Source organism: Paenibacillus sp. FSL R10-2199 (genome assembly GCF_038000235.1).
Taxonomy (GTDB): Bacteria; Bacillota; Bacilli; order Paenibacillales; family Paenibacillaceae; genus Paenibacillus_AQ; species Paenibacillus_AQ phytohabitans.
This window is the reverse complement of the sequence record NZ_JBBOBO010000001.1, coordinates 3169654-3284996: the sequence shown is the minus strand read 5'-3', so window position 1 is coordinate 3284996 and position 115343 is coordinate 3169654. Positions and strand designations below refer to the sequence as shown.

Sequence of the window (115343 nt, the reverse complement as noted above, 5' to 3'; positions counted from 1 at the left end):
AAACTTAGCAGCCCGCTCACTGGCAAACCAAAAAACCGGTCTGATAGGTGTATTGGTCCACAAATCCAAGTCATTGCCCTACTGGAAGCTGCATGCCCAGCTCGCCTTCATTCATGCTTTGGAGCAGCGGCTTACAGCGGCCGGTTATCATACGCTCCTCTATTCTCTGGATACCGACACCCCTTCGCTGGATATTATCGTTGAACGCAAGCTGGAAGCCGTGTTTCTCATTGATGCACAAGACCATTCCTTCTACTCGATCTCCAGACACTTTGTCGAGGGCATCCCCCTGATTCTGATCGACAGCATGATAGAGGATAAGCTGTTCAAGCAGGTGGTGTTTAATTACCGATCAGCGCTTGAAAAAGCACTTCCCGAAGATCTGTCGCAGGTCTGCTTGATTATGGAGGGCTTCAATAATTCGCTCCTCACCCGCTATATCCGCAGCAGTGTTCCTCTGGCTGATGATGCTGTCTTTGAGATCCGTGAACTTCAGGATTTGCTTCCGGCAATGGAGCATCACCGCTTCAAGCAGGCAATTGTGATCAATGAATTCATTGGCAGCTACGTGGAGAAGTCTGGAAAGTTCGAGCATCTTACGGTAATCTGCACATGTAATTCCCCGGAAATGCTGGGTGAGCATGTGAAGAAGATTCTTTTTCAAGGAGACAAAGCGGAGGTTGCCTATGAACTCATGCAAGAGCTGTTGCACCATTCGGACTACTCTGAGCAGGTGAATAACTGTTATTATGTCGACTAATTTTTTTTGAGGGTTAACTTAAGCGTTTAAGCTGAAAGGAGAGTAACTATGCCAGAACCCGTTATAGCCAGCCAGGCTGCCCCTGCGGTACACTCCTATCCAAAACTGTGGGCCAACAAAAAATTCATGCTGCTGCTCTGCTCCTTTTCCATTTCCCTGTTCGGCAACACCTTTCACAGTATCGCTCTCAGTCTCTGGGTGCTTCAGACCACCGGCAGTGCCAAACTGGTGGCTGTACTGACGATCATTAATCTGTTGCTTAGCTCGCTGCTCGGATCAATAGGAGGAACGTTTGCGGATCGGACCAACCGCAGAACCATCATGCTGGTCACGGATCTGATCAGCTGCATACTGGTAGTATCACTCGCCCTGGTCATCTCTCTCCCTTCCGCTTCCTTCATTATCGTGGCCCTGCTTACTGCATTGACCACTGCATCTGCCCTTTTCCAGTCCCCCGCCTACCAGGCCTCCATTATCACCGTGGTCGGCAAAGAGCATGTCCAGCAAGCCGTAGGCATGCTTAACCTGTCAGAGAATATTTGCCGGACAGTCGGCTTTTCCATGGGCGGAATCTTTGTAGCGGGCTTTGGTGCGGCGGATGCCATTTTATTCGATGGAGTCACGTTTGTAGTCTCCTTCCTGCTGGTTCTTGCGGTCCGTTCCCTTCCCGTGCCGACACGCGTGAATGCTGAGCCCGGGCAGAAGAGGAATTTTATTCAGGACCTTGGGGAAGGCATAAGGTATATCTGGAAATTCCCTTTTGCCAAGGCCGTCATCATTATGCTTCCGACGCTCACTCTATTCTTCATGCCCTCGCTGATGCTGACCCAGGTTATGGCCGTCAACGTCTGGAAGGCAAGCCCGTTCCAGTTCGGACTCATGGAAGCTTGTATCCCGCTCGGCTATATGATCGGCTCAGGCCTGATTATGATCCTGGGCTCCAGAATCAGACGGAGAGGATTATTTATTATGAGCGGTCTGTTCTGCCTGGGCCCGATGTACATCCTGTTATCCTTCATCACTTCTGCGGCCACAGCCATTCCTGTCGTTCTGCTGATTGGATTCATGTTCTCGTTCTGCACGCTGCTGATCAATATCATCCTCAGGCTGGAAATATCGGAAGAGATTCAGGGCCGGGTCTTCGGAGTACTTGGGTCGATTATGAGTGTCGCTCCGTCGATCGGTCTAACGCTTGTCTCCTACCTCTCGGATTATTTCAGTCCGGGTCCGGTCATGGGTTCCATTGGTCTGCTGCTGTTCCTGTTCGCCTTATTTGCTTTCACCAAGCTCAAGATCATACGAGATTATAAATAAAGCAGCAAAACTGCGTAGCCGAAGCCCTCCTCAATTACCGTCTTGCCATTCTTGACTACTTAATTCCGCAGCACTTCTTCCATTTTCTTCAGCTTTCTGTAAATAACCGACCGGTCCACACTTAATTTTTTGGCCGCTTCTGTACCGTTTCCATAACAATCCTTCAGCACTTTTACAATATAACGTCCCTCTGCTACTGCAGTGAAGTCTTTCAGCGCAGACAGGTGATGTTTGTTCTTGGCTATGAAGTGGTCAATTGCAAACCAGTCTGCCACCTGATCCTCTTCCTCCTGGCTAACTCCCATGTATTCGGTAACCACAAGCCGTTCGATATAATTCCTCAGCTCTCTTGCATTCCCATGCCAGGGCTGACTCAGCATCTTCTCAAACTCTTCCGCACTTAAGACATATTTCTTCCCGTACATGTGATTGAAGCTGGCGATATAACTGGAGATTAGTCCTACAAGGTCCAGCTTGCGGTTACGGAGCGGAGGAATATGAATCGGGATCACATTAATCCGGTAATACAGATCTTCCCGGAATAACCCTTTCTTCACCATACTCCACAAATCCCGGTTCGTAGCTGAGATCACACGGCAATGGACCGGTATATTCACGATGCCGCCGACGCGTCTTACTTCATTATTCTCCAGAACCCGCAATAGCTTGGCTTGCATCTCAAGCGGCAAATCCGCTATCTCATCCAGAAAAAGAACCCCGCCACTCGCAATTTCAATCATGCCCGCCTTCACTTCCGTCTGTCCTTCCATGACTCCTTTTTCGTATCCAAACAATTCATATTCGAATAGAGCCGGAGCTATGGCTGCGCAATTAATCGCAATGAAGGGCCCCTTCCACTTTTCACTTCTCAGATGAATATATTTCGCTATAACCTCTTTACCGGTCCCGGACTCACCATAGATTAACACTTTACTGTCGTAGGACGCGATCTGGTTGCAGACTTTAATAATCTGTTTCATGGCCAGGCTTTCAGCTACAATCCCTTTGCCTTCTCCCGCTGCTGCTTCTCCCAATTGCTTGTTGATCTGCTGGGTTACAGGTACATTTGCTTCATAATAGGCGTGCTCCTGCTTGAATTCATTAGAAGTGGTGACTACCAGCTGCACCTCCCCATCCTTATCCAGAATAGGAATCGCTGTGGAGAAGATATGAAATCCTCTGGAGGTGATGACATTCTTCGAAACCTTTTGTTTACTTTGAATGGCCTCCATCGTAATCGAATGAGGATAATAGCCGGCCTTCACCAAGTCCTGGACATTCGCCTTCAGCAGCTCCTCCAATTGAACTCCGATGGTTAAAGCGGTAAATTCATTGGAAATTAATATATTTCCGTGTGGATCGGTCACAAATAAAGTGGACGGCAGCTCTTCCATAATTTCGTCTATCGTACGTTTACCTGATTTTTTATTTCTTTTAGTCAAATTTATCAGTCCTATACTATTATAGTAACGCTTACATCCTTATTTAGAAAAAAAGCCAAACGATATCATTACGTAAATGATACCACTTGGCTTATGATATGACACTTTATTATGCGCCTACAACTGATAATGGTCCCAGCTGTAAATGCCCCAGCTTCCCGAGGGTTTCCTGCGCCTCTTCGAACATGGTGGTAATCATCTCTTCAACCGTAGTAATCTTATTCACCATCCCGCAAATCTGTCCAGCCATTACGGAGCCCGTATCTGTATCTCCTTCAAATACGGCCCGGCGCAAAGATCCCAGGCTTAATTTCTCCAGCTCTTCGCGTGAAGCCTTCTCATTCTCAAGTCTCAGGAATTCAGCAATCATACTATTCTTGATGCTTCTTACCGGACCGCCCAGGCTGCGGCCAGTCACCGTTGTGCTCGTATCATCAGCAGCAATGACGGCTTGTTTGAAGTTCTCGTGAGTAGGACATTCCACGGTAGCCAGGAACCGGGTTCCAACCTGAACGCCCTGTGCTCCAAGTGCAAATGCAGCCGCGATACCACGGCCATCCGCAATCCCGCCCGCTCCGATTACCGGAATCGACACTGCACTGGCGACTTGAGGCAGAAGGGCCATCGTCGTGGTTTCACCCACATGTCCGCCTGCTTCGGTTCCCTCTGCAACAATTGCATCCACACCTAAATCTTCCATTTTCTTGGCGATTTTGACTGAAGGAACTACCGGAATGACGATAATGCCATGTTCTTTGAGCGTCTTCATGTATGGAGCAGGCGTGCCTGCACCCGTGGTCACAATCTTCACGCCTTCTTCGATAATGACCTCAATAAGCTCAGGGATATTGTTCATCATCAGCATCAGATTTACTGCGAAGGGTTTATCGGTGCTTGCCTTCACCTTACGAATCTCGTCACGAAGACGGTCCGCAGTAAATCCGCCTGAACCGATAATGCCCAGACCTCCCGCATTGGACACAGCACCTACCAGAGGAGAAACCGCGATTTGAGCCATCCCCCCCTGAAAAATCGGATATTTAATCCCTAATAATTGTGTAATCGACATTGTGTTAACCTCCATTTATATTGTTCGTTAATGTAACTCAGTTATTCATTAATGTAACTCAGTTTCTTAAGCGGCTTGGGTAACTTCAGGCTGTGGCGGCTGTTGTTTATCCATTGCTTTGTACACAAAGGTTAGAGCAAAGCCAACCAAAGAGATCACCAGCGCGATGTAAAAAGCATTCGTGAACATTCCGTCATTGGCCGCTGCCACCTTACCGGCAATTCTCGGTCCGAAGAAGGCCGCTCCTGAATAACCGATAAAGGTTACACCATAGTTGACACCGTAATATTTCATCCCGAATTTCTCGCCGACAATCGAAGGGAAGATGCCCATGGTTCCGCCGAAGCACAAGCCAATGCCTGCAATGGCTACCGCAAATCCGGCGATGGATGTCGTTAATGCTATAGTCAGCATCATGGCCGCAATGACCAGGTAGATCATGAGCAGACATTTTACACGGCCGATTTTGTCGGATACAGCGCCCCAGAATACACGGCCGATGCAGTTACTGAGTGAGTACAGGCTTACATATAGTGCTGCGGCTGCTGCGGAGAGGCCAAACATCTTCTGTCCAATGACAGATGCGTTGGCGGTTACCATCATTCCTGACAAGGCACCGATTAGGAACAGGCAGGCGATGACATAGAATATCGGCTTCTTGATCATTTCGTGCCATTGTACATTAACGCCACCCTTGGCAGCTCCGGCAGCCGGAGGCGCCCAGCCCTCAGGAGCATAACCGGCCGGAGCAGGTTTAACGAGCAGACCCAGACTCAGAATAATTACCAGGAAGACGGCACCGAGCATGATCAATGCCGGCTGCACACCCTGACCGCTGATTAACGCGTTGGCTATAGGTGCGATAACGATAGTTCCGCCGCCGTAGCCCGCTGTAACAATTCCTGCAGCCAAGCCTCTTTTATCCGGAAAGAGCTTTACACTGTTGCCAATGGTAGAGGAATATACAATCCCCTGGCCGATCCCGGTAATAACACCGTAAGTGATATACAGCATCCAAGGTGCGGTTGCGAGTCCCGACAGAATGAAGCCAATCCCGAACATGGCTCCGCCGATAAAGATAGCCTTCCTCGCTCCCCCTTTATCGACCAGTTTCCCTCCCAGGATCATTGGAATTGGAGAGATTGCTGCATTGATCGTAAAAGCCATCATAATATCAGGCATCGAGACGTCAAACACTTTGGTTAATGGAAGGGCGAAAATACTGAATGCGTATATTGCACCTACACAGATATTAATGATGGCCGATGCGATCAGTATCCTCCAGCGGTTTAACTGAATATTCATGAGATCATCCCTTTTCATAGTGTATTGAAGCACGGATAGATTAATAAACTTCCAATAAGACCCGGTTTTTCTCGGCAATGATAGATTTCAGCTTCCCCCAGTGTTCGTGGAACATGGCTTGATCCATTTGCTTGAGCGCAGGCGAGATCACCGGTACAAAGTCCATCTGATCCAGAATATGCGTCTGCAGGTCAACACCTGGTGCGATTTCAGTTAAGGTTACTTTCCCATCCAGCAGTTCAAATACCGCACGCTCCGTAACATATACAACCGGTTGCTCTACCTTTGCCGCATAGGAGCCGCTGAACGTGATCTGCTGCACCTTCTTAATGAACTTTTTCACTTTTCCCTCTTGAAGGATGTGCAATTTCCCGTCTTCAACCTTGATCTCCAGACCACCGGCGGTGAATGTACCTGCGAATACCAGCTTTTTGGCTGCCTGAGAGATATTAATGAATCCGCCGCATCCGGCTACCCGGGTACCAAATTTGCTGACATTTACGTTCCCGGACTCATCCATTTGAGCGAGGCCAAGGACAGATAAATCGATACCGCCTCCATCATAGAAATCGAACTGCGCGTCATGATCTACAATGGCCTCAGAGTTATAGGCATGGCCGAAGTCCTTCAGACCTGCGGGAACACCCCCGATAGAACCGGCCTCCGTGGTTAGAATCAGCTGGTCACTTACTCCCTCCTCTTCTGCTATGTTGGCAACATTAACCGGAATTCCAACCCCAAGATTCAGGATCGCATTCGGCTGAAGCTCTATTGCCGTGCGGCGGGAGATGATTTTGCGTTCATCCAGCGGCAGCGATTCAATAGATTCGGTAGGCACCTTAACATGACCGGAGAATGCCGGATTATATTGGGTGTTCTCTGTCTGGTAATGATTCTCCGGCTTGGACACGACAATATAATCTACTAGAATCCCTGGAACTTTAACATCCTTAGGGTTAAGGGTGCCGCGCTTGGCAACCGTCTCTACCTGGGCGATCACGATGCCTCCCGAATTGCGGACTGCCTGGGCGATAGGCAGAACCTCCATATGCAGGCCTTCCTTTTCCAGCGTCAGATTGCCATTCTCATCAGCCACGGTTCCGCGGATCAAGCCGACATGAATAGGAAAGGATTTATAGAATAACCACTCCTCGCCCTCTAGCTCGATAACCTTTACAATGTCTTCCTTCGTGGACGGGGACATTTTGCCGCCTTCGACCCGGGGATCAACGAACGTCTCCATGCCTACTTTGGTAATCACACCCGGACGCTTGGCGGCAATTTCCCGGTAGAGCTGAGTAATTACACCCTGGGGCAAATTGTACGCTTCACATTTGTCTTCTTCGATCAGCTTCGCCATCCCGGGGGAAGCAATGGCAATTCCGCCAATCCAGCGTTTAATCAATCCTTCATGGCCTAAATGGCTCATCCCTTTGTCGCGGCGGTTGCCGACTGCACTGGCGTGCATGACCGTCAGATTTCTCGGCAGCCCCGTTTGCATGAAGCGGTCCTCAATGGCTATCCCCATCTCTTCTGCCCAGCAGGATAATCCAAATCCGCTGGCTGCCACTGTATCTCCGTCTTTGATGAGTTCCGCTGCTTTGGCGGCTGAAATTACTTTGGTCATTTCATCTGCTCCCTTGTATGTGAATAATTTCACTTCGCTGATTAAAAAAATAAAACGCTTGATTGATACGCTTCGAAAGTATTGTGAAATATTTCGCAATGTCATCGTATTACAGAAAAAAGGACCGGTCAACCGGCCCAAAATGGCTTTAATTCAAGGTTTTTTTCTGTTGTTTTTTTGCGACTGGCACTGTTGAACGCATCCCCTTCAAGCACGTTTTGTCTGCAATGCCTGATTAGCAGGCCTGAACAAACAGCTGAAATACACGGCTGAATATCCCCCACCCGGTCTAGAGGTATGAGTCGCAAAATAACCACACTATTTCATCCCCCATAGTCTCGCCGTTAGTGACAACAACGCGGAGGCGGCCTTTCCTAACCGGCGGATAATACAAATGGATGCAGAAGCTACATTAAGATATGGGTACCTATCCAGAAAAAATAAAATATTTTTCCGATATTGCGTAAATTGCATTTTTGCAACAGCGGATTTAAGCGGAATTACTGCAAATCTAAGCAGAGTAAGATAATAACCAGACCTACCGCTTCCAAAAAAAGAGCGAGACCTGGCGCTTCAAGCGCGCTTGTCTCACTCTTTCCTTTGTTCAATGCTAAGCTCTATTCCTCCAGCCTACGGAAGGCTGCCCCCGGATGTGTACCCGCCAGGCGCGTGGCTCCCTTTCCAAACAGCCGCTCGCGGAGCGTCGTTTCCTCATACCGCTCCCGGAATATCCCCCGCTGCTGCAGCACAGGCACAACCTGCTCGATGAAGTCGCGGTGTCCTCCGGGCAGGACGTAACGTTCTAAGTTGAAGCCGTCCACTCCCGTCTCCTCCACCCAATACTGCATTTGGTCCGCGATCTCTTCTGCTGTGCCCGCCACAGTAATTCCCCGGAATTCCTTGGCCGAGAAGTTGTCGATGACGTCCTGCACCGTAGGAATGAAGCCGCTGTGCTTCGTGTATCTTTCCGTATGGGTACGGCCTTGCTCCGTCTGCAAATTGGTGAACGGCGCGTCCGGGTCAAGGGCTGTAAGGTCGATGCCCGTCGAGGTCTCATAGGTGAGCAGTGCCGCTTCTTTGCTGGCATAACTCCGGTAGGATTCCAGCTTCCGCTGCGCTTCCTCCTTCGTCCGTCCGACGACGGCGGACAAGCCGGTGAAGATTTTGATCTGCTCCGGGCCTCTCCCATAGGCAGCCGCCCGCCGGCGGATATCCTGCACTTGTGCGCGCAGTGCCTCGACGGTAGGGGCTTTGAGGAAGACGCCTTCCGCATGTTTGGCTGCGAAATCCCGTCCGCGGTCCGAGCTGCCCGCCTGGAAGAGAACCGGTGTCCGCTGAACCGACGGTTCGCTTGAGTGGGCTGCGGTCATCTGGAAGTAACGCCCTTCATGCTTGACGATATGCACCTTGGAAGAATCGGCATAGCGGCGGCTGAGCTTGTCACCGGTGACAGCATCCTCTTCCCAGCTGCCCTCCAGCAGCTTGTAGCTGACTTCCATGAACTCCTCCGCCTGCTCATAGCGCTCATCATGCGGCAGAATACCGCTTCGGCCGAAGGCCTCCGCCCCGCTGATCCCTCCCGTGGCAACCACGTTCCAGCCGATCCGGCCATTGGTGAGGTGATCCAGTGTCGAGAACCGGCGGGCGTTCGGGAAAGGCAGCTCATAGACGGGAGATGCCGTAGTCACGAAGGCCAGATGTTTAGTCGCCGCAGCCAGCGCGGGGATCAGGAGCATCGGGTCGTTGGCTGGCGCATACACCGCCTCCCGGTAGGTGAGCTCCCGCTTATGATTGGGATAGCCGTACGAATCGGCAAAGAACATGAAGTCGAACAACCCCCGCTCCAGAAGCTGGGCCAGCTCAATCCAGAAATTCAGCTCCTTATACCGGTAGGACTGATTATCCGGATGTGCCCACAAGCCCTGAGTCATCTGATTCAGCGTATTGATGTCGAAGATGCCTAGATGGATTTTTTTCACCTGAGAACTCATTCCTTCCTGCTCTATGATCCGTTTGTTAATAGAATATGAATATCTATAAGTACAGAGGATATCCGATGCCAAGGCGAATGTACAATAGAAAGAAGTGAATCCGGCAATTAGAAATAGTAAAGTCCGCCCCTTTTCGCAGAAAAGCCCCGGGCGAATGCAAGGATTGCACCCGCCCGGGGCAAAGCTGTTTCAGGCATACATCCGTTTGATCTCCTCTACCAGCCCTTGGCTGATCCGGCTCATGGAAGCCTGATTACGGCGGGTCAGAATTCCAAGGGAAGGCCCCTCCATCAGATCGGCTACATCCTTCACCACTGTACCCGGGATCGGCGGCATTACCGCCACTTCCGGCGCAAGCGCAATGCCCAGCTTCGATTGGACGAAGTATTTGATCACGGTAATGCCCGCTACTTCTATACTGCTCTGGCGCAGCTTGCCTATATGCTTGGTAATCATCTCTTCAATCCGGATGCGGAAGGCGCATGAGCCGGGGGTGAACAGGAATTTCTCATCCTTCAGGTCTTTAAGATGAAGATCCTCCCGCCCGGCCAGCGGATGATCATCAGGTACGATCAGCTTGAAGGTCTCCTTGAGCAGCGGGTAGAACTCCAGCTCCAGGTGCGGCTCTGGCTGGTTGCACAAGACCAGGTCAAGCCTGTCCTCCAGCAGCATGCCGGCAAGCTCTTTCGTTGTACCGATCGTCACCTTGGTCTGCACCTTCGTCTTCTGCCGGGTGAAGGATGCCAGGATGTCAGGCAGGCGTTTGCTGGCCGACGGCTCAGAAGCGCCGACGCGGATAAGGCCGGTCTCCCCCTGAATGAAATCAACCAGCGCAACGTTCAGATCATCGTATTCCTGCAGCAGCGACCCTGCTCTCTCATGGAACAGGCGGCCCGCCGTCGTCAGTGTAATGGTCTTGCCCCGCTCAAACAGCTTGACACCAAGCTCTTCCTCCAGTTTTTTGATCTGAATCGTAATGGTGGGCTGTGAGTACTGCAGCGCCTCCGCCGCCCGTTGAAAATTGCCAAGCTTCACGATGGTTTGAAAGGTTTTGATAAGTCGAATTTCCAAGCGCGTCACACCTCCCAATCACAACGATTTACTATTTATAAACCGAAGCTTTATATATTTCAATTATACAACTCGTTTCTTTTCCCCTATTATAGCAGACAAGCCATTAAATAATCCAAGCGGATTACAATGAATTAAAAAAACCCATAAAAGTGAGGCCTCTATTATGAATAATCCAAGCAGCTCAGTTCCGGAAAGCAACAAAAGCCTGTATACCCGCCACACCCCGAGTTTCTCCGCCAAGCTGTTCGCATACTCTCCCGAAGGCTTCAAGGCATTCGGTGAATTCAACAAGCAGGCTCTGGCAGCCGGAGTGCTGAGTGTGAAGACTAAGGAGCTGATTGCAGTTGCCGTATCGCATGTCACCGGATGCCCTTACTGCATCGAAGCCCATATCGGCAAGTCCAAATCCGAGCAAACCACTTTCGAAGAAATCTTCGAATCGGTGACTGTCGCCGCTGCCGTCAAAGCCCACTCTGCCTTCTTCAACGCTTCGAACGCGCTGAAGGCATTCCAAGGCAGCACGGACGCCGATCTCTTCCCGCTCTCCAATATTGAACTGGCTGACAAGCTTGAGGACGTGAACGGGGACCTTTACAACGGGTTCCACGAATTCCTGCAGATTTCACTGCGCGGCGGAAGTATCCCGGAGAAAGAGAAGCTGCTGATTGCGGTCGGAGCCGCGCTCGTCGAAGGCAGCGCGTATTCCATCGAAATCTTCACCCGCCGCGCCAAGGAGGCAGGCATTACCATAGAAGAGCTGGCCGAGACAACCCTTGTGGCCACCGTGCTCAAAGCCGGCTCCGCAATGGCCCACCGCGTAAACGCCCTGCAGGCCTATGAGAGAGAATAAGCAGTGTCCGTACCCGGACAGAGAGGGGTCGTTCCTATGACAGAGCAAACGAATAACCGCGAAGAATGGCCGGAGGGTCTGGCGGAGCAGCTCGTTGCCTGGCGGCGGCATCTCCACCGCCATCCCGAGCTCTCCTTCCAGGAGGAGAACACCGCCCGCTTCGTTACTGACACTCTCGCAAGCTTCGGCGGCCTTGAGCTCAGCCACCCGACGCCGACCAGCGTCGTCGCACGGCTGACCGGCGCCAAGCCGGGCAAGATTCTTGCTCTGCGTGCAGATATGGACGCCCTGCCGATTCTGGAGGAGAATGAGTTCGAGTTCGCTTCGGGCAAACCGGGCGTCATGCACGCGTGTGGCCATGATGGCCATACAGCCATGCTGCTGGCTGCGGCCCGGCTGCTTACAGAGCGGCGGGACAAGCTGCACGGCGAGATCCGCTTCATCTTCCAGCATGCCGAGGAGCTGCCGCCGGGCGGTGCCATTGAGCTGGTTGAGGCGGGGGTGATGGACGGTGTAGATTGGGTATTTGGCGAACACCTGGCCTCCCAGCTGCCGGTCGGGCAGATTGGCATAGCCTACGGCGATATGGCCGCTTCACCAGACAATTTCACCATATTCATCAAAGGCTACGGCGGCCATGCCGGCTTCCCGCACCGGGCTGTCGACACCATCGCGGTCGGCGCCCAGATCGTGGCGAACGTACAGCATATTGTCTCCCGCTACACGAATCCCCTGGACCGGTTAGTTGTCTCTGTAACTCAGTTCACTGCCGGAGCATCTCACAATGTTATACCGGACACGGCCATTCTCAAAGGCACTGTCCGCAGCTTCGGAGAGCAGGTCCGCCGGGAGGCGCATGAACAATTACTGCGCATTGTGCAGGGCATTACGGCGGCGCATGGTGCTGAGTTTGAATTCGATTACGTCCTCGGCTATGAGCCGGTCGTTAACGATGAAGCGCTCACCCGGATCCTTGAAGAAGCTGCGGGTGAGCTGGTCGGGCAGAATGCCGTCATCCATACACCTCCAGGCATGAGCGGTGAGGATTTCTCCGCCTATCAGCAGAAGGTACCCGGCACGTTCGTCAACATCGGCGCCGGCAATCCGGATAAAGGCATTGTATACCCCCATCACCATCCGAAATTCACTTTCGATGAATCCGCACTGGAAACCGGTGTCCGGTTGTTCGTACGGGCGGCGGACAAGCTGCTGGACTGGGATTCCTAGCCGTAATCCCCTCAGACTTTAGTTTTATTGATCGCATCCATTAAAAGGATTCAATATACATCTTTAATAAAATCATATATATTTAATTTTAATATATTAAATCCGATTATACTAATTGGATTAATAAAGTTTAGACACCAGACTAAGGGGAGAAACCAGATGAATAAGCTATACCGCCATTCCATTCTAGTACTGCTGCTTGTCTCGCTGCTCGCCGTATACGGCTGCTCTTCGGGCAACGGCAATAACAATGCAGCCTCAGGCGCGGATGCCAGCGCTCCCGGAACGGCTGAGCCGGCCCCGGAGAACCTGGCTTCAGAGCTGCGCTTCCCGCTCGCCCAGCAGGTGCCGACGCTGGATCCGCACTTGTCGCTTAATACCAATGTTTATGTAACGCTGAATATTTTTGAAGGGCTGTTTGCCTTCGATGCCAACTTCAACCCGGTTCCGATGCTGGCCGAATCCTACGATCTGAGCGAGGACGGCAAGACGTATACCTTCCATCTGCGTCAGGGTGTCAAGTTCCACAACGGCAAAGAGCTGAAGGCGGAGGATGTCACCGCTTCCCTCAACCGCTGGAAGTCACTGACCGGCCGTGCGCAAGCCTCGCTGGGAGAATCAGAGTTTACGATAAAAGATGATTACACCGTCGAGCTTGCGCTGAGCGAGCCCCGCAACGACATTATCTCTCAATTAAGCCATGTGCTTAACAATGCCGCGATCTTGCCTAAGGAAATCGTAGAGGCAGCCGGACCGGACGGCGTGAAGGAATACATCGGTACCGGCCCGTTCAAGCTCGTTGAATGGAAGCAGGACCAGTACGTACATGTTGCGAAGTTCGATGACTATCAATCCATCGACACCCCCGCTTCCGGTCTCTCCGGCAAGAAAGAAGCCTATCTCCAGGATATCTATTTCGATATCGTCACAGACAGCGCGACACGCTTCTCTTCGTTCCTCGCGGGCACTTACGATTACGTTGATGTTACTCTAGACAATCTGCCGCAGGTTGAAGGCCTTGCAGGTGTGACGGTGAACAAGAACCTCGGATCGGATATCAACCTGGTGTTCAATAAGAAGTCTCCGCTGTTCTCGAACATCAAATACCGCGAAGCGGTAGCCGCCGTGCTGGACGCCGATGAGATTCTGCTTGGAACAGTGAATTCTCCGGACTTGTACCGCCTTAACCCGAGCTACATGTATCCGGAGAATACGACCTGGTACAGCGAAGCCGGCAAGGAGAACTATAATCAGAAGAATCCGGATAAGGCGAAGCAGCTGCTTCAAGAAGCCGGCTACAGCGGCCAGGAAGTAACCCTGCTTACGACCAAAGAGCTCGGCGGCTCCTTCTATAACGCAACAATCGTCCTCCAGAAGGAACTGGAAGCCATCGGTGTGAAGACCAAGCTGGATATCAACGACTTCGCAACCCTGCTGAAAAAACGCGCTGACCCGAACGCCTGGGACATCTATGTTGGACTGTTCACCATGCCGTCCACCCCTTCCCAGCTGCTCTACCTGAATCCGACCTACGGCTTCGCTGAAGATGCTAAGCTCGCTGAGCTGACCAAGCAGCTGACCGCAGCCTCCACACCGGAGGAGATCAAGACAGCCAACGATGCGCTGCAGCAGTACGAGTGGGAATATCTCGCCGCCGTCAAGATCGGTGACACCTACTCCCAGAGCGCAACACGTGACAAGCTGACAGGATTGACCACGCTGGCAGGTTATCCAAATCTGGCCAATACGAAACTGTCCCAATAAAGCAAACCGGAGCCGCATGAATCCCCCAGGGATTGCATGCGGCCCTTGTCCTTCATCACCCGCCTGGAAGGAGGCTCCATTCTTGGCATTTTACATTACAAGACGGCTGCTGGCCATGATTCCTGTACTCTTCGTCCTGTCCGTGATCGTCTTCCTCATCATCTATCTGATTCCCGGTGATCCCGCTGCCGTCATGCTTGGCGATGGCGCCAGTCCGGAAACGATTGAGGCGCTGCGGGAGCAAATGGGTCTGAACCTGCCTCTTCTCCCGCAATATCTGCGGTGGATCGGACATACGCTGCAAGGCGAGCTTGGCGACTCCTTCTTCATGAGGCAGCCGGTCCGCACAGCACTGGCCGAGCATCTGGGCCCGACCTTCTCGCTTGCCGTGCTGGCAGAGCTTATCGCCATTGTCATCGCGGTTCCCTTCGGTGTTCGTGCAGCCTCCAGAAGAGGAGAGCTTGCGGACAAGGCGTTGACAGGATTTTCGCTGTTTGGCATCACGGTTCCCGGGTTCGTACTCAGCATGTTCACGGTGCTGCTTTTTTCCGTACAGCTTAAATGGCTTCCCGTGTCCGGCTACAAGCCGCTCTCTGACGGCCTGATAACACACCTGAAGTATCTGATCCTGCCGGCCCTCTCGCTCGGCATTGTCCAAGCCGCCTTGCTGGCAAGAGTTACCCGCTCCTCAATGCTTGAAGTGCTGAACGAAGGCTTCGTCAAGACGGCGCTTGCCAAAGGCGTCAGCGAGCAGGGCATCGTATACCGTCACGTCCTGCGCAACGCGCTGCTGCCGATATTGACGGTGATTGGCGGATCATTTGGCGCTCTGCTTGCCGGTGCAGCCGTCATTGAATCCATTTTTAATATCCCCGGTATGGGACAATTGCTTGTCAACTCGGTACAGCGAAGGGATTACGCGGTTATCCAAGGGGTTATCCTGTTCGTCGCCTTCGCTTATGTCATGGTCAATCTCGTCGTGGATCTGCTCTGCACGATCGTCGATCCGAGGGTCAGACTCAAATAACGGAGGGAAAGGAGAACTATTGCTAATGCCCCTATTGGAGATAAAGGCGGATGAATTGGCTGCCCGCAGGCTCCGCCTGAAGCGGGAGAACCGCAAACTGTTCGTGCGGAGATTCTTGGTCAACAAAGCCGCGGTTACCGGCAGTGTGCTCATTGCACTGGTCGCTGCCGTTTCGCTGTTCGCGCCCTGGATCGCAAGCCGCGATCCCTACGCTATCGACGTCGTCAACCGTCTTAAGGCTCCAAGCGCCGTATATCCGTTCGGTACGGACAACTTTGGCCGCGACCTGCTGACGCGGGTCGTATACGGAACGCGGATGTCGGCCGAAGTCGGCTTCGCGGTCGCGCTTGGTTCGTCGGCAATCGGTCTCGTCATTGGCCTGTACGCCGGCTATTTCAAATGGCTGGATCAGATTCTGATGCGCGTGATGGATGGTCTATTCGCTTTTCCGGCCGTGCTGCTGGCGATAGCAATGATGGCCGCGCTAGGGCCGAGCGTCGGCAATCTGATCCTCTGCCTGATCATCGTCTTCGTCCCTTCCATTGCCCGGATCGTCCGTTCCTCGGTGCTGACTGCCAAGGAGACGACCTATATTGAAGCCATGCATACCTTGGGCGCGTCACACAACCGGATTATCTGGAAGCATATTCTGCCCGGCACCCTGTCCACGCTTATTGTTCAAGGCTCCTTCATCTTTGCCGAGGCAATTATCGTGGAGGCGGCGCTCAGCTTCCTTGGTGCAGGCATTCCCGCTCCTACGCCAAGTCTCGGGAACCTGCTGTCGGACGGCAAGCTGTATATTTACAACTCGTCATGGATGACCCTCTTTCCCGGCCTTGCGCTTGTCCTCGTCGTGCTCGCGATGAACCTGTTCGGCGACGGCCTCCGGGATCTGCTCGATCCCCATGCCCGCCGTTCGTTGACCAAACGCTTGGTCCAACCGCTGAAACAGCGTCCCGTTTCGTTTCAAGCGGGTTCCGCTGCGGCGGATGAGCCGCTTCTGCAGATTAGGGAGCTTAAGACTCAGCTCCATACGGAACGCGGCCGGGTACCCGCAGTGGACGGGGTATCGTTCGAGGTGGGTAAAGGAGAGGTCGTAGGAATCGTTGGGGAATCCGGGTGCGGCAAAAGCGCCACTGCCCAGTCCGTACTGCGGCTATTCGACGAGAAAAGGCTCGCAGAATACGAAGGGGAGATTCGCTACAACGGCATTGATCTGCTTAAGCTCACCCCTAAACAGATGCGCAGTGTCCGCGGCAATGAAATTTCTATGATCTTTCAGGACCCGCTCAGCTCTCTGAATCCGGTTCACACCATTGGAGAGCAGATCGTCGAGACGCTGCGGCTGCACCGGCCCATTGGCAAAAAAGAAGCCTGGACGAAGGCCATCGGGCTGCTGCGGCTAACCGGTATTCCTGCTCCCGAACGGAGAGCACGCGAATATCCCCATCAGCTCTCAGGCGGCATGCGCCAGCGCGTCATGATTGCCATTGCTCTTGCCTGCGAGCCGCAGCTGCTCATTGCCGATGAGCCGACGACTGCACTGGACGTAACCATTCAAGCGCAGATTCTGGAGCTGATCTTAGACCTTAACCGCAGAATGGGCATGAGCGTCATGCTCATCACCCATGACCTCGGCGTCGTGGCCGAAGCATGCAGCCGGGTCGTCGTCATGTACCTTGGCCAGGTGGTCGAGAGCGGCGATGTCCGTACCCTGTTCGAGAAGCCTCTTCATCCTTACACGATCGGGCTGATGCAATCGGTTCCCCGTCTGGACGGAGACCGCTCCCAAGAGCTGGCTGCCGTTCCGGGAAGTGTCCCCTCCCTTGATCAGATTCCGCAAGGCTGCCGGTTCGCGCCGCGCTGCTCCTATGCGGATGACAAGTGCCGGACTGCTATGCCTCAGCTTGCCGCGCTGCCAGGCAGCGATACCCTGGTCAGATGCTGGCATGCCGGCAAGCTGAGCGGAATGGAGGTCTGACAGATGATAACGACAACGATACAACACAGGGAATTAGCAGCCGAGCCGCTTCTGCGGGTCAACGGTCTGAAGAAATATTATTCCGCCGCCAATCAGGCAGGCTTCCGCCAGTCCGTCGTCAAGGCCGTCGACGGTGTCTCCTTTGACCTCCGGGAAGGAGAGACTTACGGACTGGTCGGGGAATCCGGCTGCGGCAAGAGCACGCTCGGCAAGTCGCTGCTCCGATTGACAGAGCCTACAGACGGAGAAGCGTTCTATCAGGGGGTCGATCTGTTCAAGCAGCCGCGCAAAGCGTTTCAGAACTACCGCCGTGAGCTGCAGATGGTTTTCCAGGACCCCTTCTCCTCTCTGAATCCCCGTCAGATTATCGGCCAGGCGCTGGAGGAGGCACTGGCCATTCACCGCATCGGTACGCCAAAGGAACGGACCCTGCATGCGATGGAAATGCTTCACACCGTTGGCTTGCAGATGGAGCACTATTACCGGCTGCCCCACGAGCTGTCCGGCGGACAACGGCAGCGGATTGGACTTGCCCGCGCGCTTATCCTTAATCCGCGGATCGTCATCTGCGACGAGCCCGTATCTGCACTCGATGTTATTATCCAATCTCAGATCATTAACCTGATGCGCCGGCTGCAGGCCGAGCTGAAGCTCACTTATCTGTTCATCGCCCACGACATTGCTGTCGTCCGGCACATCTCCGACCGCATCGGGATTATGTATCTTGGCAAGCTGGTTGAGGAGGCGGATACGGACAGCCTGTTCGCGAACCCGCTTCATCCATACACACAAGTCCTGCTCTCGGCTGTTCCCGTACCGGACCCGGCAGCACGGCGCCAGCGCATCATTCTGGAGGGCGACCTTCCTTCACCGCTGGACCCGCCCTCCGGATGCGCCTTCCATACCCGCTGTCCGTACGCCATGGACCGGTGCCGCACCGAGACACCGGTCCAGAGGGAAGCATCCGAGGGACATTTTGCCGCATGCCATTTGATATAGGACCATCCTCCAACCCAATCACCAGGAAAGGCAGGAATTAACATGAAAAAGATCCATCTCGGCGTATTCGAGGTCAACAGTGTCAACCATCTTACCCAGGGAATCTGGGCACATCCTGACCAGCAGCGCGTCCATTACAGCAAGATCGAGTACTGGAAGAATATCGCCCAGCTGCTGGAGAGAGGAAAGTTCGACTTCATGTTCTTCGCCGATACGTACGGCTACCCGAAGCAGCGGACGGAGATGGCCTTCCGGGAGGCAACCGGCTTGCCCGGAAATGACCCGATGATGCTAATTCCTGCGCTCGCCATGGTTACCAAGAATCTGGCATTCACGATGACGACCTCGACCAGCTACGAGGCCCCCTACTCGAATGCGCGGCGCTTCTCCTCACTCGACCATGTTACAAACGGCCGTATTGGCTGGAATGTCGTGACCACCAGCAACAAGTCTGCTGCTGACCTGTTCGGGCGCGAGGATCTGTTCCTGCCCCATGACGAGCGTTATGATATGGCGGATGAATATATGAGCCTAAGCTACAAGCTGTTCGAGGGCAGCTGGGAGGAGGATGCCGTGCTGATCGACCGCGAAAACCGTGTATTCACTGATCCGGCCAAAGTGCACAAAATCGTTCATGAAGGCAAATACTTCAAGCTTACCGGCTATCACGGGACCGAGCCTTCCCCGCAGCGGACACCGGTTATCTTTCAGGCGGGCAGCTCGAACCGGGGCCGCGCCTTCGCTGCCAAGCATGCCGAGGGCATCTTCCTGAAAGCGCCGAACATTGAAGTGCTGCGGGATCAGATCAGCGACATCCGCCGCAGAGCTGCCGAATATGGCCGCGACCCTTCGGCCGTTAAAGTATTCACGGGTCTGTCGGTAGTCGTCGGGCGGACCAGGGAGGAAGCCGAGCGCAAGCATGCGGAGTACCTCTCCTATCAGAGTGCAGAAGCGACGCTGTCCAGCTATGCCAATGTCACAGGTATCGACCTGACCCGGCTCGATCCCGATTCCTATTTCGAGAATATCCACACCGAGATGGGTCAGACCCATACCGACCGGTTCACCAAGCACAGTAAGTCGAAAAAGACGGTCCGTGAGGTAGCGGAGGACTTCCTGCAGAAAGGCTTCCGCGGCTTGACGGTGATTGGCACGCCCGAAGAAGTAGCCGACAAAATGCAATACTGGATCGAAGAGACAGACCTCGACGGCTTCAATCTGGAGCCTTACATTCTGCCTGCTTCCTATGAGGACTTCATCGAGCTGGTCGTCCCGGTATTGCAGCGCCGGGGTATTTTTAAAGAGGAATATGAGGAAGGTACCTTCAGGGAGCGTCTATTCGGAAAAGGTGCCTCCCGCCTGCCCGATCACCATCCGGGCGCTGAGTTCCGTGACCCCTCGCGGCTAACGCAGGAATAAGCTATAAGATTATTGAGGTAGAAGATGACCCGGATCTGTAAGTGCTGAGGCGATTATGCCCTGCTTCCCGGTGTAGGAGCGAGCTTACACATGAATAAATCGAGCCGGAGAGGCCTATGCCCCTCCGGCTCGATTTTTCTATCTCTATGGACATAAACCTTGTTCCCTCTGATTGTCTTACACGGAAGACCTGAGTTCTGACCGTTCATGATCAAACTGTTGGCTGTGGCTGCGGCACCATCTGATTGCGTTCCATCAGCGCCCACACTTGTTCTGCCAGCTCTGCTGCGGAATACGGGGTAGCCCGGGTAACCAGCTGTTCAATCATACCGGTCATCGCCACCGCCAGAAATTGCACCAGTATTCCCTTATTCATCTTCCGGTTAATCCCGCTCATATCCATCTGTTTGTCGAACCCCCGCAGCAGTACGGCCTGCAGACGGTTTCTGAATGCAGGAACCCCTTTGTTGGCCAGTGCCGCGGCATAGAAGGAAGCATGCTGATCCAGGTACTGGAACGTGTAGAGCAGAGCTGCCTCCGTCGGGAAAAGCGCCTGCTCGCCGCATGGCAGGCAGCTGTCAATCAACTGGACAAAATGGGTTCTGATGCACTGATCCAGCAGATCGTATTTGTCGGTATAATGCAAATAAACGGTGCCCCGGCTTACATCGGCCCGCTCAGCAATTTCGTTTATCGTGATTTGTTCAAAGTTCTTCTCTGCAATCAGCAGGATAAAGGCCTCGATAATAGCTTCCCGCGATTTACGTATCCGTCTGTCCATAAGCAGCTCCTTCTTGGCCCCGTTCTCTTGATTGAACATTTCTCCCGATTCTGTACAGTACTGAACGGATTCAGGAATTTCAGCAATTGATGCAGCCACACAGCATTGGTACGATCATTATATTGAACGTCTATTCGTAAATCAACAGATGTTCAAACATAGAGATCGGAGGCTTCTGTCATGAATGCTATTGTTATCCAAAATTACGGAAATCCCGGAGTATTCACCCAAATGGCTCTCACTTCCCCCGCCACTACCGATACCCAGGTGCTTATCGAGGTGTATGCCACAACTGCAAGCTCCGCAGACCAGCTGGTCCGCTCAGGCGCATTCAAGCAGGTGATGCAGGTCCGGTTCCCGCATGTGCTGGGCGTTGAAGTAGCCGGAATAGTGAGGGAAACAGGAAGGAATGTGTCACAGCTTAAGGTTGGTGACCGCGTCATGGGACTCTCCAGATTGGGCGGCGGTTACGCAGACCTCGTAGCTCTGGAAGAGAACTCAGCCGTTGTCCTTCCGCCCGGGCTTCCCTTCCAGGAAGCTGCCGCCCTGCCGGCCTCTGCTCTGTCGGCCTGGCAATCCTTATTCCAGTATGGCAAGCTGGAATCCGGCCAGCAGATTCTGATTCATGCAGGCGCAGGCGGCGTGGGACATCTGGCCGTTCAAATGGCCAAACAACACGGCGCCTACGTCATTGCCACAGCCCGAGCGTATAATCACGAATTCGTGCTGAACCTTGGGGCAGACGAAGTCATTGACTACACGACGACTGATTTTGCAGAAGCAGCCGGTACAGTAGATGTCGTGCTGGATATGGTGAGAGACGCAGCTATAGATTCAGATACAGGAATAGGAGCAACCGAACAGAAGAACATCCGGATTCTGCGGGACAACGGCAGGCTAATTTCTCTCGTAGACCCGTCGATCGCTGCTCACCCTAAGACTCGCGGCATCGAAGCCAAGTTTGCCTATATCGAGCCTAGCCGAAGTGATCTGGCCTCCATTATCCGGCAGGTCCGCGAGAATAAGCTTAAAGTCCATGTGGATGAAATTTTCCCGTTTACTGTACAAGGAATATCCGAAGCACATGATCATTATGAAACCGGGAAGTTCCGGGGGAAGTTAGTGATTGTCAACAACGAATCTTTACAAAAAGATACGCCATAAACAAAACAACATGTTAGCCAAAGCACTTAAAAACAAACAAGGGTCCCAGCTCAAAATGAGCTGACACCCTTGTTATACTAATGCCGGGGACGGAGGGCAAACGAAGCTGCTATTGGAATACTTAATTCAACTATATATTTCTCTGTTTAAATTAACAATATCTTCATGTGAATATCTTCCTGCAGCTGTTGACAGGTTCTCAATCACTTTGTCCCTTAGGAATGGAGCTTTTTGTTTATTTGCTTTTTTTAATGCAGAGGATAATTCCTCTTTGGTTAGTTCTGTGCAGTATGCCGGAGTTCCTGGCTGCTGTCTCCATGATTCATTTATAGAACCACTATCTACCGGATCAAAGCCAAGTTCATTTACTATACTCATAACTTTTTGCTTTTGCTGCAGATCATTACCGGCAACCGCTGTAGCAATACGTCCACTACTGCCCTCTGGAGTTCCGCCATGTTCTAAAGTATAGGCTAATAAATTGTTGAAGGCTTTAATAATGGGTCTGCCTAATTGATTTGAAACCCAGACACTTTCAACCATCCCGATCTCAATTTCTTCAATTATACCGCTTATTTGCGGATAATAATTTGAAGTGTCAACCACAACAACTCCCTCTCCAACTTTATCTACAACTTTACGAATGCCAGGCAGTGCGTGGAAAGGGATCGATATGATTAGAACATCAATATTTGTAATTACCTCTTCGACACTCACCGATGTTCCTGTAAGTTTTTTACCTTCCAAATGTTCAAGCCCGCGAGCATCTGCAATCTTCACATCATGCCCATTCTCAACTAATTTCCTAGAGATGTTTGACCCGATTGGCCCTGCACCTATAATTCCAAACTTCATTTTGATTCCTCCCAAGTATCCGTTCATGATTCTATTTAGCCTGCTAAGTAAATTCGCGAGTAGAACTTACAAGAAGCTCCTCTCCATCTGCTTAAAAGCTATCTTAAAAGCAGGCGCCACATCACTTGATGGCCTTTTACTTATTGGCATATCCTTGCTTATTTAAGTATTCCAGCATTTCTGGCAGAATACTTCTTTCGAGATGATCCTGTATATGCTCACTCCATCCTTTTACTTTTTTCACGGTGAACGGAGCTTTAACGGGACGGCCCTCATAATACTTCAGCATCGTTTCATCATAAGCGGCTAATTGCTTTTTATCGAGTGGCTGATATTGGTTTTCAAGCAATACCATGGATTGGGGTAACCGCGGCTTCAGTGCAGGCTTATCTCCAGCCGGAACACCGATACATAGTCCCACCAATGGAATCACATACTTAGGTAGGTTCAATAGTTCCGTTAACTCTTTGATATTAGCTTTAACCCCGCCTATAAATACGCCGCCAAGTCCCATGGATTCTGCTGCGGTTAAGGCATTTTGCGCCATCAGCCCGGCGTCCAGTGAACCGATCAGAAGAAATTCAGTATACTCAATATCAACATCCGGGGCAATTTGATGATTCCGGTTGAAGTCAGAGCAGAAAATCCAAAACTCAGCCGCTTCTTCAATATAAGGCTGATTGACACAGAGCTGCATCACCTTTTTACGCAGGCCCGGATTGGTGATTCTAATGATGGAAACAGCCTGCAGAAGGCTGAACGATGAAGTCTGATTCGCCGCCTTAAAGATTGCATCCCGTTGTTCATCTGTCAGGGGTTGACGGGTATAAGAACGAACGGAGGTATGATTGTGTAGCAGTTCAAGCGTAGTATTCATTTAATTGGTCTCCTTTAGGGATTATGTTACAATAATCATTAGCTTGCTAATTATATAACAATGCTTATAGTTGGTTATCAGCCTTGAAACCATCATAAGCTCAAGTGATCCATTTGCAAAGAAGGCAATTTAAATGAACATAGTACATCTATTTGTACCTTTAGAGTAGGAGCGATATCATGAGGGTATGCAATGGAGGATAAAAGCTGCCCTTCTGTCTCATAGTCTTACGCAAGCGCCGGCTCCACATTCTTAACTAAGGGGTAAAGGGCGCCAGGGCGCCCTATGTAACCAAATAGACTTTGTATAATATTTTCTTATTCCGAAAGCTCTTAGAGAGTTTCTACCTTGACCTTTTTAAACTCTGCTGTACCCTGGCTAACGAATACGGCAAGCTTTCCTTGCTGAATGTCGTACATTCTGGCACTCATCGCCACGTCCCCGCCGACATAAATTTCGCAAATCGTGCCGTCTATAAACACCTTCAGCTCATATTCCTGTTCCGGCAGCAGCTTCAGCGGACGTTCCAGCTCCACATCATAAGGGAAGGTTTTACCTCCCTCTTCAGATTGCATAATTGGCCCACGGAAGGTAATTCGGCTGCGCTGGGGCTCCAGCGTGATATAGTAGGCAAAATCAAGACTTTCTCCGGCCCGAAGCATGAACCCCAGCCCCTGGGTCGCCCCCGAGAAACGAACGGCTGTAGAAATCTTGCACTGATCGGGCAACTCCTCCTGTGTGATACAACCTGCAAAAGCATAAGGAGATTCACAGAGCAGCACATCGTCCGTGATCGACCAGTCTCCGGCGACTCCATGGAAGTCCACAGGCACCTGCTTGGCAAAAGCAGAATCAACGCTTTCGGGGACGTTCACGCCCAGCGTTCCGTCTTGGCGTTGTATAATCTCATGAACAATCATATTGCCGCCCCAATCCCAGGTGTCATAGTCTTTGCCTGTAGCTTTGGGCGGGTTCCAGCCGAACAGATCGTCATCCTTCGTCGGATTCCAGCCGAACAGATAACGTTTCTGCCCATCGGATACCGACTTGGCGGCATAATAGGCCCGTCCATCAAAGGCTTCTTCCTGCGGAGTAATCCACGGTCCGTTCAAGGAACGGCTCATCCGGTAAAAGGTGCCGAAACGCCCTGTATAGGAAGAATAGATCAGGTACCACCAGTCTCCCATCCGGAACAAGTCCGGGCACTCATGTGCGCCTACATGCAGGTTCGGTGCATACAGCGGCTCCCGGTACTCCCAATGCTTGAGATCCTTGGACGACAGCAGACCGGTGCAGCCTTTCCGGCTCGTCGGTCCCTTCGCCAGGGCAGCGATCAGCATCCAGTATTGGCCTTCTTCTTCATTCCAGAATACAAAGGGATCACGCCAGTCCGCCAGCTCATAAATTTCGCCGTCCGGACCAAAAGTATCTTCGGGAATCGGCTCCCATGTTTTCATATCCTTGCTGATCGCATGGCAGGCGAACTGCTTCCCTTCTGGAAAGATACAGTAAAACATATGATAGACATCATCCACTTTGAGAATATGGCCGGTCCCGCCTTCAATTTTGCAAGCTCCATCTTCCCTATAGTTCACGAAATCTTTCGTGCCAAGCAAATGCCAGCCATGATCGAGACCTTCCCGGTAGTTGTCTCTCCACCCGTGCAGATAAAATAGCTTAAACTCTCCGTCTTCATAATAAGGGATGACATCCCCTACCCAAGCGTTGTCCGGACGATAAAAAAATTCTTTCATTAATAATTCCTCCATCCTTCTTGAGTATGATGATACTCGGTATAACCGTAGAGAAAGCCGGAGTCATGGCGAAGGCGGACATCACCTTGCCTCCCCGGCTTTCCCTTAGCCATTATTGATTGACTTTATCCAGCAACAGCGAGATGATTTGCGCGCTTTCCGCACGATTTACCGTTTCATGTGGCATGAATAACTGGTTGCCGCGCCCGGTAACTAATCCGAGTTCCTGTGAGGCAGCCACTGCATCTGCAGCCCATGCACTAATCGTACCGGCATCATTGAAACTACTCCTTTGACCGAAGACAGGATTCTGTCCTGTATGGAACAGATACGCCTTGTAGATCATGGATGCCATTTCTTCACGGCTTATCGTTTCCTCAGGTGCAAAGGTATCTGTGCTTCTTCCTGTTACAATCCCCGCTTCGTATGCTGCGGCAATAGAAGATGCATACCAATGCTCAGGTCCTACATCCTTGAATGCGGTTAAGTTCGTCCCCGTTATTCCAAGTGCCCGGGTGATCAGGGAAGCGAACTCCGCTCTGCTTACCTTTTGCTTTGGTGCGAAATCCGTCTCACTCACACCCAGGACAATTTGCTTTGCAGCCATTCTTTTGATTACGTCATAGGCCCAATAAGAGGCATTCACATCTTCAAAGGATTTATCATAAGTAAGGACGGCATACTTGCTGAAATGACTCACCTTTGCCGTCCATTTACCGTCTGCATAGGTTCCACCCATATATTCCAGACTGCCGTCATCTGGGATGTAATAAATGCCCGTTATATCTTGGCGGGAATCCTCCTGTGAGCCCAATCTGATTGTGATGGGTTTGGAGAACTTCTCAAGCGTCAGCTTCGTTCCGTCGGGCTTTACAATAGACAATTTGAATTCGTAGATCTCTCCAGCCACTGAAATGGCTGCCTGATTTCTTTGTCCAATTTGCCCAACCCGCTCTTTGCTCTGCTCTGAAGTTAAAGGTTCCATTTCAAAAGAGATCTTCGCCTGCCCAAGCTCACTGCCCGTAACCATTGCCTGTAAATCCTTCAATACTTCTGCGGGAACTTCAATCTCCACATCTGCATGCTTGATCTTCAGCGCATTCTTACCGTCATTGGCTGCCAGAGTCGCAGGGAATAGTACCTGTCGCTCGCCTTTTCCCAACTCGAATAACAGGCTATTCTGACTCTCCGGCTTGCTTGCCGGAACCACCGGTTTACCCGGAGGACTGCTTGGAACGGCTGTGTCAGTCGGGTTGGCTGGTTCACTTGGACCGGTTGGGTCAGGTGGACCGGCAGGGTCAGTTGGGTCAGTTGGGTCAGTTGGGTTATTCGGATTCGCCGGATTCTGCACCTTAACCGGTACATTGAAATCATCGACATTAATATGTCCGAAGCCGCCTGTGGATTGGTCAACTACCTTAATATAGAGCTCCTCGCCGATATACTGCGAAGCATCCCAAATCTTCCGCTGATACTCCTCATAATTCGTGGCAGTCTCTTTAAACAACTCTTTGCCGTCCGAGGCCCGGACTAGCGCAACATACAGCTTATCGAGATCACGCCCGCCGCTAACCAGGAAATTGAGCTTGCCGTTCCCGCCAAGCACGAAATTCTGTGATTTCAGCGTTCCCGTTAAGCTGTCACCTCCGGCTTCTTCGTTGAAGCCCCATAAATGATAGCCGCCCGGAATTTTATGCGACGGATTGAAGTAGATCGTGTCCCAGAAGAACTTGGCATCGGTCACATGAACATCCTGGAAGGCGTCTCCTTCAGTAATCCAGCCTGTTAGGTCTCCTGTAGCAAAATCATGGTTTGGCAGCTCCGTAATATCGGTATACACCGAATTGTCCCAGTTGTCAGGCACATCGACCGGAGCAGCCGGTTCACCCGTCAATGCATTCATACTCCATACTTCCATGGACTTGACTGTAATATCGTTGTCAGCCCAAACCTGTAAGCCCAAAGAATCGTATCGGCCTACATAGACTCTGGTTGTCAGCTTTTTCTTATCATTGGCAAAGGCTTCAACAACCGAACGGTCAAGGAAAATATGCAGCTTCAGATTCTCTCCGTCCAGATCCACGGCCCCGCCTTGAATCCCGTCTACGCGTACATCCGGATCAATGCTGCTCTTGGTCCGGTTCACATTGAAGGTCCCGTTCGTCTTGTCATAGTAAATCAGTGTTTCCTCCTGGCCGTTATCGGAGCGACGCACTTTGAGACCGAATTTCTGGGCTTCACCCGGATCAATTTCCATCACAATCTCCAGCATGTCACCTTTGACATTATGGATTAATTGATTGGCGGCAGCCAAATTTTCGTCCGTGAAATCAACTACCTTATCTCCCCGGAGACTCTGCAATTCTTCAATGGGCTCAATGCGAAGTTCATCGTGTTCATCCAGGCTCAGGGAAACGGGCAGTGCCAGATTATGAGCCCATCCAGCCTGATATTCAGCCTGCGGCGTTCTTACATTTTGCACCATGGAGTATACGACCGTTCTTCCGTCTGGTGTAACCATCCCGCTCTCGGCGGTTAAATATCCGTCTCCCACATCCATTTTGGTGGGTGCGTCCTGATCAGGTATAAACTTGAAGTTATCTCTATCCCAGGTTCCAATCCAGTAAAAGACTTCAACATCTCTTAGCACATCATCAGCTGGAGGAACCTGCTCCGGCTTCTCATGGGGATTAACCATGAAAATGTATTTTTGTTGTCCTGTACTATCCTCACCCAGCGGCAATAATACCGGCAGTTCCCATACCGTACCGAGCTCTGGATAAAGATTTCTGTCACTAACGTATAAAGGCCCCTTATACTCCCAGTTGTACATATCGTCAGATACATACACCAGTGCTGTACCGCTGCTGAAGTCTTGAAGGCCGGATGTCACCAGCTGATACCACTTATCTGTCTCTTGGTCATACCATACAAAAGGGTCGCGGAACTCATTATGGATACCGTTTCCGTTCTGCTCCGTCACCGGCTCAGGATATTTCACCCATTGCTCCAAATTAGGGTCCGACAGATCTGCCGGCGTCGCCAGGCCTGTTCTTTGATTGGGTGACAAAGCGTCATTGCCGGCAGTATAGAAAAGCACGGGATTGCCGTCACGGTCATAAGCTGCGCTGCCAGACCATGCACCATCCGGGTCAAGAGTACCCGCTTCCGGCGCAAGTGCCGGCCTCACATTTTTCCAATGCACCATATCGTCACTCACCCAATGTCCCCAGTGGATTTGATGCCAGAACGGACCTTGCGGGTTATGCTGATAAAATAAATGATACTGGCCGTTATAATAAATTGGTGCATGCGCTTCATTCATCCAGTTTTGCGGAGGCATCGCATGGTACTGTGGACGGTGCTGATCACCGTCAAATACACTAGGATCCTCGTCAATGTCACCATTCGGAATTTCTGGAACCATCCCGCCGTGAAGCGCCTTCACATTCTCATATTCAGCAAGGATCTCCTGCCCCGTAAGCGCTTTGTTCTGCAGTTTCACTTCATCGATAAGTCCGCTGAACATATTGTAGGAGAACAACCCTGCAAACTCTGCAGATCTATTGTTTTTTCCGATAATCAGCTTTTCCGTAGAAGGTGTAACCGGAACATTAACAGGAGTTGCCTGAGAAGCTACTTCCTGACCATTTAGATATAATTTAATAATTCCGTCCTTTTTGTCGAACGTAGCTGCAACGTAATTCCATTTGTATTTTTCGAGCGGATGGTCCTTGACCCATACCTGAATCCACTGTCCGCCGATCCCAACCTGCATCGACCATGTGCCGTGGCGGTACATCCCCAAAGCGAATCCTTCCGTCTTATCCTGATCGGACTGGTTCACTATAGCAGACAGCTTGTTTCCGTCTCCCCACTCGTAGCTGCGCGGGGCAACCCAGGCTTCAAGCGTTAACGCGTCACTTACAGGAACGGTATCCTTTGCGTCGATCTCAATATCATTTGAGTATCCATCGAATAGCAAGGCCCCGCCTTTTACTCCGCGCGGAGTCCATCTTGGATCTTTGGAGTCCATGTATCTGGCGTCATTAAATACATAGTTTACATCATGCTCAAGATTGCTTACTTCCTCAAGCGCCTTTTTTCCTGCGCCTTCATCAAGGCTCATGTAGAAAATGGTTCCCGTATTATTCGCTCGAAAAGCGTCAACGGAAATACGGGCTTGATTGGATTGATCGATAACCTTGATATAAAGCCTCTTATTGTAGTGCTTCTGCATTTTCCAGGATATCTGCTCATTCGCACTGACGTTCCCGGTCTTCTCAAGCAGCGTGTTAGTGCCGGCATCATATAATGCCACGTAGGCTTCCTGCGGATTAATGATGTCTAAAACAGTGAAGTTAATTGTCCCGGTTCCCTGAAGTGTGAAGGTACTAGAGGTAATCGAGCCCTGTCCTTCCAAGGAGGATTTGGCATAATAGTTACCTTCTTTACCAGCCTGGGCATCATTGCTCACTTGAAAAGCGTTGTCCTGGGCGGTCCAGCTCTCTAAATTCCCGGTTTCAAACCCGGGATTCCGGATTTCGTTCGGCATTATATTATCTGCCATCACTCCTTCTTCAGGTACCAGTTCATTGAAGGTGTGAAAGGCGTCCGCAAAGATTACTCCCCAATCTGCGTACCCATTATCGACGATCTCCACATACAGCTTCTTCCCGATGTACTTGGAGAGATCAGCTTTATATTGCTCCATATTCGCGAGTCTCAGGCCCTGTGCCGGATCCGGGAATCCGGACTCGTTAAATTCGGTGTTGCCGTACCTGGCGATCATGTCCCCTGTATCGGCATTAATGACGTTCACGTATACTTGATCCGTATGCTTGCCTCCGCCCAGTCTGAAGGTAATCCAGCCTGTTCCGCCCAGCTCGAAGGTGCTGGAACGAAGCTTACCTGTCGAAGTCTCGTTATACTTCAACCCGTTTAAATGATAAGTGCCTTCCTGGTTATACGGGATTTGTTCAACCCAAAAGGTGGTTTCATCCGACACGCTGTTCGGACCAAACGCTTCTCCTTCTTCAACCGTCCAGCCTGTTAAGTTCCCGGTTTCAAAGCTGGGATTCTCAATTTGATAGCGTTTGAAATCCGGCTTGATATCCGTGGCGGCAATTCCTTCAGCCGGCTCGGCTTCATGGTACATGAAGAAAGCATCCGCAAAGATCACACCCCAATCCGCGGTTGCGTTGTCGACGATCTCCACATACAGCTTTTTGCCCAAATATCCGGAAAGATCCGCCTTATATTGCTCCATATTGGCAAGCCGTAAGCCCTGTGCGGGATTTGGGAAACCCACGTCCGCGAAGGCGCTATTGCCATACCGGGCAATCACTTGTCCCGATTCAGCCTCCACGACATTTATATAGGCCTTGTTTGGATTTTTGGCACCGCCAAGCTTGAAGCTGATCCAGCCGCTGCCGCTCAGCTCGAAGGTACTGGAACGAAGCACACCGGTCGCAGCCTCGTCATGCTTCCAGCCGTTTAAATGAAAGTCCCCTTCCTGGTTGTACGGAATTTGTTCCGCCCACCAGGTGGCTTCGTCCGATACACTGTCCTGACCGAACGCTTGTCCTCTGACAACCGTCCAGCCTGACATATCCCCGGTTTCAAAACCTGGATTATCGACTTCATAGGGACTGGTTAATTCAATATCCGGCTTAATATCCGTGGCAACAATGCCTTCCGCAGGCTCGGATTCATGGTACATGAAGAACGCATCCGCAAATACCACTCCCCAGTCCGCAGTTGCATTATCGACGATCTCCACATACAGCTTCTTGCCTAGATATTCGGAAAGATCTGCCTTATATTGCTCCATATTGGCAAGCCGCAGGCCCTGTGAGGGATTCGGGAAACCAACGTCCGCGAAAGCGCTATTGCCGTACCGGGCAATCACTTGACCTGTCTGGGCTTCCACGATATTTACATAGGCTGTGTTTGGATTTTTCGCGCCACCTAGCTTGAAGCTGACCCAGCCGCTGCCGCCCAGCTCGAAAGTGCTGGAACGAAGCACGCCGGTCGCAGCCTCATCATTCTTCCAGCCGTTTAGATGATAAGCACCTTCCTGATTGTACGGGATTTGTTCCGCCCACCAAGTGGTTTCGTCCGATACACTGTCCGGACCGAACGCTTCACCATTGACAACTGTCCAGCCCATCATATCCCCGGTTTCAAATCCCGGATTCTGGATTTGGTAGACTGTATCCGTAACTGACAACCCCTCGTCAGCCTTAGGAATAGGATAGACCGCATCCGTAACCGATAATCCTGTGTCAGCCTTAGGGGTGAACGCCTCCCGGGTACTCACTCCAGCTTCGGCTGCAGCCGAGATTCCGGGAGCTACAAGCTGAAGAACCATCACCCCTGCAACCATTCTGGAGATCCATGCTTTGTTTCTTTTGGCTTCTCTCATCAACGAGCCTCCTTCATCATTTCTTATTCATGAAATCATTCATACGTAATTTTGAAATGACTCTCCGTATACAAGGATGCATAGTCATGAAGTAAGAGAGGCGTGAATGAAGCGCTTCCATCAAGAGGAGTGCTAAGTGGCTTAAGTGTTAGTTACATTACCCATCGGGTATAGTAAGGAGCGCCTAGGCGCTCACGTTACCATATAGATTGCATATCCCATATTTCCATAGACTTCACCAATGGCTTACCGTCTCCCCAGAGCTCAAGCCCTAATGCATCCTTGCGGCTTGGATATACCCGGGTCGTCAGGCTTTTCAACCCGTTGGCATAGGCTTCGACCATGGAGCGGTCCACATAGATATGCAGCTTTAGATTCTCTCCTAACAATTCCAGCTTGCCCCCTTGAATCCCCCTACACTTTTCACCCGGATGCAGTGTTGTTTTCGTGCGGTCGACCAGGAGCTTAGCTTCATTGAAATCGTAATACAGCAGGGTTTCTTCTTCTCCATCCGGTGTACACCGGACCTTGATTCCGAGTTGTCCGGCATTGCCCGGTTCCAATTCCAGTTGAATCTCAAGCATGTCGCCTTGTACATCCCCCAGCAGGACATTAGCTTCAGCCAATGACTTGTCCCAGATCGATAACCGTTTCTCGCCCCGCAGCGATTGCAGCTCCTGAATCGGCTCGATGCCCAATCGCCCGTCATCTCTTAAATACACGCTTAATGGCAAACCTCCGTTATGCGCCCAACCCGATTTGTATTCCATTTCGGATGTACGGTCGCCCTGAGCAATTGTAAAGACAATATTCCGGCCGGTCTTCGGATCCACCATACCGCTCGGACCGGTGAAATGAAAATCACCGACATCTATCAATTGCGGTTCTTCCTGATCCGGGATAAAGGAAAGCTTATCCTGATCAAGCTGCCCGATCCAATAGAAGACCTCAACATCGGCACCTTTTCCCACAGGACTAACCAGCAGTAGATGCTTGTTGTCCCCCTGCTTGTCAGTGCCTAAGGGAAGTAGTACAGGAAGCTCCCAGATGGGCCCGAGATAAGGAAACTTCTGAATATCCGCTTCAAAGAATGGGCCCTTGTATGTCCAATTCAGCATATCCTCTGAGGCAAATGCCAGCGCTGCCCCGCCTTCACCTTCAATTCCCGACCCGACCAGGGCATACCAGCCCTCTTCATCCTTCCATACGAACGGATCACGGAAGTCCCCGAATGCGCCCATTCCCTGCTTCTGAACGATAAGCGGCTCCGGATGTTTAATCCACGTTATCAGCTCCGGGTCTCCATCCTGCGGGTAAGTGCTACGGGCAAGCGCCACACTCTGATTCGGCGAAGCACTGTCATTACCTGCTGTAAAGAACAAGGCAGGAAGTCCGTCCGCGTCATAGGCCGCGCTTCCCGACCAGATTCCGTCCGGTGCAAGCTGATCCTTCTCTGGTGACAGGGCCACGGGAAGATCACGCCAATGTACCAGATCTTCACTTACCCAATGTCCCCAATGGATATGGTGAAAGTACGGTCCTTGCGGGTTGTGCTGATAGAACAAATGATACTGCCCTTCAAAATATATTGGCGCATGAGGCTCGTTCATCCAATGGGCCGGCGGGCTGACATGATACTGCGGTCTGTGCCGGTCCGTCAGCAGAGGTGTACGATCCAGCTTGATGTCTTCATAGTTCAACTGCGGCCGGACGCCTCCATGTGCGGAATCCAACACTTCCTGATAAGAAGCGGCAGCCTCCTCATTGCTCAAGGCCCGGTTATAAATCTTCAACTCATCCATGATCCCGCCGAACATATGAAGGTTGAACACTTCGATAAGCTTACTGCTGTGATTGTTCTTGCCAATAAGCAGATCCGTGTCCGCTGCGGCTATACGGGAACCGCGGGGCACAGCAGACGAAGCGATTACTCTACCGTTGAGAAACAGCTTCATTTCCCCATCGTCGCCATTGAATACAGCATTTAGATAAGACCACTCATTCTTCGGCAATTCACAGCCGTCCGGAGACCAGATCTCTGCCCACTCTCCTCCCTCAAGTCCGATTTGGAAGGACCAGGAGCCGTGACGGAACATGCCAAGCAGGAAGCCCTGTTTAGTATCCATATTGTGCTGGTTCACGATAGCTGCGAGCTTGCTTTCATATCCCCATTCATACGTCCGCGGGGCAACCCAAACCCCAATGCTGAGAGCTGATAGAAATTCCGGCTCTCCGTTATGCTCTTCCCCGTGGACAGGATGGGCGATATATGTTGAGTAACCATCGAAGAAGAGGCCATTTCCCAACACTCCCTGTCTCCACGGCGGAGTACAAGGGTCGGTAAACTCCGCATTGTTAAATACGTAGTGTACATCATGCAGAGTTCCGGTTACGCTCTCCAGAGCACTTGCTCCGGTTCCCTCATCAAAGGCCCAATACCTCATTAGTCCCCGGTTGCCAGCTTGGCTGCTCATGCCTCATTCCTCCCTGAAGTCTGCCGTGTTCTAACACTCGGAATTTGAATGGACTTCAGCGTATGGATTTGAAGCGAATTCAGGACAACTTGTCCTGCTCCTGTGCTTACCTGAATATTCTCAATTGGAGCGTCCGGGAAAATCTGATCGGTCAGCACCACCAGGCCATTATCCGCATAAACTTCAACTGCATTACGATCCAGCCAGATGTGCAGATTAAGCTTCCCATTCGTAGCGGCCAAGCTGGCACCGTGACGGCTTGCGAATGCCGGGTGGAAATCAGTCTGACCGCTTTTGGAACGGTCGGTGAACAGCCATTCCTTAGCAGGATCATATCCGATTATAATTCCGCTCTGTCCGCCAGATTGCAGATGGATAGATACCTCATTCCCGGATTGGATATTAATCTCTACTTCAATCTCTATCAGTTCACTCTTCATCTGCTGTATAAAAGGAGTCTCCGACGTAACCGTGACATTGTTCCAGCTCATTGATTCATTACGCAGCTGTTCTATTTCCCGGACAGGCATTTGGCACAGCACGATACTTCCATCCTTACTGGTCAAGGACAAGGTGCGGGGCAAAGTCATTGCCCCTCTCCAGGAGCCGGTAGGTGTCTCGTTAGCATATTTCCAGTTACTCATCCATCCGATGATTACGCGGCGTCCATCCTGCTCCGGAATATCGGACCAGGTAACTCCCGCATAATTATCTCTTCCATAGTCCAACCACAGTATATGATCTGCAGGATTGTCATTGATGAACGTCTTTCCATCGAACTCTCCAATAAAATATTGCGTACGCGATCCTTCTGGACAATTGGGATTATCTCCGATGCTGATGATCAGCACCCATTTCGAACGCCCGGTATCATCCACCGGTAATTGAAACAAGTCAGGGCATTCCCAGACACCGTCATGTGACCCTTCTTCTCTGCCGAATTCACCAGTCAGCGACCATTCACGTAAATTCTCGGATGCGTAGAACAGGGCATGATCTCCAGCGACAATCACCATAATCCACCGCTTACTTTGCGGATGCCAGAACACCTTAGGGTCCCGGAAGTCCACTATCCCCTCCTCGGAAAGCACTGGATTACCCGCGTATTTCTCCCAGGTTACTCCTTTATCACTGCTGTAAGCCAGGCTCTGCCGCTGGCGCGGCTGCCCCGTCTCCGGATGGGTATCTGCATGGGTAAAGATGGCAACGAGTCCGTGCGAATCTTCGAATAAACCGCTGCTATTATTCCAATCCACTACACAGCAGCCAGAAAATATGGCCCCATGCTCATCCGGGAATAGAGCCACAGGTGCGTGTACCCAGTGAACCAGGTCTTCACTAATAGCATGCCCCCAGTGCATGGGTCCCCATTTACTACTGTAAGGATGATATTGATAGAATAGATGATAGCTTCCCTCAAAGTAGACTAATCCGTTTGGATCATTCGCCCAATTGGAAGGAGGTGAGAAATGAAAGCCCGGTCTGAAGCGATCGGCATTACTCTCTTTACTGGACTCTATCATCTGGTTAATTTCTTCTGTCGTAGGCATAGACCCAAGAGCCCCTTTCCGTGTTGTAACTAACGCTCCGCCGGCATTAGCAAAAGTCAGCATGCTGGTGATTTGTTGGCTGGTCAGATCCTGCAGAGAACTTCCGCTCTCCAGAAGTCTGTATAACAAACAGCCTAGAAAAGCATCGCCTGCTCCAGTCGTATCGATAGCCTTTACCTTAAAGCCCGGCACATAACCATCCAGACTAGCCAACCGGTAATAGCAGCCCTTTTCCGCTAAAGTGACGACGAGGAGTCCGATGTCATATTGCTGCTGGAGCTCTTGTGCGCCTTTTTCAAGATCGCTGTTGCCTGTTACAAAAGCAAGCTCTTCTTCCGAGATTTTCAGGATATCGGCATAATTCATACCCCAAAGAATATTCTGTCTGGCTTCCTCCTTACTCTCCCATAATGCAAACCGGATATTCGGATCGAATGAGAGCAGCACCCCAGCTTCCTTGGCCTTGCGGACTGCCGTTCGGGTTGCCGTACGGGCAGGTTCATGGGTCATGGACAACGAACCAAAATGTAGCGCCTGACAGGCTTTGATCCTTTCTAATGGGATATCCTCCGAGCGCAGAAAGGTGTCTGCTCCCGGTTTCCGGAAGAAACTGAAGGATCTGTCACCTTGGTCATCCAGATGTACAAAAGCCAGCGTTGTACTTGCTTCATTCGTAACTGAAACGCCGGCTACATCAACACCATTGTCAAGCAGCGTGCTATACAGTAATGAACCGAATTGATCTTCCCCAACTTTGCTGATCAGTGCCGACTTGGCGCCCAGGCGGGACAATGCTGCAGCTACGTTAGCCGGAGCGCCTCCTGGGTTGCATTCAAACTGTTCTTTTCCCCCAGTTGAACGGCCTGCTGGTGTAAAATCTATCAATACTTCGCCTATAGCGATAACATCAAGCACAGTTTCTCCCCACCTAACTTCTATATATTTATTTTTTTAGATTTGCATTATAACGATCCAATCCCTTTTGATAGATCTCCATAAGTTCATTCAGGCCCATCTTGTCCAGCGTCTTAAGATAGTTGTCCCAAGCCTCATCCGCACCGCCGTCCACAATGAATCTTCCTCTTTGGGTATTTACATACTTAATCAGTTCAGGCTCAATTTTATTGATTTTATCCAATTCCTCTGTCTCAAAGAAGATACTCGGATAGTTTTCCTTTTCCATATAAGGATTGTAGTATTGCTCCAAATCCTTAGCACGCTGCTGAGCACGAGGCTCCATATCTACAATTTTTCCGAATTCATCAAATGTAATGACACCAGGTGCGCCCGATCCAGGAGCAACTTGTTGACGGAATTCACCTGCAGAGGTTCCTTCAGGAAGTGGCAAGTTCACCAATTTCCCGGTTTCATCCTTCTTGTAGACGACATCCAGTGGGCCCCAGTGAATTTGAGCAGTCATGTAGGGCTCAAATTGCTGATCTACCCAACGCATAGTGATTTCGGGATTGCTGTTCGCTTTAGTGATTACAAAAGATCCGCGTCCCGGGCCTCCGCCATTGGAACGACCAATACTTTGATCACCATTCGGTCCTTTCAACGGGGACAGTAAAACATAATCCTTGGCCCGCTCGGTTCCGACAACTTCTTCAACTTCCCACCAGACATAAGATCCCAGCGTTTCATCCGTTGTTTTACCTTTGGCCAGATACTGTGCATCATCCTGAGTGAAGGACTCAGGATCGATCAGTCCCTGTTTATACCATTTTTCATGGAAATAATTCAGTGCTTCCTTGTATTCAGGCTGTGTAGCTGTGAAAATTACCTTGCCGTCACGGACAATCCGATGCTCCAGGTTATCAGGAAGTCCGAAAGCGGCGAACAATCCGGCAATATCCGAGCACCACTGCATGTGTCTGAAGCTTAGCGGAATTTCATCCTGCTTCCCATTACCATTCGGATCCTGTGTTTTGAAGGCCAGCAGAGCTTCTGTATATTCATCCAATGTCTGTGGTACCTTCAGTCCCAGCTTATCAAGCCATGCTTTATTGATGACGTGGAAGAATGGATTGGTCCCCAGGTTATTCTCTTCAAAGGATGGCAGCCCATAGATATGTCCATCTGGTGCTGTAATCGAGGATTTGATATCAGGGCGTCGTTCCAGAAGCGCTTTCAAATTAGGCGCATACTGATCAATTAAATCCTCAAGCGGAATAAGCGTTCCATCTTTACCATAATTAATTAACTCGTAATCAGTGAAACCGGCTGTATAAAAGGCATCTGGTAAATCACCGCTCGCGAGCAGCAGATTTTTCTTTTCTGTATAATCCGTGTCAGGAATATTTTCCCAGTTAATTTTAACGTTAGTTTCCTTTTCCAGACGTTTAAAAATTTCCATTTCTGAGAACTCCGGTGCCAATGAGGCTTTCGGAGACACCATCCTTAAAGACACTGTTTTGTTAACAATCGGAAGACCCGTTTGATTGAAATTCGTCTCCTGATTCTGATTATTACCTGCTTGATTGTTTGCCCCGTTACCATTTCCTGAGCATCCGCTTATTGCGAACGCACCAGCCAACATTACAATTCCCGCACCTTTGAATACAGATTTCATTAGTACATAACCTCCCCTTATTTTGTTTACAAGCGAAAATCATATAATGTTTTCAGTTTCATCCGATTTCGGACATCCCCCCTTTCAAGACCCTGCCTAGTATCATCCCTTAATTGAGCCGATCATCACGCCTTTAACAAAGTACTTCTGCAGGAACGGATACAAAATCAGCAACGGCAGACTGGATACCATGATGACACCGTATTTAATCAGTTCTGTAACGCGCATCTTGGCTGCATAAGATTCCACATCGATCATCATGCCCGAACTGACCTGATTCTGAACAAGGATGTTGCGAAGCACTAATTGTAATGGATATTTGTTCCCATCATTCAGGTAAATCAATGCGTCGAAGAATCCGTTCCAGAATCCGACCACATGGTACAGCACCATTACTGCTAGAATGGATTTGGATAAAGGCAGTACGATACTCCAGAAAAATCTGGTGTTGGAGCATCCGTCAATGGAAGCCGCTTCCCACATCTCATCTGGTATGGAGGACTGAAAGAAGGTTCTTACGATGATGACGTTGAATACTCCGCCAGCCCCGGGAATGACCAGTGCCCACATCGAATTCAGCATGTGAAGATCCTTGATCAGCAAGTAGGTTGGGATTAGCCCCCCGCTAAAGAACATCGTGACCAGCAAAAACCACATAATTATAGATTTTCCAGCCAGATCCTTACGAGCTAACGGATAAGCAGCGAATACCGTCACAGCTACTCCAATTAACGTTCCCACTGTTGCATAAAGTATTGAATTCCCATATCCGATCCATATGGAGGAATCACTGAAGATTCGCTCATAACCATCCAGAGTAAAGCCTTTCGGGAACAGCCAGACCTCACCTGAGTAGATATAATTGGGGTCACTGAATGATGCTACCAGAACAAAATACAACGGGTATAATATAAGCAACATAATGATGGTCAACAAAATGTAGTTGATAATGTCAAACCATACATCCCCACTGCTCTTTCTCTTTGTTAATTGGTTCAAACTAAACTCCCCCTTACCACAAACTGGTTTCTGTCATTTTTTTGGCAATCCTGTTAACTGTGAAGATCAGAATAATATTAATAAGGGAATTGAACAGGCCGACCGCTGTAGAAAAGCTATATTGAGCCTTCTGAATCCCCATTTCATACACATAGGTAGGAATGATATTGGAAGTGGCATAATTTAAATCACTCTGCATCAAGAACGCTTTCTCAAAACCGATGCTCATTATATTGCCTAGTGCCAGGATCAGCAGGATAACAATTGTCGGTAAAATGCTTGGGATATCCACATACCAAACGCGCTTCCATTTGCTCGCTCCATCCACAATGGCCGCCTCATGAAGTTCAGGATTAACACCGGCCAGGGCAGCAAGGTAAATAATGGTGGCGAAGCCTGTCTCCTGCCATATCCCAGATAAAATATACAGAGGACGGAACCAGCCTGCATCGGCCATAAACAGAATGGGATCTCCACCGAGCCAGGTGATGAAGTGATTTACAATCCCACTATTTGGAGACAGAAAAACATTTAGCATACCGACCAGCACAACGGTAGATATAAAGTGCGGAGCATAAATCACGGTCTGTACAAATTTCTTGTATGTCTTACCCAGCATCTGATTCAGCATAATGGCGATGATGATTGGAGCCGGGAAACCAAACAACAACGAAAGGAAACTAAGTGAGAGCGTATTCGTGATGATAGTCCAGAAGTTATAGGAATTGAAAAAATCTTTAAAGTGCTGAAAGCCTACCCATTCACTACCCCAGATCCCTTGACTTGGTGAGAAGTCCTTAAAAGCAATTTGCACCCCGTACATCGGATAATACTTAAAAACGAGGTAAAGAATAATGATCGGCAATAAAAACAGATACAGTTCGTAGTCTCGTTTGAACCTGCTCCATGTTTTGCGTTTTGGTTTGATGATGGAATGATCCACCCCGCTGGTTGTAGAATTCACGATTATTCTCCCTTTCAAAAAAAGTAATCATATTTGAAACGTTTCCAATTTATCTTGAAAAACATCGTTTGGAAGACCTGTAGCCCGGATTAACCGGATGTGTGATGTTATTCGTTGTCTAATCTTAAATAAAATTTACATTGTCGTTTTGAAACGTTTCCAATTTATCTTGAAAAACATCAGTTTGTAGATAATTACACAGGATGCGCTGAAGTTTTCCGATCCTCATGGATCATGTTGTTTCTCCTTGCTTGAATATAACAGGTATGCGATACACTTGGCTTTCTAAAGGTAAGCCTTCAATCTTGTTATAGAGAAGTCTGATTGTCATCCGTGCCATCTCTTCTACCGGCTGCCGGATCGTTGATAAGATCGGATGAAAATAGGGATTATCCTGAATCCCGTCATAACCGATAACCTTCACATCTTCTGGAATACGAATCCCCTGCCTGCGTGCGCTGTCTATATAGTGGGCAGCCAACATATCAGTAATGGCAAAAATGCCATCAACATCGCCATGCTTGTTGATGAACTCGTTAATATAGGCATTCTTATCCACGATGGGATCCGGCTTTTCGTAGATTACATAATCGATTCCTAAAGCCTCAGCCTCATGAATGAATCCTTGCCTCCGGTTCATGGTTTCGCTGAATACGGAAGTGACACTTCCCATAAAAGCCGGTTTCCGGGCTCCCGCTTTCACAAGCTCCCTTAACGCCAATCGGCCACCTTCATAATTATCCGATGTTACACAGGTGATCTTCTTGTTGAAGTGCCGGTCAATGCTCACAATAGGAATGTCATTGCTGACATTATTCTCGATATCGTTATAAGTTATGCCAACAATACCAGCCACTTTGTTCTGCCGGAGCATATCCAGATAATACAGCTCCTTCTCAGGTTTGCCACCGCTGTTGCACAGCATAAGCTTGAAGCCTTCCCGGTCCAGTTCATCCTCAATGTAATAAGCCAATTCTGAGAAGAATGGGTTCCAGATGCTCGGGAGCAGCAACGCTACCATCTTGGATTTTTGCATCTTGAAATTCCGGGCCACTTCATTAGGAAAATAATTCAGTTCTTGTATGGCTTCCTCTACTTTTTTACGTGTCTTGGGTTTTACAGCGCCGGAGTTATTAATGACTCTGGACACGGTACCTACAGCAACGCCGGCTAAGTTAGCTACATCTTTAATACTTGTCATTTAACACCCCCAAACTCTCTATGAAAATTATAATAGCACCAAATTGGAAACGTTTCAATATTTATTTTGAAACGTTTCCAATTTGGTGAACTTCATACAGAACAGAACACATCTCCAATAACCGAAGATGTGTTCTGTTTAATATATCTGCTTATGGAACACCCTTACACGTTAAAAACTCTAGTAGTTTATCGTTGCATAGAAATTAACCCATGAGCTGCTTTTTTAATTCTAATTCACAAGTACCGGCACGTTCACATCATCCACATTAATATGGCCGAAACCTCCAGTAGCATTGTCGACAATTTTAATATAGCAATCAGTCCCTACAAAAGAAGCAGCCTCCCAAGTAATGCGGCTATAAGCCTCATCGCTATTGCCTGTCGCTTTTAGCAGCTCAGTGCCATCCGACGCCCGGACCAAAGCAATGTATAAATTATTGATATCGTTCCCTCCGCCGATCAGAAAATCAATCGTTCCATTACCGCCAAGGGTAAATGACACAGATTTCAGCACCCCTACCAGAGAATCACCGCCATCCTTAAACCCCCAGAGATGATACGCACCGCTTTGATTAAAGGGCCCTCCCCATCCCCAGCTCGTATCCGCTGCAACATCCGCATCACTGAACGCATTACCACTTACAATAATCCATCCGCTCAGATTTCCGCCCTCAAAGTCGTGGTTAGTCAAACTGCCAGTCTCCTGTGCAGCTTGGGTGGTTGCTGTGACACTGTTGCTTGCTGCCGAGATATTTCCCGCAGCATCCTTTGCTTTGACAGTATAGACATAGGGTGTATTGGTTGTCAGTCCGCTATCTGTATAGGTTGCTGTTGTACTAGTAGCTACCTGTACTCCATTCCGGTAAACCAAGTATCCAGTTACTCCTATATTATCTGTTGAAATCGTCCACCCCAGGGATACAGAATCCTTAGTTGTGCCGGTTGCTGCCAGATTCATCGGAGCTGCCGGAGCTTCGGTGTCAGCAGCTCCACTGCTGACCGGAACGTTCACATCGTCCACATTGATATGGCCGAAACCTCCAGTAGCACTGTCGACAATCTTGATATAGCATTCCTTTCCAATATAAGCAGCTGCATTCCAAGTAATACGACTGTAAGCCTCATTGCTGTTGCCTGTCGCTTTTATCAGTTCAGTGCCGTCCGATGCCTGAACCAAAGCGACATATAAATGATTGATATCATTCCCTCCGCCGATCAGAAAATCGATAGATCCGCTGCCACCGAGGGTAAATGTAGCAGACTTCAGTACACCTACCTGAGAATCTCCCCCATCCTTGAACCCCCAAAGATGGTACTTGCCACTTTGATTAAACGGTCCTCCCCATCCCCAGCTCGTATCCTCCGCAACATCCGCATCGCTGAACGCATTACCACTTACAATTGTCCAGCCGTTAAGGTTACCGCTCTCAAAGTCATGGTTTGTCAAACTGCCAGTTACCACCGCAGCCTGGGTGGTTGCTGTCACGCTGTTGCTTGCTGCGGAGAGATTTCCCGCCTCATCCTTTGCTTTGACCGTATAGAGATAAGCCGTAGCTGCTTCCAGCCCGCTATCTGTAAAAGCGGCTGTCGTACTCGTCCCTGCCTGAACTCCATTCCGATAAATTACGTAGCCGGTTACCCCCACGTTATCTGTGGATGCCGTCCAGCTAAGGGATATGGAATTCGATGTGGTCCCGGTCGCTGCAAGGTTCTTAGGTGCTGTCGGTGCTTCTGCATCAACAGTTCCACCTTGAACCGGGACATTAAAATCATCAATATTAATATGGCCCCACTCATCCGTTCGTTCATCGACTATTTTGATATACATGGATGTACCTATATATTGGGTAGCATCCCAGTATCTCTTGGTGTACCCTTCCGTAACGCCCTTGGTGCTCGGCCAGTTCCAATAGCTTCCCGGTCCGCTTGACCTGAAGAGCTCTTTCCCGTCTGAAGCACGTACAAAGGACACATATAATTTATCAATATCAGACCCTCCACCGATCAGGAAGCTAACCTGGCCGTTGCCTCCGAGTGTAAACTCCTTAGACTTTAATACTCCGGTGGCAGCATTCCCACCGCTTAATTGCCCGGATAGGTGGTAATTACCCTCATGATTATACGGTTGGTTGTTTCCGAATACCGCTGCATTTGTAACCCCCGCATTAGTAAAGGCTGTACCGCTTTCTATGATCCAACCCTCTAAGTTACCGTTTTCAAAGCCGCTGTTTGAAATTTTCCCAGCTGGCGCCGCAATAACAGTAACTAAGCGTGAAGCTGTTTTGGCGCCGTCTCTTGTTTGGGCCGTAATGGTTGCAGTCCCGACGGATTTACCAGTAACCACTCCGTTAACTACCGGCGCGACTGAGGTGTTGCTGGAAGTCCATATTACATCTTTGTTCGTAGCGTTTGCCGGTGCAATTGTAGCATTAAGCGTTTTTTTGCCGCCTACGGCTACCTCCAGATTTGCAGGACTCAAGCTCACACCACTGACTGCCACTGGGTTATATGCAGAATTCATTGCCCAAACCTTAAGTGACTTAACAACGATTGAGCTGGTGTTTGCATCTCCCCACAATTGAAGACCTTTGGCATCCGCTCTGGTAGAATAAGTACGCGTAGTAATAGATTTAAGTCCATTCAAGTAAGATTCAACCATGGATTTATCCAAATATACGTGTAGTTTGACATTCTCACTGCCGATATCTATAGTACCTTTTTGGATACCCTTATTTTGACCGGCAATCGTCTTTGTTCGGTCGACACCATATTCTTTAGTACTGTTTTTGTAATAAATTAATGTCTCTTCTTCGTTGTTAGGAGATTTTCGAACTTTGATTCCTACACTATCAGCAGAACCGCGGCTCAATTCCATTTCAATCTCCACCGTATCGCTTTGAATGGAAGAAAGGGCAGCATTGGCTGAAGCAAAACTCGTATCTGTTGTAATATTTACAAGTTGCTGGCCTCTTAAGGACTGCAGCTCGGGGATGGGATTAATCCCCAATTTTCCATCCGGGCGAAGCGAAAGTTCTACAGGCAGACCGGCATTATGTGCCCAACCTGCATCGGACTCTTCCTGAGAGTTCCTTTCCCCTTGAGCAATGGTGAACATAATATTACGTCCTGACTGCGGATCTTTAAAACCGCTTGGACCTGTAAAATGAAAATCTCCAAAATCCATTAATTGAGGCTTGGGATCATCAGGTGTGAACTTCGCCGTAGAAGCATTCCAAGTACCAATCCAATAATACACCTCCACATTCGCTCCGCTTCCGACCGGGCTAATAGCCAATAAATGCTTGCCGTTTCCCAGAGACATCATAACCGGCATTTCCCATACGCCGCCTAACTCCGGATATGTTGACGGATTGGTTTGATAGATTGGGCCGCGATAGGTCCAATTCATCAGATTAGAGTCTGTTGTGGAATAGACTGCTGCAGATCCACCCTGCCCATCATAACCCGTTCCTACCAGCATAAACCAGGTTGAACCCTCTTTGAACACATACGGGTCTCTGAATTCTCCGAATTTCCCGTATTGCTGGGCAACAGCCAGCTTCGGCTCTTTTACCCATTTCTTCAAATCGTTATCGCCATCCGTCTGAACCGTACTACGGGCAACTCCTACGTTCTGGTTGCTGTTAAGGTACGCTCTTGAATCATTGCCGGCAGTGAAGAAAAGAGTAGGATTCCCTGCATCATCAATAACTGCGCTTCCACTCCAGTCACCATCGGGATCTACCTGGAACAATTCAGGTGACAAGGCAGGCTGCAAGTTTCTCCAGTGTACCATGTCTTCGCTGACCCAGTGGCCCCACTGTATATTATGCCAATAGGGTCCATGCTGGTTATTCTGATAGAATAAATGGTATTGTCCATTATAATATAGCGGTGCGTGGGGTTCATTCATCCAATGCCCTGGTGCAATAGCATGATAAATAGGGCGATAGCGGTCTCCATCGTAGACATTTCTGTCAAAACTAAGATTTGGTGTCGGCAGGTTTCCTCCAAGGGCTGACATGTAGCTCTGATAGGAGTTTTCCGCTTCAGCATTTGTAAAGGCTCCGTTGTATATTTTCACTTCATCAATGAGTCCGTTAAACATATGCAAAGGAAATACAGCAAGTTGAGTGCTTTGGTTGTTTTTTCCGATGAATAGCTGATTCCCTGACGATGTGATTGTGGAATTTGCAGGAATACTGCTCTTACCCACTTGACGACCGTTAAGGAACAACTTCATAGTACCCGCAGCTCCGTCAACAGTAGCTACGAGATGAGACCATTCATATCTGGGTAGAGGTTCATAAGACCAAACCTCATACCATTGCCCACCCGAGCCAATTTGAAAAGACCAGGTTCCATGCCGGAACATTCCAAGGACAAAACCTTGTTTACCTGGTTTATCGTGCTGATTAACGATTGCTGAGAGAGTACCATTGTCACCCCATTCATAGGCTCTGGGAGCAACCCAGGCTTCAATCGTCATACTCTGAGAAGGAGTGGTGATCGGTGAGTGTGTCACCCAATTCGAGTACCCGTCAAATAGCAGGGCTTTGTCAGATATCCCGTCATTACGCCATAACGGGTCATTGGAAGGTTTGTAAACTGCATTATTGAAAATATAATTAATAGAATCATTTGAATTGCTGATGTTTTCTTTTGTCGTTTTCCCGCTTCCTTCATTAAAGCTCCATTCTGCAATTTTAGAAGTTGCAGCTTCGGCTTTTGGTATAGTGATCCCATATGGCATCATTAACAAAGCAGCAAGCACAATAACCAATATCCTAATTGATTTTACTTTTTTCCCCACATAATTACCTCCTTATTTTTTCATTTCATTCTTCTTCCTACTTGGTAATATACTTTGAATCCCCTCCCTTAAGGCACTGTAAATCTATAAATACAATGCGGCAGGCATCACCACCTCTCAGCTTGGATTCAAGCAAATAAATATAATGATACCGCTTACAAAATATTAGAAATAAAGAAATCGTTACGTAATCGTTTACTTAACTTATAAAAAAAGTCAGAGCGATTGTCTGACTATTAAATTCGCTTTTAAGCGATGTTCTTTCTTTACTAAAGTGTCATCTTCAATTCTCTGCAGTATGACCTCAGCTGTTTTCACACCAAGTTGAAATGACGGTTGTTGAATAACGGTTAACGGAGGATGAGTGACTTTGGTCCATTGAACATCATCGAATCCAACAACGGCCAACTCGTCCGGTATACGAATTGAATGTTCTTGCAAATACGCCATTGCTCCCATTGCCATCACATTATCCGTTATAAAAATTGCTGTTGGATTCTTCTCTAACAAATCCCCCACCTTGCTATACCCATTCTCAAAACTCACATCGTCAAAACAAATCAATGAATCATCCAGTTCCAGACCTGCGTTTATTAGTGTTTCAGAATAACCTTCATACCGTTCAATCGTTGTCGTTACTGAAAGTGGACCGGATAAAAAGGCAATTCTTTGGTGCCCTTTGTCTAGAATCTTTTGTATTGCGTTCATACTTGCAATCTTGTTGTCAATAAGTACGGAATCTCTTTCACAATGATCAGGGACCCTATCAATATAAACTACAGGATAATCACCAAACAATTTTTCGTAATCGCATTCTCTACTGGCTGGAGCTAGAATCAGTCCGTCAATCATTTGTGAATCAAACATACCGATCTCTTTGTCTTCCACTTCAATATTGTCACTGGAATCACTCAAGATAAGATGATAGCCCCTTTGTTTCAATACGCTTTGAACTCCGGCTGCTACGGACATGAAATAAAAATTTGAAGTTTCAGAAGCAAGGAGTGGAGCAAGAAATGCGATAATATACGACCTGCGGCTGCGTAATGATCGAGCTACCGAATTGATTCGGAAGTTCAACTCATTCATTGCAAAATGCACCTTTTGTTTCGTCTCATTGGACACAAAGCGTGTCCCGTTAATGACGTGTGAAACCGTAGCCGTTGATACATTAGCCCTGAGAGCTACATCTTTAATGCTGACATTCTTTTTCTCAGTCATCTGAATTACACCTATCTTATTTCGCATTAAGCATCCCGATACTTCAATCGTAATTCCTTAGCGTCATTGAAGTAAACGATTACTTACTATATAATATATTTTCACTACAAGGTTTTGTCAAATATTATGACCCTCGAGTGATTTTTCGATAAGTCTTGAAAAAGTCCCCTTACAGTAGCAGATATATTTCAACTGTCTACTGTAAGAGAAATAAATCAAACTGTATTTTCTTGCCCCTTGCTGCCGCAGTTTCTATTCTAGGATTGTTGTAAGCTTGTAAAATTCAGCCCTTAAAGTGTCTAGCTCTCAAACGCAGGTTTCATTTCCCAGACCTCCAGCGATTTTACCGTTAGGGTACCGGCGCCCCAGATCTGTATACCAAGAGCATCCTTACGGCTCGGATAAACGCGAGTCGTCAAGCTTTTCAATTCGTTGGCGTAAGCCTCTACCATAGAACGGTCCAAATAAATTTGCAGCTTCAGATTCTCGCCGTCCAGCTCCAGAGTTCCGCCTTGAACACCTCTATCCCAATCAGCCAATGGGTCAAGCGATGATTTGTTTCTGTCCACGATCAAAGCCGCTTCCTTCCTGTCATAATAGAGTAACGTTTCTTCTTCACCACCGGGGGAGCGGCGAAGTTTTATTCCCAACTGTGTGCACGTTCCCGCCTCTAATTCTACCCGTATCTCCAGCATATCGCCTTTGATATCTTTTAATAGATTATTGGCTTCGTCTAATGGTTTATCTTCAATTAATATGAGTTGTCTTCTGCGAAGCAGTTCCAGTTCTTCGATAGGCATTATTCCAAGCCGCCCGTCCTCGCGAAGGAAGATGCTAAGGGGGATTCCTGCATTGTGGGCATATCCGGAATAATAATTAATCTCTGAAGTTCTGACTCCCTGGGCAATGGTAAATATGAGCTTACGTCCCGTCTTTGGATCAACCATACCGCTAGGACCCGTGAAATGGAAATCACCCAGATCGATCAACTGCGGTTCTTCATGATCTGGAGTAAATCGCATGGCAACTTTATTGAAAGTACCTATCCAGTAAAAAACTTCAACGTCTGCTTCAGGTCCCAGAGGGCTAATAAGCAAAATATGTTTTTCTATTCCAGTTTTGTCCTGACCAAGCGGAAGAAATACAGGCAATTCCCACATACTACCGAGAAATGGGTATTTCTTAGGATCGCTTATATAAAAGGGGCCTTTGTACTTCCATTGAATCATGTCCTTTGACGTATAAGCGAGTAGCGATCCACCCTGGCCGTCGGTGCCTGAACCGATCAGCAAATACCAAGTGTCTCCGTCTTTCCAGACGAAAGGATCTCGGAAGTCGCCATAATAGCCCTGTCCTTTCTCTTGAACGATGACAGGAACGGGGTGTTTCTCCCAACGGACCAGATCGTTATCACCGTCTTTTATAAAAGTACTTCGCGCCAGCCCTACCCGTTGGTTCGGAGTGGCGCTGTCGTCACCGGCAGTATAGAACAGCGCCGGAACACCGTTCTCGTCATAAGCGGAACTCCCAGACCAAACGCCATCTGGGTCCAGGCCATTCTCCTCCGGAGCAAGTGCCCATGGAAGATCCCGCCAATGCGCCAAGTCATTGCTAACCCAATGTCCCCAATGGATAGTATGCAAATATGGCCCATGCGGATCATGCTGATAGAACAAATGATATTGCCCATTAAAATAGATAGGTGCGTGCGGCTCATTCATCCAATGCTGCGGTGGACTGAGATGGTATTGCGGACGGTGCCTGTCGTTGGCAAGCAAGCAGCGGTCCAGTTTAATATCATCGTACGGAATCGCTGGAATCGCACCTCCGTAAGGAGTCACATATTCCTGGTAAGACTGTCTCACTTCCTCTGCCGCAAGAGCTCTATTGTACATTTTCAATTCGTCAATCATGCCACTGTACATGTTGAGCACATATGGTGTATCGCCTAATAGGAAGCCCTTGTTATTCTTGGCAATCATTAAATCCCTGTTGCATGGTGTAATTATGGTGTTAGCAACAATTGATTTGGTCGCTACCTCTTCACCATTCAGATATAGCTTCATCACGGCATTCCTGCTGTCAAAGGTTGCAACAATATGAGACCATTGATTCAGGGGAAGTTCATGTCCATCCGCCCAAATCTCAACCCATTCATTATTTAATCCTACTTGCATAGACCATTGTCCATAACGTAAGATTCCCAAGATAAACCCTTCATTCTTCTCGCGGTCATGTTGATTAACGATGGGCGAAAGCCTTGATTCTATGCCTCTTTCATAAGTACGGGGCGCCACCCATGCCTCTATGGTAAGAGCGTCCTGCAGGATAACCATTTTCTCCGCCGGACGAGCGATCCAATTGGAATAACCGTCAAACATCAGCGCATTTCCGCTGATTCCTTTTCTCCTCTGAGGGTCATGCGAATCGTTATAGCGCGCTTCGTTTAACACATACTCAATCTTATCACTGATTCCGGTAACGTGATCTAACGCTTCCTTTCCACTTGCTTCGTCAAAAGACCAATGGCTGATTAATCCTTGTTTGTTTTCCATCCGCAAAATTCCCTTCACTGTATATTCGTAGAGGACACCTTAGAGGATATTCATCCCTTTCGCCTCTGCCAAGGTTGTCTTCCGGAACAAAGGTGCAGTAATCAAAAGTCCAACTCCAAAAAATGCACCGGCTAACAGGTACATCACCATAACTGACAACTGATCCTTAAGCCATCCTGACATGCTCATCGTTATCAGCATCGAACCCATAAAGAGAGGAGACAGTAGGCCATTTACTCGACCGATATAAGCTTGCTCTGTATTTTTCAATATCAAAGTTTGAACCGCTACCTGAAAGCCAGGTGTAACCATACCTATGAAAAATTGAGCTAAGAGTGTAAGCCACATAAACGTCGATAGACCTGAAATCACCATACACAGCGCATTGACCGCCAAACCGACAGCAAGTAGAGAGCGGGCCTGCATGAATTTGCTCAACACTACCGTTAAGGCTCCTCCGAGAATCATTCCCATACCGTTCAAAGAGAGCATCCACTGTAAATATTCCTTCGGCAATCCGAGTCTATCCGTAATGAGAAAGATGCCCAAAGGCTGGATAAACCCGATGCCAAGTCCGGTAAAACAAAAGCACGTTCCTAATATAAGTAATATTTGTCTATCCTTAATATAATGCAAGCCTTGAGCCATTTCAGTCCTGATGCTATTCGAATGTTTCATATTGTCGATATTAACGTCTGCTGGCAGCAAAGATAAGACCGTAGCCGATAGAAGGAAACAAACTGAAACCAGACCGATAGAAACCGATATGCCGAATTGATAATAACATAGCGTTCCCAGTACCGGTCCGAGTAACGTAAAGACAGCAATCACAGACTGGAACATGGACATTCCAGATTGAAGTTGATCCTCCGGCACATGCTTCTTAAACAATTTCATACTCGATGGCTGAGAGAATTGTGACAAAATTGATGAGACCAGCGTTGCTAAAAAAATGACCTTCCATGTACCAAGCAGCAAGGCCAGCAGAACAAACGCAACCGAAATCGCACTGCCTATATCGCACCAGACCATCGTTTTTTTGGGTTTCCATCGGTCTGCCCATACGCCTCCTATAAAGGAAAAAATAAATATAGGCGCAAATTCAGCAACAGATATTAAGGATACGGCTAATGCGCTTCCATTCGTCTTCTCCATAACAAACATCAAAACCGCAAAGTTTCTGACCCAAATCCCAAGCTGCAAAAAAGTTATTGATAACAAAATCCCAATCATAAATCGATTTCGCAGCAGCTTGCCCATCCCTGTCTTCATAAGTTCACCCTACCGAGACTACGATTGGCCACATACTCGGAAAACTGTCCTACCGTCGAGGATTTCATTTTTTCCCAATCTGCGCTTTCTATTTCAAGTCCGAACTCGGTCTCGACTCTGACTAAAAGACGCATGAAATCAAGCGAATCGAGTCCTAACTCGGCCAAGGCACCCCTGCCTACCGTATGCTCTGAATATCCAGCGCCTTGATCCTGTATTTCATTAAGAATTTCAAAAATTCGGTTAGCAACGGGCTGACTACCTGCTTCAAGGTACATTGTATTGTCTTTGTCTGCTAGCTGAATGGGATTCGGGAGCGCAGCGAAGTCCGTTTTACCATTGAATGTTAGGGGGATCCGCTCGATCCTTATCAGAAATGCAGGGACCATATACTCGGGTAATGTACTGGATAGATGCGAATGAATTGCCCCTTCATCAATAGTCCCGTCAGAAACGTAGTACACACACAGTGAGGGTTTTTCCCGGATATGAACGAGGTTCGCCACCGCATCGTACACACCACTCACTTGTGTTAGTTGGTACTCAATTTCACCTAATTCGACCCGATGCCCTCTCAACTTTACCTGCCTATCGATTCGGCCCAGATAAACAAGCTGGCCGTCTATATCAACATTCACAAGATCACCCGTTCGATAAAGCCTTTTCCCTGGGTACGCCGGATGCCTGATAAATTTTTGTGCTGTCAGTTCAGCCTGATGCAAATAACCTCGGGCCAAGCCTGCTCCGGACACCAAGAGTTCTCCTTCGTAGCCTGTAGGACAAGGTTCCATAGTATCAGTGACGATATGTACCTCGACGTTAGGGATGGGAAGACCTATTTTCACTTCATTATCCGAACCGCTAAATTTGTATACCGTTGTACATACGCTATTTTCCGTAGGCCCGTATTCATTGAATAGATCGGCTTGAGGCACAACTTGATAATGCTTCTTCACAAGCGACCTGGAAAAACCTTCTCCTGCAACTGTCACCTTCTTCAAGCTTTGTACAGCATCCGGGCATTCATCCAACAGTACCTTGTATAAGCTGGGTACCACAAGCAAGTGAGTAATCTGGCGACTTGTCAATACGTTCCGGACATAATGCAGATCGTTCCTCATGCTCTGCCGGAGAAGAACCAAGACTGCTCCGGATGCCAGCCCCGTGAATAGGTCTTCCACAGAGCTGTCGAAAGATAGCGATGCAAACTGAAGAACGTAATCTGATTCGTTGAGCTTGTAATATTCTTTTCTCCAGGCTATCGTATTGGAAATAGCCCTATGCTCGATCATCACGCCCTTCGGCTTCCCCGTAGACCCAGACGTATAAATAACGTATGCTAAATTTCCAGGTTTGCATAAAACCCTTGACTGCATTTCTTCTGAGGACCAATCGATTGAATCCGTCATAAGAATTCCCAGCGTTCCGCGTAACTGGTTCAATACTATACTGGAAGACAAATTCGCCATTACAATACTTGCACCACTATCCCGAATCATGAAGATTGCCCTTTCCTCCGGGATTGCCTTGTCAACGGGCAAATAAGCACCTCCAGATTTCAGTATGCCAAGGATACAAACAATCGCCTCTATGGAGCGCTCCATATAAATGGCAACGACGTCTTCCGGCCCGATGCCTTTGTCCCGAAGGAGAACGGCAACTTTATTGGCTCTATTGTTTAATTCCCCATAGGTAAGCTCTTGTTCCTCATCAATTAAAGCGACTGACTCTGGCGTTCTGAGCGCCTGCTCTTCAAAAAACTCGTGTAAACATTTCTCCAAGGTTTTCTCTCCTATATCCGTATAGTCTTAAGAGAACGAAAATCGCTCCAATCCGTTCATTGTCCGTTCGACCGTTTCAAGGTCATTACCGTATACTAAAAAGAAAATGCGGTAAACGGTTTTGTTTGCATCAGCGGTTTTGGAAAAATTGTAAATCAGAAAGGAATCGCGGCTTGCAATTCGGGTCATGGCTGCGCAAATCTCATCGAACCCGTAAGTTACCGTGCTTTCCCCGCGGATGAAACGACTTATAATATAGCGATGCTGTTGCCGAAGCCTCCAAACCAGAGGCAACAAGTACGTCACTTGGGTGAACCTTGCATTGATCTCGATTACAGGAATGAGTTCGTCTTTATCGTCTATGATGGAGTCAACACCGGCAATGCCCGAATAACCCATTTCCATCAGATGGTTTCCCAGCTTCAGCATGCTGTCAGTATAGCTCTCCAGCACAGCGTTTTCGTAGATTGGTGCATAATCGCTCCCCAAATAAATACCGTACTCATCTATTTTCTGCTCAGTTATGCCCAGTAATGTGACATGTCCAGCTTCAATCAAAAGCTGGCAGTTCATTGATCTTTTTATCGGATGCCACCCTTCCAGCAAAAGCTCAAAATCTTTCCTGCGCCTTCCAATAAATTGGAGCATATGGGTGAATGAGGTTTCATCTTTGATGATCCGCATTCCTTTGCCAGACGATCCGAACGGGACCTTCAATACCGTTTTCTCAAATCCTTGCTTTCGCAGCATGCGGTATTTCTGAATTAATTCCTCCTCGCTTGTACAAAAATCCCCTTTAGTCAAGTTAAAACCAATTTCTGCAGCTAAACGCCTCGTCTGGAATTTGTCGTTAATATGCTTGACCAGCAAAGGATCGGAACCATATATGCTAATATCATTACGGTATGCTTCCGCGCAGATAGCCTCATTTACAATATAGGGAACAAGTAACGACTCTCTCCCATATCGCATGTCAGACCAAGGTAGTGAACTGGTGCCGCTGATTTGGCGAATCACGGGAATCTCAATGCCGTGCCCTTCCAGATATGAGATGAAACGTTCATCCGGATTATGGCGAAACAAGAGGGTGTCGTCGCGCCTCGACAAGAAAATCATCTGTTGCTCCTGTTGAATGACCAACTCCATCTGACTATGATCCTGCATAGATGGAAACACGCGGCTGTCGTTCCATTCCTGCTCCTGATTAATGTTATAGAGCCAGTGCACATCCTTCTGCTCTTCGTGAAAACGAAATATGCTGAATGGCGACTTCATTCTGCAAGCGCTCTCTTTTCTTCCACCTTAGCAACTATTTTTCTGACCGTGTCAAAGTGCTTCAATAATAGTTCCTCATCTTCGAATGCAATATTAAATATCGCTTCCAATTCAACAACTAAGCCGACAGCGCTCATAGAGTCGAGGCCTATTGATGCAAGATCCGCATCTGGATCAACGACTTCAGTAATTTTCAACAAACTGCCCACAATTGCTGTAATGTTTTCTTCTAATTTCACGTCCACAATATATCGCTCCCTTATATATCCTTCGGTAAATATTGATGGCGAAGCAGATCTGAGACATCCCCCCGCTCTCGGATGACAGAAAGTTTTCCATTAGCCACTAATGCCTCTAGGGGTGTAGGATGGCCTAAAAATTGCAAGGGACTATAAGACAATCCGTACGCGCCTGACTTCAACAGCATAATATAATCCCCTGCGTTAGCTTCTGGCAATTCGATATCCTTAGCCAAGCAATCCTCCGGTGTACATAGAGGTCCGACAAGGTTTACTCTTTCCAGGTTTCCTTGTGCAGGGGTACCATTACTTCTCACGAGCCGGACCGGAAAGTTGTTTCTCATAGTCCTTCCTCTGAAGGTTGAGCTGACATGATGGTGCATTCCGCCGTCGAGGATGAGGAACTTTTCGCCCTTAGATTCCTTTACGTACAACACACGCGCTACATAAGCTCCTGACTCTGCAAGCAGAAACCGTCCGGTTTCAATCATAAAACGTGTTTTGGGAGAATGTTGGAGGTACTCCGCTACCAATTTATTTGTTTCTCTGCAGACATGCTCAATGTCCAATTCTTTCTCATGTGAGAAGTAGGGAACTCCGAATCCTCCTCCCAGATCAATGAACTCGAAGTCCAAACCGTGCTCTATCTGTAATTCCTTAGCAAGGTTTATTGTATAATTAAATGCTTTGATGATCTGATTGCTGTCTAAAATTTGGGTTCCTGAGTATATATGAATACCCTTGAAGCTAATGTTAGGCATGCATTTAAGCTTCTTGACCATTGCAGTAAGCGAAGATTCATCAATCCCAAACTGTCTGGGTAGGCCTCCCATTCGAATCGCCGTATTCACAATACTCATATTGGGATTGATCCGAATTCCAATGCCGGCGGTAAACTTCCTCTCCGCTGCCAGCGCTGCGATCCGATCAACCTCGTCAAACGATTCTGCATTGATGCAATAAATTCCGTATTCCAAGGCATTTTCGAGCTCTTCTGTCGTCTTTCCCGGACCGGAGAAAATGATCCGCTCCGGCGGAAATCCAGCCAAACGCGCCAAATGCAGTTCTCCCATAGAGGCAACCTCAACGCAGCTCCCCCACCTGCGAAGCCGCGCAGCCAAACTTATGTTGTTGTTTGCTTTCAGTGAAAGTCCAATATCTACGGATGGATGTAAAGACATCCTCAATTGATGGTAACGATCGTGTAGGACTTCTTCGTCGTATAAATAAAGAGGAGTACCAAGCTCCTGCGCCCATTTTGCAATTTTGCAATCCTCAACCCTCATATAATGAACCTGCCGTTTCCCCAAATTGTGAATCCAGTCCGATTCCCACCACTTCAAGCGCTTCTTGCAGCACTTGGACATCTAAAGCTTCTGCCCTAAGCAGCATCTCAATCATACGATCCAGATGATGTTTCAAGCCTGAAAAATTATATTTCGACATCCAGAAGTAGGCCTCGTTCAGGTAATCGACTACCAAAGCCGCTTGTTCAAGCAAACGATCGTTCGTCTCAATAAGAGTTAGGTTCTGCAAATAACGAAGCCGAATCAAGAAACCGCTTTTATTCTCAACAAATTTTTTCATACCGAGAAGGATATGCTTGTCCATCAATAAGGATGGATGCTCGTAAAGAATCGTCCGGGCAAGTTCGGCAAACCCTTTATAAATAGAAATCCCAGTCCATTCCAGACACTGGAGTTCTCCTCCGGCCAGTGTTCTTTCCTTGATTTTCCTCTCTGCACCAACTAGACTGTTTTCTATCGATTCATAGATTTTGTATAAGCGCACAGGCTGTGCAGATGGTGATTTTAAACGAATAAGAGTATAAGGCATTTCAAATCTTCCCAGCCATCTATAAGCTTTGCGATCATCCCGAACCTGCTTAAGGGCAAACTCAAAGCTGGTTTCCAGCTGTTCAAAAGGAATCTCGAGTATCGACCAATTATCATTAAGCAGAATCAGTACGTGCCATACGCGGCGCAAGCTGTCATAACCGCATATCAAAAACTCATGGATCACATGTTCTCTCAGATAATACGGCGTTTGCTTCAGATAAAAATGATCGCAGGCGATCAACACATAGTTGTTTCTGTCGATAGCATCCTTTGTAAACGAACAAAACTCGCCTTTACCGGGCATCACCGTAACTGTATCCAGCATACGACCGTAAAACCAATTCATATCGTAATATTCCAGTCGGTAGTATTGGACCCAGAATTGATCAATCGGAGCGCCGAGACTAAAACCCATTTCAAGTTCAATAAACCTTTCCATAAACCATGGCTTGAAATGCTCTTTCGTCATTAAAGGGGCAAGCCGATAGACATGCCAGCAATCATTAGTTATACCTGTAGATAAATGTAGCGGCAGTATTTTTCTCATCTTCTTAACTTCCTTTAAAAGAGTTAATAGCCTGCTGAAAGAGCGAATAGATGCAAATTCGAACAATCAGGCAGTTCGATGTACTGAATTTTCTTAAGTTTGGTCAATTTGAAATGGTAATCATAAATGAATACCTTATGATTAAGTGGCTGGATAACACCATTTTCGTTTTTAGCGCAACGGCCTGAATAAATAGAGGACTCGCCGAACATCGGTTTTGTCGCTTCCCAGTCGGTAACTTTAACGGAAATCTGTTCAGAATCCATATCCTCGTAATGAACGATTAAGCTTTCAAAAGGACATCCCCACTCTCCGCACCCCAGAATTGACAAAAAACCCACGATTGGCTTTTCAAAATGAACAGGAATCATTTGTCCGCGACAGGAGATGTTGTCGGGCTTAAACCCGTCTGCTTCCGGAAATAAAAATTCCACTACTCCCGCTTGGATACATCTATCACCCGGTATGTCTTCGCTCAAAAAAAAATCTCCGGTACCCGTAAAATCTGCCTGATGGCCGCCGATTATGGAGCCGAATGCTGTATTATTGAACCACGGTGCCAGTTCGAACGTTTCACAATTATTGAGAGTTGGTCTCTGCTGAGGCTTTTGCCGTGTAACGTCTGGAGCGTACTGAAGCACTCCTGTAATCAGATTGTATAATCGCTCTTCCAGATCGGCAGTCTCTTGCACTTTCAGGCTGATGCGTTTCAACAGACCAGATTCTTCCGCACCAGTGAAAAAAGCTTTATAGAACACACCAGTTATTATTTTCCATTTTTCAGCCAAAACTTTGAAATCACTTGCAATTTCTTTAAGCGCGTTTCTACCATGCCATTCTTGTTCAGACAAGTAGCCAAGATATACGCTGAATTTCTTCCGATTGTTGCTTATCGTATAAAGATGATTAGAGATAGGCGGACCATAGGGTGGCAGCAACGGACGATAACCGTTAAATTCTGCTTTCAAATCCAAACTGCGAATATCCTCGGCTAATTTTTCCATAGCTGAAAAAGGATGGTTTTCTCCACTTCCCCTCTCAAAGTGGTTGAGCGATTTGTTGAGCAAATCACGAACATCCGGAACAGCTTCTTTTCCGCTAATCATAAAGGTCGTAACCGGAATACGCTCCCCGACCCATTCTTTAACTGATATCTTCTCCCTCTCACATCCATACCAACTGTCTGTGCAAATAAAGCTTTGAGTCAAGGAATCCCAGCCTGTTGCAATGATAGCGTGTTCATAGGGAGTTTCATGGCGAGTGTAATTCGTATCCCAAGGTATACAGCTAGATTTCAACTCTATAACCGACGGTTTTCCAGCACGAAGCTCCTCCTGAAGCAAAGTTACTGCATCGTTTATGGGGCGCGAATGAACGTGAGCACGCACACCATGGTATTGCTCAAGCATGGAAAAGCTGAAATTATTCTCGGTTTGAAGGCACTCTCCGATAGATTGGCCAGGATGACGCTCGTACCGGAAAGACCAAGAATTTGCCAGAGCGCATTCGTAGCCCCTTCCGTAGTATCTGCCAATAGAAGCATAAGAGTTTTCCAGACAATCCAGATTATCGTTTCGTTGGAACGGCACGGAAAGAATCAATAGCATCTGACCTTTCTACTAATAAATTGGTTTAAGCAAACGATTACGTAAACGTTTATATGTCTCGACGTTTTTTATTATAAATAGATCATTTAATAAAGTCTATTAAAAATTTTCAAAAATTAGGAAATTGAATTTCTATACGCCGATACCTCCTTGATTTTCCCAAGTGCGAAGTATACCATTATTTTGTGCGAAGAAGTTACTCAGCTTCCTTTTCTTATGTAAGCAACTGCTGAATTGGAGTTTATTATGGTTTTGCGTCTTGTACCAGCCTTCGAGGAATTACTGCTGCGTATTCGTGAGCTTCAAGCTCTCATTAAAGCCATATGTGGTAAATACTACTGCACTGATTACGAGAAGTATATCTATCTGGACAAGTTGGGACAACGAGTTAACCGGGCTTTATCACACAAAACTTAACTAGATCTCTTAAAAAAATGGTTTACGTCACATTCGCTATCACGATCTGCGTCATAGTTGTGCAAGCCTCTTACTCGCTAATGGAGTCAGTATGAAAGTAATTCAGGAATGGCTGGGATACAGCAACTATTCTACAACAGCCAACATTTATTCTCACTTGGAATACAGTTCCAAAGTATCTTCAGCATCAACAATGAGTGGTGTTTTGGTCTTTTAACTAAAAAAGATCGCACTGCCCTCCATATTTCATGAGAGTCATGCGATCTCCTCCTCGTTCTCTCCTCCGGAAAAAGGAGAGAACTCGTTAAAAAGTTCTCTCCCAAGCTGTTTCAAAAACCAAGATTTTTCGAAAAAACCCTTATAAACCCTCCACTTGGAGCATGATCATTGAAGGTGTCCTCTTTATAGGCGGCAACCGCACCTCCCCACAAGAATCCTTCTGGAAATTGAAGACTCATATATCAAACCTCTCTGTTATGAATGTTCTAGCGGCGAACGAAAAGCACTGGTGTTCCTTTGTCAATATGCCCCTCTTCCTTTAAGACTTTTATTTCGCTAAAGTCACCAGAATTCGTAACTACAATCGGAGTGATAACTGAATACCCAGCCTCTTCAATGGCGTTAATATCAAATTCTAACAATAAGTCACCTGAAGCCACTTTCGCCTGTTCTTGCACAGCGGCTTTAAAATGCAGCCCCTTCAACTTGACCGTATTCAAACCTACATGAATTAGCAACTCAGCTCCGGACTCTGTTGTAATCAAAACGGCGTGCAGTGTAGGAAACAATCGGCTGACAACACCTGTTACGGGTGAGTACAGTTTCCCCTCAGTTGGTTGAATAGCAATTCCCTTACCCATTGCTTCCGATGCAAAAGCCTCATCAGGTACTTTAGATAAAGATAAGATGTTCCCATTGAGTGGGCTAAGCATCGGTTCTGCTGTTTTCACTTCAGAAAGGACTTCTTGGTTATCCTGAAGCTTTTCGCTTTTCTCATATCCGAAAACCAATACTAGCGCTGCTGCCAATATAATTGTAATAAGGAACGAGATGACGATTGGAATGATTGGAGAAAATGCAGATAAAGCGAAAATGTTGGTCAGCACGAAACCATGCATACGAGCGCCAAAGAATCCATTGATCGCACCCCCTACAGCGCCAGCGATAATGATATATGGTACGGTTCGCTTGTACCGGAGCATTATCCCGTACACAATTGGTTCCGTTACACCAGCTAAAATGCCCGAAAGTGCAGCGGGTCCTGCAGTTTGTTTCAGATCGCGGTTTTTCGTTTTCAAATAAACTCCAATGGCAAGACCGATTTGTGCCATATTCGCTGCAGCTGACATCGCCAACATGTTATCGTAACCGTTTGCAGCAATGTTTGCAAGAACAATTGGGAATAGCCCCCAATGTAAACCCAAGACAACCATAAATGTAAAGCCTGCACCAATGACTGCACCACTTAGCAGTCCACTTGTATTCATCAAGAAGGTGATAACAGAAGCAATACCATCACCTACGTATACACCAAACGGCCCAAAAACAAGTGCAGTGACTGGTACTAAGATACCGATAGACAACATTGGGACTAAAAACAAACTGAGATTTTTGTGAATAACCTTCTTCAGCCAACGTTCAAGATAAGCGAAAACAAAAATCGAGATAAAGACCGGAAAAACCTGTGAAGAATATGTCACTAGAATGACAGGAATTCCGAAGAAGTCGCTCCGGTCACCAGCTTGGCTTAGTGCCGTAAAATTTGGTTCCATTAAAGCTGCACCGATGGCCGCAGCCACATAAGGATTGGCTTTCAGTTTAATCGCAAGGGTTACAGCTACAAGTATAGGCAAGAAGTAAAAGACAGCGTTTCCTGCAGCGCTTAAAATTGCATAGGCGCCATCTTGTTCCGTTAACCATCCTAGCTTGGTCAAAATGATAATAAGCGCTTTTAGCATACCGGATCCAACGATCACCGGCAGCAGCGGAGTAAAGGTTCCTGAAATCAAATTAAATAAACCATCCAAGGATCTCATTTTCGTTTTCGTATTCTCAGTAGATTCTTGACCGCTCCGTCCGATTGACGTATTTTCCATAATCTCCTTATAGACCTCTTCGACATGGCTGCCAACCACGACCTGGAACTCACCTCCGCTTTCGACAACGCTCATAATTCCTTGCAACTTTTTAATTTCTTCTTTATTTGTGTTTTTTTCATCTTTCAAGCGAAAACGAAGACGAGTTGCACAGTGGGTAAGGTCAATTACATTATTTTCACCACCAACTTTTTCAACAATGTGACTGGCTAACGTTTTTTTGTCCATTTTAACCTCTCCTTAAACGATCTTATAAAGCGCGCCCGGGAGGGCGCGGCGTAAATTTCTCAATGAGAATACAAAGATACTTTTAACACTTGTGGCTCGCTGCCTAAAGATACGCGATATTCATCACCATTAAGTCTTCTTCCAGGTACCCAGTTTCCGTCTTCATACCAGCCCTCATCGATAGAGATAAATTCTGCACTCTTTCCCGGCTCCATGGATGTAAATTCCACGGAAAATCCATGCCCCGCAATGATGTAATCATGATCAGAAACCGCGATAATTAAACCGCCAGCTGGTGCAGATTCACTGTTCAAACGGTTCTTAAACCGCAGTTGAAAACGGTATCCACCAAGGCGAACCGCTGACGGATAGGCTGTATCCTGCAGGATACCCCGCATTTGCCGGGTACCGTAATACTGTGTAATCACCGGCGTCATATGATGCAGTAATTCATAACTCTTAGACAATAACGGCCCCACTCCAGTGCTCTCCATGACCATAAAATGATTTGGGGGTAAAAATCCCGCGCTCCATGGATCAACTCCGTTATCCATTGTTTCAATACCAAAAGGTGTATATCCCAACGCCTGATGCTCCCCAATAGCATAAAAGACGTTTGCTGCTGTTACACTATCCCGGCGTGTCTCAGGTATAAATAATGGATTGTCAGGGCGGTCATAGATTTCACAGACTTGTGCAAACTCGTTAAGATATATGTCCGGAGCGATAATATCGATATGCGGGCCACCGGCCTTCCAAATATCGATTACATTCTGGTTTGGCCCTCCGGTAGGGTATTGCCCCGGATCCTGCTCTTCGTATTGCTTCAGCCATACATTGACGAACATTGGAAGATGATATTCTGCCTTTCCTGCCGCAGCAACCTGATCAATAAAACGGGACATATGCCAAGCAGTGAAGATTTCCTCAGCAGCAGATCCAAAAAGCTGTGTCCACCCAAGCAGATCAGTCCCCTGGCTGTCCCAATGCTTTTTAAGGAAAGCATTTAAATGCTCGGCGTGATCCTTAAGATACTGAATCAGCTCAGCAGGCACGTTTTCTTCAAACAATTTGTCTGCCTGAGGCGAACAATCACGTGCTGTACCGAGAAATCCAACTTCATTTTCTACTTGGATCATGATTACCGTTTGTTCCGTACTGTCAATTTGACGTATGAACCGCATTAATTCGGCAAAAGCTTTACTGTCGGCTTGGAGTGCCTCTTCGGAATGACAAGATACAATCGGCAATTTTTTTCCATTCGCCGACTGAACCCTTGGAAAGCGGAGTGTGTCGCGCTTGACCCAAGCTGGCACATACGTCGAATGAGAGTTCTTCCACATTCCGAACCAAATGAAAACAAGCTTCAGATTATGTTTCCTGGCGCCTTCAATTAAACCTTGAACCAGTGTGAAATCAAATGTTCCTTCTAACGGCTCGATGAGCTCCCAACTAACCGGTATCACAGCAGTGTTACAATTAAAATAAACTAGGCGCTCCCAGACATTTTTGTTCATATATTCGAGACTGGACGAGCTTGAATTGTGAACTTCTCCAGCCAGGGATATAAAGGGTCTTTCGTTAACGATCAGTCTGTAAGCGTCGCCACACTTATCCAGACGAGGCATTCCATTGTTGTTTATATGCGTCATACAATCCTCCTGTTTTTATTAAATAAAAATTATTTGCTAAATACATTTCATATACTCATTCTATTCACTCTTTAATTAATTGTAAATAATACATCTTTGCTTTATAATATATAAAAAAATTGCGAAAGAGGCCACTTATGAAAAGAAATGTTTTTATTCCACCACCTACGTTCAAACATCATTTGATGTATCCGGTAGTCATTGGGCATTATTACGAATTCCCCACCCATCGCGAGAACCGGGAAAGTGGTTTTTTGGCTCAATATAACCTTCATCTCGTGCTTAGGGGGAAGGGATTTGTTATTCATGAAGGAGAGCGACTTGAATTAACTGGAGGGTGTGGGTTTTTGTATCCTCCGCGAGCGGAGCAACAATACGGAACTGATGAAGACGATCCTTGGGAAATTTGTTTTGTGCATTTCAATGCTGTGGATCCGCTACTAGCCATGTGGAAACTCGATAGCACAACAATCTTTAGATTCGCAGGCATTCAACAAGTACAACGGATATTCTCATCAATGTTTGAATTAATGGACACGTTCAGAACAGGTAATGAACCACACCTGTCGGCACTGGTCTACGAGCTGTTGTTATTTCTGTTAAAAAATTCGGAGTCGCTAAAACAGAACAATACCCTTGATCAAAAAGAAGTTATTCACGGAATAGCAGATAAAATTCACGACAAACCTGGTTTCCATTGGACTTCGGAACATATGGCGGAACTGTCTGGATACAGTCTGTATTATTTCATACGGCTTTTTCAGAAAATTATGGGGATGAAACCAAATGAGTATATTAAAATGAGCAGGATATCAGCCGCAAAGAACCTTTTGGTTGCCACTGACTTACCTATCTATGAAATAGCGGAGAATGTTGGATTTTCAAGCACTAGTTATTTTATTAAGGTCTTTAGAGAAGCTATCGAAACCTCCCCGCAAGTTTACAGGAATATATACAAGCAATCTTAAATGAGAAATGTCTCTTTAAAAATCGCCTTTTATGATTCTTATTTCGCTGCTCCGCATGCCGGTTATGATCTGTTAAAATTCATGCAGGAAAGCAGGCAAACGCTTAGAGTTATTTCTAAGTGTTTGCCTGCTTTTTATTATGAAGACAGACGAAAGTGAGCGAAATGATGACAGCTCCTACAAAGAAAAAGCGCCGAATAGGCGCTTGAGGAATGTTTTTATAAAGAATGAAATGGTTGGCGTTGTTCTTCATCCTAGTGCTTTTTTTTTCGTAAAATTATGTCACGGCATCGTTGGTGCTTCGCTTCGCTGCCGTCACTTACAAAAACCAGATAGAATACAATTAATAACGAAGCAGAAAATGGTCTTTCTCCATATATTATTTTCTGATTTTGCTGATGAAAAACGGATATTCAGGAAAGGCTTCGTATAAATCGTTTTGCATAATTTGATATTTAGTATGACTTATATATTCTTCCAACATTTCAAAGGGCGTATATTTTAAACCTGCCATAAACATCAAATGTCCTCCAGGCTTAATTAAACAAAAGCATGAATCCAAGCATTTCTCGAAGTCCCCGGTTTCATTAATTGCGGACCCAATTAGGGTTACAATATCGAAGGCCTCTTGAGGCAAATCGGAATCGAAAATGCTTTTGCATAAAACCTTCGATGGATTCGGATGCTGTTCCCTCTGCTGTCTATACTCGAATATCCCACAAATACTTTCGTCAATATCAATGCTGGTTAAACTGCCTCTTCCCTTAAGCCAATATCCAAGGTAGTCGTCCCAACCTCCAGTTCCAATCCCAATATTACATACCTGGATTTCATCAAAAACATCAAATTTCTTTTTTACATAATCCCTTGACGCCAATAGGGTGTGAATGCATGGTGGAGAGGAGTTCCATTCTCCGGCATCCGGACCATTGAGTTCCAAATAATACTGAAGTAATTTATCATCATCCATTTTCATTGATAAATACTCCCATCCTTTAATTATATTTGGTTTCTTCATTTCCGTCCGCATTCAGAGCAGCCGTTCATTGACCTCATCGATCTTCTTTTCATTGTATTTGAATTCTATATCGTTTATTGGATATTCTGTCGTATAGCTTTAATCCGCTTTCAATAAGCTCTAGTCTGTCATGTTATAAATGCTTCCTTTCATTAAAAGATGCATTACCGTTGACAGAAGTTATGTATTGTCCATCAATCTGATTCTTAACTCCGTAACAAAGAATTTTTAATCGAAACAACGTGCGCACTACTATCTGTGCACACGTTGTGTGAAATGACCTTTGATAATGGATTTCTAATTATTGCTTGGTTTGATCGAATGTACTGACTTTGGGATTGAGCCTTTAAATACTCTAAACTCCCGCTTATTTTTGTACCGTTGTGTGTGATCCTAACGCTCTTATCCCAAGTGCTAATGCCCCACACAAGCCGGCATTATCGCCGAGCATAGGGGCGACAATATAATGTTCGATATCCGATACAATAGGCTTGGCACTCACGTATCCATTGAGAATGCTGCCCACCTGCGCTCGGATCATCGGGAATAACTGGACTTGCTTCATCACGCCCCCGCCGAGAATGACTTTCTTAGGGGATAACGTCAGGATGACATTCGATATGGCCTGCGCAATGTAGAACGCCTCCATCTCCCATGCCGGGTGGTCTTCCGGCAGTGTATCGCCCTTAGCCTTCCACCTTGCTTCCAGCGCCGGGCCTGCCGCCATTCCTTCCAGACAATCGCCATGATAGGGACAATTGCCACCAAAATCATCGTTCGGATGCCGCCTTGTGAGGATATGTCCACCCTCTGGATGAACAAGTCCATGTACCAGGTTACCTTCGGTATAAACGCCGACTCCTACGCCAGTCCCGATCGTATAGTAGACACAACTGTTCAATCCTTGTGCTGCACCCCATGTGGCTTCGCCCAACGCGGCAGCATTGACGTCCGTATCCCAACCGACCGGAACATCGAAGACCGATTTTAGCGTACCCACGAAATTATATCCGGACCAGCCAGGTTTTGGCGTTGTCGTCACATAACCGTAAGTCGGACTGGAGTGTTCGAGGTCGATCGGACCAAACGATCCGATCCCTATGCTATCGACTCTCTTATCCCGGAAGTAGGCGATGACATTCTCCATCGTCTCTTCGGGTCGCCGCGTTGGAAAATGAACCCGATCCTCAATCTCCCCTAATTCATTCCCGACACCACATACAAACTTTGTTCCGCCTGCTTCAATTGCCCCGATACGCATGTGCTTCCTCCTTGATCTCATCTCTCCATATGCTTCCCAGCTCATTGATTTGAAGCGACACCAGCTTTGCGTTTCCGCCTACCGTGTAAAGCTCAAGTCCGTTGCTTGCGGAAGCGGGGAAAATCATGTCCGAGATGACCGCTGTACCCTCACCACCGAACACTTCAATCGACGACCAATCCATGAAGATTGACATGCGTACACGGTTATCAACAGGCAGCAGCGGTGCCTGGTGCTTAGCTGCGAAGTCCGGATGGAAATTCGTAGTGCCTGATTTCGTGCGATCGACAAACAACTCCATGTTTAGGGTATCGTACCCGACCACCGTTTCTTCATCTGCAGACTTTCTAACCTTCATTCCGAACTCCGTTGCGGTTCCAATTTCGAATTCCGCGATCAATTCCGCTTTATCAATAGTGATGTCAGCCAGCGGATTCGTATCCGGAACCAAGGTTACATTCTCCAGAGCCATAAGCGGTGAACCTATCCTTCTCAATTCTTCTACCGGTTCTTGCACCAGACGAAGGCCTTCCCGATAGGTTCTCAACTTCAACTCTCGTGGAATGGATGCATTTCCCCGCCACTTGTCAGTCGGAAGCGTCCCGGCATACCGCCAGTTGTTCATCCAACCGATCCAGAGTTTACGTCCGTCTCCTTCCGGTATATCGCTCCAGGTGACGGCCGCATAGAAATCAGACCCGAAATCAATCCATTTCACATCATGAATCGAAAGAATAGGCTCGTCCGGTGTAAATGTCTTACCATCGAAGCTACCGACGAAGTACATCATACCGGAGCCCCCTGCCGGTGGTTCAGGCTCATTCGGGTTCACTCCATTACAATCGCCCACACTTAGAATGAGCACCCACTTCTTCTGATTGGGATCACCATCGACATGAATCGAGAATAGATCCGGACATTCATAAACGCCACGATGTGTTCCGATGACGTCAGCGCCAAATGCACTAGCAAATGTCCATTCCTTCAAATTTGGAGAAGTGTAGAATTCCACACGGTCTTGAACAGCCAGAGTCATAATCCAATTGGATGTATCATCATGCCAGAATACCTTCGGATCGCGGAAATCAAGCGTCGTCTCCGGAAACAAGACCGGGTTCCCTTCATATTTCGTCCAAGTCCGTCCCTTGTCTATGCTGTAGGCGATGCTTTGAACCTGCGGCTTACCTGGTTGCACCTTGTTGTCGTTATTCGTATAGATCGCCACAAGCCCTGACCCGTCCTCATCAAAAAAACCACTTGTGTTCTGTGTATCGACTATCGCGCTTCCAGAGAAAATTGCACCGTCCTCACCTGGCGGCAAGGATGGTTCAAGCTCCTCCCAATGGACCAGATCGGAGCTTACCGCATGCCCCCAATGCATTCTCCCGAAATCGGGTTGGCTTGCGAACGGAGTGTGCTGATAAAAGAGGTGGTACTCATTCTCGTAATACACCAGTCCGTTCGGATCATTCATCCAGTTTTTTTGTGGCGAATAATGATACTGCGGACGGAACTTCTCTGTATAATTCATGTTTCTCCCACTCCTCCAGAATAATAATAATAATAATAATAATAATAGTAGTTGGAGCATGGCCTGCTACAGCATGAACTCACGCTCCGACGGTATGAATTATAATGTAAGTTTCTCCATAAGTCCTGTACGATTCCGGGCTTCCGGTCTTTTATTTTGTGTGATTCCAGAAGTTTGTTGCAAGGTCTCCTTCCTTTAATACTCATTTGTAAAAAATAAATGTGATTTTGGATACTTATCGCACGAAAGTAAGTGCTTCCATTAAGTACTGCCAACGGCTTAATAAATTTAACTTACAACATCACGATTACTTCGTCAAGAATTTTTATGACTATAAAAGTAAACATATGCACACCAACAAAAACACAATTTCATTTTAATAACGATTATTCATTGATTTTTCAGCTTTCAACAACGAAATGATAGTTTTCTCTTACGAAAAAGCCATAACAAAGTGAATGAACACCGTCCATTCCTCTTGTTCATTTGTTTACTTTTGCACAAAATAAAAACCTTATTAATCTTTCTTTTTACTTTTAATCCAATTGTTCATTTGTAACAATTAAGTTGACAATTACATTAATTTGTACTACGATTATTTTGGTCGAGAACGCATTACTTCTGCTAAAGGAGCCATTATCTTTGAACAAAGAAAAAGTAACCATTCAAGATATAGCCGATTCGCTTGGACTTTCTAGGAATACGGTATCCAAAGCATTAAATAATAATCCCTCTATACCGGATGAGACACGCAGCAAAGTGGTTAGGAAAGCTATCGATATGAATTACAAGCAGTTCGCCTTGTTCGAACAAGAAGTCACACCTGCCAAAAGAACCGGTAATATTGCCCTGCTTACAGCAAATATGCCGAACAATTCACATTTTGGCACATCACTGCTAAGCGGCCTCGAACAAAAAATCAGCTCCGAAGGCTTTAATTTGTCGATACATATCGTTCGAGAGAATGAACTCGATTCGTCGGCTCTTCCTGTCAATTTCGACAAAAGTAAAGTAGATGGCATTGTCTGTATCGAATTGTTCGACAAGAGCTACTCGGAGTTTATTACGTCATTCGGGATCCCGACCTTATTCATTGACGCTTCAGCAGAACTGACGTTTTCTGAGATGAAGGCAGATCTACTGCTGATGGAGAACATTCACAGTACTTTCAGTCTAACGAAGAAGCTCATTGATGAAGGAATTACGGAGATCGGGTTTATCGGCGATTCCCGCCATTGCATGAGCTTCAACGAGCGTTGGGACGGGTTCACCAAAGCCATGTATGCCGCCCGGATTGATCTTGATGAATCCTTCTGCATTCTCGAAGACGACCGGCATATCGATGACTATAAGTGGCTTAAGCAGCGACTAGCAAGCATGACTAATCTTCCACCCGCGTTCGTATGCGCCAATGACTTCATCGCTATTAATGTCATTCGTATCTTAAAGGACCTAAATATTCAAATTCCTGGTGAGGTTAGGGTCTGCGGATTCGATAATTCCCCGGAGTCACGAATCGTCGAACCCCACTTGACCACCGTTCATATCCACCGATCCGAAATGGGCTTCCTTGCCGCCGAGATGCTCCTTTCCAAAATCGAAAATCCCGGCAGACCTCCACTGGTTACGCATGTTAAGACGATGCCGGTTTTCCGTCAATCGACGGGTCATGTGGAGTAGGCAGTTGAGGAGTATTGAACGTGTCGGAAGCTTAAACCAAGGAACCCTTTCAGCAAACGCTATGCTGAAAGGGTTCCTTGGTTTTTGCTGTAAATAACCATTTTTAATAAGGAAAGCAGGTCATTTCGGGACATATTCTTTGCTAATTACGGCGAGGAACCTGTTGTTCCACGATCTTTGGTTTGTAAAACAAACAAGGGTTCCAGCTCTAATGAGCTGAAACCCTTGTTGTTGTAGTGCCGAGGACGGGGGTCGAACCCGTACGGTACTCACGTACCGCAGGATTTTAAGTCCCAGAAGTCATTTGGACTTTAACCCCCTGCAGTGGAATATAAGGGAACTTACAATCCGCAAAAAACCTTGTAGAATCAAGGGTTTTTGCGGTTTTTCGTGTTTTTCTTAGAGCCACAAGGGTTTCCGGCAACAAGCAACAGAAAGAGCAAATTTAGCCTTTGGAGAGAACTGCGAGAGAACTCGGAGAGAAAAATGAGAGAACCAGCCCGCTCCCTACCATTGACAATATGTTCGGAGCAAACCTCCGGGGAGGTTTTCATAATGAGACAAACAACCGTTATCACCATTGCCAATCAGAAAGGTGGCACAGGCAAGACTACCACCGCCTACAATCTGGCGTGCGCCTTGTCCTATGAAAATAGAAAGGTGCTGCTGGTTGATTTCGACCCACAAGGCAATCTAAGCATGTGCTTTGGAATTGAAAATCCAGATCAGCTTAAGTTTTCAATGTTCAATATTATGAATGCCCTCATGAGCGACGAACCACTGCCGGCTCCTGAAGAATACATTCATAATCATGGCAATATAGACCTCATCCCAAGCAACATTGAACTATCCGTTGCTGAGATTAATTTAAGAGATGAAATGGGTGGGGAAAAAACTCTCACCACATTGCTGGAATCCATGCAGCAAAGATACGACTATATCATTATAGACACAAATCCCTCTCTTGGTCTACTAACGATAAATGCCCTGGCGGCCAGCGATAGTGTGTTGATTCCAGTAAACCCTCAATTGTGGTCAGCGACAGGCCTAACTCAGCTTCTGAAAATTATCATTAAGGTAAAGAAACGAATTAATCCGCGGATTAACATTGCAGGTATTTTAATGACCATGTGTGATACTCGAACCAATTTATATAAAGAAGCCTTTCGGTTGGTAAAAGCTTATTACCAGGAAACCGTCCGTATCTTTAATGTTCAAATCCCTCTTTCAGTCAAAGTCGGTGAGGCGAATTTCTACAGTCAAAGCATTATTGAATTCAATCCTAAGTCGAAGGTAGCCACTGCTTATTGCAGTTTAGCGAAGGAGCTGATGCAAGATGAGCAGCAATAAGCGACCTATGCCTAAGCTTTCAAGCATTGATGAGCTTTTACTTTTGTCTGAGGGACCAGAACATTTAACATCATCTCCTGAAAATTCAGGAGTCACTTCCCTTCTACTCTCCAGCCTTATTCCCTTTCATAAACATCCATTTAAGCTGTATGAGGGCAAAAAACTGGATGACTTAATCGAAAGCGTCCTAGAGAACGGTGTGCTAATTCCCGTTATAGTCCGTCCAATGGAACAAGATTCCTATGAAATTCTTTCTGGGCATAATCGCGTCAATGCCGCTAAAGCTGCGGGGTTACTTTCTATCCCTTCCATTGTTAAAGAACAATTGACGGAAGCAGAAGCTGTAATTATCGTGGTGGACACCAATTTTCATCAACGTTCCATTCAGGATATGTTGCCCAGTGAACTTGCTCGTGCCCTGGAGATGCAGCTTGAAGCTTGCAAAGAAGCTAAGCAAAAACAGAGTAAAATAACTCAGCTTGAAAACGGCGAGACCCCTTATAACACCGAGGATTCTAAGTCCACTGTCCCAGTGGGACAGCGAGCTTGGAGTGTGGATGAAGTTTCCGAGAAAAACGATATGAGCCCAACCAATATCAAACGATATTTGCGCTTGAATCACCTTCTACCAGAACTCATGGAAAGAGTAGATCAAGGTGAAATCAAGCTTCGCCCGGCCGTCGATCTCTCTTATCTGAAACGGGAAGAACAACAAACGGTGGAATTATTAATACAAGGACAGGGTTACAAAGTAGACATGAAAAAATCCGAGCTGCTTCGAGCAAAATCAGAAAATCGGAATTTCACTGAGCAAGCCGCATCAGCGATCCTTTCCGGTGGGTCTAGCTGGAAGCCAAAAAGTAAGATTCCTGCTCCATTCAAGCTAAAGCATAAAGTATATGCCAAATATTTCTCTCCTGAGAGTAAAGCCGCAGAAGTTGAGGAAATCATCGATAAAGCTTTAACCCTATATTTTTCGCTCCAGTCAGAGCCTGAACAACATCCCTTAATTGAAGAGGAGGAAATTTAATGGTATTCAAAAATCTGGCCCATGAACAGTTTTATGAAGGTAATGTCATTCGTGCTGAGCGTCAACATGATCCTTACCGATCCGCTCTGTTTTATCTGTTAGGCCTTACAGAAGATACTCGCAGTCACATAAATGATCTTTATGATTTCAGAGAAGACAACATTAGGCTAGAGGGCTTAAACAACGGCTGGCAGACAGGAACAACGGTCCGTCTTACCCGTCTCGCATTTAACCTCTATTCGGGCTATACGGGAGAACATGAAGATGAGACCCACTCTTTCAGCCCGTATTATCTGTTCGATAATGGACTCATGCCATATTTCTTTGAAGGAATCAAGCTTCGCTATCCAGCCTATGCCGTGGATATCAAACGAGATTGGCTTCCCTTTGTACCAGACAAAGATATCTATGATGAGCTGGAACAATAAAAGTCACACGATCCATAGGAAGGGAGGGTAACCATCGTGGCTCGTGTTGATATGCTCCAGGTAATCTATAAATCTGCTGTATCACAGATTTCTCACTCTCCGAAAAATTGGATGAATTATTTGGAATTCGCTGCCGGAATCTATAAATACTCCTTTGATAACAGTCTGGTGATCTATGCTCAGAACCCAACTGCCACCATGCTGGCTCCTCTCCCCCTTTGGAATCAGATAGGTCGTTATGTGAAAAAGGGTGAAAAGAGTATCGCCGTTTGCGATTTTCAGCTGGGGAGTCCTGTGCTGAATCACCTGTTTGATATCACTCAAACTACAGGGAAATCGGCTCCTGCACTCTGGAACCTGGAGCAAATAGACCAAATTGAATTAGCGGGACGCTTGACTTCCTATGACACCATGGACCTTTCCAATGCCATCTTCGAACTGACCAAAGCATCTGTTGGTTCTGCTTGGGATGAGCTGCTGCAAGACTTTGAGCACGATGTCGAGAATCACTTTCTCGGTACACTCCCCCTGCATGGCTTAGAGCAACATATGGCTGATCTAATTATGGACAGCGTTCGCTATCTTATCCACTGCCGCTGCCGGCTACCGGAACCTAATAGGATTGAATTCGCCACCATTACGCATTTGGATACTCTTCCTCTTGTCGCTCGTTTGGGCTATCAGGTGAATGTCATCGCCCGCAGCTTGCTTAACGATATTGCCCGCTATATTAAAATCATGGAAAACGAAAGGAGTACCTTTTATGAACAAGAAGGAACACCCAAGCCTAACCTATCACGAGATCGACGGTCTGCTGTATCCCGACCTGCAAATCTCGGGTCCGGAAGCGGACCAGCAGCCGCTTGGCAAGTATGGGCGGATGGCGCTGAACCAACTACGCAACCATCACCCACAGCGCTTCCTAATTCTTCAAATGCAAGGCGATCTGATGGAGAAAATACACCAAGTCGAACAGGAAGCACTGGAACGGTTGGAGCAGTTGAGCGAGCAACTGCTTCGACTCCATCCGATGCCGCAGACCGAGGATACCCTAGTACGAACGCGCCATCTGAATCAGATCAAATCCACAGCAGAGGAATTGGTGCTGAACGAAATCGTGCTGAGACCAAGATAACCGCACCTTCACCTCCCGCTATTCTCAAGCAACCCCCTGCCCCGGAGCCGCCAGCCAGCGGTTCTTTTTTTATGCCTGAAATTAACGACGGTGCAGAAAAGCATACTGCCGAGGAAATGCTGGAGTACTTGTTACGTAGTGATCGGGGAAAATCAGAGATTAAACCACGCATCTACCAATTCGTGACCGAGCAGCATCCCGTTAAACCCGCCGCTCTTGTCCCGCTGCTCAAAGTAGTCTATGGAATTGGAGGCGCATGGGGCAGCTTTGACAATGAGCTGAAGGGATATATGACGAATAGCAAAGGAATGGAATTTGAATGGAAGGAAGCTGGTGGAACCCGTCGAGAAGGGCTTACCTGGAATAGGGTAGCAGCCATGATACTAAGGCTGATCGGGGAAGGACGTTATGATGAACAATTCTCCCCCTTCCCGCTGCAAGAACTGGAGTGGACTTTATTCGACTTTGCCGAACACCAATCCCACGAAGAAAAACAGGAACTAGACATCCACTCTATGGAGTCAGTTGAAATCTTGCCTAAACTGTCTGAAGAAGATACATCTACTGTTCCAACACCTCCTACCAAGGCTAAGGGGACCGCTTTTGAGGAAAATACGTTCAACATAGTTCCCCCTTCTACCGCCGATCCTATCCATGCCATCAACTATCACTTTAATCCTGAAGCCTCTCCCTATGTGTCCGGCCCCAAAAGCAAGTATAAGCGAAATGTAGAAGCAATCCGCTTGCTTAAACATCTTGAAGCCGACCAGCGTCAGGCTACAGCGGAAGAACAACAGATCCTGGCCGGTTATGTGGGCTGGGGCGGATTAGCGAGTGCTTTCCACCCTACGGCATCTGGGTGGGAGGGTGAATATACCGAGTTGAAACAATTACTTGATAATGAAGAGTACGACGCAGCACGTAATTCTACAATTACTGCCTTTTACACCGAACAATCGGTTATTCAACCGATTTATACTACCTTACAGCGGTTTGGGCTAACAGATGGAATTGGACGTAAGCTATTAGATCCGTCCATGGGTACAGGTAATTTCTTCTCTGTACTGCCGCCAGAATGGAATCAAGCCGAGCTTCACGGGGTGGAATTGGATCAACTGACCGGCAGAATTTCTCGACAGTTGTACCCTCAAGCCACAGTTCACCTCCAGGGTTTCGAAACAGTAGATTGGAGAAATACTCGTTTTGATGCGGTGTTTTCCAATATTCCGTTCAACAATATTCGCATCTTTGACCAGCACTACCAAAGCAATCATTTAATTCACGATTACTTTCTCATTAAAGCTCTAGACCTGTTGAAACCCGGTGGTGTTCTCGCCTTCATTGTCAGCAAGGGAACGATGGACAAACAGGATTCTTCAGTTCGAGAAATTCTGGCCCAAAAAGCGGACCTTATCGGTGCCGCTCGCCTGCCTAATACGACCTTTCAAGCTTTGGCTGGAGCTACCGTGACCACGGATATTGTCTTTTTGCAAAAACGGGAGCAGCCGCTTTCGCTGAACAAGGAAGACATGCCAGACTGGGTGTTCATCGGGACAACGTCAGATGGAGTCCCTATAAATCGCTATTACCTCAGTAACCCCGACCAATTATTGGGCCAGATGATTTGGGAACGTGGGATGCATGGGGTCGAGCAAACCGCTTGCGTGCCGGATGAAAACCAACAATTATACGACGTACTGGAGCAGGCGCTGGAAAGATTGCAGGCTGTCGTCCCTTCTCTTCCACCTTCAGTGAGTGAGTCAAAACCCTCGGTGCTGATAGGCACCGATGAACCGAAGCGCTTAGAAGCACCAGCGGGCACCAAAAACTTTACCTATATCATCGAACAAGGACAGATCTATTATTGCGAAAAGGGCGAGTTGTTACCCCAAGACATTAAGGGGAAAAAGGCAGAACGCATCATAGGATTATGCGAGATCCGAACTGCGCTGCTGGAAGTAATTTCACTTCAGTCCCGTGAATATGGTTATGAAGAAACTGAACTGACAGCAGTTCAGCACACATTAAACAGTGCATATGACCGATTTGTTCGTTCCTGCGGTTATATTAATGATCGAGCCAATACAGCCGCTTTTGCCGACGATGATCAACTGCCACTACTTCGTTCCATCGAAGACCTGAATCCAGAAAAAACATGGAGTAAAGCAGCTATCTTTTTTCGACCCACCATCCGTTCCAACCATCTACCCGATCACGCAGAGTCTGCGATTGAAGCACTGCAAATCTGCTTGAATCAGCGACTGCGCATTGACTTACCTTACATGGCTCATTTGTACCGTACAACGACAGCTGAAATCCGTGAGGAATTGGGCGAGCGTATCTTTTTAAACCCACAGAAATATACGGGTGATGAAGAAGAAGGTTGGGAATTGGATGAAGATTATCTATCCGGTAACGTTAAGGACAAATTAGCTTACGCCATCCTAAAAGCGAAAGAGTTCCCAGATCTGTTTCAGCGCAACGTGTCTGCACTGACCGCTGTTCAGCCCGCCCCACTGCTTCCTGGCGATATTGATTTTCGTATTGGGAGTCCTTGGATTCCGGTACGGTATTACCGGGAATTTATGTATGAAACTTTCGGAACCGCTAAGGTACTGCAGACTACGCAAACTGTCGATGTAGATTATCTAGAATTCACCAACTTATGGCGTGTATCAGGCAAATCATTGGAGCGTGATTCCATAAAAGTGAACCAAACCTATGGAATACGTCACGCCAACGCTTATGAGATTTACGAATCCAGCTTGAACCTGCAAAGCATCACTATTCGCGATCCGTTTACCTACGTGGACTCTAGCGGCAACGAACAAATAAAGTATGTCGTGAATGCTAAGGAAACGATGATTGCCCGTGCCAAGCAGCAACAGATGAAGGAAGCTTTTGCTTCCTGGTTATTCCGCGACAAGGATCGCGCCGACAATCTACTAGCAATCTACAACGATAAGTTTAACAACATTCGTCCTCGCCATTACAACGGGGATCATCTCGTATTCGCAGGTATGAATGAGGAAATGCAGCTCCGAAAGCATCAAAAAGATGTGGTTGCCCGAATTCTCTACTCCGGTACGGCGCTTATGGCCCATGAAGTCGGCGCTGGCAAAACCGCGGCAATGATTACTGCCGGGATGATGTTAAAACGCATCGGAGCTATTCAAAAACCAATGTACTGCGTACCTAATCACCTCACAGAGCAATGGGCAAATGAGATTTTGCGTTTCTTCCCTGCGGCAAACATTCTCGTGACTACGAAAAAGGATTTTGCCTTGACCAACCGTCAACGTTTCGTCTCTCGCATTGCCATGGGCAACTACGATGCTGTTATTATCGGGCATAGCCAGTTTGAGAAGATCCCTATTTCCAGTGAACGTCAGGAGCATCTCTTGCAAGATGAAATTCGCAATGTGTCTCAAGCCATTGACCAGGTGAAAAAGGAAAAGGGAGACAACTGGAGCATCAAGCAGATGGTGGTATTTGAAAACAATCTGAAATCCCGTCTGGAGCGTCTGGCGAATGAAGGCAAAAAAGATGATCTACTCACCTTTGAACAATTGGGCGTCGATATGCTATTTGTGGATGAGGCTCATGCCTATAAGAACTGCTTTACATTCACCAAAATGAGAAATGTCGCCGGAATCGGTAAAACCAGTAGCCAGCGCGCCACCGATATGCTACTCAAATGCCAATATCTACAGGAAATGAACAGCGGACGTGGCGTGGTCTTCGCAACAGGCACACCGATCAGTAACAGTATGTCGGAAATGTACGTGATGCAGCGTTTTCTTCAGCCTCATTTGCTGCAAAAGCTGGGTCTTAACTTTTTTGACAATTGGGCGGCGACCTTTGGTGAGGTGGTATCCTCTCTGGAAATCACACCAGAAGGCAGCGGCTACCGGATGAAATCCCGATTTGCCAAGTTTCACAACCTACCGGAACTGATGAATCTATTTCGCTTAGTGGCAGATATTCAAACTGCTGATATGCTGCAATTACCCACGCCAAAACTCGAAGGTGATAAAGCCACCGTTATTATCAGTGAATGTTCTCCTTTTCAACAGCAGCTAATGGACGAGTTTGTGGTGCGTGCTGAGCAGATCCGAAACAATGATGTGGATGCATCCGAGGATAACATGCTCAAGCTGACACATGAAGCCAAACTGATGTCAATTGATCCCAGGTTAGTTCATGAAGACGCTCCCGTTGATCCCGACTCCAAATTAAATCGATGCGTCCATAACCTCTACGACATTTGGCAGCAAACAGAGGCTGAAAAACTGACCCAGGTCGTCTTCTGCGATAGCGGCACACCAAAGCCGGGAATCTTTAACGTGTACGATGAGGTGAAGAGTCAACTGACACTTCGCGGCATACCTGAGGACGAAATCGCCTTTATCCATGATGCCAAGACGGATGCTCAGCGGGAGGATTTATTCGAAAGGGTGCGCCGCGGCGAAGTCCGTGTTCTGCTCGGCTCCACCTCCAAGCTCGGGACAGGGACCAATATTCAGGATCGTCTCATTGCTGCACATCATACTGATTGTCCCTGGCGACCCTCTGACATTATCCAGCGTGACGGCCGCATCATGCGGCAGGGCAATCGCAATCCAGTAGTGAAGATTTTCCGTTATGTTACAAAGGGAACCTTCGACTCGTACTTGTGGCAAATTCAGGAGCAGAAGTTACGCTATATCTCCCAAGTGATGACCGGCAAAAGCATCTCCCGCTCCTGTGAAGATACGGATGAAACGGTCCTATCTGCTGCCGAAGTCAAGGCCGTAGCTACCGGTAATCCCATGCTTGCCGAAAAGATGCAGGTGGATAACGATGTCTCCCGCCTCAAGCTTCTGAAGGCCAATTGGCAAAATGAACAGGTGATGTTGGAGCAGCGTATCCATAAGCAGTATCCTTTAATGCTCCGAGTGTGTGAGGAGAAAATGGAGAAGCTCCAGGCGGATATTCAAATAGCTGAGCAAAATCGGCAACTGGATTTCTTGATTCAACTAGATGGAATTAACTATGAAGAAAGAACGCAAGCCGGAGAAGTACTTCTTCTGTTAGCCAAACTAACCGAGAGAGATCAATCTTATAAAGTTATTGGTCAGTATCGTGGTTTTCCACTCTCTTTGTTCCGTTCAATTTATGATAACGTCCATATACGGGCCCAAGGTGCAGAAACACACTCCGCAGAACTTGGGGGTTCAGCACTGGGAAATATCTCTCGCCTCGAAAACCTGATCGAGAAGTTGCCTTCATTGCTTCAAACTACAATACAGAATCAGGAAGAGACGCTGGAGCAGCTTGCTGCAGCACAAAAAGAATTAGGCAGGCCATTTGAGGAAGAGCAGCAGTTGCAACAACTGGTCATGCGGCAATCCGAGATTAATTCGGCGCTGGAGTTTAAGGAGTTACAAGGACAGGAGATCGTCATGGAGGAACAATCCGAGGCAACGGATCGGAAGCCGGAGAAGGAATTGGAACCTGAAATATAATTCATCTAATGAGAAAGAAACATCTCCCTAAATGCAACTGGAAATATAAAAGAAGGTATCCCAGTTTTTCGAGTCCAGATAATCCCAATCCATAAAGGCTAGTTGTGACTATTGTATAAACATATACTATCTTTATTTTTTCAACTCGTTATCAGTTTTGGGAATAACATAAGATTGCAAAAAAAGAAACCGTTCACTACAAGGAACGGCTCCTTCATATCGTCATTAAGATTTTCCAGCCAGAAAAAATCACAAATTCAGTTCTTTAACTTATCAATCTACTTAAATCTATTTATTTTTAGTTTCCATCATACCGTTCAAAATCATTCTTAAACAAACAAGGCTTATCAACATATCCTTTCTCATGTGTTTTGGATAACCATTCAACAAAGTTAGCGATTATTAATGGATCTACAATTTTCTTATATCCAATACCATTTTTAACAATATCAGATGCTAACGACTTTGGGAGCAAAGGGGCAGCCTCTCCAAAATACCAAAAAAGTGTAGAAACCAGTACATTTTTTCCACTTGTATCTCTTTCTAGATTTATATTATTTGTTGCACCATCTGGCAAACTATGATGCGAATTGACTTGAAGATATTTCTGCTTTTCTTGATCAAATTGGTAAATATTATCCCCATATTTTTGTTTTTTACTGCCATTCATTATTGGCTTTTTATATTGAAATCTTGGATCATTCCAGTAGTCCTCAAAGCTTACCACTTCACCTATCTTCATTGCATAAATTAAACGATCCCCCAGTTTATTTTTTTTAGAATTTGAACCGGTTCCTATTACCCAATCACCTTTAGTCGCAGTTCTTCTTATGTCCGGTTTACAAGTCGCTAATGTACAATAATCGCCAAAGGGATTCGGAGCAAAGCCATAATCTCTCGTAATAACATAAGAATATAGTATTCGAGCATCTTCTAACATGTTACTCTCCCCGATCCATCGATTGGTCGATCATTCCCAGTACTATCATGCCATATATCTTCACCTTCAATAGCTGCTATTAATTTATCAGAATTCCATGCAACACAAGCATCCCCATAATCTTTAAAGCTTTCCGGAAGATCTGCATCTGTTGCTCCTTGTATAAAAACTCCAACTATCCGTTTCCCATGTCTAAAAGCATAATCAATCTCCCAGTTTACCCAATCTCGCTCATGCGTTTTTGGTCCAATTAGGACTAGGACTGTTCCAGCTCTATCAATCTTAGGCCTCAGTAATGTCTTGATATATTCGGTATTAGTTGCATTATTAGGATTGGTTTCAACAATAGAACTGTCGCTTACACTATAACCCTTGCTTTCAATCAATTTTTTTAGTTTTGGGATATGCTCTTCATCTTTACCATAATGAGGAATAAAAACATTTATTCTATTTTTACTCATAATAAAAACCTCCTCGATTAACTATTTTGTTTTTTCCCAACTATTCCACAAATGCTTATATAGATCACTTTGACAATTATTAATGAGATGATTTTTTAATTCCTTATATCCATATCTTCTCGCAGCATATGCAGCAATAATAAACATAATATTATCGTATGCTTGATATCCTGAATTTAATGAAGCAATCCTGCAAAGAACATTTTCTTTAATATCACCAGTCGATATTACTCGCATCTTATTAAAAATCTCATCAAGCAGCTTTGAAGAAGTTTGTTTATCTAGCATCAAATTGTCTTGATTTGGTGGAGTACTATTTTGGAGAATAGATAGTTTACTAAGATCACTTTCATATAAATGCAGGCTATCACTAAAATGTGTATACAAACCCAATTCTACATTTAGCCACCCTGCTAATATTTCTTGCAGCATTGTAAATTGTATAAAGTTGTATGGTACTCCTCTATAAATATCATTACTTCGTAATATCTGAGTCCATTCAAGCTTAGCATTTCGTATTTTTAGCATTGAACAGATGTTACAAGGAATGTCTGGAGATACTGGAGCTCCTAAAAAATCAGGCTGATCATCTTCTGGATTCCAAATTAACATTACTGCTTGTCTTGAATTTGGATTATTCATCAATGTATTATAAGCATCATTAAATTGATCTCTTCCATATCTTTTTCGTATTCTGTACCCGTATGCACCGTGGTATATGCTTCCATTACCTGCATATCTTTGTAATGGCGGGTTCCAAAAATTAATAATTTCAGAATCATTGCTTCCTGCCAAAATCCATATTACCTCCGCAAGAGCAAAAGCAATGCTAATTGAAGGATTTCGATAAGTTACCCATCTTTCTCGTGGATTAGAAATTGAGAATACTGTATGCAATAGTTCATATGTGTCCCCAGAACGACTTTCAACAATGCCAACATTTTCACTACCTGTCAATTTGTTATAAGCCTGACACCAAACATCGTTAGCCGTCGTCCCAGAAAACAAGTGGGTCATATCATCACCTTCTTAATATGCTGGTTAATATTCCACTTAGGGGGATAGAAAAGTTCCAACTCACCATGTGGTACGAAAAGTTGCTTAATTCTTTTTCTGTCCCCATTGTTAAAGGAAGGATATGCAACTCTCGAATACTTATCAGTCTCACAAAAAAGATTTTGGCAATCTATAAGTTGTAAAGGCCTCCCCCATAGAGTTTTAAAAATCAATCCTAATCTATCAAACTCTTTTTCTTGTGACTCCTGTACGTATTTAATAATATCTTCCTTAGAAAAATCACTACTATTTTTAAAGCATTTATTTATTCCATTTATTGCGCCAGGACCTGCAACTACAAACGAACTTTCGTCGAAATTGCAAAGTTCACTATAGTTAATATCTATGCAGTATTGAAAGGCTAAAAACTTTCCGAGAGTTGGATAATACAATATATTTTTGTAGACTTCTTCCAAACTTTTTAAATTACCGATTTTAATAGGGAACTGATCATGCATCATTTTTTCAAGTAACTTTAAATTGTTTCGATGCTTCTTCTCATATCCAAATGAAGATTGACCAGAGGGCATGATGTAGGCTGCAGAATAAATTTTTTTATTATTAGTTAACGCCTCAATTAATACTTTATCGTAGTATTCAAATTTATAATTTTCATAACTAATATCCCCGAATTTGCTTTCAAGATATTCCCATGTTTCTATTTTATTGAACAATTTAAACAACATTATCCGAAAAAATTGGTCCTCTCTAGTATAAGAATTTCCATTATAAATAACATTCTTTATTAGATATTGACTGACTCTATCAGATGCCCTGTATACGTTAGTAAATTTATATTTCTGTAATATAGGATCTTCTGTAAATTGAAAAGTTTCTCCATAGAATCGACTAAAAAAAATATTTTGTCTTTCCGTTGCGAACTTCCAGTACGCATCATAAATGTGCGTAGTTATTAATTCTGAAGATTTTACATGAAATGAAAATCTTTTTTCTGAACTAGGTGTTTTAAGTAACATCTCGTGGTGAATTACGGGGAGATTCTTTTCTTTTAAATTATTTAAAATTTCCTCGAAAACAGTATCGACAGCATCTCCAATAAATTCATTATTTGAGATTATAGAAACTGAGTTGTTGTTTTTTTCTTTAAAAACTAGCTTTTCATAAATAGACAACACATTATTTAAATAATCATTTTCACTACTATCATTATTTCTTGTAATAAGGAAGTATTGAGCTACCGGAACTCTTTCTAGAATTTTTCTTTCGGGTTTAATTATATCCTCAATGTCTTCCCCTTTTATGCCATTTGCTATTCCATAAGCATATGTTGACCACCAAAATCTATCTAATAAAACAATTTTCCCACTCTGTAAATCAGGAATGATTTTATTATTTATAGTATCTATATGAGCAGCTACATGAAGCATCTGCAAACTCAACGGATCAAGCGGTTTAGATAAAAATTTATCTTCATTATGATGTAAATCATAAACCAGAGCGCCTAATGTCCCTTCTGACTTTCCTGGGAAACTATAACTCGTGTAGGGCAACCCAAAATCGTTCAATTTCAATTCTAACTCTTTAACAATGGTAGATTTCCCTACTTCATCTACTCCTTCAAAAACAAATAATTTACCAGAGAAAATCTTTCTTTTCGAGTTAGCTTTCACTTTATTCCTCCATCCGAGGGTAATAACATTAATGAATATATTATATCAAAAAATGCTACATTTTTCCTTTGTTTTTCGGGAAGGCAGTATTATGGAACCATTAAATAAATGAAATTTCATAATTAAGTAAGTGGATTTAGTTCTAAATACCCGGGTAATTAATTAAAAAATTCCTATTCAATGATAAAATAATAATGGCATTTCGCTATATTGGATGAGTTTTATCTAGAATATTATTTCATCCTTTTCAGCTTGTATCTCAAAGATTACACAAGGTCTCTTCTAACTACAATTAACGAGATATTAAATCTTCCAAGTTGTTTGTTCGCTTACTCCATAGCGTTAATTTTTATATGTCGGTTGTCATTTTCTGTAGACCAGCGCATAATCCTTTCTTCATGCTGCTTAGATGTTTTCACCAACCTTATCAATAGAAGCGCGTTGCCCAAATTCACCACCATTCCTTTAGACACACATTGGCCAAAGTATAGGAAGCCCTCAATAATATACTTAAGAGTAAATTCAAGAGATACGTTCTTCCTAGCTTCATACTGTCATTTCTAACCGTTCCAACGTTCTCTTTTCCTCGGCTTCAAGTGCTTACAATCACTATAAATCACCAATAAACCATCATGTACTAAGTTTAATTTCACCCATTGAAATAGACCTGATTTACATGTAGTGGCGGCATACTCCACTCCAGTAAATCAGGTCATAAATTTTCAGCTATAGAGGATTTTCAAGTAATATATCATGATTTTCCGAGGTGCTCTTTCATACAAAAGCTACTTTTTTTTGCGCTTGAACAAACTCAGGTACTACATTTTACTCTTCATGAGTACCACATCCACGGTTGTTTCCATCAAATGAAAGTTATCAAAGGTAAATTCCGCACCCTAAAAATAAAGGCAACCGATATATTGCAACGCACTTTTTGATCAGTAACAAGGCTACTTCTTTACTCTCAAGATTGCGTCCATACTTGTTTTTGGTCCGGCCCCCTTCAAAGAGCACTATCCGCCGCGGTAAGCGGTATTTTCGCTAGGTGACTAACATCTTTCTGTGAATGAAACTACATTAAGACAATGCGAATATTTTGTAACTTGACCGGTAGATTGTACTGTTCGCAACCGTTGATAAGAAGTATTGACTATCACTTAATATTTAAAATTTGTAATTAAACACCTTCTTTATATTGATTTATAAATAACCCGATATGATCTTCAAGTTGCTGATGTTCTTGTAATATTAGAATATTCTCATAAGATACAGTCTCAGCTATAAATGGATACTCAGAAAAGAAGATATCTTTAATGCCAGTATTAATAATCAGAAGAAAAGTGTATTTTTCTTTTTCATGATAATACGCAATTGATAACTCTAGCTCGAATCGACACCATTTAGAATTCAAAAAATCTTCAGTAATATAAAATAGAATTGTATTAGCTTGATTTAATCCAGCTTCAATTTCTTTTTTTATTAACTCATCATCTTGATCTGGTTTAATTCTGAATTTATCCAGCCAGATTAATTCATTTACTGATGTGAAATATGGCATAATTTTTTCTAATTCTTGTTTTTGTTTTGAAGAATGACTAAAGAAAAGAGTTGTTCCTCCTGTCAATTTCTCGAAGGCATCATAACCTTCTTTTCTTAATCTCTGAATATGTTTTTCTGTAATTTGGTTCCGTGATAAGTCAATCTTATTTTCATGCCAAAAATCAAGTAGGATCAATCTTGCACTATCTGAATCAATTATATCATGAGAATTAAACCGTCTTTCTCCAAGCCTTGCAAACAACATTAATGGTGATAAATCTATTCTATACGTACCCATGGGAATTAACATGTCTTTCATCCATTCAATTTCTCGAGATGCATATGAGGCGTATGAAAGATGTGCATATAGTTCTAAACTTGATGGGACATTATTAATGTAGATACGAAATTCTTTTAAAATAGGGTATTTATGTTCATCTGCAATTCTTGCCAATAAATTAAATGTTTTACTTCTGCTTTCGAAGTAATCAAATTCAAAAATAAAATCCTGATTTTTTTTTGAATCATCTAGCATCTCAACACTTCTCCCCAAACGACCTACTTTTATTTGTAACTAAATTAAAATCATTTTAATTGAGTGTGCATGCGAAATAGGTTAGTTACAATATCAACTCAAGACACATACAATATTCTATTTTAAGATGAAATTTTTTTTAATCCTTTAAAAACGAGATAAAGAGCTTCATCTATGAATGGGGTATTAAATAGCTTAATATTTTCTTCATATGTCAATCCATTATTTAAATTTGTATTCAGTATAGCTTCTGAAATTTCATCATATTCAATTGGTGATTTGTTATGTGTAGAATAAAACTCAAGAACTTCCTTATAGCCAGCATTATTCACAATTTGCCAATCTTTTGTAAGCTCCTTTTCTATTAGGTTATTCTGAATTGATTTACAGACACTTGCTGTTACTCCTCCAAATCCACCTAAGAGGAAAAGAGGGCGCTTCAGCTTTAATGTCAGGAAAATCTCTTCAAGTACACCTGGCATACTTCCTTTGTAGCCAGTAAGTCTACCTCCAGCACATATTCTAACATTACATTTCTCCGCCATTTGTTCTCGCATTTCAGATAAGTTCCGGCTCCAAACATACAGATTTTGAGAATTTGTAGGAGGTAAAAAGGAATCTACACTTGGAATCAGTTCTAAAACATCTCTATTAGGAGGTAATTCAATCATTTTCGCAATAGGTTTATAATTAGCTTTCCAATTCCTCATACTTTCTACATCACTTATATAAATTGGCCAGGCAATATAGTTATTAATTTGTATTTCCTCTTTTTGCACTCTTGATTGATAAGCCAAAACTTCGTTAAAAATAAATTCTGTAAATCCGTTTTCACGAAGGTCCCCCCCATAAGATAGTATTGATCCACGGGATATTAAATGTCTCGCTAGATCTTGAGAGAGGTGAATTAAATGAGCAGACGTTTGCCCTATACTGGTTACTTCTTCAACAGAAGGATCGGATATTGAAATTCCTATGTTTCTATTAGTTAAAGGACAAAAATCTAAGGAGAGTGGTGTTTTAATTTCAACTCCAAGCTTACTTAAGAAACTTATTTCTTCAGTGTAGACAGGCGGCTCTGGATATACTAATTGTTTATGTTTATAGCTAATGATGTCACTCTCATTAACAAATAAAACTTTATTTATATCCGATACTTCTGGAGGTCTAGAAAGAATTATTGCTCCCTCTTCCATAAATCCCACCGTTTTATACTGATTAAGCAACAACTTTGCATAAAAGAACCGAACAGTCTCTAGCAATGTAGCACTTAAGATTCTCAACAGATCTTCCTGCTTGGGTTCCCCCCCAAGATTAATATGAATACCAGGTATATTTGTAGCAAAAGGAAATCTGCGATCTTCAAATTCTTCAAGAGAATCCACTGCAATAATAGGACGGTCTTGCTCTTTAGCGCTTAATATTTCTCTTTGACACCAGTATCGGGAGGAGTATGCATCTGTGTGAATTGCAATAACTGTGGAATCATTAATATGTCCAATGATCTCTTCATCAAATCTAAATCCCGGAGCAATATCTGTTGCATCAAAAAAATTCCTCATTGAACTGTTATCAATGAAATTTTTCAATGCTTTTGCTAATAAAATGCCCCTAGTTCCATCTTTTGCATGACTTAGAAAAAGCTTCAGTGCGTTATCCTTTCCCAGAGCCATCTTCTCAAATTTTTCATTCAGTGAACAACGATAGATCTCATGAGTAATAGAAATGAATAAGTAATCATTCAAAAGTTTCTGATCATATTCATGAGCTCTAATAAAATTCATGTAATTAAATATGCCATTTAATTTAAATGCATATTTATCAAGAGCAATTGGAATGATTGTGACATTATTTGAATGAGGCATCTCTCTTATGTACTCCACCCAAGTATCATCTATAACTAATTCTCTGCTGATAAAAACAAAAATAATCGTCTTCTCTGACAAGATTTGAATTTCATTTGGTATGCCCTTATGTGTACTAGTTCGACAATAAATTGGTAAGTTCATTGAGCGTGAGAATGGTTTATTAACATCACGTGATAATGAAGAAAAACAATGATCAAAAATAGGTTTTACGATGTCATCATCTGATGGATACCAGACAAAATAAATTGATAGTGGAGGTATAAATTCAGGCATATATCTCTCTCCTTAGTGTGTAATTCCACACACTTTACATTTAGAATTATATCCCATCATATCCTGGGAATTTTTTATTAAGTGTTTTCTGTTTCTTCTAGCTTGATAAGCATCCTCAATCCAATCCCCTAATATTTCTGGTGAAGGTGGGTACACCCAATAACGAGCATAGCAATTCACATTATCCTCGTTCCAATTAGCCATCAATCGAAGCGGAAGATGCGCCGATTCACCTTTACTAGGAAGGATAATTCCCATAAGCCCGTTTGGTGTATATTCTCCCTGTCTTATTGAACTTTTGATTTCCCAATCAACGTATCTCCGGCTATGTGTACAGTTACCAACAAGTACAATAGTTACAGTAGTATCCTGTAGATATTTCCCACGAATTTGTGTCATTGTGTAATCTGGATTTTGACTCTGAATAAAATTATCATTAGCATTAGCACCGAGTACGTAAGGAATAAAGACCTTTTCTTCATTAGCAAATTTCCGAATGAATGCATCAACTTCTTGGCGGTCCTCCCTAAAATGTGAGATAAACACCTTTCTTTTGACCCCATCATATGTCAATTTCATTCTCTCCCGATCATTTAAAATTTGTAAAGGATAACCCACTTAGTTTTCCCACTCAAGAATGTAGTCTAAAGGATGATTGTGGTTGCTATATTGATTCATATTTATAAATGTGGACGCAGCTTCCAATAATATTCTCGATTGCTTACTTATTTCTATTAGGTATTCATTTAAACTTCTTGTTCCCCTTATCATTTGAGTTATTTCCAGATAAGATGGAATTGTCACTGTATCTTTCAGCGTAAGAGTAGCCAATGGTTTTTCAGCTCTTTTACCAAACCCGATTTCATAGGGCACCCACCATGAATTCACTGTTTCTTCTGATACGACACAAATAACATTTGTGGCAAATGAGAGGCCTCTTTCTATACTTTGTGTAATTGCAATTGGATCTTCATTCCTTACAGCTTGCTGAAGTTCTAAATCATAAATATCAAGATATATATCAACACCTGCATTTTGAATGTAATCTCCGAGTTTTTCCACTGCTTCCCTGTCTTCTCTTGTATAAGATAAGAAAATGCATAAATCTGATTTTTTTGTTGTAAAAAAGATACTATTGGTTGCTTCAGCAACTAATGGGTTTGCTAAATTTCTCCCTCTCAAAGCGTAAGTCCCTCCTTAAATTTTCTACATTCTTCAACATATGTCCGACATATTCGCCGTACATTATCTATATTCCTCCCATAATATAGTATGAATGAAAATAATATATCCCGATGTAATTTTTCGAAAATTTAGGAATAAAACTATACCAACAGTTGCTCAAAATTATGTATAAATGGTGAAATTATGAATAATAGTTCATTCTTTTCGAAAGATCAAATTAGCCAAGCAAGTAATATCAACCTTATTCAGTTTGCTAAGTCCCACAGTTACATCCTTGAAAATGGCGGCCGCCGTGCTTTTCATGCAAAGCAAAGTGGCGGTCTTTACTTTTTCAAAGACAGCAATAAGTACTACCACTTTTCAACCGATACCCACGGCGGCCCAATTGACTTTGTAATGCAATTCTGGAATATGAATTTCAAAGAAGCTGTAGCTTTTCTACTGGAGAGTGACATTCCACGCTTAACTCCTCTTCCGCCTTCTCCTCAAAAAGCCGGCCGGCTCATCCTTCCAGACAAGGCATCCAACTATAGACGAGTCGCTTGGTATCTCGTACACGATCGAGGAATTGACTCCGAAATCCTGTCCCACCTCATGCACGAAAAAAAGCTTTACCAGCAATCCAAAACCGGAAACTGTGTTTTCGTCGGATACGATCAAGATGAAATTCCTAAGTACTGTTCGATGAGAGGCTGCAATCCTAAGCGTCCCATTAAACAGGATCGAATACACTCAGATAAAAGCTTCCCTTTTCACATCTCTGGTAGCAACAACAGTACGCGAGTTTACGTATGTGAAAGCCCCATCGATGCCATGAGCTATGCTACACTAACCAAGTTGAACGGTCGGGACTGGCGAGCAGATCATCAAATTTCTCTCGGCTGTTTATCAGATAATGCCTTAGAGCGCTTCCTATCCCAACACACTATTCATGAAATCATCTTCTGCTTAGACAACGACTATAACGCCACTTTTCGAGATGGCAGCCCGGCTCCAAATTGGGGGCAAGAGGCTGCCTTTAAATTTGCCCATAAGTATGATGAGTTAGGATATCAGACCAGTGTCCAGACGCCACATAATAAAGATTTCAATCTAGATCTGGTTTCTATGCGTCAGCCCACAACCGAAGCGGAATCACCTATTCATGAGGAGGATTGTGATTATGAACTATAGACTTTTTTCTCATTGGATAAAGGAAGTGCCGTCCCACCACCAGAGGGCACCGCCCGATGGTGGTGGTGTAAAGGCAGGAATAGCAAAATGTCATTTTGCGAGAAAACAGCGTGGAAGCAGAGCTTCCACCGACATTTTTAGTGATTTTCACCCGGTAAACGAATGTCTCACAAGAGTATCCCAAAGGGAAGGAGATGCCATGGCACAAGCTGAGAAAACCATACAGATCACCGTCAAGCTCCCAAAGAAACAATATGAAGCATTGAAAAAGTATGCAGCTACCAAGCATCTCAGTATGGCAGATATCGTACGTGCCTTTATTCAAAAGGGGATGTCTGTTGATGCTTATACGGAAGAGATTGATTTCATCACCACCATTATCCGTCAGGAGATCACTATTGCCATCAACGGTTTGAGCAATCGGCTTGCCGGACTCGCCAGTAAAGACCTCATTATGTCAGCCGCCTCCTATTATTCCACCATTGCTATCATTGCAGATTTAATCGATGTCAATCGTTACACTACTTTCCGAGAGATTGAGAAAAAGGCTCGACAGCTTGCAGTGGAATACATGAAGATGAAGCTCACTGATGTGGAGAAGCTATTCCTCTCCGGTGATGGTTTTGAGCAGGATGCTGAGCGACTGCGCGGAGGCGATATCGATGTCGGCTCTGATCTATAAGCAACGCTTCTTCCATCCCAATAAGCCCAAAACTGCAGTCAGCAATTACTGTCATATTGGTTATATCGCCACCCGCCCCGGCGCAGTTCGGCATGATGGGAAAAACCATGGTCTATTCGGAAAACTAAAGCCCGGCGAGATGCAGTTATTTGATTCCTGGAAAGAAGTGGCGCGAACTGCCCGAGATATTTCGCAGCAAGGCAAAAACATGTATCGTGGCATTATTTCTTTCCGCAAAGAAACTGCAACGGAACTGGGTCTATCAAACTTCACGGCATGGCAGCAGTATATCGAACAGCACATTGCCACACTTGCAGCCCAAAACAAGATTAAAACGGAGAACCTTTCTTGGGCTGCCGCCTTTCATAACGAAATAGATCATCCCCATCTTCATGTGGTGTTCTGGGACAAGAAACAAGAAATCATGAAGAACTTCACTTCCCCCGAAGTCCCCAACCGCATTCGCAAACAGCTGATTAAAGACACGTTCGCTTATAAAATCAAACAATTTATTGCCATGCGGGATCAGGCCAAATCTGGAGTATCCGAAATTACCGATCAATTGGTATCTGAATTTGAGAACTATCTGAAGCAGTTGAACCCAAAAGCATTTCGAGCATTCCAGCAGCGGTTCGAAATTGACGATGAAGACTCTCTTCTCCACTTTCCTAAACATCATTTGGTGGAGCCCTCTTCTGTCAAGAAGTTGGCTGAACAGCTTTTTCAATTACGTCAACAAATGCCGAAATCCGGACGACTTGCGTACAAGCTGTTGCCTCCTGAATCGAAAGCACTGCTGGATAAGTTTGTACAGAACATCTTGCAAGAGAATCGCTATCTGGCTCAGATGGTAGATGATTACGTTAAGGCCAAAATGAACCTGGCAATGCTTTATGACTCTAATCCAGATCATTTGAATAGGCAGCGTGCTAAATATCAGGCTGAAGCAGAGAAACGTATCGCCAACCGCATCCTCTCCACGGTTCGCAATATCATCCAGCTAGAGAAGGATGCCAGCTTTAATATCAAACAAGCTAATTGGCAGTATGCCATGACAGAGCAATTAGTGCTTGAGCTGCTTAACCTGATGGAAGGCTTGGCGATGAATGCCCAGATGGATTACGACGACAAAAGCAAGCTAGTGGGCGGTGACTTATCGAAGCAGGCTAAGAAAGAATGGCTTCTACGGAATAAGGATAAAGGATTCGATAGGTAATGAGCGATTACCACAGCACGCTTTAGTAGCGTGTTTTTTTGTGGACATTTTTTTAATATTCAGAATTCCTGTGAGTCTCCAACCACATCGAAAGGAATGATCAAATGTTTTTTACCAATGGAAAGCTGCAATCGTTTGAGAAACTGATGCGTCAAACTCCACGGAAACATCGACCATCTTCAGAAGACAAACCGAATCAACAACCTCAAGTAATTCCTTCTCAGGAGAGTCCATCTCAGCTCAAGGAGCAATCGGCCAGTGGAGATCAATAATCGAATGAAAGAGGTGCTGGAAGCAGAACTCTCCCGTTTGGGTTTGAATATCCAGCGTGAATCGTCCTCCGTTCTCTCGGTTCTTCAAAAGAATGACCCTATCGCATTTATTCATAATAATGGTGAAATTCATTATCCAGCTAATGCCGAAGCTGCACTCGCTCACCAGATTCCAAGCATTGTCGGAAAGGTCTGGGAGATAGAGCGCAGCTACCGTAATGCTGCCCAGCTTGGAATCTCCAGTTTGAGCAGTTACCGAAGTATGCTGGAATATAACCATCATGTATTAGCCGGCCGTTACGATGGGGACGGTGAGTTTCGATTTGTTACGTGGGAGATGAATAACGAGCGGACTGGATTTGCTATGGGGCATTATTTTTATCGCAATGAATACGAGAAGGCAAAGGACGATTTTCTAATGCGGAGTGGTTTACTCGACAAGGGTAGATTGTTTGATAGCGATCAGCTCACTGCACTTTACGCCGCTCTTCTCTATCGCAGCATCAATGATTCCACATTAGGGTATAACGAAAAACAATCCGTTGACCATCTTCTACAGAAAATCGAGTCATTGGCTCCCCCTTCTCCCAGTCTCCTCTATCCCCAAATACAAACCGAACTGGATCACGAACAGTAGCCTTCTTGAAAGGTGTGCCTCAAATGAAAAGTAAAAGTGAATTTTATAAAAGCTTCTTTGCTGCCCTATCCCAGCAAGGGATTGAGGTTCGGCGTTCCACATCCGCAGACTATTTAGCAGATATGTATCTGAAGGATCAGATCATTGCCTTTTATACACGGATGGATAGTATTGATCGTAATCCTTTTGTTACTGTCCCGGATCGGCTTATGAGCAGCATTTCAGACCTAGCACGGAAAACAGCCTTGCAGCTAGGTGTTTGTACCGAAAAGCCATACACCGATAAGGATGAGAAGATCACAAACGGTGTCTACAAGCTTAGTGAATACGGGGATGTCATTCTTGCTTGCAAACATCATCCTCTATTCGAATATGTGTTTTCGACCTACCGTCTTGCGCCAGAGAATGGAATACCGGTACAACGCCAATATTTCTATGACAGAAATGAAGCGATGGAGAACTTTTCCATCCGCAGCGGCCTGGTAGATGGTAAGAAACTATTCAGCGAAAATGAGCTTACTCTCATTCATGATGAGATGGTCAAATTCCTCATCAGTCCCAACGACAAGACTATGGAGCAATTCGAACAGGTCCAGATCCTGATCGACCGATTGGAGGAACTACTGCCCGAGCTTAAAGATCGGGAAATCCACTTGAACTACGAACATGAATTTAGTCATGACTTTGACGGTAACTCTGAGACGCTCGAAATTACCGAAGATGCTCGGTAACAACTCATATTTATTATAGAAGGAAGTGAGTCCATGCCTCAGCCTGAAAGTTCGATATGGGGTAATATTTTAACCTGCGCGGAAATCGGCTTGCATGTGTACGGCATGATGGCCGAACGCAATAGCGGCATTGTTGTGGATGCTGATTATGCCAAAGAAGTACTCAGTGAAGAAGCGCTGCAATCTGGAGAGTCACACGGTGATCATATCTATTTCGACGACGCCAAAAGTATCATTCCTGCTTATGAACTGCTCAAGAAAGATGCAATTACGGATCCGGAATTTAAAGAATGGTGCGGCTCGCCAGAAAAACTGGCCCAGGATGGAGCGTTTTTTGCTCCGGAGTATTTTGGTGGAATGACACTACCAGCAACTACAACTTGGGGAGATATTACGGAGAGCCAAGAGTTCTACAATGGTATTTCCATGGTGAATCATGACGGAGAGTGGGCACTCGCGGTACATCAAACGATCGCAAAGCATTGTCTGTCGGAGATGGCACAAGAAGTAGCAGCGGGTCAAGAAAACTATCTCTTTTATCCACTCGATGCTTGCTCCATTCCGGTTTATGAATTGTCCGCCTCTCATCCCGCTATGCTGGAACAAATCATAAACGAAGATAGCTTGGTTCACACCTTATGCGAGGACCATCCTGTCTATGTAACGATGCATAATCTTCATGTTGAAGAATGGGGCCGTATTTATGATCAGCCGGCACCCAGATCACTCTTTCTACAAATACAGCTGGATCAGGAAGCACGCTTCCCTGCTACAGAACAGTATGATAACTTCCAACAATCCCATCAAGACTATAATTCCCTGCGAGAACGACCTGATACCTTTTTTGAACCCACAGAGGAGCCCGAGTGGTGAAAACAAAACAAAAGCTGCTGCTTTGCACGGCTGCATGGTGCCTTATCCGGTTCAACTTCAACCTTCACTGTCCCCTCCCTAAATACAAGCCTAGGTAGTCTTATTTCTAGCAGAGTTCACTTTCTGCTTTTTCTTTGTCTTCAAGGATTTACTTTACTTCTGTCCACTCTCTTTTTCGCCTCTAATAACCGGCCCTATCAAAGCAAACTGAAGCAAATTGCACCCGGGATTGAAACACCTGTGGTGGTTGGACAAAATCAGCATGGTTCCGCACGATGGCTCCAAGAAGAGGAATGGGCTCATGCCTTCAACTGCGAATTGCTCGATCTGCATCATCCCTTTATTCGTCAATTGATTCAATCCGGTTACGACGACCTGCATTTCCGACGAACTGATCTGAAGGAGGACCTTCACCATGAGAATGCTTCATCCGAAGTCTATTCCGAAAGTGACCACCACAGTTAACCATCCTCGCCCATCTGCAGCACCTCTTCCGATCCAATCGGGTGGCATTGTCCTCGGGCTACAACAAGCACGAAACCAGGAGCGTCTTTTCTTTATAGGGGACGACGTTCATTCTCTCTGTATCGGCGCGACACGCAGCGGGAAATCTCGAACAGTGGTCCTTCAATCCATCGGACTCTTGGCGTTAGCCGGAGAGTCATTGGTTATCTCCGATCCGAAAGCAGAACTGTTTCATTATAGTAGCGTCCTGCTGGAGAAGCTGGGTTATGAAGTGTTTGCTCTCGATTTCCGCCATCCTGAAAAGAGTCACCATTACAATCTGCTGCAACCTATCATCGACGCAACGCTGGCAGGAGACCAAGAGCAAGCAGAAATGCTCGCTTGGGACATGACGAATGTGCTGGTAGGCAAAGCTCAGGGTGAAAAAATCTGGACCAACGGAGAAATGTCGGTCATCGCCGCCTCGATCCTCAGTGTCGTGTGGGATAACGTCAAGCGCCCGGAGTTTCAAAATATGACCAATGTCTACTGGTTTCTAGCGGAGATGAACAAACAAATCGGCAACAAAACACCGATGCAAGAGTACATTAAGCGGTTGCCTCAGAATCATCCTGCTCGGGCTCTGCTCAGCATCTCCGACATTGCTCCCTCCCGCACCAAAGGTAGTTTCTATACCTCAGCGTTGACCACATTGCGCCTCTTCACCTCCAAATTCATTTATGCCATCACACACAAAAGCGACTTTTCTTTAGCCGACATCGGCAATAAGAAACAGGCGCTTTTTATTATCCTCCCCGATGAGAAGACAACCTTTTATCCTGTGGCTTCGCTTATGGTATCCCAGTTGTACGAACTATTAACTACTGAAGCAGACAAACGTGGAGGACGCTTAAAACAACGGGTTAATTTTATCCTTGATGAGTTTGGTAACTTTACGCCCATTGCCGATTTCACAAATAAGTTGACGGTCGGCGGCGGGCGTGGAATGCGCTTTAACCTATTTCTACAGAGTTTCGAACAATTGAAAGAAAAATACGACGACCATGTAGCCAATACGATCAAATCCAATTGTCAGACCTGGATATACCTGCAGGCTGACGATTTAGAGACGCTGCGGGAAGTCAGCGAGAAGCTCGGAACATATACAACGTCCAGTTACCAACTTTCTGCATCGCATGGCAAATATTCGACGCCTAGCACTTCACACAGCTTAAACCTGCTTGAGCGCAAGTTGTTAACGGTAGACGAGGTGCACCGTGTCTCACGCCCTTATCAGATTGTACTTTCTCGTTCTCATCCCGCAATGATGTATTCTCCCGATTTATCCTCCTGGGCATTTAACGCGATGATGGGCCTTGGAGACAAGGAGCACAATCGCAAAGTGAGAGAAGAACGAGAAATGCGGCGAATCGTACGAACGAATACGAATGAGGAGGTGAAACTTTGGAATATTTGGATCTACTATCAGAAAGATATCACCCGGCAGATGGCCGAACAACGGCAACAAGCAGCCGCTCAAAGCGGATTATTCCCTCCGGGTTCAGACGACGATTAAGGTCCGGCCGCTTCTCTTCGATTATACGAACTGCAGCAGCAGTACTATTTACGCTTTATTACAATTGGTTTGAATCCGCATCTGCTTATGCTTCCGGCGACATTAAGGGTAGCAAGCTGGTGACCGGGACTGAGAAATTAATCGGCGATGTGACAACTTGGCTGATGATTCTAGCTCCGGTTGTTTCCGGTTTGCTCATTGTTTATTTTAGTATCCGGCGCTCTGCCGCTGATGAGATGGACACCAAAAAGTGGAACAACCGTATCATTGTTGCTGTTGTATCCTGCATTGGTGCGGTACTTGGTGCAGCCACCCTTAATATCATTATTGGTTACTACAAGTAAAAAGAGCTTGCTGACTAAAGCAGGCTCTTTTCTATGCTCACTTTGAATTTTGGAGGTTATGAATAATGAAAAAATGGATGCAGGTTGTACCGAAGAAATTCGCTCACATGAGGGGCAATGCAAAGACAGTAATTAGCAACCGTAGCGGGGAAGGTTTCGTGGATACGGCTGTAAAGATCCTGATGGCGGTTGTAATTGGTGCACTCGTTTTAGGCGGTCTGTATCTACTGTTTGAAGGAACCATCCTGCCCACACTTACTCAGCGCATCAAGGAAATGTTCAACTACAAAGGTTAAGCAGCCTTCATAGGAAGCGGCGGTCACGCCGCTTCTCTTAGAAAGGAGGAACAGATGGAGAAGATCTTACTGCTGCTTGTCGTTGCTCTTCTTAACGGTGCGCTGATCTACATGGACACCTTATTAAAAGATATCCTCCCCATCTCCTTGTATGCAGAGAAATACATGACCCTCACAACTGGCACAAATCTACTGGAAAGCTTGTACGATATTTTATTTGGCTTTGGAGTTGCAGTGATGATTCTCAAATTTCTGAAAAAGGGCTTTGAGATTTATGTCCTGTGGACCGATGGGGATCCGGATGAAGAACCGCTATTTCTACTGACCAATTTTTTCAGGGCAATGGCTGTTGCCATTTGTTTTCCCACAATCTATACCTGGATCGGTCAAATGGTTGAAGAGCTAACCAATCAGTTACTGGTCGTCATCGGACAATCGACCGACTACAACTGGCAGGCATGGGTTAACAGTATCAGCTCACTCGGACTTGTAACCGCACTATTCGGATTGGTCTTCGTGGTTTGTTTCTTTATCCTGTATTTCCAGTTTCTCATGCGCGGACTCGAAATGTTCATCCTTCGTGTTGGCATTCCTCTGGCCTGCGCAGGATTACTGGATAATGACCGAGGTGTGTTCCGGGCGTATACCCAGAAATTTGTGCAATCCATGCTGACGGTAGTCATTCAAATTGCCTTAGCCAAATTAGGTGTAGGGCTGATGCTGCAATCCCATGTCTTCTGGGGACTAGCGTGTATGATGCTCGCGATCAAGACACCACGCTTCCTCTCCGATTTCTTAATTACATCAGGTGGCGGTGGCGGGGTTGTAAATAATGTCTATCACTCCGTCAAACTCGTAGGGATGGCCCGCAAAATGACGAAGGCCGGGTGACTGAATGGATACACTGGAGGAGCTTGCACAAGCTCTTATCGCCTTAATCCGACTTGGCTGCGCCTGTCGCTTGGTGTATTGCATGGTACGTCTGGCTGGAGCTGACGAGGAAGCGGCGAAATACAAGAAACGCAGCCGGAACGTTGTACTGTTTTACATTCTTGCCGAAAGCATCTGGCAGGTAAAAGATATCATTTTGTTCTATTACCAGTAGGAGGCATGAGATGACTCAAGAATCGCAAACGTTGTATATTCCGATGGGTGTGAAGCCGGAAGCCGAGTGGTTTCCGGGTTTTGGCAAACAGCAATTAGGTCAGGCCTTTATCGGTTCATTGCTCACTGTACTTCTGGCGCTATTACTGTGGCTGATCAATGGCAGTGTGCCGATGGCCTTAGTTACTTTCTTAACCGGCGTTTCCGCCTCAGTGATGATGACCACGAAAGACCGAAATAATCTGTCTGTTCTCGATCAAGTACGCTTTATGGTTCGCTTTGCCAAAAGCCAAAAGGTATACCCCTACAGAAGTTTACCTGAATGGCCATGGCAGGAGGAGCAACCTTGAGTCTGTCCCTAAATATCATCCTTCTGAAAGGTTTACTTCTCACCTTGCTCCTGGCTTCTGCCAGCTTTCAGGATGTGAAAACACGCCTGATCCCTGATTCTCTTTCCGTAGCTATTACCGCTGTAGGATTCATACACTTCTCTCTTCTTTTCTCCTTATCTGGGATGGTCCTGACTGGCGTACCGTACCTTGTTGCAGCTGTAATCTCCAAAGGCAAGCTCGGAGGCGGTGATATCAAACTTATGGCAGCCTGTGGCTTTGTGCTAGGTCCAGTAGGTGGCACCATTCAAAGCATCATTGGATTAACACTTGTTCTATTTACTGCTTCAGGTATCAGCATCAAATCCGGTTATCAATCTGCTAAACAAACTTCTCTGCCGCTGGCTCCCTTTTTATCTGCCGGTGGTCTTTTTGCGTTTATCATGCTCCAACTCTAAACCCTTCCTCAGGAGGTCTTGTCTTTTATGCACAGATTTAAAAATCGTTCTGTATTAGGAGCAGTTTGTATTCTACTCTCCCTCATCATTTGTTTTGGTATTGCACCACTCTTAAACCGTGCAGCCAGCGATACCACTCCAATCATCCGTATTACCAAGGATGTTGCCAAAGGCTCGATAATTCAGTCTGAACAGGTAGAAACCGTTGAGGTAGGAAAGCTCCATTTGCCTGAAGCTGTTCTCAAAGCAACGGAGACCGTCGTTGGACAATATGCGGCGGTGGATCTCAAAAGTGGCGACTATTTGCTCCCTGCCAAGTTATCTGCTGATCCACTAGATGCTTACCTCAATCGACTGGATGGGCACAAACAAGCCATGTCCGTCACAATTAAGAGCCTTGCAGCAGGCCTATCCGGGAAACTTCAACCTGGAGATATCGTAACCCTTATCGCTTCAGATTACGGAGAAATGCGTACGACTACCATGCCTCCAGAGCTGCAATATGTTGAAGTATTGGCTGTCACTGCAAGCAGCGGACTGGACGCCCAAACAGGTACTAACGTCACCGCTGAAGACGATGAGGAAAATGAACTCCCTTCGACCCTAACCTTACTTGTCCAACCGCAGCAGGCTCAACTTTTAGCCGATCTTGAGAATAAAGCTAAGCTGCATACGTCCCTCGTGTACCGCGGCGACCCTGCTACCGCCAAAGCTTTTACCGACAAACAAGATGCTTACTTTACAGCCCAGCAAAAGAAAGGAGAGGCAAATGAGTAATAAACCGTTGATCGCTGTTTGGGGCAATCCCGGTAGCGGCAAGACCGTAACGACGATCAAGCTGGCGAAAGCCTTTGCCGCTAAAAAGAAAAATGTTCTGATTCTTTGCTGCGATGCCCTTTGCCCCTCCGCTTCTACAATCCTGCCGCAAGCCGCCAAGCAACAACGCTCCTTAGGCGAACTGCTCAGTCTGCCTGCGCTAACTCAAGAAGAATTACTACGGTTTGCTCTACCACTGGATGGTTCTCCTCATGTTGCTCTGATTGGTTACAAAAAAGGGGACACCGCTTTTACGTATGCTTCTTACGATAGAGAACGTGCTGTCGATCTCCTAACGTTAGCAAGGCATCTAGCAGATGTGATATTGGTTGATTGCTCCAGCTATCTATCCGCCGATCCCCTTTCCACGGTAGCACTGGAACTGGCCGATACAGTCTATCGGTTACACAGTTGTGAGCTGAAAAGCCTGATGTTCTACGCTTCCTATTTGCCACTATTGACGGATATGCGGTTTCGCCGTTCTTTGAATGTTTCTGTACTATCCAATGTTAAAGCAGGGCAAGACGAACGGGAATACAGTCAAGTTTTCGGAGGTATTGAGGTAACCCTTCCCTATGTGACTGAGCTAGAGCAACAAACGTCAGATGCGCGGCTGCTCGATGACCTATCTGGCAAAGAAGCAAAGACCTATCTCAATGGTGTAGAACATTTGATTCAACTGGCTTTACCGGAAGAACACCCGCATGTAGCGAAGTCAAAAGATAAATCCTATACAACTTCAATCCGTAATCCGACAACTTTAAATCTCCTCAATTGGCTGAAATCACTCCTACCAAAACGCCGAGGTGATGGTCAATGAATCAAGCTTCTTCACTATTTTTCTCTGCTACTCAGTCCAAGCCCTTTACGGATGTGTTAAAGGAAGTGCAGACTTATCTTTCCGGGAAATATGCCACACTAATGAGCCGCCATCCTGAGGAACAAAAACAGCAGATTATTTCCTATATGAGTCAATATCTAACCGACCAACGGCTACATGTGCCAGGACTGACATTTGAGGAACTAATCAATCGACTGTATGCCGAGATGGTGGAGTATTCCTTTTTAACCCGTTACCTTTTTTCAAGAGATGTCGAAGAAATCAATATCAACAGCTACAATGACGTGAAAATCAGCTATACGGATGGACGCATACTCCCAGCTGAAGAACAGTTTTCTTCACCAGAGCATGCGGTGGATGTCATCCGGCGGCTACTGCATCAGTCCGGAATGATCCTGGACTATTCTCAGCCCATTGTCCGGGGCCATCTGGCCAACAATATTCGCATTACCGTGTTCGGTGCTCCCATTACAGATAAAGATAAAGGGATTGCTGCTTCCATACGGATCATTAACCCTCAGAAGTTAGCCCGAGAGGATTTTATTCAGAATGAAACAGCGACCGCGGAAATGCTGGACTTCCTTAGCATCTGTCTAAGGTATGGGTTATCCATGTGCGTCACTGGAGCCACCGGCAGCGGGAAAACAACCTTGATGAGCTGGCTGCTATCCACGATCCCCTTTGACAAACGTATCTTCACTATTGAGAATGATTGCCGTGAGTTTGATCTGGTCATTACCGACAAAAACGGCCGCGTTCTGAACAATGTGGTGCATACTGTGACACGCTCCAGCGAAAACCCCCGCCAACATATCGATCAGGAAAAGCTATTGGAATTTGCCCTGACTGCCAACCCCGATATTATTTGCGTCGGAGAAATGAAATCTGCTGAAGCTTTTGCTTCCCAAGAAGCAGCTCGAACTGGTCATACCGTGATTACCACTACCCATGCAAATTCTTGTTTTGCTACCTACTACCGGATGGTGACGCTCTGTACCCAGAAATACGATATGAATGACCAGACCCTGTACAACCTGGTAACAGAAGCTTTTCCACTCATTTTGTTTGTGAAGAAACTCGAGGACAATACCCGCAGGATGATGGAAATCACAGAATGCTGCATACTCCCAGATGGTCAGCGTGTCATTCATACGCTATTCCGGTTTGCCGTCCATGCTACTTACGAAGAAGCCGGCCGTATTTGCATCGACGGCGCTTATGAGAAGGTTCGTGACATTTCCATCGGCCTACAGAAACGGTTGCTCGAAAACGGTTTGCCCTTGTCCTCATTGCAACGTTTGTTATCTGGAGGTGAAGCCTCATGACGTTTATGCTGCTGTTAGCCTCTATCGGTTTAACTGCAGGCTGCATGTTGATCCTTCAACTCACTCCTTACACATTAGCCCAAGAACTCTCCGAACTACTCTCCCATTTGTCTATTCGAAATCAATCACTAGCAAAACGGATCCGTGCTGTTCAGCACCCAAAGAAACTTAAAGGCTGGCGAGCTACAGTACATGAAGCCCAAGCTATTCTAGAACAGACGGGTCATGGTCAACGGTTTGGTTTGCTTATCACCGGTTCCTTATCTTTAGCAATTATAGGAGCTATGCTGGCAATCCTCCTGAACAACTTGTGGTTGTTACCCGTAATGGCTGGGGGATTTGCCCTACTCCCTTTTTGGAGTGTCTTATTCAGCTCTACCTTCTACAAGAAGCAGCTTGGTAGTGAACTAGAAACGGCTCTCTCAGTCATTACCACCTCCTACCTGCGCAACGAGAATATTCTGGCAGCGATTGAAGAAAATCTCCCTTACTTGAATCCTCCCGTAGCAGACGTATTTCAAGCGTTCCTAGCTGAAACGAAACTGATTCATGCCAACCTCAGACTGGCGATTCTACAGCTTAAAGGACGGATTAATAATACCGTCTTTCAAGAGTGGTGTGATGCCCTGATTGCCTGTCAGGACGATCGAACGTTGAAATCCACACTCATGCCCATTGTCGCCAAATTATCCGATATGCGTGTTGTCTCGGCGGAGCTTGACTATTTACTCTATGAGCCGTTAAAAGAATTTCTAACCATGGCTATCCTACTTGTCGGCAATATTCCCTTACTTTATTTTCTGAATCGCGACTGGTTCCATACATTGACTACCAGCACTCCTGGGCATATCGTGCTTTCAATCTGCGCTTTTGCGCTGTTTGTCTCACTGGCAGCAGTGATCCGGCTTACACGTCCTCTGGAATACAAACGGTAAGAAAGGAGAATTCAAATGCACGATTCTATTCGGTTACTAGGCAATTTGATTGAGGCATCCCCGCAAGAGCAGATCATCTTACAATCCCTGATTGAGGAATACGGGTTCCATAACTTTTGGGACCGGTTCGAGGAAGAGAAACTGTCTGGCGATTTGAAAAGCAAGCTGCAGGCAGTAAGGAAGCTCCTACATGCCTTGGAGCCAGTCCCATCTCCTGAAAGGAGCGAATCCGATGGGCCAAGACACCCTTGATAAGAGAATGGTCAAAGATTATATCCAATCCCTTCATCAGTTAACGGGAATTCCACTCGATAAATTAGAGGACTATGGAAATACCAATAGCCTAATGAATGCTCTGGAGCATCCCCATTCTTTGGAACTCACTTCAACGCAACTACAGAAAGTTGAGCAGCTTAATGAATTTCTTATCTCCCATCGTGTTCTGCAATGGGAAGTGGAGAATATACAGCGAAAAATCACCTCTCCAGAGCTAGCAGGAAGCTACTTCTCCGCATTTTTACATGGGCTACGGGATCGCGAACGCTTCATAGTCGCCTTCTTAGATAATGGTAACCATGTGATTGAAACACGGATTATTTCTGAAGGTGGTCTCACTGAAGCCCCTGTGTATCCCCGCAATATTTTAAAGGCTGCGCTGAATTGTGACTGCACTTCCATCATAATGGCGCATAACCATCCGGGCGGAAGCCTGAAGCCATCCTGGGAAGATATCGAGATGACCAAACGAATAGTTGCGATCTTCGAACCGCTTCACATTGGTATTATGGATCACATCATTATTGGTAATGCAGGCTTTACTTCATTGACACAGATGGGGAAATTGCCGAAATCAGCTGAAGAGGCGATTAGTTATGAGGCCATCACCCTCAAAAGTCTGGAGGAAGTCGAACCGTATATTCACGCTCCTTACCCGGAGCCTGCATGGGATGGTGTAGTGCGTGAGGAAGAATGGGAGCGCTAATGGAGGTGACTGTCTATGATGTCCGGATTACTAATGTTCATTGGTTTGTTTTTCGCTGCTGGATCTTATCTCGTTATCACAGACCTAATTAAACTTCCTACACTTGCTGCCTCAAAGGCAGTCATTCAGGTCGCACGAACTGGGAAGAAAAGCAGTTCTACATTCGACACTCTCATCTTTCGTATGTCTTCCTGGCTAGCTCCTAAACTTCCACTGAACGATTACTATAAACGCAAAACTGCTGCGACCCTTCAGTCAGCTGGCATTCCACTAACCCCGCAAGCCTATGTAGCTCATTCCATTGTAAAAGCAGGTCTGATTTTGGGTGGAGGATTAGTCAGTCTGCCAATTTTACCGCTGATTTCACCACTCTTTATCTTTTTGGCGATCGCTGTGTACTTCAAAAACATAAGTGCGGCAAGTGAATCTGTTCGCAAAAAAAGAGAAGAAATTGAAGCCGAACTCCCCCGGTTTGTAGCTACTATCGCGCAGGAACTTAAAGCCACCAGAGACGTGCTGCGAATGCTTGAGTTCTACGCCAAAAATGCCGGTAGCAGCTTGCAGAGCGAATTATTTATTACTATAGCGGACATAAAGAGCGGCAATCAGGAGACGGCCATGCTGAGGCTCGAGACACGTATTGGCAGCACGATGTTATCGGATATTGTACGGGGGTTACTAGCCGTATTGCGTGGTGATCAGGGAGTTGTCTATTTTGAAATGCTCGCACATGACTTCAAATTGGTAGAGATTCAGCGACTCAAGCTTATTGCAATGAAGCGTCCAGGCAAAGTACGCAAGTATTCATTCTATATGCTCGGCTGCTTTATGCTGATGTACATTGTCATTTTGGGCATGGAGATCATGAGGGCGATGGGCAAGTTATTCTGATGCATACCATCCAGAAGGAAGGGAGGAAGCTAGGTGTCCATCCTCCGAAGTAAGCGCGGAGAAGGTTACATCGATGTGGTGGTGCTAGTATTGGCTGCCATGTTATGCGTAGCTCTGGTGATCAAGGTATTTCCAGTGTTTGTTGTAAAACATCAACTGGACACTTTCGCCGCGGAACTAGTACGAGAAGCTGAGATATCTGGAAGAGTTGGCAGTGAGACTACAGAGCGTGCTAGTGAATTACAAACTCAAACTGGCCTATATCCTTCAATTTCGTGGAGTAGAACCGGAGAAATTCACATTAATGAAGAAGTAACGGTAACTTTGAAAACCACTGTTAATATCGGACTATTTGGGGATTTTGGCTCCTTCCCCATTGAGCTCACCGCTAGAGCTCAAGGAAAGTCTGAGGTGTATTGGAAATGAAGTGGCTGACTAACAAATCCGGAAATGGCTTTCCGTTAGTTGTTGCCATTGTATTGGCAATACTAATGTTTTCTAGTTTAATTTTTGAATATATGAGACTAACGATTATCGCCAGTGGTGTACGTGATGCCGTGCAAAGCTCCATTATTGCCGTGGTTGCTGAAAACTACAGTTATGTATACAGTAGCCTGCGGCAAAGTTACTCCGGCGGTTATTTACGGTCCGGAAACAAATGGCAGGAGCAGGTATCCACAGGACATATTTATCCTCGGCTACAAGAGAATTTGGGACTGGCCCAACAAGGGACAAGATATGCCAAACTGATTGGAGATCAGGTGGAATATAGTTTATCCGGTTTAGTAGTAACTCTTATAAATGCACCGTTCGCTCCTTCTTCTCCGAACACCATAGAGCAATTCACAGCCGAAGCAGTAATACAGCTAGAGGTGCCACTTTCCTTTGGCTGGGGTCATCTACCTTCTATGAAGGCAGAATTACATGTTAAAGCAGTATATATGCCTCGGTTCAGCTCATAAACTCATTAAAAAATATTATATTAGCTGATTTCATTGGATTTTACAGAATTATACAGTAAAATAGAAGAACGGAATCCTCTTGTAAGAACACAAATATGTTATAAGGAGTCGAGAACGATGAAGCGAAAGATATGGGCTTTTGCCGGAGGAATTGTGATTATTGGGCTTATAGTTACTTGGGCGGCATGGCCTCATCAAGACAGCAGTCAAATAACTGATCCGGCAAATACGATAACCGCATCAATTCCTTCTAAAATCAATGTTTCTGAAATAGAGCCAAGCCCTACTAACTCCCCCCAGAATCTAAGCCCAAGCCACTCCCCCATCTCTGTTGCCAAAATCACCCCTCAGCCTACTATATCTGAAACTCCCATACTTCAACCGGAAAAGGAAAGGAAGAACGTTGAAGTACCTATCACCCAACCTGCAAAAACACCTAAACCTACCCAGCCACCTAAGCCAAAGGTTAAGGTTTCTACAAAACCACAGTCTCCTGCTTCTACTCCAGCTTATGAGGAAAAGACAACTCAGCCTAATAAACAAAAAGATGAACCAAAGGCTGGAGCTAAAAATAATGATGGGAAGGTTTATGTTCCTGGCTTCGGATGGGTTGAAGACCAAGGGGGAGGAACTCAAGTTGTTGAAACCGGAAATGATGGTGATTTGAATAAGCAAGTTGGAGACATGGATTAATATCACAAACATGAGAAAAGACGCGGCGTGTTGCTGCGTCTTTTTTCTTTTGGGAGGCATTGGTTATGAGTCGATTTTTAAAATATATGTTTATACTATTACTTGCGATGACCATTTTCATGCCGTTTATTACAAATGCTGATGGTACTGGTGATGGGAATATTGACATTGGTGGTGGTGGTTTAGGTAGTGGTAGTGGGGAAAACTTTTGGAATACAAACGATGAAGGAGTCAGGGTGACTGTAATAAGATCAGCTGATCAGATGCCGGTATCTACCTCTATTGATTTTACAAATCGCACTCCTCCAAGCTCACTTATTCATTTCGGAAAAGTCAGTAAACTACAGTACAGCAAAGGGACAACTTTAAAACCGTCAACTTCCCCTTACACATATGTACAGCCCGGAGAACGTCTACCTTTCATTATTAAGTCGAGTAAAGCTGAACCGAGTTTAGAGCTCATCAAAAGATATTTTTGTTCAGAGTACATGGCAATTCGGATTGCGAACGCAACAAATATTGACTACGAGACTTTAATAAACGGTAACTACAAACTCCTTATTGAACCAATTGCTTATATCACCTTTCAAGGTGTAAAGATGGCGATGACTGCCCATGAGGCCGCTTTGTACGATCAAATTCTAAATGGCGGCTTACGTTCAAAAATGGTCAGTCTCACTCATCAAAATCTACCATTATCCATATTTTTAGAGACCTCCGACCTTGGCTTCCCCGCTTGGAATGGTTCTACCAGCAGTCGTGTCAGTAACGATCAAATTATTACTTTCCTTGGTTTGGGCATCGTCCGCTTTAATAACGCCCCTACTATCCCTTCCCCCAGTCAGACGAGCTACCAATACCGGACAGATACTGATGTGATTACCTCCGTACATCTTTCCACTGCTGCTGAAATCACACCGGATAATCCTGCACGAGTTACATTTGCGATTTTGGGCAGTACTTACACGGTAACGAACATCGTCATTCCGGAAGGCGATAGTCAGTTGGTTTGGATAAAATGGCACACACCTAGCAGTCCACAATCAGTCTCTATTCAGGTGAGTTCAACAAACGGCACACTAAGTGTCTCTTCTATAACAGCTACTATTGTCGATCTAAACCAGAATCCCCCGCTCAATCCTACTGCCACAGATCGTAACGATTCATTTCATCTCCCTCCAGTTCCTAACTATCCATCAAAAACTACTGCCTCCTGGGGAATCTGGTCGGCTAATTGGCATGAATACTGGGTCTGGATTTCTAACTGGCAATGGCACAGTACCGGAAAGGATACCGGCTATTGGATAGACTATGGATCTTGGAAAGATAGAGGCTGGTGGGAATATATCTGGACTAGCTATTTTGCTTCCCTCTCTGCTAATCAATCAGTCATCCCCGATACTAAATCACCATCTCTTTCCTCAAATAGGATGAAATCAGGATATGGCATCGAAATAACCACCCATAGCACTACCTCTTCTAATGCTCCTAGTAGTCACATCACCGGAGCCCAGCACGCTGTCACCTATTTCCCGGAGTTTTCTTATCGAACCTATTGGCGACTTCATGACTTCAAATCAGGTGGAGTGAACACCATTTTTTGGTTAAAGACCAATGAATACTCAACTTACCTAAGTCGAGTTCACTTTACACCGGTTTGGTTCCCTGATGGACCCTATATTCCAATTACACGCATTCTGGATGCCTGGACACCTGAAGGCATGTTGACTCTTCAACTGCAAGAATCGATTACGATCTCCGGGAACCTATTCTCTGATTGGCATATTGCACCGAAAAAAACAAAATAGAAAGTTGGTGCTGCATTTATGCTGCTGCCCATCATTGTGCTGCTCCTCTGCCTTCTTGGCGGAGGAGCTATTTTATTTCACCTCATGAAAAGTAAATCAAAATCAAAAATCACCACTGATCTTGCCATGCAAACAGCACAAGAATTCGTCCAAGTACAAGACATTCATGGGAACTTCCTTCATACACAAGACGGTTGGCTGATGAGCTATGTACGGATCTTCCCGATTAGCCTGGATTTATTGAGTTCCTCTGAAAAGCAGATGCTTATCAGCAAGCTAACAGCCGAATTATCCTCTTTCAACTATCCATTTAAGTTTCTTGCGGTAAGCCGCCCTGTAGATATTTCCCCTCTAATTTCAGAACTCAGTGCCTTACTCTCTACTGCAGACCCTAAGCAGAAAGAACTGCTCCGGCAAGAAATGCTGGAGATGAACACGCTCACTCTCTCAGGTGAAGTAGTTGAGCGACAATTTTATTTAATCCTCTGGCAGCGACAAAATGACGGAACTGAACGGGACCTCTTGGACAAAGCTAAACGGCTTGCTCAGCATTTTGAAGATGGCCAAGTGCAAACCCAACTTTTAAAACAGCAAGACATCGTTCAGTTATGCAACCTAGTTAACAATCCCTCCTACACCCACCTCGAAACGGCAGAACCTGAAAATGTGATTCCTTTTCTTGCGAAGTTGGAGGTGTAGAATTTGGACCCCTTCACTGCGAAGTTACTTTCCAAAATAGCCCTGAAAATCGCCTCCGACGAACAAGCTCGCAAACAGATGCTGATACTGATTTTAGCTCCGGCAGCCACCTTGTTAGTTCTCATCGCTATGGTTCTACAACTGCTTACCTCCCCCTTGGAGTCACTCAAAATATGGCTCTCGGCTGATGAAACTCCCATTGTAAATGAAATGCGTACCGATTATGGTTTCACCCAAATTCTACAAAATACCGACGAAGGATACGTGCAAAGTCAGGGACAGCAATATGATGGAGTAACGTTTAAGGATGGAAGTCGTGAAGTTGTCTACTACAACCAAATGGACTCCCGTTGGGCAGATAAACCCTATGGTCCCAGGGACACCATTGGCGTATCCGGTTGTGGTCCAACCTCCTTATCAATTGTCGTTTCTACCCTCACGAGTAAAAGGATCGATCCAGTCACTATGGCTAATTGGGCATATAACAATGGTTATTTGGCAGAAGGAACCGGTAGCTACCATAGCTTAATTCCTGATGGTGCTCAGCATTTTGGTTTAAATGTTCAAGGTGCTGCTCAAAAAGACCAGCAAACCATGATTAATGCCTTATCTAGTGGAAAACTGGTTGTTGCCATTATGGGTAAAGGTCACTTCACTTCTTCAGGGCATTTCATGGTCCTTCGAGGTGTCACCTCTGAAGGCAAGATTCTTGTCGCCGATCCAGCCAGTCGAAAGCGAAGTGAGCAAGAATGGGATTTCTCCATTATTTTGAACGAAGCTCGAAAGAATGCAGCAGCAGGTGGCCCCTTCTGGATCATAAGTTGAAAGGAGAACTGATATTTTGAAACCCACATCTCCATCTTTATCTGTGAATCCTTCGCTTCTAAACGCAATCACTCCTATGGGCTTGGAGTTTTCTCGTAACGGCCTTGTGATTGGTGAACAAACAGCTAAAATGTATGGAGTCATTCAGTATCCTCCCAAAGCCGATGTCGGTTGGCTCTCCACTCTAACCAATATGCCGTCTACCATGGTATCCATCGGTTTTCAACCTATAGATAATAGCGCCTTAATCTCAGCAATATCCAAATCCATTACACAAAATCGAAGCATGGCCGACAGTGCTAAAGATCCTCTCACCCGTCAACGAGCAGACAAGGCGGCTACCGATGGTGAGAACATTATGATGCAGATCGACCAAAATGGTGAAACGGTTGGTCTTATGAATGTAATGGTCATGCCATTTGCGGAAGATGATAAACAGTTCACTCGCGCATGTCGACGTATTGAAAATACTTTCAGTATGATGCGCTGCAAAATTCGAAACCTGGCCCATCTTCAAAAAGAGGGCTTTCGTCACCTATCCCCCATGTACCCGGCACAAGATCAAATTGGGGATATCCTAAATAAAATCATGCCAATGAGTACATTCGTTGGAGGCTTTCCCTTTGCAAGTTCTGGCTTCAACGACGGAACTGGTTATTATTTCGCCAAGGACGCTAGCGGCGGATTGGTTATCGTCGATACATGGAAACGCGGCGGCGACCGAACCAATTCAAACATCGTCATTATGGGCGTAGCCGGCGTAGGTAAATCTACAGCTGTAAAACATGTAGCACTTAGTGAATACATGAAGGGTACCAAAATTATTTTTATTGATCCAGAATCGGAATATAAAGAGCTTTGCCAAAGGCTAAATGGCGACTGGATTAACGCCGGCGGTGGATCTAATGGTAGAATCAATCCACTGCAAATTCGCCCCGCTCCACGCGATGAAGAGGATGAGCAATTTCCGCTTTATAAAGATGAAGGTCACGGTATGTCCGACATGGCGCTTCATCTTAAGAATCTGGAAATCTTCTTTAACCTCTACATCCCTGACCTGACCATGATGCAAAAAGCTGTCCTTAAGCAATGTTTGATTGAGTTGTATAATCAGTTTCTAATTACGTGGACCACAGATATTACGAAACTAGCCAGCACCGACTTCCCTACTTTTTCTGACCTCTACGCTCTGATTCATGGCAAGGAAAAGAAGCTTGGAGATGAAGTGTATAAAGAGTTGTCCCTACTATTGCATGATATTGCACATGGTGGGGACTCTTTTTTATGGAATGGTCACAGTACCATCCAAACCCATAGCCGCTGCATTTGCTTGGACACCCATACCCTACAGAATACATCTGAGAATATTAAGCGAACCCAATACTTTAACCTCTTATCCTGGTGCTGGGAGCAAATGTCTCAGGACCGGACTGAGCGCGTGCTGCTGATCTGTGATGAGTGTTATTTGATGATTGACCCTAACGTCCCGCAGAGCCTAGTATTCTTACGAAATGTAGAGAAACGCGCTCGAAAATATGAAGCCGGCCTTGCGATTATCTCTCATAGTATCGTGGACTTTCTAGCCCCTGAAGTCAAGATGTACGGGCAAGCGCTACTGGATATACCTTGTATCAAAATACTGATGGGGACAGACGGGAAGAATCTTCAAGAAACACGAGAGCTTTATAACTTAACAGATGCAGAGGAAGAACTTCTGGCCAGCAAGAAGCGTGAACATGCTTTGTTGATGATTGGTTCCAAGAGGTTGCATGTCCACTTTGATATCCCGGAATATAAATTTGCTTATATGGGAACAGCAGGAGGACGATGACTATGGACAAAAAGAAACAGCTTATTGAGCTTTTCTTCTATATGGGTCTAGTGGTCATTGGGATTATATTGTTATTCATGAAGGAAGGGTAAACTCATGATTCTGTATCTGACTAGTAGTAATAAAGTTAATCTGCTTGATTTTATTGAGGAAGAATTGGAACTGCCAGTAAAGAAGCTAATCGGGTCGTTTTCTCTCAATTCCTTTGTAGTCAAAGATATGCGGTTCTATAGTCATGTTCGCTATTTAGCAATTGACCGTGAAGCAATAAATGAGACTGACGAAGAAATGATGCAAGCACTTTTATCTTTTCAGATGATGTATGAAATGCGAATCATTGTGATTTCAGAAGGACTGCCAAAGAGCAGTCCTTTCTTAAAAGAGCTGATACAGGCAGATATTCAAAATGTGGTTACAGCCGAAACAATAGACATGATTCAAGATGAGCTTCGAGAGTGTTTTTCAGAAGTGGGAATGCATCGGGTTAATTCTGCGGGTGAGCCAAGCTCATTAGAGGTCATGCATCAAGCATCAGCATTGGGGGAAGTAACTCATTTCCATTTTAACTGTACTAATATTGTAATTGCCATAGCTGGATGTGACCGACGAGTAGGTGTCACCACCACGGCATTTAATCTAGTCTGCTGGATTAATGCTCATGGTGGGACTGCTTGTTACGTTGAGGAGAACAGTAATAACCATCTGGCTCATATCATTCAATTATTTAAGCCTGAAAAGTCTGGAAATGCGTATATCATGGAAGGTTCCGATTTCTACTTTACAAAAGAGTTAGATAGAGATTATAACTTCATAGTAGTTGACTGCGGAGTATTAAGAGAGAAGATAATTCAAGACGGCTTTATTAACTCTGACATTCGACTTCTTTGCAGTTCAGCGATGCCTTATGAAATAGTAGAATTCTACCGAACTATGGAACGCTGTAAAGATCTTTCAGTTAAAGCACTCGGAATATTTGTTTCTGAAAATATTAAACAGTATCTCTCCCAAACAATTAGTCAGGATATTATTTATTGCAACAGTACTCACGATCTATTTGATTCAAATGCAAATAGTGAAGTGTTTAAGAGATTACTCCCACGAAATATAGAGTTAAATAAAATAAGGTCATAATATTTCCTAGGAATTTTCAATTGAGTGCCAATGATACAACCATATCTATTGTGTTCTCTATTTATTGGAAGTTAAGAATAATAGCACAACCTTATTCACTTATTAAGTTATTACACTCTCTTGCTTTATAATAAATCAAAATCTCAAATACAGCCTAACTACCTATTTTACTCACAAAATAAACTTCAAATTTTCAGATTCTCTGTTTTAAATTATAAAATTAGACATAAAAACCATATTTTCCGCCGACAATAACTACTTCGGATTATTTAATTCACTGGGATACTTGTTCTTAACAAGAGTATAGTTCATAAAAAAGGGGCTGTCTCATAAGTAGATTTTCAAAAAAAGAAACGGCCCATATTTATTCAAGAGGCAGTACAAAGACAGCAAGGCCGCGATTCTCCTGTTATTGGAGAATCGCGGCCTTGCGTTTTTGGTCCACCGTGGCTTGCTTCAGCATATTATGGGCAAGCGAAAGCCAACCGACCTCAAGCGTCACTTTTTCCATGCCGCGAAGCAGAAAGCGCCGGAAGCCCCGGTTGTTCTTCAGTTGTCCAAATACGCTTTCCGGTTCCGTCATTCGGCGTACGGCTAGGGCATAACCTTCTTCGCTTCGCAGGATGTCCCGAGCCTGCTTTTGGTACCGCAGCCTCTCCAGACTGACAACCACTTCCCGATTTCCTGCTGCCTTGGTGCAGCGTTCCTTCAGCGGACAGTCTTCGCAGCTTTGTCTTCGGTAATGACGTTTGTGAATTTCATATCCGCTTTGTAGCGTCTCCTTGCTCTCTTTGCGGAAATGCAACGTTTCCCCAGCTGGGCACGTCCATGTATCCTTGGTTTCACTGTACGTCCAGTTCTCCACCTTTCCGATATTCTCTTTCCAAGCTTTACTCTTTTCTTTGTGGTAGCTGCCGTATTTCACGACCGCTTGAATCTCTTCCTTTTCCAGATAGGCGTAGTTTTCTTCACTGCCGTAACCTGCATCCGCAATTACCGCCCTAGGAAGTTTACCCAAGATCTTCTTTGCCTTTTCCATATGCGGCTGTAAACAACGGGTGTCCGTAGGTCTCGGGTGTAGACTGTATGCTAAAATAAACTGGTTTTCCGTTCCGATTTGTACATTGTAACCCGGTTTGAGTTGACCATTTCGCATGTGGTCTTCCTTCATCCGCATGAAAGTCGCATCCGGGTCGGTCTTACTAAAACTGTTCCGGTCGCCAAGTAGCCTCTGGTACTGTTCGTACTTCAGTAATCTGGGCAGCAAATCCTTCCGAAGCTTCCGAACGGCTTTTTTCAGAAGCTTGTCTTTAGGTTTGTCCAGGAGCTTAGACTCCAGCACCTGGGTCAGGGTTTCCAGCTTCTCACTGTTCATCTCACAAGATTCACCGAGTTCGGCGAGGTCCTTTCCCTGGAACTCCTGTTCTTCTTGGTGCTCCGCCGCTTCAATGTCAGCAAACAGAGTGTGTACCTTCTCCTGTAATTTCGCTTTGTGTTTGCTGACTGCCTTGCCCCAAACAAAGGTGTAGCGATTGGCATTCGCCTCGATCTTAGTGCCGTCCACAAAATAATGCTCCAGAGACACGTATTTTTCGTCAGCCAGAAACTGAAGCACGGCGGTAAATACCGTTTCGAGGACATTCCTCATTCGCTGGGAACGGAAGCGGTTAAGAGTGCGAAAGTCGGGTCGCTGCCGTCCGGCCAGCCACATGAAAGGAATATTCTCTCGCACGGCTTTGGCGATTTGACGAGACGAATAGATACGCTGAGTGTAGGCGTAAATGATGACTTTGGTGAGCATTTTAGGATGATAGCTGTCGCGGCCGCCGCCGGGATAAGCAGCGTCAAAGATGGAGTCGTCCAGCCGATTCACGGCTGTATTAACGACACGAGCGAGGTGGTTCGAAGGAATATCTTCTTCGAGATCCATTGGCAAGCAAAGTTGGTCCATGGTATATTGAATGTACAAAGAAACCTCTCCTTTGAAATGGTTGTGTGGTAACTCCATTTTACCAAAAGAGCGGTTTCTTTTTTGCGTTTTTTTGAAGAATGTATTCGTATCCCGCTTAAACAGCGGAGAGGACGGAACGATTGTGGAAAAGCGATAGCGTTCGCCTTGGTCTCCGGATTTTCACCGCAAAGGGGAATGAAAAAAATCTGGAGAGCACAGCGATTGGAACAACGGTCCGTTCGCGGAGCGTCCTCACCGAGCGCAAATGTCTATCCAACTCCAAAACAAGGGGCGTCCAGCCATTTCATGGCTTATGGGACACCCCCTTTAGTCTTTGCAGAAAGTATTAATTATATCAGATATTTCATTTGCAGTTATATTATCTTTATCTTTTTTAGAATAAATGGTCAAGAGATAAACATCTTGGTCATTCTTTACTACATAATAAACGATCCTGTATCCTGCACTTTTGCCAACTCTCATATCTGAATTCGCAGCTCTAACTTTATAAGAACTTTCATCTTCTGGTAATTTTAAATTTTGTATTTCATCACCAATAAAATTACCTTTTTTCAACTCCTGAATAATCTCATTAACATCTTCATCTATTTTCTTTGCTTTGCGTTTTTTCTTATAAAATTCTAAATCTTCTTCAAAAACAGGGGTAATAATAATATTAAACGACATATGCTCACTCTTTCTCTTTTTGTTCCTTTATATAATCATCCCATGTTTTTCTAGGTTGTTTGCCTTGACGAATTTGTTTCATATCTTCAAGAGACTTCTTTAAAGATTCGGCAGGAGTAGTAGGACGTTCTATAATTGCTTCCATTTTTTCTTCCTCCTTGTTGTCTTTACCCATTTAGACATTCACCTCCTACTTAAATCATAAATGATCTAGTATAAAGTTAATGTCAAAACGTACAATACAACTATTAAATATTTCTGTCGAATATAATAGGAATAAATCTAATAGATTGTGAGTATAATCCTAATGGTAGGAACTATGCATTTGTTTAGTTAAAGATGTCGATTTATGTTGGTATATTTATACTAACATAAAAAGAGCACTATTACCATATATAAGGATCTTATACACAACTAATATTAGG

General features: G+C 45.7%; 87 protein-coding genes, 1 tRNA gene and 1 pseudogene (1 of these 89 running past the window's edge). 45 read left to right on the top strand and 44 right to left on the bottom strand.

Translation table 11 applies throughout. The features are described 5' to 3' along the window. On the top strand, positions 1-760 hold the 3' portion of the coding sequence (locus NYE33_RS14245; protein ID WP_341066208.1) for a LacI family DNA-binding transcriptional regulator. It extends 152 nt beyond the left edge of the window; only the last 760 of its 912 coding nucleotides appear in the window; the start codon falls outside the window, past its left edge; it ends in the stop codon at positions 758-760. A gap of 48 nt (positions 761-808) precedes the next feature. Further along, positions 809-2074 (top strand): MFS transporter, encoded by a 1266-nt coding sequence (locus NYE33_RS14240; RefSeq protein WP_341066206.1) that lies wholly within the window; start codon positions 809-811, stop codon positions 2072-2074. Positions 2075-2133: 59 nt separating this feature from the next. Here the strand turns inward: NYE33_RS14240 and NYE33_RS14235 are convergent, their stop codons facing one another. From NYE33_RS14235 to NYE33_RS14210, 6 genes are all read right to left on the bottom strand, one after another. Next, entirely contained in the window at positions 2134-3468 is a 1335-nt protein-coding gene (locus NYE33_RS14235; protein ID WP_341068663.1) for a sigma-54 interaction domain-containing protein, read from the bottom strand. A gap of 157 nt (positions 3469-3625) precedes the next feature. Then, entirely contained in the window at positions 3626-4585 is a 960-nt protein-coding gene (locus NYE33_RS14230) for a DUF561 domain-containing protein (RefSeq protein WP_341066205.1), read from the bottom strand. A gap of 66 nt (positions 4586-4651) precedes the next feature. Then, on the bottom strand, positions 4652-5890 hold the full coding sequence (locus tag NYE33_RS14225; RefSeq protein WP_341066202.1) for an L-lactate MFS transporter: 1239 nt from the start codon (positions 5888-5890) through the stop codon (positions 4652-4654). Between the two features lie 40 nt (positions 5891-5930). After that, complete coding sequence (locus NYE33_RS14220) at positions 5931-7517, bottom strand: acyl CoA:acetate/3-ketoacid CoA transferase (RefSeq protein WP_340943523.1); 1587 nt, start codon at positions 7515-7517, stop codon at positions 5931-5933. A gap of 617 nt (positions 7518-8134) precedes the next feature. Next, entirely contained in the window at positions 8135-9508 is a 1374-nt protein-coding gene (locus NYE33_RS14215) for an LLM class flavin-dependent oxidoreductase (RefSeq protein ID WP_341066200.1), read from the bottom strand. A 189-nt stretch (positions 9509-9697) separates the two neighbouring features. Continuing rightward, a complete protein-coding gene (locus NYE33_RS14210) occupies positions 9698-10579 on the bottom strand; it encodes a LysR family transcriptional regulator (RefSeq protein ID WP_341066199.1) in 882 nt (293 codons plus the stop codon). A 166-nt stretch (positions 10580-10745) separates the two neighbouring features. Between NYE33_RS14210 and NYE33_RS14205 the strand changes: the two genes are divergently transcribed. From NYE33_RS14205 to NYE33_RS14170, 8 genes and pseudogenes are all read left to right on the top strand, one after another. Beyond that, on the top strand, positions 10746-11432 hold the full coding sequence (locus NYE33_RS14205) for a carboxymuconolactone decarboxylase family protein (RefSeq protein WP_341066198.1): 687 nt from the start codon (positions 10746-10748) through the stop codon (positions 11430-11432). Between the two features lie 36 nt (positions 11433-11468). Then, positions 11469-12659, top strand: coding sequence for an amidohydrolase (locus tag NYE33_RS14200; RefSeq protein ID WP_076243826.1), 1191 nt, complete (start codon positions 11469-11471; stop codon positions 12657-12659). 159 nt (positions 12660-12818) lie between these two features. Beyond that, positions 12819-14423 (top strand): ABC transporter substrate-binding protein, encoded by a 1605-nt coding sequence (locus NYE33_RS14195; RefSeq protein WP_341066197.1) that lies wholly within the window; start codon positions 12819-12821, stop codon positions 14421-14423. A gap of 82 nt (positions 14424-14505) precedes the next feature. Further along, a complete protein-coding gene (locus tag NYE33_RS14190) occupies positions 14506-15450 on the top strand; it encodes an ABC transporter permease (RefSeq protein WP_156118690.1) in 945 nt (314 codons plus the stop codon). Then, positions 15383-16351, top strand: a pseudogene (locus NYE33_RS14185) (ABC transporter permease); the annotation flags it as partial. The gene NYE33_RS14190 and the pseudogene NYE33_RS14185, both read left to right, overlap by 68 nt. Before the next feature lie 42 nt (positions 16352-16393). Beyond that, positions 16394-17431, top strand: a complete 1038-nt coding sequence (locus NYE33_RS14180; RefSeq protein ID WP_341068661.1) for an ABC transporter ATP-binding protein — start codon at positions 16394-16396, stop codon at positions 17429-17431. 3 nt (positions 17432-17434) lie between these two features. Further along, complete coding sequence (locus NYE33_RS14175; protein WP_341066195.1) at positions 17435-18430, top strand: ABC transporter ATP-binding protein; 996 nt, start codon at positions 17435-17437, stop codon at positions 18428-18430. Between the two features lie 42 nt (positions 18431-18472). Continuing rightward, positions 18473-19849 carry an LLM class flavin-dependent oxidoreductase gene (locus NYE33_RS14170; RefSeq protein ID WP_341066193.1) on the top strand — a complete coding sequence of 459 codons (1377 nt, stop codon included), beginning with the start codon at positions 18473-18475 and terminating at the stop codon, positions 19847-19849. 211 nt (positions 19850-20060) lie between these two features. Here NYE33_RS14170 and NYE33_RS14165 read toward each other — a convergent pair whose 3' ends face one another. Then, positions 20061-20669 carry a TetR/AcrR family transcriptional regulator gene (locus NYE33_RS14165; protein ID WP_340943476.1) on the bottom strand — a complete coding sequence of 203 codons (609 nt, stop codon included), beginning with the start codon at positions 20667-20669 and terminating at the stop codon, positions 20061-20063. A gap of 141 nt (positions 20670-20810) precedes the next feature. Between NYE33_RS14165 and NYE33_RS14160 the strand changes: the two genes are divergently transcribed. Next, positions 20811-21794 (top strand): NADP-dependent oxidoreductase, encoded by a 984-nt coding sequence (locus tag NYE33_RS14160; RefSeq protein ID WP_341066192.1) that lies wholly within the window; start codon positions 20811-20813, stop codon positions 21792-21794. Between the two features lie 126 nt (positions 21795-21920). On the opposite strand, the gene NYE33_RS14155 is transcribed toward NYE33_RS14160, so the two are convergent. From NYE33_RS14155 to NYE33_RS14060, 20 genes are all read right to left on the bottom strand, one after another. Further along, positions 21921-22649, bottom strand: coding sequence for an NADPH-dependent F420 reductase (locus NYE33_RS14155; RefSeq protein WP_341066190.1), 729 nt, complete (start codon positions 22647-22649; stop codon positions 21921-21923). Between the two features lie 136 nt (positions 22650-22785). Further along, positions 22786-23526, bottom strand: a complete 741-nt coding sequence (gene nfsA, locus NYE33_RS14150) for an oxygen-insensitive NADPH nitroreductase (RefSeq protein ID WP_341066187.1) — start codon at positions 23524-23526, stop codon at positions 22786-22788. 332 nt (positions 23527-23858) lie between these two features. After that, complete coding sequence (locus NYE33_RS14145; RefSeq protein WP_341066185.1) at positions 23859-25280, bottom strand: glycoside hydrolase family 32 protein; 1422 nt, start codon at positions 25278-25280, stop codon at positions 23859-23861. A 112-nt stretch (positions 25281-25392) separates the two neighbouring features. Then, positions 25393-31707 carry a GH32 C-terminal domain-containing protein gene (locus NYE33_RS14140; protein ID WP_341066183.1) on the bottom strand — a complete coding sequence of 2105 codons (6315 nt, stop codon included), beginning with the start codon at positions 31705-31707 and terminating at the stop codon, positions 25393-25395. A gap of 197 nt (positions 31708-31904) precedes the next feature. Beyond that, the gene (locus NYE33_RS14135; protein WP_042139102.1) at positions 31905-34181 is read right to left on the bottom strand and encodes a GH32 C-terminal domain-containing protein; all 2277 of its coding nucleotides are present in this window, start codon (positions 34179-34181) and stop codon (positions 31905-31907) included. Continuing rightward, a complete protein-coding gene (locus NYE33_RS14130; RefSeq protein ID WP_042139103.1) occupies positions 34178-36646 on the bottom strand; it encodes a PfkB family carbohydrate kinase in 2469 nt (822 codons plus the stop codon). Before NYE33_RS14130 ends, NYE33_RS14135 begins: the two co-directional genes overlap by 4 nt. A 28-nt stretch (positions 36647-36674) precedes the next feature. Then, positions 36675-38303 carry an ABC transporter substrate-binding protein gene (locus NYE33_RS14125; protein WP_341066181.1) on the bottom strand — a complete coding sequence of 543 codons (1629 nt, stop codon included), beginning with the start codon at positions 38301-38303 and terminating at the stop codon, positions 36675-36677. A 102-nt stretch (positions 38304-38405) separates the two neighbouring features. After that, a complete protein-coding gene (locus tag NYE33_RS14120; RefSeq protein WP_042139105.1) occupies positions 38406-39302 on the bottom strand; it encodes a carbohydrate ABC transporter permease in 897 nt (298 codons plus the stop codon). A 13-nt stretch (positions 39303-39315) separates the two neighbouring features. Beyond that, complete coding sequence (locus NYE33_RS14115) at positions 39316-40269, bottom strand: ABC transporter permease (RefSeq protein ID WP_371916269.1); 954 nt, start codon at positions 40267-40269, stop codon at positions 39316-39318. 229 nt (positions 40270-40498) lie between these two features. After that, on the bottom strand, positions 40499-41467 hold the full coding sequence (locus NYE33_RS14110; RefSeq protein WP_042139107.1) for a LacI family DNA-binding transcriptional regulator: 969 nt from the start codon (positions 41465-41467) through the stop codon (positions 40499-40501). Positions 41468-41698: 231 nt separating this feature from the next. After that, on the bottom strand, positions 41699-46225 hold the full coding sequence (locus NYE33_RS14105; RefSeq protein ID WP_341068659.1) for a GH32 C-terminal domain-containing protein: 4527 nt from the start codon (positions 46223-46225) through the stop codon (positions 41699-41701). A 273-nt stretch (positions 46226-46498) separates the two neighbouring features. Further along, positions 46499-47503, bottom strand: coding sequence for a LacI family DNA-binding transcriptional regulator (locus tag NYE33_RS14100; protein ID WP_042141479.1), 1005 nt, complete (start codon positions 47501-47503; stop codon positions 46499-46501). 299 nt (positions 47504-47802) lie between these two features. After that, positions 47803-50076, bottom strand: coding sequence for a GH32 C-terminal domain-containing protein (locus NYE33_RS14095; protein WP_341066180.1), 2274 nt, complete (start codon positions 50074-50076; stop codon positions 47803-47805). A 21-nt stretch (positions 50077-50097) separates the two neighbouring features. Further along, complete coding sequence (locus NYE33_RS14090) at positions 50098-51330, bottom strand: MFS transporter (protein WP_042139110.1); 1233 nt, start codon at positions 51328-51330, stop codon at positions 50098-50100. Then, complete coding sequence (locus NYE33_RS14085) at positions 51327-53111, bottom strand: non-ribosomal peptide synthetase (protein WP_340943450.1); 1785 nt, start codon at positions 53109-53111, stop codon at positions 51327-51329. Before NYE33_RS14085 ends, NYE33_RS14090 begins: the two co-directional genes overlap by 4 nt. 27 nt (positions 53112-53138) lie before the next feature. Beyond that, entirely contained in the window at positions 53139-54386 is a 1248-nt protein-coding gene (locus NYE33_RS14080; protein WP_042139112.1) for an ATP-grasp domain-containing protein, read from the bottom strand. Continuing rightward, complete coding sequence (locus NYE33_RS14075; RefSeq protein WP_042139113.1) at positions 54383-54631, bottom strand: acyl carrier protein; 249 nt, start codon at positions 54629-54631, stop codon at positions 54383-54385. The genes NYE33_RS14080 and NYE33_RS14075 overlap by 4 nt, the downstream gene beginning before the upstream one ends. Before the next feature lie 14 nt (positions 54632-54645). Continuing rightward, the gene (gene lysA / locus NYE33_RS14070) at positions 54646-55911 is read right to left on the bottom strand and encodes a diaminopimelate decarboxylase (RefSeq protein WP_042139114.1); all 1266 of its coding nucleotides are present in this window, start codon (positions 55909-55911) and stop codon (positions 54646-54648) included. After that, positions 55901-57010 carry a hypothetical protein gene (locus NYE33_RS14065; protein ID WP_042139115.1) on the bottom strand — a complete coding sequence of 370 codons (1110 nt, stop codon included), beginning with the start codon at positions 57008-57010 and terminating at the stop codon, positions 55901-55903. Before NYE33_RS14065 ends, lysA begins: the two co-directional genes overlap by 11 nt. A gap of 23 nt (positions 57011-57033) precedes the next feature. Then, positions 57034-58419: a hypothetical protein gene (locus NYE33_RS14060; RefSeq protein WP_341066176.1), complete on the bottom strand. Its 1386-nt coding sequence runs from the start codon at positions 58417-58419 to the stop codon at positions 57034-57036. Positions 58420-59065: 646 nt separating this feature from the next. Between NYE33_RS14060 and NYE33_RS14055 the strand changes: the two genes are divergently transcribed. Beyond that, positions 59066-59251: a tyrosine-type recombinase/integrase gene (locus tag NYE33_RS14055; protein ID WP_081970124.1), complete on the top strand. Its 186-nt coding sequence runs from the start codon at positions 59066-59068 to the stop codon at positions 59249-59251. Between the two features lie 268 nt (positions 59252-59519). Here the strand turns inward: NYE33_RS14055 and NYE33_RS14050 are convergent, their stop codons facing one another. Together NYE33_RS14050 and NYE33_RS14045 are read right to left on the bottom strand one after the other, a co-directional pair. Beyond that, the gene (locus tag NYE33_RS14050) at positions 59520-61358 is read right to left on the bottom strand and encodes a beta-glucoside-specific PTS transporter subunit IIABC (protein ID WP_341066175.1); all 1839 of its coding nucleotides are present in this window, start codon (positions 61356-61358) and stop codon (positions 59520-59522) included. A 59-nt stretch (positions 61359-61417) separates the two neighbouring features. Beyond that, on the bottom strand, positions 61418-63010 hold the full coding sequence (locus NYE33_RS14045) for a GH35 family beta-galactosidase (protein WP_341066174.1): 1593 nt from the start codon (positions 63008-63010) through the stop codon (positions 61418-61420). A gap of 137 nt (positions 63011-63147) precedes the next feature. Between NYE33_RS14045 and NYE33_RS14040 the strand changes: the two genes are divergently transcribed. After that, complete coding sequence (locus NYE33_RS14040) at positions 63148-63978, top strand: helix-turn-helix transcriptional regulator (RefSeq protein WP_341066172.1); 831 nt, start codon at positions 63148-63150, stop codon at positions 63976-63978. A gap of 379 nt (positions 63979-64357) precedes the next feature. On the opposite strand, the gene NYE33_RS14035 is transcribed toward NYE33_RS14040, so the two are convergent. From NYE33_RS14035 to NYE33_RS14025, 3 genes are all read right to left on the bottom strand, one after another. After that, entirely contained in the window at positions 64358-64996 is a 639-nt protein-coding gene (locus tag NYE33_RS14035) for a class I SAM-dependent methyltransferase (protein WP_341066171.1), read from the bottom strand. Positions 64997-65363: 367 nt separating this feature from the next. Further along, complete coding sequence (locus tag NYE33_RS14030) at positions 65364-66257, bottom strand: ROK family protein (protein ID WP_042139122.1); 894 nt, start codon at positions 66255-66257, stop codon at positions 65364-65366. Beyond that, complete coding sequence (locus tag NYE33_RS14025) at positions 66238-67788, bottom strand: glycoside hydrolase family 32 protein (RefSeq protein ID WP_341066169.1); 1551 nt, start codon at positions 67786-67788, stop codon at positions 66238-66240. Before NYE33_RS14025 ends, NYE33_RS14030 begins: the two co-directional genes overlap by 20 nt. A gap of 642 nt (positions 67789-68430) precedes the next feature. Here NYE33_RS14025 and NYE33_RS14020 point away from each other — a divergent pair. After that, positions 68431-69468, top strand: coding sequence for a LacI family DNA-binding transcriptional regulator (locus NYE33_RS14020; protein ID WP_042139124.1), 1038 nt, complete (start codon positions 68431-68433; stop codon positions 69466-69468). Between the two features lie 237 nt (positions 69469-69705). On the opposite strand, the gene NYE33_RS14015 is transcribed toward NYE33_RS14020, so the two are convergent. Beyond that, positions 69706-69791 (bottom strand) — tRNA-Leu (locus tag NYE33_RS14015). Between the two features lie 232 nt (positions 69792-70023). On the opposite strand from NYE33_RS14015, the gene NYE33_RS14010 reads away from it, so the two are divergent. Genes NYE33_RS14010 through NYE33_RS13990 form a run of 4 tightly spaced genes read left to right on the top strand, consistent with a single transcriptional unit; the run spans position 70024 to position 78918 of the window. Further along, positions 70024-70818 carry a ParA family protein gene (locus NYE33_RS14010; protein ID WP_341066168.1) on the top strand — a complete coding sequence of 265 codons (795 nt, stop codon included), beginning with the start codon at positions 70024-70026 and terminating at the stop codon, positions 70816-70818. Continuing rightward, the gene (locus NYE33_RS14005; protein ID WP_341066166.1) at positions 70805-71848 is read left to right on the top strand and encodes a ParB N-terminal domain-containing protein; all 1044 of its coding nucleotides are present in this window, start codon (positions 70805-70807) and stop codon (positions 71846-71848) included. Before NYE33_RS14010 ends, NYE33_RS14005 begins: the two co-directional genes overlap by 14 nt. Continuing rightward, positions 71848-72276, top strand: coding sequence for a DUF6075 family protein (locus tag NYE33_RS14000; RefSeq protein WP_341066164.1), 429 nt, complete (start codon positions 71848-71850; stop codon positions 72274-72276). The genes NYE33_RS14005 and NYE33_RS14000 overlap by 1 nt, the downstream gene beginning before the upstream one ends. A gap of 36 nt (positions 72277-72312) precedes the next feature. Further along, positions 72313-78918 (top strand): helicase-related protein, encoded by a 6606-nt coding sequence (locus NYE33_RS13990; protein WP_445669779.1) that lies wholly within the window; start codon positions 72313-72315, stop codon positions 78916-78918. 298 nt (positions 78919-79216) lie between these two features. On the opposite strand, the gene NYE33_RS13985 is transcribed toward NYE33_RS13990, so the two are convergent. The 8 genes from NYE33_RS13985 to NYE33_RS13950 all read right to left on the bottom strand — a co-directional run bounded on the left by NYE33_RS13985 (position 79217) and on the right by NYE33_RS13950 (position 88403). Further along, the gene (locus NYE33_RS13985; RefSeq protein WP_341066160.1) at positions 79217-79858 is read right to left on the bottom strand and encodes an Nmad2 family putative nucleotide modification protein; all 642 of its coding nucleotides are present in this window, start codon (positions 79856-79858) and stop codon (positions 79217-79219) included. Continuing rightward, on the bottom strand, positions 79852-80319 hold the full coding sequence (locus tag NYE33_RS13980; RefSeq protein WP_341066157.1) for a TIR domain-containing protein: 468 nt from the start codon (positions 80317-80319) through the stop codon (positions 79852-79854). Before NYE33_RS13980 ends, NYE33_RS13985 begins: the two co-directional genes overlap by 7 nt. A gap of 21 nt (positions 80320-80340) precedes the next feature. Further along, entirely contained in the window at positions 80341-81336 is a 996-nt protein-coding gene (locus tag NYE33_RS13975) for a thymidylate synthase (RefSeq protein WP_341066156.1), read from the bottom strand. Beyond that, positions 81333-83006, bottom strand: a complete 1674-nt coding sequence (locus tag NYE33_RS13970) for a nucleotide kinase domain-containing protein (RefSeq protein WP_341066154.1) — start codon at positions 83004-83006, stop codon at positions 81333-81335. Before NYE33_RS13970 ends, NYE33_RS13975 begins: the two co-directional genes overlap by 4 nt. Positions 83007-84183: 1177 nt before the next feature. After that, positions 84184-85098, bottom strand: a complete 915-nt coding sequence (locus tag NYE33_RS13965; RefSeq protein ID WP_341066152.1) for a toll/interleukin-1 receptor domain-containing protein — start codon at positions 85096-85098, stop codon at positions 84184-84186. 104 nt (positions 85099-85202) lie between these two features. Further along, the gene (locus tag NYE33_RS13960; protein WP_341066151.1) at positions 85203-87221 is read right to left on the bottom strand and encodes a TIR domain-containing protein; all 2019 of its coding nucleotides are present in this window, start codon (positions 87219-87221) and stop codon (positions 85203-85205) included. Between the two features lie 12 nt (positions 87222-87233). Continuing rightward, on the bottom strand, positions 87234-87800 hold the full coding sequence (locus tag NYE33_RS13955; RefSeq protein WP_341068656.1) for a TIR domain-containing protein: 567 nt from the start codon (positions 87798-87800) through the stop codon (positions 87234-87236). A gap of 39 nt (positions 87801-87839) precedes the next feature. After that, positions 87840-88403, bottom strand: a complete 564-nt coding sequence (locus NYE33_RS13950; RefSeq protein WP_341066149.1) for a toll/interleukin-1 receptor domain-containing protein — start codon at positions 88401-88403, stop codon at positions 87840-87842. Between the two features lie 186 nt (positions 88404-88589). Between NYE33_RS13950 and NYE33_RS13945 the strand changes: the two genes are divergently transcribed. From NYE33_RS13945 to NYE33_RS13815, 27 genes are all read left to right on the top strand, one after another. Next, positions 88590-89579 (top strand): DUF3991 domain-containing protein, encoded by a 990-nt coding sequence (locus tag NYE33_RS13945; protein ID WP_341066147.1) that lies wholly within the window; start codon positions 88590-88592, stop codon positions 89577-89579. Beyond that, entirely contained in the window at positions 89569-90261 is a 693-nt protein-coding gene (locus tag NYE33_RS13940) for a hypothetical protein (protein WP_341066144.1), read from the top strand. Before NYE33_RS13945 ends, NYE33_RS13940 begins: the two co-directional genes overlap by 11 nt. Then, a complete protein-coding gene (mobP3, locus tag NYE33_RS13935) occupies positions 90242-91477 on the top strand; it encodes a MobP3 family relaxase (RefSeq protein WP_341066141.1) in 1236 nt (411 codons plus the stop codon). The genes NYE33_RS13940 and mobP3 overlap by 20 nt, the downstream gene beginning before the upstream one ends. Positions 91478-91735: 258 nt before the next feature. Further along, positions 91736-92386 (top strand): hypothetical protein, encoded by a 651-nt coding sequence (locus NYE33_RS13930; protein WP_341066140.1) that lies wholly within the window; start codon positions 91736-91738, stop codon positions 92384-92386. 23 nt (positions 92387-92409) lie between these two features. Then, entirely contained in the window at positions 92410-93117 is a 708-nt protein-coding gene (locus NYE33_RS13925) for a hypothetical protein (protein WP_341066138.1), read from the top strand. A 33-nt stretch (positions 93118-93150) separates the two neighbouring features. After that, a complete protein-coding gene (locus NYE33_RS13920) occupies positions 93151-93990 on the top strand; it encodes a hypothetical protein (RefSeq protein WP_341066135.1) in 840 nt (279 codons plus the stop codon). 415 nt (positions 93991-94405) lie between these two features. Further along, on the top strand, positions 94406-96010 hold the full coding sequence (locus NYE33_RS13915) for a VirD4-like conjugal transfer protein, CD1115 family (RefSeq protein ID WP_341066134.1): 1605 nt from the start codon (positions 94406-94408) through the stop codon (positions 96008-96010). Then, on the top strand, positions 95899-96354 hold the full coding sequence (locus NYE33_RS13910; RefSeq protein ID WP_341068768.1) for an Mbov_0395 family pilin-like conjugal transfer protein: 456 nt from the start codon (positions 95899-95901) through the stop codon (positions 96352-96354). The genes NYE33_RS13915 and NYE33_RS13910 overlap by 112 nt, the downstream gene beginning before the upstream one ends. A gap of 65 nt (positions 96355-96419) precedes the next feature. Then, positions 96420-96650, top strand: coding sequence for a DUF6133 family protein (locus NYE33_RS13905; RefSeq protein ID WP_341066131.1), 231 nt, complete (start codon positions 96420-96422; stop codon positions 96648-96650). A 54-nt stretch (positions 96651-96704) separates the two neighbouring features. Beyond that, positions 96705-97541, top strand: a complete 837-nt coding sequence (locus NYE33_RS13900; RefSeq protein ID WP_341066128.1) for a conjugal transfer protein TrbL family protein — start codon at positions 96705-96707, stop codon at positions 97539-97541. Positions 97542-97545: 4 nt separating this feature from the next. Further along, on the top strand, positions 97546-97755 hold the full coding sequence (locus NYE33_RS13895; protein WP_042139145.1) for a hypothetical protein: 210 nt from the start codon (positions 97546-97548) through the stop codon (positions 97753-97755). A 10-nt stretch (positions 97756-97765) separates the two neighbouring features. After that, positions 97766-98104, top strand: a complete 339-nt coding sequence (locus tag NYE33_RS13890) for a hypothetical protein (protein ID WP_301877831.1) — start codon at positions 97766-97768, stop codon at positions 98102-98104. Further along, the gene (locus tag NYE33_RS13885) at positions 98101-98541 is read left to right on the top strand and encodes an A24 family peptidase (protein ID WP_341066123.1); all 441 of its coding nucleotides are present in this window, start codon (positions 98101-98103) and stop codon (positions 98539-98541) included. Before NYE33_RS13890 ends, NYE33_RS13885 begins: the two co-directional genes overlap by 4 nt. Before the next feature lie 27 nt (positions 98542-98568). Then, positions 98569-99318: a Flp pilus assembly protein CpaB gene (gene cpaB / locus NYE33_RS13880; protein ID WP_341066121.1), complete on the top strand. Its 750-nt coding sequence runs from the start codon at positions 98569-98571 to the stop codon at positions 99316-99318. Then, positions 99311-100177 carry a hypothetical protein gene (locus tag NYE33_RS13875; protein ID WP_341066120.1) on the top strand — a complete coding sequence of 289 codons (867 nt, stop codon included), beginning with the start codon at positions 99311-99313 and terminating at the stop codon, positions 100175-100177. The genes cpaB and NYE33_RS13875 overlap by 8 nt, the downstream gene beginning before the upstream one ends. Continuing rightward, positions 100174-101523 carry a CpaF/VirB11 family protein gene (locus NYE33_RS13870; RefSeq protein ID WP_341066117.1) on the top strand — a complete coding sequence of 450 codons (1350 nt, stop codon included), beginning with the start codon at positions 100174-100176 and terminating at the stop codon, positions 101521-101523. The genes NYE33_RS13875 and NYE33_RS13870 overlap by 4 nt, the downstream gene beginning before the upstream one ends. Then, positions 101520-102458 carry a type II secretion system F family protein gene (locus tag NYE33_RS13865; RefSeq protein WP_042139150.1) on the top strand — a complete coding sequence of 313 codons (939 nt, stop codon included), beginning with the start codon at positions 101520-101522 and terminating at the stop codon, positions 102456-102458. The genes NYE33_RS13870 and NYE33_RS13865 overlap by 4 nt, the downstream gene beginning before the upstream one ends. 232 nt (positions 102459-102690) lie before the next feature. Next, a complete protein-coding gene (locus NYE33_RS13860) occupies positions 102691-103440 on the top strand; it encodes a JAB domain-containing protein (RefSeq protein ID WP_042139152.1) in 750 nt (249 codons plus the stop codon). A 15-nt stretch (positions 103441-103455) separates the two neighbouring features. Then, positions 103456-104331, top strand: a complete 876-nt coding sequence (locus tag NYE33_RS13855) for a secretion protein F (RefSeq protein WP_231575199.1) — start codon at positions 103456-103458, stop codon at positions 104329-104331. A gap of 33 nt (positions 104332-104364) precedes the next feature. Continuing rightward, positions 104365-104757 carry a DUF4320 family protein gene (locus NYE33_RS13850; protein WP_042139153.1) on the top strand — a complete coding sequence of 131 codons (393 nt, stop codon included), beginning with the start codon at positions 104365-104367 and terminating at the stop codon, positions 104755-104757. After that, the gene (locus tag NYE33_RS13845) at positions 104754-105293 is read left to right on the top strand and encodes a hypothetical protein (protein WP_042139154.1); all 540 of its coding nucleotides are present in this window, start codon (positions 104754-104756) and stop codon (positions 105291-105293) included. The genes NYE33_RS13850 and NYE33_RS13845 overlap by 4 nt, the downstream gene beginning before the upstream one ends. Before the next feature lie 117 nt (positions 105294-105410). After that, entirely contained in the window at positions 105411-105986 is a 576-nt protein-coding gene (locus tag NYE33_RS13840) for a DUF6550 family protein (RefSeq protein ID WP_052422017.1), read from the top strand. 65 nt (positions 105987-106051) lie between these two features. Further along, positions 106052-107794: a hypothetical protein gene (locus NYE33_RS13835; protein ID WP_042139155.1), complete on the top strand. Its 1743-nt coding sequence runs from the start codon at positions 106052-106054 to the stop codon at positions 107792-107794. Between the two features lie 18 nt (positions 107795-107812). Next, positions 107813-108493 (top strand): hypothetical protein, encoded by a 681-nt coding sequence (locus NYE33_RS13830; protein WP_042139156.1) that lies wholly within the window; start codon positions 107813-107815, stop codon positions 108491-108493. A gap of 3 nt (positions 108494-108496) precedes the next feature. Further along, positions 108497-109318 (top strand): C39 family peptidase, encoded by an 822-nt coding sequence (locus tag NYE33_RS13825; RefSeq protein ID WP_042139157.1) that lies wholly within the window; start codon positions 108497-108499, stop codon positions 109316-109318. A 16-nt stretch (positions 109319-109334) separates the two neighbouring features. After that, the gene (locus NYE33_RS13820; RefSeq protein ID WP_231575200.1) at positions 109335-111149 is read left to right on the top strand and encodes a VirB4 family type IV secretion system protein; all 1815 of its coding nucleotides are present in this window, start codon (positions 109335-109337) and stop codon (positions 111147-111149) included. A 96-nt stretch (positions 111150-111245) separates the two neighbouring features. Continuing rightward, a complete protein-coding gene (locus NYE33_RS13815; protein WP_052422018.1) occupies positions 111246-112280 on the top strand; it encodes a hypothetical protein in 1035 nt (344 codons plus the stop codon). Positions 112281-112689: 409 nt separating this feature from the next. On the opposite strand, the gene NYE33_RS13810 is transcribed toward NYE33_RS13815, so the two are convergent. From NYE33_RS13810 to NYE33_RS13800, 3 genes are all read right to left on the bottom strand, one after another. After that, on the bottom strand, positions 112690-114249 hold the full coding sequence (locus NYE33_RS13810; RefSeq protein ID WP_042139159.1) for an IS1182 family transposase: 1560 nt from the start codon (positions 114247-114249) through the stop codon (positions 112690-112692). Positions 114250-114558: 309 nt separating this feature from the next. Then, the gene (locus tag NYE33_RS13805) at positions 114559-114918 is read right to left on the bottom strand and encodes a type II toxin-antitoxin system RelE/ParE family toxin (protein ID WP_042139160.1); all 360 of its coding nucleotides are present in this window, start codon (positions 114916-114918) and stop codon (positions 114559-114561) included. A 4-nt stretch (positions 114919-114922) separates the two neighbouring features. After that, positions 114923-115093 (bottom strand): hypothetical protein, encoded by a 171-nt coding sequence (locus NYE33_RS13800; protein WP_156118695.1) that lies wholly within the window; start codon positions 115091-115093, stop codon positions 114923-114925. Positions 115094-115343 lie beyond the last annotated feature (250 nt).

Excerpts from the sequence above, each read along its gene's own strand:
- NYE33_RS14240 (WP_341066206.1), top strand. The coding sequence starts at position 809 with ATGCCAGAACCCGTTATAGCCAGCCAGGCTGCCCCTGCGGTACACTCC.
- NYE33_RS14235 (WP_341068663.1), bottom strand. The coding sequence starts at position 3,468 with ATGGAAGAGCTGCCGTCCACTTTATTTGTGACCGATCCACACGGAAAT.
- NYE33_RS14230 (WP_341066205.1), bottom strand. The coding sequence starts at position 4,585 with ATGTCGATTACACAATTATTAGGGATTAAATATCCGATTTTTCAGGGG.
- NYE33_RS14225 (WP_341066202.1), bottom strand. The coding sequence starts at position 5,890 with ATGAATATTCAGTTAAACCGCTGGAGGATACTGATCGCATCGGCCATC.
- NYE33_RS14220 (WP_340943523.1), bottom strand. The coding sequence starts at position 7,517 with ATGACCAAAGTAATTTCAGCCGCCAAAGCAGCGGAACTCATCAAAGAC.
- NYE33_RS14215 (WP_341066200.1), bottom strand. The coding sequence starts at position 9,508 with ATGAGTTCTCAGGTGAAAAAAATCCATCTAGGCATCTTCGACATCAAT.
- NYE33_RS14205 (WP_341066198.1), top strand. The coding sequence starts at position 10,746 with ATGAATAATCCAAGCAGCTCAGTTCCGGAAAGCAACAAAAGCCTGTAT.
- NYE33_RS14200 (WP_076243826.1), top strand. The coding sequence starts at position 11,469 with ATGACAGAGCAAACGAATAACCGCGAAGAATGGCCGGAGGGTCTGGCG.
- NYE33_RS14195 (WP_341066197.1), top strand. The coding sequence starts at position 12,819 with ATGAATAAGCTATACCGCCATTCCATTCTAGTACTGCTGCTTGTCTCG.
- NYE33_RS14175 (WP_341066195.1), top strand. The coding sequence starts at position 17,435 with ATGATAACGACAACGATACAACACAGGGAATTAGCAGCCGAGCCGCTT.
- NYE33_RS14170 (WP_341066193.1), top strand. The coding sequence starts at position 18,473 with ATGAAAAAGATCCATCTCGGCGTATTCGAGGTCAACAGTGTCAACCAT.
- NYE33_RS14165 (WP_340943476.1), bottom strand. The coding sequence starts at position 20,669 with ATGTTCAATCAAGAGAACGGGGCCAAGAAGGAGCTGCTTATGGACAGA.
- NYE33_RS14160 (WP_341066192.1), top strand. The coding sequence starts at position 20,811 with ATGAATGCTATTGTTATCCAAAATTACGGAAATCCCGGAGTATTCACC.
- NYE33_RS14155 (WP_341066190.1), bottom strand. The coding sequence starts at position 22,649 with ATGAAGTTTGGAATTATAGGTGCAGGGCCAATCGGGTCAAACATCTCT.
- nfsA (WP_341066187.1), bottom strand. The coding sequence starts at position 23,526 with ATGAATACTACGCTTGAACTGCTACACAATCATACCTCCGTTCGTTCT.
- NYE33_RS14145 (WP_341066185.1), bottom strand. The coding sequence starts at position 25,280 with ATGAAAGAATTTTTTTATCGTCCGGACAACGCTTGGGTAGGGGATGTC.
- NYE33_RS14140 (WP_341066183.1), bottom strand. The coding sequence starts at position 31,707 with ATGAGAGAAGCCAAAAGAAACAAAGCATGGATCTCCAGAATGGTTGCA.
- NYE33_RS14135 (WP_042139102.1), bottom strand. The coding sequence starts at position 34,181 with ATGAGCAGCCAAGCTGGCAACCGGGGACTAATGAGGTATTGGGCCTTT.
- NYE33_RS14125 (WP_341066181.1), bottom strand. The coding sequence starts at position 38,303 with ATGAAATCTGTATTCAAAGGTGCGGGAATTGTAATGTTGGCTGGTGCG.
- NYE33_RS14110 (WP_042139107.1), bottom strand. The coding sequence starts at position 41,467 with ATGACAAGTATTAAAGATGTAGCTAACTTAGCCGGCGTTGCTGTAGGT.
- NYE33_RS14105 (WP_341068659.1), bottom strand. The coding sequence starts at position 46,225 with ATGATGCCATATGGGATCACTATACCAAAAGCCGAAGCTGCAACTTCT.
- NYE33_RS14100 (WP_042141479.1), bottom strand. The coding sequence starts at position 47,503 with ATGACTGAGAAAAAGAATGTCAGCATTAAAGATGTAGCTCTCAGGGCT.
- NYE33_RS14090 (WP_042139110.1), bottom strand. The coding sequence starts at position 51,330 with ATGAAGACAGGGATGGGCAAGCTGCTGCGAAATCGATTTATGATTGGG.
- NYE33_RS14080 (WP_042139112.1), bottom strand. The coding sequence starts at position 54,386 with ATGAAGTCGCCATTCAGCATATTTCGTTTTCACGAAGAGCAGAAGGAT.
- lysA (WP_042139114.1), bottom strand. The coding sequence starts at position 55,911 with ATGAGGGTTGAGGATTGCAAAATTGCAAAATGGGCGCAGGAGCTTGGT.
- NYE33_RS14065 (WP_042139115.1), bottom strand. The coding sequence starts at position 57,010 with ATGAGAAAAATACTGCCGCTACATTTATCTACAGGTATAACTAATGAT.
- NYE33_RS14060 (WP_341066176.1), bottom strand. The coding sequence starts at position 58,419 with ATGCTTGAGCAATACCATGGTGTGCGTGCTCACGTTCATTCGCGCCCC.
- NYE33_RS14050 (WP_341066175.1), bottom strand. The coding sequence starts at position 61,358 with ATGGACAAAAAAACGTTAGCCAGTCACATTGTTGAAAAAGTTGGTGGT.
- NYE33_RS14045 (WP_341066174.1), bottom strand. The coding sequence starts at position 63,010 with ATGACGCATATAAACAACAATGGAATGCCTCGTCTGGATAAGTGTGGC.
- NYE33_RS14040 (WP_341066172.1), top strand. The coding sequence starts at position 63,148 with ATGAAAAGAAATGTTTTTATTCCACCACCTACGTTCAAACATCATTTG.
- NYE33_RS14035 (WP_341066171.1), bottom strand. The coding sequence starts at position 64,996 with ATGAAGAAACCAAATATAATTAAAGGATGGGAGTATTTATCAATGAAA.
- NYE33_RS14030 (WP_042139122.1), bottom strand. The coding sequence starts at position 66,257 with ATGCGTATCGGGGCAATTGAAGCAGGCGGAACAAAGTTTGTATGTGGT.
- NYE33_RS14025 (WP_341066169.1), bottom strand. The coding sequence starts at position 67,788 with ATGAATTATACAGAGAAGTTCCGTCCGCAGTATCATTATTCGCCACAA.
- NYE33_RS14010 (WP_341066168.1), top strand. The coding sequence starts at position 70,024 with ATGAGACAAACAACCGTTATCACCATTGCCAATCAGAAAGGTGGCACA.
- NYE33_RS14005 (WP_341066166.1), top strand. The coding sequence starts at position 70,805 with ATGAGCAGCAATAAGCGACCTATGCCTAAGCTTTCAAGCATTGATGAG.
- NYE33_RS14000 (WP_341066164.1), top strand. The coding sequence starts at position 71,848 with ATGGTATTCAAAAATCTGGCCCATGAACAGTTTTATGAAGGTAATGTC.
- NYE33_RS13985 (WP_341066160.1), bottom strand. The coding sequence starts at position 79,858 with ATGTTAGAAGATGCTCGAATACTATATTCTTATGTTATTACGAGAGAT.
- NYE33_RS13980 (WP_341066157.1), bottom strand. The coding sequence starts at position 80,319 with ATGAGTAAAAATAGAATAAATGTTTTTATTCCTCATTATGGTAAAGAT.
- NYE33_RS13975 (WP_341066156.1), bottom strand. The coding sequence starts at position 81,336 with ATGACCCACTTGTTTTCTGGGACGACGGCTAACGATGTTTGGTGTCAG.
- NYE33_RS13960 (WP_341066151.1), bottom strand. The coding sequence starts at position 87,221 with ATGCCTGAATTTATACCTCCACTATCAATTTATTTTGTCTGGTATCCA.
- NYE33_RS13955 (WP_341068656.1), bottom strand. The coding sequence starts at position 87,800 with ATGAAATTGACATATGATGGGGTCAAAAGAAAGGTGTTTATCTCACAT.
- NYE33_RS13945 (WP_341066147.1), top strand. The coding sequence starts at position 88,590 with ATGAATAATAGTTCATTCTTTTCGAAAGATCAAATTAGCCAAGCAAGT.
- NYE33_RS13940 (WP_341066144.1), top strand. The coding sequence starts at position 89,569 with ATGAACTATAGACTTTTTTCTCATTGGATAAAGGAAGTGCCGTCCCAC.
- mobP3 (WP_341066141.1), top strand. The coding sequence starts at position 90,242 with ATGTCGGCTCTGATCTATAAGCAACGCTTCTTCCATCCCAATAAGCCC.
- NYE33_RS13925 (WP_341066138.1), top strand. The coding sequence starts at position 92,410 with ATGAAAAGTAAAAGTGAATTTTATAAAAGCTTCTTTGCTGCCCTATCC.
- NYE33_RS13920 (WP_341066135.1), top strand. The coding sequence starts at position 93,151 with ATGCCTCAGCCTGAAAGTTCGATATGGGGTAATATTTTAACCTGCGCG.
- NYE33_RS13915 (WP_341066134.1), top strand. The coding sequence starts at position 94,406 with ATGAGAATGCTTCATCCGAAGTCTATTCCGAAAGTGACCACCACAGTT.
- NYE33_RS13905 (WP_341066131.1), top strand. The coding sequence starts at position 96,420 with ATGAAAAAATGGATGCAGGTTGTACCGAAGAAATTCGCTCACATGAGG.
- NYE33_RS13900 (WP_341066128.1), top strand. The coding sequence starts at position 96,705 with ATGGAGAAGATCTTACTGCTGCTTGTCGTTGCTCTTCTTAACGGTGCG.
- NYE33_RS13895 (WP_042139145.1), top strand. The coding sequence starts at position 97,546 with ATGGATACACTGGAGGAGCTTGCACAAGCTCTTATCGCCTTAATCCGA.
- NYE33_RS13890 (WP_301877831.1), top strand. The coding sequence starts at position 97,766 with ATGACTCAAGAATCGCAAACGTTGTATATTCCGATGGGTGTGAAGCCG.
- cpaB (WP_341066121.1), top strand. The coding sequence starts at position 98,569 with ATGCACAGATTTAAAAATCGTTCTGTATTAGGAGCAGTTTGTATTCTA.
- NYE33_RS13875 (WP_341066120.1), top strand. The coding sequence starts at position 99,311 with ATGAGTAATAAACCGTTGATCGCTGTTTGGGGCAATCCCGGTAGCGGC.
- NYE33_RS13870 (WP_341066117.1), top strand. The coding sequence starts at position 100,174 with ATGAATCAAGCTTCTTCACTATTTTTCTCTGCTACTCAGTCCAAGCCC.
- NYE33_RS13865 (WP_042139150.1), top strand. The coding sequence starts at position 101,520 with ATGACGTTTATGCTGCTGTTAGCCTCTATCGGTTTAACTGCAGGCTGC.
- NYE33_RS13860 (WP_042139152.1), top strand. The coding sequence starts at position 102,691 with ATGGGCCAAGACACCCTTGATAAGAGAATGGTCAAAGATTATATCCAA.
- NYE33_RS13855 (WP_231575199.1), top strand. The coding sequence starts at position 103,456 with ATGATGTCCGGATTACTAATGTTCATTGGTTTGTTTTTCGCTGCTGGA.
- NYE33_RS13845 (WP_042139154.1), top strand. The coding sequence starts at position 104,754 with ATGAAGTGGCTGACTAACAAATCCGGAAATGGCTTTCCGTTAGTTGTT.
- NYE33_RS13840 (WP_052422017.1), top strand. The coding sequence starts at position 105,411 with ATGAAGCGAAAGATATGGGCTTTTGCCGGAGGAATTGTGATTATTGGG.
- NYE33_RS13835 (WP_042139155.1), top strand. The coding sequence starts at position 106,052 with ATGAGTCGATTTTTAAAATATATGTTTATACTATTACTTGCGATGACC.
- NYE33_RS13830 (WP_042139156.1), top strand. The coding sequence starts at position 107,813 with ATGCTGCTGCCCATCATTGTGCTGCTCCTCTGCCTTCTTGGCGGAGGA.
- NYE33_RS13815 (WP_052422018.1), top strand. The coding sequence starts at position 111,246 with ATGATTCTGTATCTGACTAGTAGTAATAAAGTTAATCTGCTTGATTTT.
- NYE33_RS13805 (WP_042139160.1), bottom strand. The coding sequence starts at position 114,918 with ATGTCGTTTAATATTATTATTACCCCTGTTTTTGAAGAAGATTTAGAA.
- NYE33_RS13800 (WP_156118695.1), bottom strand. The coding sequence starts at position 115,093 with ATGGGTAAAGACAACAAGGAGGAAGAAAAAATGGAAGCAATTATAGAA.